The organism is Neobacillus sp. YIM B06451 (assembly GCF_032667185.1).
Lineage (GTDB): Bacteria > Bacillota > Bacilli > Bacillales > Cytobacillaceae > Bacillus_D.
This window is the reverse complement of sequence record NZ_JAVFKJ010000002.1, coordinates 1-115,343: the sequence shown is the minus strand read 5'-3', so window position 1 is coordinate 115,343 and position 115,343 is coordinate 1. Positions and strand designations below refer to the sequence as shown.

101 protein-coding genes, 1 pseudogene and 2 riboswitches (1 of these 104 running past the window's edge) are annotated in these 115,343 nt (G+C 45.2%); of the genes and pseudogenes, 74 read left to right on the top strand and 28 right to left on the bottom strand.

Annotated elements, in window-relative coordinates:
- From RB160_RS05110 to RB160_RS05090, 5 genes are all read left to right on the top strand, one after another.
- On the top strand, positions 1-66 hold the 3' portion of the coding sequence (locus RB160_RS05110; protein WP_316569155.1) for a DUF4241 domain-containing protein. The gene continues 579 nt to the left of window position 1, outside the view; only the last 66 of its 645 coding nucleotides appear in the window; the start codon falls outside the window, past its left edge; the stop codon is at positions 64-66.
- 57 nt (positions 67-123) lie between these two features.
- The gene (locus RB160_RS05105; protein WP_316569154.1) at positions 124-444 is read left to right on the top strand and encodes a hypothetical protein; all 321 of its coding nucleotides are present in this window, start codon (positions 124-126) and stop codon (positions 442-444) included.
- Between the two features lie 200 nt (positions 445-644).
- On the top strand, positions 645-1,121 hold the full coding sequence (locus RB160_RS05100) for a hypothetical protein (protein WP_316569153.1): 477 nt from the start codon (positions 645-647) through the stop codon (positions 1,119-1,121).
- 103 nt (positions 1,122-1,224) lie between these two features.
- Positions 1,225-1,308, top strand: a riboswitch (cyclic di-GMP riboswitch).
- A 154-nt stretch (positions 1,309-1,462) separates the two neighbouring features.
- Positions 1,463-2,440, top strand: a complete 978-nt coding sequence (locus tag RB160_RS05095) for a hypothetical protein (RefSeq protein WP_316569152.1) — start codon at positions 1,463-1,465, stop codon at positions 2,438-2,440.
- A gap of 90 nt (positions 2,441-2,530) precedes the next feature.
- Positions 2,531-3,952: a hypothetical protein gene (locus RB160_RS05090; RefSeq protein ID WP_316569151.1), complete on the top strand. Its 1,422-nt coding sequence runs from the start codon at positions 2,531-2,533 to the stop codon at positions 3,950-3,952.
- Between the two features lie 141 nt (positions 3,953-4,093).
- Here the strand turns inward: RB160_RS05090 and RB160_RS05085 are convergent, their stop codons facing one another.
- The 3 genes from RB160_RS05085 to RB160_RS05075 form a co-directional block, all read right to left on the bottom strand.
- The gene (locus tag RB160_RS05085; protein ID WP_316569150.1) at positions 4,094-4,810 is read right to left on the bottom strand and encodes a hypothetical protein; all 717 of its coding nucleotides are present in this window, start codon (positions 4,808-4,810) and stop codon (positions 4,094-4,096) included.
- 128 nt (positions 4,811-4,938) lie between these two features.
- Positions 4,939-5,679: a twin-arginine translocase subunit TatC gene (gene tatC, locus RB160_RS05080; RefSeq protein WP_316569149.1), complete on the bottom strand. Its 741-nt coding sequence runs from the start codon at positions 5,677-5,679 to the stop codon at positions 4,939-4,941.
- A gap of 80 nt (positions 5,680-5,759) precedes the next feature.
- The gene (locus tag RB160_RS05075; protein WP_316569148.1) at positions 5,760-5,960 is read right to left on the bottom strand and encodes a twin-arginine translocase TatA/TatE family subunit; all 201 of its coding nucleotides are present in this window, start codon (positions 5,958-5,960) and stop codon (positions 5,760-5,762) included.
- Positions 5,961-6,374: 414 nt separating this feature from the next.
- On the opposite strand from RB160_RS05075, the gene RB160_RS05070 reads away from it, so the two are divergent.
- The gene (locus RB160_RS05070) at positions 6,375-7,820 is read left to right on the top strand and encodes an alkaline phosphatase PhoX (protein ID WP_316569147.1); all 1,446 of its coding nucleotides are present in this window, start codon (positions 6,375-6,377) and stop codon (positions 7,818-7,820) included.
- Between the two features lie 207 nt (positions 7,821-8,027).
- Here the strand turns inward: RB160_RS05070 and RB160_RS05065 are convergent, their stop codons facing one another.
- Positions 8,028-8,207 (bottom strand): hypothetical protein, encoded by a 180-nt coding sequence (locus RB160_RS05065; RefSeq protein ID WP_316569146.1) that lies wholly within the window; start codon positions 8,205-8,207, stop codon positions 8,028-8,030.
- A gap of 222 nt (positions 8,208-8,429) precedes the next feature.
- Positions 8,430-8,564, bottom strand: coding sequence for a hypothetical protein (locus RB160_RS05060; protein WP_316569145.1), 135 nt, complete (start codon positions 8,562-8,564; stop codon positions 8,430-8,432).
- Between the two features lie 406 nt (positions 8,565-8,970).
- Between RB160_RS05060 and RB160_RS05055 the strand changes: the two genes are divergently transcribed.
- Positions 8,971-9,777, top strand: a complete 807-nt coding sequence (locus RB160_RS05055) for a histidinol-phosphatase (RefSeq protein ID WP_316569586.1) — start codon at positions 8,971-8,973, stop codon at positions 9,775-9,777.
- 103 nt (positions 9,778-9,880) lie between these two features.
- Here RB160_RS05055 and RB160_RS05050 read toward each other — a convergent pair whose 3' ends face one another.
- The 3 genes from RB160_RS05050 to RB160_RS05040 all read right to left on the bottom strand — a co-directional run bounded on the left by RB160_RS05050 (position 9,881) and on the right by RB160_RS05040 (position 15,086).
- On the bottom strand, positions 9,881-10,909 hold the full coding sequence (locus RB160_RS05050) for a PTS sugar transporter subunit IIC (protein WP_316569144.1): 1,029 nt from the start codon (positions 10,907-10,909) through the stop codon (positions 9,881-9,883).
- A 277-nt stretch (positions 10,910-11,186) separates the two neighbouring features.
- Complete coding sequence (locus tag RB160_RS05045; protein WP_316569143.1) at positions 11,187-13,835, bottom strand: cation-translocating P-type ATPase; 2,649 nt, start codon at positions 13,833-13,835, stop codon at positions 11,187-11,189.
- A gap of 162 nt (positions 13,836-13,997) precedes the next feature.
- Positions 13,998-14,101, bottom strand: a riboswitch (yybP-ykoY riboswitch).
- 121 nt (positions 14,102-14,222) lie between these two features.
- Positions 14,223-15,086, bottom strand: coding sequence for a LysR family transcriptional regulator (locus tag RB160_RS05040; protein ID WP_316569142.1), 864 nt, complete (start codon positions 15,084-15,086; stop codon positions 14,223-14,225).
- Positions 15,087-15,231: 145 nt separating this feature from the next.
- On the opposite strand from RB160_RS05040, the gene RB160_RS05035 reads away from it, so the two are divergent.
- The 16 genes from RB160_RS05035 (at position 15,232) to RB160_RS04960 (ending at position 36,569) form a co-directional block, all read left to right on the top strand.
- Entirely contained in the window at positions 15,232-16,182 is a 951-nt protein-coding gene (locus tag RB160_RS05035; protein WP_316569141.1) for a DMT family transporter, read from the top strand.
- A gap of 455 nt (positions 16,183-16,637) precedes the next feature.
- Positions 16,638-17,843 (top strand): quaternary amine ABC transporter ATP-binding protein, encoded by a 1,206-nt coding sequence (locus RB160_RS05030; RefSeq protein ID WP_316569140.1) that lies wholly within the window; start codon positions 16,638-16,640, stop codon positions 17,841-17,843.
- Positions 17,844-17,847: 4 nt separating this feature from the next.
- Positions 17,848-19,575: a glycine betaine ABC transporter substrate-binding protein gene (locus RB160_RS05025; RefSeq protein WP_316569139.1), complete on the top strand. Its 1,728-nt coding sequence runs from the start codon at positions 17,848-17,850 to the stop codon at positions 19,573-19,575.
- A 334-nt stretch (positions 19,576-19,909) separates the two neighbouring features.
- Entirely contained in the window at positions 19,910-20,881 is a 972-nt protein-coding gene (locus tag RB160_RS05020) for an ABC transporter ATP-binding protein (RefSeq protein WP_316569138.1), read from the top strand.
- 13 nt (positions 20,882-20,894) lie between these two features.
- Positions 20,895-21,896: an ABC transporter ATP-binding protein gene (locus RB160_RS05015; protein WP_316569137.1), complete on the top strand. Its 1,002-nt coding sequence runs from the start codon at positions 20,895-20,897 to the stop codon at positions 21,894-21,896.
- Positions 21,897-21,997: 101 nt separating this feature from the next.
- Entirely contained in the window at positions 21,998-23,752 is a 1,755-nt protein-coding gene (locus RB160_RS05010; RefSeq protein ID WP_316569585.1) for a peptide-binding protein, read from the top strand.
- 149 nt (positions 23,753-23,901) lie between these two features.
- On the top strand, positions 23,902-24,867 hold the full coding sequence (locus RB160_RS05005; protein WP_316569136.1) for an ABC transporter permease: 966 nt from the start codon (positions 23,902-23,904) through the stop codon (positions 24,865-24,867).
- Positions 24,868-24,979: 112 nt separating this feature from the next.
- Complete coding sequence (opp4C, locus tag RB160_RS05000; RefSeq protein WP_396954672.1) at positions 24,980-25,798, top strand: oligopeptide ABC transporter permease; 819 nt, start codon at positions 24,980-24,982, stop codon at positions 25,796-25,798.
- A gap of 234 nt (positions 25,799-26,032) precedes the next feature.
- Positions 26,033-27,304, top strand: a complete 1,272-nt coding sequence (locus tag RB160_RS04995) for a LysM peptidoglycan-binding domain-containing protein (protein ID WP_316569135.1) — start codon at positions 26,033-26,035, stop codon at positions 27,302-27,304.
- 931 nt (positions 27,305-28,235) lie between these two features.
- Complete coding sequence (locus RB160_RS04990; RefSeq protein WP_316569134.1) at positions 28,236-28,763, top strand: competence protein ComK; 528 nt, start codon at positions 28,236-28,238, stop codon at positions 28,761-28,763.
- A 276-nt stretch (positions 28,764-29,039) separates the two neighbouring features.
- On the top strand, positions 29,040-29,477 hold the full coding sequence (locus RB160_RS04985; protein ID WP_316569133.1) for a hypothetical protein: 438 nt from the start codon (positions 29,040-29,042) through the stop codon (positions 29,475-29,477).
- A gap of 74 nt (positions 29,478-29,551) precedes the next feature.
- Positions 29,552-30,769: a coiled-coil domain-containing protein gene (locus RB160_RS04980; RefSeq protein ID WP_316569132.1), complete on the top strand. Its 1,218-nt coding sequence runs from the start codon at positions 29,552-29,554 to the stop codon at positions 30,767-30,769.
- Positions 30,770-31,103: 334 nt separating this feature from the next.
- On the top strand, positions 31,104-33,515 hold the full coding sequence (locus RB160_RS04975) for a hypothetical protein (protein ID WP_316569131.1): 2,412 nt from the start codon (positions 31,104-31,106) through the stop codon (positions 33,513-33,515).
- A gap of 15 nt (positions 33,516-33,530) precedes the next feature.
- Positions 33,531-33,851, top strand: coding sequence for a hypothetical protein (locus RB160_RS04970; protein ID WP_316569130.1), 321 nt, complete (start codon positions 33,531-33,533; stop codon positions 33,849-33,851).
- A 614-nt stretch (positions 33,852-34,465) separates the two neighbouring features.
- On the top strand, positions 34,466-35,329 hold the full coding sequence (locus RB160_RS04965) for an ROK family protein (protein WP_316569129.1): 864 nt from the start codon (positions 34,466-34,468) through the stop codon (positions 35,327-35,329).
- Between the two features lie 148 nt (positions 35,330-35,477).
- Complete coding sequence (locus RB160_RS04960; protein ID WP_316569128.1) at positions 35,478-36,569, top strand: transglutaminase domain-containing protein; 1,092 nt, start codon at positions 35,478-35,480, stop codon at positions 36,567-36,569.
- Positions 36,570-37,003: 434 nt separating this feature from the next.
- Here the strand turns inward: RB160_RS04960 and RB160_RS04955 are convergent, their stop codons facing one another.
- The 5 genes from RB160_RS04955 to RB160_RS04935 all read right to left on the bottom strand — a co-directional run bounded on the left by RB160_RS04955 (position 37,004) and on the right by RB160_RS04935 (position 41,028).
- Entirely contained in the window at positions 37,004-37,453 is a 450-nt protein-coding gene (locus tag RB160_RS04955; RefSeq protein WP_316569127.1) for a GNAT family N-acetyltransferase, read from the bottom strand.
- A gap of 71 nt (positions 37,454-37,524) precedes the next feature.
- Positions 37,525-38,109 (bottom strand): hypothetical protein, encoded by a 585-nt coding sequence (locus tag RB160_RS04950; RefSeq protein WP_316569126.1) that lies wholly within the window; start codon positions 38,107-38,109, stop codon positions 37,525-37,527.
- An 84-nt stretch (positions 38,110-38,193) separates the two neighbouring features.
- Complete coding sequence (locus tag RB160_RS04945; protein WP_316569125.1) at positions 38,194-38,697, bottom strand: DinB family protein; 504 nt, start codon at positions 38,695-38,697, stop codon at positions 38,194-38,196.
- A 117-nt stretch (positions 38,698-38,814) separates the two neighbouring features.
- On the bottom strand, positions 38,815-39,195 hold the full coding sequence (locus tag RB160_RS04940; RefSeq protein WP_316569124.1) for a hypothetical protein: 381 nt from the start codon (positions 39,193-39,195) through the stop codon (positions 38,815-38,817).
- Between the two features lie 81 nt (positions 39,196-39,276).
- The gene (locus RB160_RS04935; protein WP_316569123.1) at positions 39,277-41,028 is read right to left on the bottom strand and encodes a hypothetical protein; all 1,752 of its coding nucleotides are present in this window, start codon (positions 41,026-41,028) and stop codon (positions 39,277-39,279) included.
- A gap of 452 nt (positions 41,029-41,480) precedes the next feature.
- On the opposite strand from RB160_RS04935, the gene RB160_RS04930 reads away from it, so the two are divergent.
- Positions 41,481-42,272, top strand: coding sequence for a hypothetical protein (locus RB160_RS04930; protein WP_316569122.1), 792 nt, complete (start codon positions 41,481-41,483; stop codon positions 42,270-42,272).
- 284 nt (positions 42,273-42,556) lie between these two features.
- On the opposite strand, the gene RB160_RS04925 is transcribed toward RB160_RS04930, so the two are convergent.
- Complete coding sequence (locus tag RB160_RS04925; protein WP_316569121.1) at positions 42,557-43,627, bottom strand: hypothetical protein; 1,071 nt, start codon at positions 43,625-43,627, stop codon at positions 42,557-42,559.
- Positions 43,628-44,282: 655 nt separating this feature from the next.
- Here RB160_RS04925 and RB160_RS04920 point away from each other — a divergent pair.
- The 5 genes from RB160_RS04920 to RB160_RS04900 are packed head-to-tail and all read left to right on the top strand — an operon-like array spanning position 44,283 to position 48,794.
- Positions 44,283-44,765 carry a hypothetical protein gene (locus RB160_RS04920; protein ID WP_316569120.1) on the top strand — a complete coding sequence of 161 codons (483 nt, stop codon included), beginning with the start codon at positions 44,283-44,285 and terminating at the stop codon, positions 44,763-44,765.
- Between the two features lie 6 nt (positions 44,766-44,771).
- Entirely contained in the window at positions 44,772-46,469 is a 1,698-nt protein-coding gene (locus RB160_RS04915; protein ID WP_316569119.1) for a hypothetical protein, read from the top strand.
- An 11-nt stretch (positions 46,470-46,480) separates the two neighbouring features.
- Entirely contained in the window at positions 46,481-46,675 is a 195-nt protein-coding gene (locus tag RB160_RS04910; RefSeq protein ID WP_316569118.1) for a hypothetical protein, read from the top strand.
- Complete coding sequence (locus RB160_RS04905) at positions 46,672-47,235, top strand: hypothetical protein (protein ID WP_316569117.1); 564 nt, start codon at positions 46,672-46,674, stop codon at positions 47,233-47,235. The genes RB160_RS04910 and RB160_RS04905 overlap by 4 nt, the downstream gene beginning before the upstream one ends.
- Positions 47,232-48,794 (top strand): AAA family ATPase, encoded by a 1,563-nt coding sequence (locus RB160_RS04900; protein WP_316569116.1) that lies wholly within the window; start codon positions 47,232-47,234, stop codon positions 48,792-48,794. The genes RB160_RS04905 and RB160_RS04900 overlap by 4 nt, the downstream gene beginning before the upstream one ends.
- A 357-nt stretch (positions 48,795-49,151) precedes the next feature.
- Here RB160_RS04900 and pstA read toward each other — a convergent pair whose 3' ends face one another.
- The 5 genes from pstA to RB160_RS04875 all read right to left on the bottom strand — a co-directional run bounded on the left by pstA (position 49,152) and on the right by RB160_RS04875 (position 55,464).
- A complete protein-coding gene (gene pstA, locus RB160_RS04895; protein WP_316569115.1) occupies positions 49,152-50,024 on the bottom strand; it encodes a phosphate ABC transporter permease PstA in 873 nt (290 codons plus the stop codon).
- 3 nt (positions 50,025-50,027) lie between these two features.
- On the bottom strand, positions 50,028-50,957 hold the full coding sequence (gene pstC, locus RB160_RS04890; protein ID WP_316569114.1) for a phosphate ABC transporter permease subunit PstC: 930 nt from the start codon (positions 50,955-50,957) through the stop codon (positions 50,028-50,030).
- 64 nt (positions 50,958-51,021) lie between these two features.
- The gene (locus RB160_RS04885; RefSeq protein ID WP_316569113.1) at positions 51,022-51,873 is read right to left on the bottom strand and encodes a phosphate ABC transporter substrate-binding protein; all 852 of its coding nucleotides are present in this window, start codon (positions 51,871-51,873) and stop codon (positions 51,022-51,024) included.
- Between the two features lie 190 nt (positions 51,874-52,063).
- Positions 52,064-53,845, bottom strand: a complete 1,782-nt coding sequence (locus RB160_RS04880; protein ID WP_316569112.1) for a stalk domain-containing protein — start codon at positions 53,843-53,845, stop codon at positions 52,064-52,066.
- 440 nt (positions 53,846-54,285) lie between these two features.
- Positions 54,286-55,464, bottom strand: a complete 1,179-nt coding sequence (locus RB160_RS04875) for a DUF2515 domain-containing protein (RefSeq protein ID WP_316569111.1) — start codon at positions 55,462-55,464, stop codon at positions 54,286-54,288.
- An 83-nt stretch (positions 55,465-55,547) separates the two neighbouring features.
- Here RB160_RS04875 and RB160_RS04870 point away from each other — a divergent pair, with 83 nt between their 5' ends.
- Entirely contained in the window at positions 55,548-57,776 is a 2,229-nt protein-coding gene (locus tag RB160_RS04870; RefSeq protein WP_316569110.1) for a terpene cyclase/mutase family protein, read from the top strand.
- A gap of 537 nt (positions 57,777-58,313) precedes the next feature.
- Here the strand turns inward: RB160_RS04870 and RB160_RS04865 are convergent.
- A complete protein-coding gene (locus tag RB160_RS04865) occupies positions 58,314-58,706 on the bottom strand; it encodes a glyoxalase superfamily protein (RefSeq protein WP_316569109.1) in 393 nt (130 codons plus the stop codon).
- 174 nt (positions 58,707-58,880) lie between these two features.
- Here RB160_RS04865 and RB160_RS04860 point away from each other — a divergent pair, with 174 nt between their 5' ends.
- On the top strand, positions 58,881-59,156 hold the full coding sequence (locus tag RB160_RS04860) for a hypothetical protein (protein WP_316569108.1): 276 nt from the start codon (positions 58,881-58,883) through the stop codon (positions 59,154-59,156).
- Positions 59,157-59,240: 84 nt separating this feature from the next.
- Here RB160_RS04860 and proC read toward each other — a convergent pair whose 3' ends face one another.
- Positions 59,241-60,074: a pyrroline-5-carboxylate reductase gene (gene proC / locus RB160_RS04855; protein WP_316569107.1), complete on the bottom strand. Its 834-nt coding sequence runs from the start codon at positions 60,072-60,074 to the stop codon at positions 59,241-59,243.
- A gap of 1,137 nt (positions 60,075-61,211) precedes the next feature.
- Between proC and RB160_RS04850 the strand changes: the two genes are divergently transcribed.
- From RB160_RS04850 to RB160_RS04840, 3 genes are all read left to right on the top strand, one after another.
- Positions 61,212-61,823, top strand: a complete 612-nt coding sequence (locus RB160_RS04850; RefSeq protein WP_316569106.1) for an SH3 domain-containing protein — start codon at positions 61,212-61,214, stop codon at positions 61,821-61,823.
- Between the two features lie 390 nt (positions 61,824-62,213).
- On the top strand, positions 62,214-62,669 hold the full coding sequence (locus RB160_RS04845; RefSeq protein ID WP_316569105.1) for a DivIVA domain-containing protein: 456 nt from the start codon (positions 62,214-62,216) through the stop codon (positions 62,667-62,669).
- A gap of 83 nt (positions 62,670-62,752) precedes the next feature.
- On the top strand, positions 62,753-64,021 hold the full coding sequence (locus RB160_RS04840) for a transglycosylase SLT domain-containing protein (protein WP_316569104.1): 1,269 nt from the start codon (positions 62,753-62,755) through the stop codon (positions 64,019-64,021).
- Between the two features lie 184 nt (positions 64,022-64,205).
- On the opposite strand, the gene tagU is transcribed toward RB160_RS04840, so the two are convergent.
- Positions 64,206-65,123, bottom strand: coding sequence for a polyisoprenyl-teichoic acid--peptidoglycan teichoic acid transferase TagU (gene tagU / locus RB160_RS04835; protein ID WP_316569103.1), 918 nt, complete (start codon positions 65,121-65,123; stop codon positions 64,206-64,208).
- Positions 65,124-65,393: 270 nt separating this feature from the next.
- On the opposite strand from tagU, the gene galE reads away from it, so the two are divergent.
- Both galE and RB160_RS04825 read left to right on the top strand, forming a co-directional pair.
- Complete coding sequence (gene galE, locus RB160_RS04830; protein WP_316569102.1) at positions 65,394-66,413, top strand: UDP-glucose 4-epimerase GalE; 1,020 nt, start codon at positions 65,394-65,396, stop codon at positions 66,411-66,413.
- A gap of 326 nt (positions 66,414-66,739) precedes the next feature.
- Positions 66,740-67,924: an LL-diaminopimelate aminotransferase gene (locus tag RB160_RS04825; RefSeq protein ID WP_316569101.1), complete on the top strand. Its 1,185-nt coding sequence runs from the start codon at positions 66,740-66,742 to the stop codon at positions 67,922-67,924.
- 197 nt (positions 67,925-68,121) lie between these two features.
- Here RB160_RS04825 and RB160_RS04820 read toward each other — a convergent pair whose 3' ends face one another.
- Positions 68,122-68,574, bottom strand: coding sequence for a DUF2269 family protein (locus RB160_RS04820; RefSeq protein ID WP_316569100.1), 453 nt, complete (start codon positions 68,572-68,574; stop codon positions 68,122-68,124).
- A 174-nt stretch (positions 68,575-68,748) separates the two neighbouring features.
- On the opposite strand from RB160_RS04820, the gene RB160_RS04815 reads away from it, so the two are divergent.
- The 17 genes from RB160_RS04815 to RB160_RS04735 all read left to right on the top strand — a co-directional run bounded on the left by RB160_RS04815 (position 68,749) and on the right by RB160_RS04735 (position 85,948).
- Entirely contained in the window at positions 68,749-68,952 is a 204-nt protein-coding gene (locus RB160_RS04815) for a hypothetical protein (RefSeq protein ID WP_316569099.1), read from the top strand.
- Positions 68,952-69,509 (top strand): hypothetical protein, encoded by a 558-nt coding sequence (locus RB160_RS04810; protein ID WP_316569098.1) that lies wholly within the window; start codon positions 68,952-68,954, stop codon positions 69,507-69,509. Before RB160_RS04815 ends, RB160_RS04810 begins: the two co-directional genes overlap by 1 nt.
- Positions 69,510-69,815: 306 nt before the next feature.
- Positions 69,816-71,879, top strand: a complete 2,064-nt coding sequence (locus RB160_RS04805) for an Ig-like domain-containing protein (protein WP_316569097.1) — start codon at positions 69,816-69,818, stop codon at positions 71,877-71,879.
- 419 nt (positions 71,880-72,298) lie between these two features.
- Positions 72,299-72,754 (top strand): type IV pilus modification PilV family protein, encoded by a 456-nt coding sequence (locus RB160_RS04800; protein ID WP_316569096.1) that lies wholly within the window; start codon positions 72,299-72,301, stop codon positions 72,752-72,754.
- Between the two features lie 11 nt (positions 72,755-72,765).
- Positions 72,766-73,182, top strand: a complete 417-nt coding sequence (locus RB160_RS04795) for a PulJ/GspJ family protein (protein WP_316569095.1) — start codon at positions 72,766-72,768, stop codon at positions 73,180-73,182.
- An 87-nt stretch (positions 73,183-73,269) separates the two neighbouring features.
- On the top strand, positions 73,270-74,622 hold the full coding sequence (locus tag RB160_RS04790; protein WP_316569094.1) for a PilX N-terminal domain-containing pilus assembly protein: 1,353 nt from the start codon (positions 73,270-73,272) through the stop codon (positions 74,620-74,622).
- A gap of 320 nt (positions 74,623-74,942) precedes the next feature.
- The gene (locus tag RB160_RS04785) at positions 74,943-76,199 is read left to right on the top strand and encodes a M20/M25/M40 family metallo-hydrolase (protein ID WP_316569093.1); all 1,257 of its coding nucleotides are present in this window, start codon (positions 74,943-74,945) and stop codon (positions 76,197-76,199) included.
- 572 nt (positions 76,200-76,771) lie between these two features.
- The gene (locus RB160_RS04780; protein WP_316569092.1) at positions 76,772-77,560 is read left to right on the top strand and encodes a DUF3100 domain-containing protein; all 789 of its coding nucleotides are present in this window, start codon (positions 76,772-76,774) and stop codon (positions 77,558-77,560) included.
- Positions 77,560-78,045: a hypothetical protein gene (locus tag RB160_RS04775; protein WP_316569091.1), complete on the top strand. Its 486-nt coding sequence runs from the start codon at positions 77,560-77,562 to the stop codon at positions 78,043-78,045. Before RB160_RS04780 ends, RB160_RS04775 begins: the two co-directional genes overlap by 1 nt.
- A gap of 169 nt (positions 78,046-78,214) precedes the next feature.
- Complete coding sequence (gene yhfZ / locus RB160_RS04770) at positions 78,215-79,147, top strand: GntR family transcriptional regulator YhfZ (RefSeq protein WP_316569090.1); 933 nt, start codon at positions 78,215-78,217, stop codon at positions 79,145-79,147.
- Between the two features lie 55 nt (positions 79,148-79,202).
- Positions 79,203-79,586: a PRD domain-containing protein gene (locus RB160_RS04765; protein WP_316569089.1), complete on the top strand. Its 384-nt coding sequence runs from the start codon at positions 79,203-79,205 to the stop codon at positions 79,584-79,586.
- The gene (locus RB160_RS04760) at positions 79,583-79,942 is read left to right on the top strand and encodes a DUF2620 domain-containing protein (RefSeq protein ID WP_316569088.1); all 360 of its coding nucleotides are present in this window, start codon (positions 79,583-79,585) and stop codon (positions 79,940-79,942) included. The genes RB160_RS04765 and RB160_RS04760 overlap by 4 nt, the downstream gene beginning before the upstream one ends.
- Before the next feature lie 27 nt (positions 79,943-79,969).
- Positions 79,970-81,268 (top strand): YhfT family protein, encoded by a 1,299-nt coding sequence (locus tag RB160_RS04755; RefSeq protein ID WP_316569087.1) that lies wholly within the window; start codon positions 79,970-79,972, stop codon positions 81,266-81,268.
- A 15-nt stretch (positions 81,269-81,283) separates the two neighbouring features.
- Entirely contained in the window at positions 81,284-82,192 is a 909-nt protein-coding gene (locus RB160_RS04750) for a phosphotriesterase family protein (protein WP_316569086.1), read from the top strand.
- A 222-nt stretch (positions 82,193-82,414) separates the two neighbouring features.
- Positions 82,415-83,548 carry an aminotransferase class V-fold PLP-dependent enzyme gene (locus RB160_RS04745; RefSeq protein ID WP_316569085.1) on the top strand — a complete coding sequence of 378 codons (1,134 nt, stop codon included), beginning with the start codon at positions 82,415-82,417 and terminating at the stop codon, positions 83,546-83,548.
- A 43-nt stretch (positions 83,549-83,591) separates the two neighbouring features.
- Positions 83,592-84,752, top strand: coding sequence for a YhfX family PLP-dependent enzyme (locus RB160_RS04740; protein WP_316569084.1), 1,161 nt, complete (start codon positions 83,592-83,594; stop codon positions 84,750-84,752).
- A 2-nt stretch (positions 84,753-84,754) separates the two neighbouring features.
- Complete coding sequence (locus tag RB160_RS04735; protein ID WP_316569083.1) at positions 84,755-85,948, top strand: phosphopentomutase; 1,194 nt, start codon at positions 84,755-84,757, stop codon at positions 85,946-85,948.
- A gap of 85 nt (positions 85,949-86,033) precedes the next feature.
- Here RB160_RS04735 and RB160_RS04730 read toward each other — a convergent pair whose 3' ends face one another.
- Positions 86,034-88,538, bottom strand: a complete 2,505-nt coding sequence (locus RB160_RS04730) for an NEW3 domain-containing protein (RefSeq protein ID WP_316569082.1) — start codon at positions 88,536-88,538, stop codon at positions 86,034-86,036.
- A gap of 301 nt (positions 88,539-88,839) precedes the next feature.
- Between RB160_RS04730 and RB160_RS04725 the strand changes: the two genes are divergently transcribed.
- The 11 genes and pseudogenes from RB160_RS04725 to RB160_RS04675 all read left to right on the top strand — a co-directional run bounded on the left by RB160_RS04725 (position 88,840) and on the right by RB160_RS04675 (position 100,203).
- On the top strand, positions 88,840-90,042 hold the full coding sequence (locus RB160_RS04725; protein ID WP_316569081.1) for an ROK family transcriptional regulator: 1,203 nt from the start codon (positions 88,840-88,842) through the stop codon (positions 90,040-90,042).
- 17 nt (positions 90,043-90,059) lie between these two features.
- Positions 90,060-91,160 carry an extracellular solute-binding protein gene (locus RB160_RS04720; protein ID WP_316569080.1) on the top strand — a complete coding sequence of 367 codons (1,101 nt, stop codon included), beginning with the start codon at positions 90,060-90,062 and terminating at the stop codon, positions 91,158-91,160.
- 14 nt (positions 91,161-91,174) lie between these two features.
- The gene (locus RB160_RS04715) at positions 91,175-92,278 is read left to right on the top strand and encodes an ABC transporter ATP-binding protein (protein WP_316569079.1); all 1,104 of its coding nucleotides are present in this window, start codon (positions 91,175-91,177) and stop codon (positions 92,276-92,278) included.
- Complete coding sequence (locus RB160_RS04710; protein WP_316569078.1) at positions 92,275-93,966, top strand: ABC transporter permease; 1,692 nt, start codon at positions 92,275-92,277, stop codon at positions 93,964-93,966. The genes RB160_RS04715 and RB160_RS04710 overlap by 4 nt, the downstream gene beginning before the upstream one ends.
- Before the next feature lie 102 nt (positions 93,967-94,068).
- A complete protein-coding gene (argH, locus tag RB160_RS04705; protein ID WP_316569077.1) occupies positions 94,069-95,559 on the top strand; it encodes an argininosuccinate lyase in 1,491 nt (496 codons plus the stop codon).
- A gap of 247 nt (positions 95,560-95,806) precedes the next feature.
- Positions 95,807-96,304 (top strand): annotated as a pseudogene (locus tag RB160_RS04700) (GyrI-like domain-containing protein); the annotation flags it as partial.
- Positions 96,305-96,323: 19 nt separating this feature from the next.
- Positions 96,324-96,587, top strand: a complete 264-nt coding sequence (locus tag RB160_RS04695) for a DUF4190 domain-containing protein (RefSeq protein ID WP_316569076.1) — start codon at positions 96,324-96,326, stop codon at positions 96,585-96,587.
- Positions 96,588-96,742: 155 nt separating this feature from the next.
- The gene (locus tag RB160_RS04690; protein ID WP_396954667.1) at positions 96,743-97,612 is read left to right on the top strand and encodes a serine/threonine-protein kinase; all 870 of its coding nucleotides are present in this window, start codon (positions 96,743-96,745) and stop codon (positions 97,610-97,612) included.
- 326 nt (positions 97,613-97,938) lie between these two features.
- Positions 97,939-98,577: a hypothetical protein gene (locus tag RB160_RS04685; protein ID WP_316569074.1), complete on the top strand. Its 639-nt coding sequence runs from the start codon at positions 97,939-97,941 to the stop codon at positions 98,575-98,577.
- A 465-nt stretch (positions 98,578-99,042) separates the two neighbouring features.
- Positions 99,043-99,726: a hypothetical protein gene (locus RB160_RS04680; RefSeq protein WP_316569073.1), complete on the top strand. Its 684-nt coding sequence runs from the start codon at positions 99,043-99,045 to the stop codon at positions 99,724-99,726.
- A gap of 126 nt (positions 99,727-99,852) precedes the next feature.
- Positions 99,853-100,203 (top strand): hypothetical protein, encoded by a 351-nt coding sequence (locus tag RB160_RS04675; protein WP_316569072.1) that lies wholly within the window; start codon positions 99,853-99,855, stop codon positions 100,201-100,203.
- Positions 100,204-100,890: 687 nt separating this feature from the next.
- On the opposite strand, the gene RB160_RS04670 is transcribed toward RB160_RS04675, so the two are convergent.
- Positions 100,891-101,121, bottom strand: coding sequence for a hypothetical protein (locus RB160_RS04670; protein WP_316569071.1), 231 nt, complete (start codon positions 101,119-101,121; stop codon positions 100,891-100,893).
- A gap of 6 nt (positions 101,122-101,127) precedes the next feature.
- On the opposite strand from RB160_RS04670, the gene RB160_RS04665 reads away from it, so the two are divergent.
- The 9 genes from RB160_RS04665 (at position 101,128) to RB160_RS04625 (ending at position 109,548) form a co-directional block, all read left to right on the top strand.
- Positions 101,128-101,421, top strand: a complete 294-nt coding sequence (locus RB160_RS04665) for a hypothetical protein (RefSeq protein WP_316569070.1) — start codon at positions 101,128-101,130, stop codon at positions 101,419-101,421.
- Positions 101,422-101,539: 118 nt separating this feature from the next.
- Positions 101,540-102,439: a heme o synthase gene (gene cyoE, locus RB160_RS04660; RefSeq protein WP_316569069.1), complete on the top strand. Its 900-nt coding sequence runs from the start codon at positions 101,540-101,542 to the stop codon at positions 102,437-102,439.
- A 468-nt stretch (positions 102,440-102,907) separates the two neighbouring features.
- Complete coding sequence (locus RB160_RS04655; RefSeq protein WP_316569068.1) at positions 102,908-103,048, top strand: cytochrome c oxidase subunit 2A; 141 nt, start codon at positions 102,908-102,910, stop codon at positions 103,046-103,048.
- A 13-nt stretch (positions 103,049-103,061) separates the two neighbouring features.
- Positions 103,062-103,523, top strand: coding sequence for a cytochrome c oxidase subunit II (locus RB160_RS04650; RefSeq protein WP_316569067.1), 462 nt, complete (start codon positions 103,062-103,064; stop codon positions 103,521-103,523).
- Positions 103,524-103,538: 15 nt separating this feature from the next.
- The gene (locus RB160_RS04645) at positions 103,539-105,218 is read left to right on the top strand and encodes a cbb3-type cytochrome c oxidase subunit I (protein ID WP_316569066.1); all 1,680 of its coding nucleotides are present in this window, start codon (positions 103,539-103,541) and stop codon (positions 105,216-105,218) included.
- A gap of 199 nt (positions 105,219-105,417) precedes the next feature.
- Positions 105,418-106,050 carry an SCO family protein gene (locus RB160_RS04640; protein ID WP_316569583.1) on the top strand — a complete coding sequence of 211 codons (633 nt, stop codon included), beginning with the start codon at positions 105,418-105,420 and terminating at the stop codon, positions 106,048-106,050.
- The gene (locus tag RB160_RS04635) at positions 106,047-106,604 is read left to right on the top strand and encodes a hypothetical protein (protein ID WP_316569065.1); all 558 of its coding nucleotides are present in this window, start codon (positions 106,047-106,049) and stop codon (positions 106,602-106,604) included. Before RB160_RS04640 ends, RB160_RS04635 begins: the two co-directional genes overlap by 4 nt.
- Positions 106,605-107,053: 449 nt before the next feature.
- Positions 107,054-108,298: a GTPase family protein gene (locus RB160_RS04630; protein ID WP_316569064.1), complete on the top strand. Its 1,245-nt coding sequence runs from the start codon at positions 107,054-107,056 to the stop codon at positions 108,296-108,298.
- Positions 108,299-108,594: 296 nt separating this feature from the next.
- Positions 108,595-109,548, top strand: coding sequence for an NAD(P)-dependent alcohol dehydrogenase (locus RB160_RS04625; RefSeq protein WP_316569063.1), 954 nt, complete (start codon positions 108,595-108,597; stop codon positions 109,546-109,548).
- Between the two features lie 66 nt (positions 109,549-109,614).
- Here the strand turns inward: RB160_RS04625 and RB160_RS04620 are convergent, their stop codons facing one another.
- The 3 genes from RB160_RS04620 to RB160_RS04610 form a co-directional block, all read right to left on the bottom strand.
- A complete protein-coding gene (locus RB160_RS04620; RefSeq protein WP_316569062.1) occupies positions 109,615-109,833 on the bottom strand; it encodes a hypothetical protein in 219 nt (72 codons plus the stop codon).
- A gap of 268 nt (positions 109,834-110,101) precedes the next feature.
- Positions 110,102-112,693, bottom strand: coding sequence for a polynucleotide kinase-phosphatase (locus tag RB160_RS04615; RefSeq protein WP_316569061.1), 2,592 nt, complete (start codon positions 112,691-112,693; stop codon positions 110,102-110,104).
- Positions 112,693-114,153: a 3' terminal RNA ribose 2'-O-methyltransferase Hen1 gene (locus tag RB160_RS04610; protein WP_316569060.1), complete on the bottom strand. Its 1,461-nt coding sequence runs from the start codon at positions 114,151-114,153 to the stop codon at positions 112,693-112,695. The genes RB160_RS04615 and RB160_RS04610 overlap by 1 nt, the downstream gene beginning before the upstream one ends.
- Before the next feature lie 236 nt (positions 114,154-114,389).
- Between RB160_RS04610 and RB160_RS04605 the strand changes: the two genes are divergently transcribed.
- Entirely contained in the window at positions 114,390-115,247 is an 858-nt protein-coding gene (locus RB160_RS04605; RefSeq protein ID WP_316569059.1) for a DUF6544 family protein, read from the top strand.
- The last annotated feature ends 96 nt before the right edge of the window (positions 115,248-115,343 follow it).

Genomic DNA, 115,343 nt, shown 5'->3' with positions numbered 1-115,343 from the left:
AGTTTTTGGGGAATGGATGAAAATGGAGACATAGTTTGTTTAATAACTGACTTTCTTATAAGCTAAGCTATCCAGTGAATCTGATTACCTGAAAAAAGGGGTGGAATTTTGGAGAGTAATGCCGTGATTGAATTTGAAAATGAATGCAAAAAATATGATACTGCGCTAGAAGAAGGAAAGATCAAATATGCTAATAGAGCTGTCCATTACATTCACAAAAATTACTTAATATTGAAGGAACAAGATAGATTGCATGAGCTGATTCCTTTATTAGAAAATGATTCGCTGCATGTAAGGATATGGACTGCCAGGTACTTATTAAATGTCGCAACTGCTCAGGCAGAAAGAACTCTTAAACAATTGGAGAATGTTCGAAGACCAGGTATCGGTTTAAGTGCTACTGTAACCTTATCTGAATGGAAAAATGGAAACTTGACATTCTAGTGTTTGGATAACTTTTATTTTAATTTGTTGGGATCTACTTTTAAGGTGGGGTCTCGGGGTTGGGATGGAAGCATATTGTCCGTCGCTGGCGTGTACCGGGGAAGGTGAACGTTAGGTATTTGATGTCTGCCGGTTGAACAGTTTGCTTGTGGTATGGGCCGATTTTTCCACAAAAGAGCTGAATGGTTTAGGAGGAAACGATGAATAAAGAAGAGTTCGTAAAAGAGTTGGAAGAAATTATTGAGGATACGTTGTTTATCGGAGAATCTATTGACGATTTGAATGATGAAATAGCCCAAAATACTTTGTCAATTTCTTTGGGAAAAGATTTGGCAAGCGAGTTTGCAACTGAAGATTTACTTTCGTTTTTTCATCAAGTTCAAAACAATCGAAAACAACAGATTGTTAAAAACAGTGATCATAATATGATTTTATATGTATGGTTTGAGTGGCAATCAGCGAGGCTGCGGTTCGATCTAATATCGGATTTTCATAAGAGCCTGCCGTTTGGCCGTAAGTATAAGGTTATCGAGAATTTGGAGATTATCCTTGAGGAATTTTTGAAATTTCCTTTCCACGATGGAATACCGATTGAAGAAGTTGATGAAGAAGGTGCGGAAGACGAAGATGAGTTTGAGCCTTTTAATGTCTATTCGGTTGTGTTTACGAATGATTGAGAAGTTCAGGGGGACATAGTAATCCGTAAATAGAAATTAATAGAAACATAGTAAAAAAATCCTATTAATAATAGGTAAAATAGACTATAATAAAATAATTAAAATAATATTTGGGCAAACCATCTGAAAGGGTGGGACGCAAAGCTACGAGTCTAAGGCATTTGGCTATGATCGTCGGGCTGCACTTCTTTGTTTCTGTTTCATGCAGCCCAACAATTCATTAATTGTTGGGTTTTTGTTTTTCCCAAATAATAAGGAGGCTGGTTTAAAAAAGAAAATGATCGCTACCACTCTACTACTAAGTCAGATTGGCATACTTTTAACTTACGAGGAGAATTTTGATGAAACGGGCTAAATTTTTATTTTTAACAATCCTGATAGTTTCATTGCTGGCTTCTTGCAGTGATAGCGTTCAAAATGCGAACAATGGTGAAAAAAAGGGAGGGCAGGAGTTAGATAAACTTTCTGCCGAAGCTGCTATTCAAAAGGACTCAACATTAACTGAGATTCCACTTCTAGTTGGCGCGGAACCCCGCTGTTGTTTAGGAATTAACGTACAAAAAGCAGAAATGCAAACAAATCCTGACCTGCTTATCCTACAACTTGAAGTAAGGACTCTTTTAGGATTTCAAGAAGGTATAACGGATACGAATCTTTACTTAGGCTATAAGGACATGATTCCCGTATTTAATTTGCTGACGGAACAAGGAGTTTACCAAGGTTACTTACATGAGCCTCAAATTTTAAAAGAAGGTGAACCTAAGTCGATAAAAGTGATATTCGCCGATGTAAAGGGGAAACCATTAGGTTTGTCGGTAAGGAGAGTTTTTGAAGAATCCCAGGTGCAGGATGGCAGTTATCGTGATGCAGACAACCAGGGAACTTTCGCTTATTTAGAAGATGTAAATGAAGAAATGATGCTAAGAATTGGCAGGGGCTTATTCGATAAAGTAACGAGTATTGAATTGGCTAAAACGGAGGAAGAAGCATGGGAAATCCTGACTCCCCTTTTTGATCAAGATAGCCCTCCTGAAATATACAATGTTCTTTTTGATGAAATTACCTACGGAGATTACAGCAGTTACGAAATTAAGTACCTCGATGAGTCTGTTGAATTCAAAGACAAGGGAGCTTTTATACAATATGAGGCTTCCGTTGAAATTCACTTATATGGACAAAACGGAGCCCTTGCGAGAACAAAAGGGTTTGGAGTCAGTTCGTTAATCAGTATCTCTAAAGCAACCGGTAATTATATGTTTAGCGGCTTGGATTACGACTATTTAACCGGTACAGATTCCTATTGGGATGTTGGGGATTAATATACGAAAGAGTTAACGTTTAATTCAAGTATTTAAAGGGGCTAAAGGCAAACTGCTCCTAGTGTAAAAAAACTAATTGGAGGGGAAGAAATGAAGAGAGGAATTATTTCAATAGGCATCGCATTAAGTTTAGGATTATCAACATTTACCCCTGCAGCATTTGCGGCTGAAAAGCAAGAGGAAGTCGTTAAAGTGGAAACAGGCCTGGCTGATAAGGCTAAGGAATTAGCAAGCCCGTATATAAAAATAGGTCTTATCTCTGCAAGTGCAAGCTATGCTTTTGTAATGATTTCTGTCAATACATTAACACCTATAGGAGCTATTGGTACTGGATACCAAAGTGCAGATACGGTTATTTCACAACTTGCAAACATGGCTACAGATAATGTTAGTGGTATCTTTTATGGCACGAATGTTGATGCGGTGATTTTTGCTCCAATTAGTTGGCTTGAAACAATGCAAAGTATGAATAGCTATACAAATTATGTTGTCAATGTAAACGAAACATTAGCAAAGGAAGGCTATGTCGTTGCCATTGATACTTCTTCAGGTGCAGCGTTTGCTTTATCCTCAGCTGGAAATGGTTTTGGCAGGGTTGCTTATTTACAGAATCAGGTAGCAGAATTAAATGCCCAGGCTAGAGCGGAATTGGAAAAGGTGAGGGCTGAAATTGCTGCGAAAAATACACCTTCCGCAGGCACCACAAGTATGCAAGTTTTAAAAAATGCGAATGATGGATTGAATGATCTTCAGAAAACTTTAGATAGAATGTTCGCGGAACTAGAAGTTGAAAAAGCCGCACAACGGGAAAAATCAGCAAAAGCGGAGGCTGAAAGAAAAGCCTTATATGATAGCTTGAAGAAGACCAATTATGATTCTGCTTTGGAAAAAATCGGTTACCTACGAAATTCCCACGTTAGTAGCACGGTAAAATCTGCGATAGCAGCAATTAACCAAATAGAAGACAGTACACTGCGCCAAGAGGCACAGGTTCAATTCGACACTATTCTTAAAACAGCAGACGGGGAAAATAGTGTTATATACCAAAATGCCAAGAAACAATTAGAATTTGCAGCACGTTTTAAAAACAATGACCTTTATGTGAAGGAAGCCTATGAACTTATTCAATTGGTTCAGGATGAACAACTTCGCTCTCAGCTGCAAAATCAGTGGAATGCATTATACGTCAAAGAAGACCCTAACGTGAAACAAGCCAACAGATATATAGATTTGGCGAAAAAAACCAAGTATAGTGATTATGAAGCAAAGGCCTTGGAATATATCCTCTTAATTGAAAGTGACATTGATAGGGCGAATTATTTAGCAACCTGGAATGAAACTTTTATCGTTAACGGGGTAGATCCGATAATATCCAAGGCTGAAAAGAATATTGGAAATGCGAAAAAATATAAAACAACTGCTGCCTATCGGGAAAAAGCACAGTATTTTATTTCTTTGATACAAAATGAAGAAAAACGAACTGAGTTACAGAAAGAGTTGAATTCGATTTAAGTAATTGAACATTTGAATTGGAAGGGAAACCCTAACGGCGTTACCATTTTAGATTATTGCAATAGAAAAAATGCCTGCTCTTTTTGCGTAACGCAAACGAGCAGGCATTTTTATTCTTTGAGTGTAGCCGCTAGGTCCACCTTAGTTTTTATCCAGCCCCAATTTCTGTTTCATTTTGGAAAGGGCTTGGTCTAAGGGGACGTCTTGGACTAATGGTTCGTCGGTGTCCCATTGCTCGCCTTGTGGCAATTCGAATTGGAATCGCTCAGCATATGGGGCAGGGCGTCCCATGATATACTCAACGATTTCCTTTGCGATAAATTCCCTCGCTTCTTCTGGCGTGCGTTTACCTGTAACAATTTCATGCATCATGTTCAAGGACAATGTGTTGGCGCCTTCGTTATCGCAGTGGACGGAAACTTCGCCTTTTGTCCGGTCGATTACAATGCTTCCTTCCAACTGGGCGACGAGACCTACTTTATCGGCAGGTACATGATAATCGATGAATTGTTCAAGCACGTCGGTGTGCGGTTCAGGAAAATCATGAGGCACCTCGTCACGATAGGCAATTGTCCGTTTCCAAGGGCCGTTGTTATACCAGATTAATTTACTTGGAGTTGCTTCGTTTGGCGGTCCATAAAAATCCATCGTGTTTTGGGCGGCCATTTTGGACGTGGCTGGCCATTGTTCAATGATCTTCTTAGCGGTTTCCTTATCGACGGTTGTGGTCGACCCTTTTTCCCCGCCATTTTTAGTTGCATGGAGCTTCATATTGCTTACCATGGCGGTAGCAGCTAGTTTTAATCGGGCTTCTGTTGGCGCCTTGCTTGCAGCAGTTTCTTGTGAGCGATGTTCCATCAGATAATCCCTCCTAAAAAGTCGATACATAGGTCTACTTCCCGTTGGCGTTATGATTAAACATGGGATTACGTCAGGTGCTGTTTTATAGGCTGAAAAATCCGCTGCTTTTAAACAACCAAAACAGGTTAGCCATCCAGTTGGACCTGCATACCTGCTTCAGCTTTAATCCTTTTTTTATAAATAAAATTGGAAAGAGAAACACTGATTTCGTAAAGCGTTAGTAAGGGAACGATGACTAAGATATCAGAAACGAGATCGGGCGGCGTTATGAGAATAGACATGACTACCAATGCAAAGTAGGAAACTTTTCGCGCCTTTTTGAGCCTTGTCGGATTCAGGATTCCTAATCTCGTTAAAAACATAACGACGAGCGGCATTTCAAATATAAATCCAAACGGGAGTGTTAGGTTAATCATAAACGCAAAATATTTTTCAGCTGTAAACATTGTTTCAAATTCCCCGGCAGAGAGGCTTGTAAGGAAACCCAACACGATTGGAAAAAGAACGAAATATCCAAAACAAATCCCCAAAATAAAAAGTATAAATAGACCTGGAATAAACTTAAGCGTCACTTGTTTCTCTTCGTTTTTCAATGCGGGGGCAACGAATTTCCAAGTTTGATACGCTGCCAGAGGAATGGTGCATGCAATAGCAAAAACACCAGATAAAGTCATGTAAACCCATAAAATATCACTTGGGCCCAGCAGTGCCAGCTTCCCGTCATAATCCCTGATTAGCCAACGATACAAATCAGATACAAAAATCATTGTTACAATTAAAAAAAAGATAAAGCCGCACATTGTTATGATGATACGACGGCGAAGTTCCTCTAAATGTCCAATTAGATGGGTATCTTTGGCTTGCATTTACACTGCCTCCTCCTGTTAATCCTTCAGTAAAAAGAAGATGCAAGCACAAATTGTCGCTTACATCTTCTTGGTTATGGCTAAACCCCTTTTTCCTCAGGAAGGATTTCTTTCTCTTTTGTTTGTTCATCGTCAGCTACCAGCTCACGGGTAGATTTTTTAAATTCCTTTAATGTAGATCCAACCGCTCGCCCTAATTCAGGCAATTTAGAAGGTCCGAAAATAATTAAAGCAATCACAAGCACGAGAATTAACCCTGGTACTCCGATATTTTGAAGCAAGGACAACACCTCCAATTAGTTATATGTAAGTCTTGAGAGCAAATGCGTTACTTTTTTCAAAAAAGGCTTCTTGCCCCTTTTGAAGTTGTTTATGTAATCACCTTGATTATAGTGAAAGAACAGGCAAATGTTTATAAAACGAGTGTAAAGAATAGTAAAAATAGCATTAAAATTATTACGGAAATATAGTGTAAATCTGGTTTTTTATGTGATTTTCGCTTGATAAAGTAAAGCTTCAAAGAGTAATAAATGCAGGCAGCTAAACATTTAACGTTCTTGAAAACCTTTACAACCTCGTTTACATATCTTAATAATTTTTAACCTAACTCTTACAAGCTTTCAACCATTTATTAAAATTCGCAGATTATTCTAAACTTGTGTTTCAAAAATACCTGCGAAGGGGCTGCATATTCTATGGATACTAAACAAACTACGAAAAATGGCTTGAACAGACGGGATTTCCTGAAGGCTGGAGGAATGGGGACACTTGCTCTAACTCTTGGGTCAACGGGGGTACTCACACTTGGATCAAAGGTTTTAGCAGATACAAATGATAATCCTGCAAGCGGCTTTGCTGGATATGGCCCTCTTGTTCCAGATCCAAATGGAATTCTTGACCTTCCACAAGGCTTTCATTACAAAATTATCTCTGTTGAAGGCGAAGCGATGACAGACGGAAGCAAAATCCCTGGAGCGTTTGATGGAATGGCGGCTTTTGAAGGGCCAAATAATACAACGATTCTTGTTCGTAACCATGAACTAGGAACAAGCGCAAAACATCCTGTAGTTGGAAAAAACCCTTATGATCCAGCGGCTGCTGGCGGAACTACGGCTCTAGTGGTAAATGCAAACCGAGAAGTTATCAAAGAATATGTAACATCTTCGGGGACAATCCGAAATTGTGCTGGCGGAGCGACGCCATGGGGTACTTGGCTGACGTGTGAAGAAACACGTTCCGAAACACACGGTTATGTATTTGAGGTCGATCCGACTCAGCCGGAGAACGAATTGTCCAGAACTCCAATAAAGGAAATGGGGCGCTTCTCACACGAAGCATGTGCAATCGACCCATCTACCGGTTATGTATATTTAACTGAAGATGCCAGCCCAAGCTACTTCTACCGTTTTATTCCGAATGACACCAGCCAAACAGTAGGCTCTTTACATAAAGGTGGTAAGCTTTATGCGGCTGCAATCGAAGCAGTTACAGATCCAAAAGCAAGCACGTTTAAAACAGGGCAAACCTTCCAGGTTGTATGGAAAGAAGTTGATCCTCATTTCTGCCGCGAGGATGCTAAGAAGCAAAACTGCATTGAATTCTCTAGACTAGAGGGCGCCTTCTTCCAAAGCGGAGTCTTCTGGTTCGATGACACATCTGCCGGCGAGAAAAAACTTGGACGGGTGTACCGGTATATTCCTCATACAAATACATTGGAACTATTCTATGAGGGAAATGACGCAAAAGACATGGAATATCCAGATAATATCTGCATGACTCCGTGGGGAGACCTTTGGATTGCGGAAGATGGGTCAGGCCAAGATCGCCTACTCGGAATTACACCAGAAGGTAACGTCTATGTTTTTGCTGCCAACCGGTTAAGTAATTCTGAGTTGGCTGGCCCAACCTTCTCGCCAGATGGAAACACACTTTTCCTTAATATTCAAGATCCAGGAAAAACCTTTGCAATCTGGGGACCATTCCAGCGCAGAAACTCTGCGCGCGCAAGGGAAATGTCCTATGCTGCTCCTGCGAAACTTGCCCCGCAAGTTTCAGAAAAAGTGGCTAAGGCTGCCGAGGCACAAGGTATGTCTATCCTGGAAGCAGCAGCATTCGAACGAGCTGGAGTGGATATCGCCTAAGGGGGACGGTACTGCTTAGCAGGAAAATGAAAGGGGGCGGTTCCCGGTTAGCCAAGGCAACCAGGGACCGTCCCTTATTTGTGGTCGTGAACCTAAACTGAACCGGTTCCTTTTCGTTGTGAAACCATGGGGACGGTTCGACTGGCTTATACATACCGGAAAAACCGTCCCGGTGGCATCCGTTGTTATCGAAGCCAAACTCATTCGTTAATAAGATGAGCTGAGCCGTGTGTATTCGTATGTAAATGGCTGTGAAAGTTCGAGGGTGGCTATATCGGCATCAATAAGGGCGTACCCATTCTTTTGTTGTACGAGCAAAGCTCTTTTTAGTTGAAGCATGCTCATTCCTGGGCGTCTTTTTAGCATTTCTTGCAACGTTGTTTCCATGCGAAGTCATCCTTTCGCTCTTTGTTACCACTATTATCACATTGTTTTCGTGGTAAATGATGCTTCAATTGTTGCGGCGTGATGTCTAATTCGTGTCAAATTTTTGATTATTAGGGTGGATGGTGGCTATTTGTGTGGGTGAGCGAAGGTGGGGGATGGGCTGCTTAATGGCATAGGCGAATTTTTCAAAAAAAATACCGCACAAGGGTGCGGCGTTACAAATTAAATATCATCTTCTTCATGAAAGGCCTCGGGGGAAGTGGATTCACTGCAGTCCCAACAGTAGCTTCTATTGTTTTCCCATTTGTTTAGCTGGTTGCCACAATAGATGCATTCATTAAGATCGAATTGTCTCATCAACTATTCCTCCTTCTGCGTTTTTAAGCCATAAGCGAAGTGGAAAAGGTCAGAACTTGCCTAAATCTCACTTAGAATCTTCCTTTACCCCATTTTATTTGGTTGTAAACATGTTAATGACAGAAAAGTTTTTTACGGTTCCTACAAGGGATTGGCTATTCGGCGTGAAATCCCTCTGTGCGTAAGTTGTTAATGTACTTTTCGAAAACCGCTTTTTTATAAAGTAAATCTTTTTGGAAAAAAACGTTCTTTGTTATAGGATGGGGTAGAAGGCCGTTTTCCGATAAGTGGAGTACCGTTCTTTTTTTGCTATCTAAAGGTTTTGGTTAAATTAAATGAATAGGGCTTTCGTGGAACTTTTAAAGAAATTAGGAGGAATTTTGGCGTGAATAAATCAACATCATCCATACTATTCGATTTACATACCCACCACGACCGCTGTGGCCATGCGCGCGGAAAAATTCAAAGCTATATTGAAGCGGCAATCGAAAAAGGAATGGCAGCTGTGGGAATTTCCGACCACTCGCCTTATTTTGCCGAAGAAGAGGACCGGCCGTATCCTGGAATCACGATGGGGAAGAGTGAGTTTGAGGGTTACGTACAGGAGGTTCTTCAGTTAAAAGAGAAATACGCTGGGAAAATTGATGTATTGTTGGGAGTGGAAGCAGATTTTTTCCCTCAACATGTGGAAGTTTACCGGAGCTTTTTAGACAAATATCCGTTTGATTATATTATTGGTTCGGTTCATTATGTCGAGGATGTCAGCATTTTTAAAAAGGGGCGGTGGGATGGACTATCAAAAAGAGAAAAAGTACGGGTGAAGGAAGCCTATTATTCATTGATCGAACAATCGGCACGGAGCGGGCTGTTCCAGATCCTAGGCCACATCGACGCCATGAAAGGATTTTATCCATCTTTTTCGTCAATTGAGACCAATGCCATTGAAAAAACGCTCAAAATCATTGGTGAACACGATGTCGCCATTGAAATTAACACTTCCGGCAAAACGAAGGACTGCGGCGGCTGGTACCCTTCTGATAAAATATTGGAAGTCGCCAAGCATTATGGTGTGGCAGTCACGTTTGGCTCTGACGCCCACGACCCCGAACGAGTAGGGGACGACTTCGAATTCGTCAGGGAACGTTTGAAAGAAATCGGCTTTACGGAGTGGGTTTATTTTAAAGAAAAGAAGAGGATTGTGGTGCCGTTATAGCGGGGGATAGTGCTCAATCACTTTTTAAAACATTTTTTCTCCAAAAAATAGGGACGGTTCCGTTTGCTTATTGGCAAACAAGAACCGTCCCTTTTTGCATGAATTATTGCAGTTCCATCTTCAGGTCGGCAGCTTTTGCCCAACCTTTTAGGCTGATTAGTTTATAGATTGCTAGTGAAATAATGATTGGCAGAATAACGCCAACAGCAATATAAATTGCTAAGACAATTGGGCCTTGTTCCGCCAAAATGTTAATCGGCGCAATCAAGGAATTCAAGCCAAGCCCAGCAAGCTTATAAGACACTTTAAAATCAAAAATGACTGTTGCAATCGGGGCGCAAATGACGGCCGCGATAAATGGCGGAATCGCTAATCGTGGATTTTTCACCAGGTTAGGGAATTGAACCTTTGGTGTAATGAGCGATTGTGCGATATTGGCGCCAACATCGTTTTGTTTATACGACATTGCTGTAAATGCGGCAAACTGTACGGTACAGCCGATTAATGCTGCAGCGCTTGAAACTGGGTCAAGCTGCAGCGCGATTGCAATGGCCGCAGAGGATGCCGGTGACATAAGGAAAATGCTCCAGATGAGCGAAATGACCATTGGCCCTAATATTGGCGAACCTTCGACGGATGCAGCAATCTGCGCACTCAGCCAGTTAATCAGCGGAGTCGTGATGATTGCCAGGAATACTCCGGAAACGCCGCCAACAAATACAGCACAAAATGGAATGGCCATCATGTCGAGTTTTGTTTTACCGGTAACTCTTTTTCCTACCCAAGTAGCAATGATGGCGGCCAAAACAGCGCTCAGCGGCTGCCCGGTTACGAGTGTAACTCCGCCATTTTCCGTAAGCTGGACCGCACTGGCCCCGATCGTACTTGAAGCCATCGCGCTAAAGATGACAAGTGTATTGCCTCCAAGCTGGTAGGCGATTCCTGCGCCTAGTGCCGGGGCAAGCATTAGCTGTGTTGCTTTTCCGATTGTAAAAAATCCTTCCCAGCCTGTGAATGTTCCTAACGATTCAATGAGAAGGCCGATTCCGAGTGTAACAAGGACCGCGTTGGCCAGACCTTGTGAAGCTTTATACATACGGTCGATCAAGTATTTCTTTGTTGATGGTTTCATTTGTGATGAGTCCTCCTAAACAAGGTGTTGATTCCTAGTTGTTGTAATTAGGGTTAGGTGTTAGTACCTAGTAATACATTAAGTGATTGCTATAATAATATAACTGTTTTATGAAAATGTCAATTATTCAGAAAACTTTAAAACGCTTACATTTTAAAGTTTTTATTTTAAATTGGTTAAGATGGTTACTGAAATAAAATTACATCAATATAGAAATGGTGAAGGGACGGCTCCAGTGCTTCGAATGAAGCTGCAGATCCGTCCCTTTTCCATTATTTTAGTTTGATTTTTGCATTTTATTTCGAATGACTTTGAAGATTTCCATTAAAACGACTGCCGCGGCTGCAAGGCCTGCTGCAAGGAGGAAGTCATTCCAGCCGAATTGTTCCGGGATTTCAAAGATTGCTCTTGTAAATGGAAGGACTGTGAATCCGTACAAGACGAATCCCAACAGTACTGCGCCAATGACCGGTTTGTTGCTAAAGAACCCGGCTCCGATCGCTGTTTGAGTATTGGATCGGGCGGCAAATGTTTGTAGCGTCCTAGACAAAATCAAGGTTGTGAAGGCCATGGCGACTCCCATTTCGTTGGAGTGGCTCAAGCCAATGTAGAAGGATGTGATGACCGCTGCCCCGATTAGGATACCCCGGATTGCCACTGCTTGTAATGTACCGCCTGCAAACAGGCCTTCATTCGGATCGCGCGGTTTCTTTTTCATTACATTTGGTTCAGCCTTTTCCATGCCTAGCGCAATCGCGGGAAGTGAATCATTCACAAGGTTTATAAAAAGCAATTGGATTGCTGTGAATGGATTCGGCAGATTGAAGATGACCGCGTAAAGAATCGCAATGATGGCGCCAAGGTTACCCGCAAATAGGTAGCTGATCGCTTTTTTAATATTTTCGTAAACGGTCCGGCCGACCCCGACCGCCTTGACAATGGATGCGAAGTTATCGTCGGTGAGGATCATGGATGAAGCGTCCTTTGCGACATCAGTGCCGCTCCCCATCGCCACTCCAATATCTGCTTGTTTCAACGCCGGAGCGTCGTTTACCCCGTCGCCTGTCATTGCGGTAACGTGATTTTTCCTTTGCCAAGCACGGACGATCCTGATTTTATTTTCAGGTGAAACGCGGGCATAGACCGAGATGTGTTCAAGCTTCTTATCAAGCTCTTCGTCAGACATTGCGTCCAGCTCTTGTCCTGAAAGGGCTATGTCCCCTTCATCCATCAAGCCGATGTCCCGACCGATCGCCCGGGCTGTTGTTTTATGGTCCCCGGTAATCATCACTGTTTTGATGCCGGCGCTTTTCGCATTTCGAATCGCTTCATAAACTTCATCGCGTGGAGGGTCGATCATCGCCGTAAGCCCGACGAGGACAAGATTCTTTTCATCGCTTTGGTCAATGTCGGCCTTGCCATCAGCCAATTCCCTGTAGCCATAAGCCAAAACACGAAGGGCCTGGTTGGAGAAATCTTCGTTAGCCTGTATAAATGGCTTCAGGGTATCATCTGTCAATGGCACTTCCTTGCCATCAATAAGCACATAGCTTGCGCGGCCAAACATTACATCCGGTCCGCCCTTTGTCAAAATCAGCTGTCGGCCGTTGATTGTATGGACGGTTGACATCAGTTTCCGGTCTGAATCAAACGGCATTTCAGCAAGACGCGGATAGGTCCGGCGAAGCTCATCATAATCCTGGTTGTTTTTTTGGGCGAACTGGATAAGCGCTGCCTCTGTAGGGTCGCCGACTTCCTTGCCGTCATCGTTAATGTATGAGTCATTGCATAATGCGGCTATATTGACGAGCATTCGTTCTGAGCCATTCCATTCATCCGGATTTTCCTTCAGTGGTTTTACGGACGTACCCGGAATGAAGAAATCCGTGACTGTCATTTTGTTTTTTGTCAGCGTTCCTGTTTTATCCGTGGCGATGACGCTTGCGGATCCGAGCGTTTCAACAGCCGGCAGCTTGCGGATAATAGCATGCTGTTTTGCCATTTTATTCGTTCCGACTGAAAGGACGATAGTGACAATGGCTGATAATGCTTCCGGAATGGCGGCGACAGCCACAGCAACTGCGAACATCAACGCATTAAGAAGGGCAGTGCCGGTATCAACTACATCATCACCCAGCCAAATCCGGACGGCCTGCAAGGCAAAAATAAAGATAGATAATAGTAGAATCGCGATGCCAAGCTTTTTACTGAATGCATCCAGCTTCCGTTGAAGCGGCGTTTGTTTTGCTTCGGCAGTGGCGAGCATGTCCGCGATTTTCCCGATTTCAGTCTTTTCAGCTGTCCCTGTGACAACAAACTGGCCATGGCCATAAACGACAAGAGAGCTGCTAAACACCATATTTTTTCGGTCGCCTAGAGGAGCCTCTTCAGCTATGGAGTCTATATGCTTTTCGACTGCTTCCGATTCTCCTGTCAGCATTCCTTCGTTTACTTTCAATGATGCACTTACGAGGATTCGTCCGTCAGCAGGGACGTAATCACCTGCTTCGAGGAAGACGATATCTCCTTGGGCAAGTTCCCTAGCTGGGATTGTCTTCTTTATTCCATCCCGGATGACTTTTGCCTCAGGTGCCGACATATTGCGCAAAGCCTCGAGCGATCCTTCCGCCTTTTTCGTTTGCACGACACTAATGATTGAATTCAAGACGAGGACTAGTAGGATGATTAGTGATTCGACGATTTCGCCAAGAATTACTTGCACACCCGCGGCAATTAGCAAAACAATGACCATAGGGTCTTTAAATGTTTCAAGGAAAAGCTTCCATGTCGGAACTTTTTCCTTATCCTTAATTTCGTTATAGCCGTCCCTTTCAAGACGGGTTCTGACCTCTTCATTCGTTAACCCATCCTGGGAGGATTGAACGGATTTCAGTACTTCTTCCTTACTCTGTTGATAATAGTTCATTGCAGTACTCCTTTCTGGATTCGTGCCTGAGACTCTCCGCTTTTTTTTGCTTCATAGATGGTTTGTTGCATAGATGTGAAGCTAAATGTAATTTGCGCTTGGATTTGGTTCTGGTCCAACGAAAAAAGCGAGACCTGTGCCATAAAGGCAAAGGTCTCGCTTAGCAATCAGTTGAATGCCAATAAAGCCGATGATCTGATAATCATGGAATGACGACTTTATTGTAATTGGGTGTCCAATTCAAGCTACTCCCCTTTGACGCTGAGTCAAAGAAAGTTATTAACATAATTTATTGTAACATAATTCACATTCTATGGTACTTTTCCCGCTCGGTTTTAGATTTAAACTTCTTTTGGGGGTTTTTTCGTATGAGACAGCCATGTTCTATTAAAAAGATCTGTTTTTGTCCATTTCAATTGTTTCAATAAATTTTTCAATCGTGGGTGTTAAGTATATATCGGCTCTTCTAATAAAAACGGTTTTAATCTTACTGTATTGATCGGGAAGTGAATGGCATTGGATAAGTCCGCTTTGTTCCATCTGGGTGACTGCTGACTTTGGGAGGAATGAAATGCCTAGTCCCATAGCAACGCTGCGTAGAATTGTTTCCAATGTACCGAATTCCATCACTTTTTGTGGGGTGATGTTTTGGTCTTTGTACCACGTTTCAAGCCGTGCCCGGTATCCACAGCCTTCGCTAAAGCATAAGAACGGTTTTTCTTTCAACTCCTGGAGTGTGAATTCGCTCATATCTGAAATTAAAACAAGCTCCTCTTGAAACACTTCATAAAAGACAAGATCAGGATGAAAGGCTGACTCTGTAACAAACGCCCCGTCTAACTTATGATTCAATACCCTTTCTTCTAATGCTTCTGTAACACCCGTAACCAACGACAAATCGACCTTTTTATATTTATTAATATAGTTAGATAAGATCGTTGGTAATTGAATGACGGTTTCAACTGCTCCAATTTCTAATTTTCCAGACGGTTCTTTTTTACTGTGAACAGCTTTTTTCATTTCATTTGTGAGCAATAATATTTCTTTACTATAAGTTAATAGTTTTTTCCCCTCAGGGGTCAAACTCATGCCTCGACGATGCCGGTTAAACAAATGGGTATTCAGTTCTGTTTCGAGTTTATGAATTCTCGCTGTAATGTTCGATTGAACGTATTTCAGCTCTTTTGCCACTTCTGTAATGGTTCCTTTTTCCGCGACCATCTTAAAGATTTCCAAGTCCTTTAACTCCACTTTTCTCCATCCCTTGCCTTTATCTAATCCCCAATTATGATATCAAAAAAATTGATAGTAATCATTACTATTATTCATTTTACGTGATATCTAAAGCGATATACAATAATGGTTGTGATTAATTTTATGAAAGAGGGAAGAGTAGTTGAGAAATACGGTATTTTTAGGGGCTATTTTCTGTTTTATTGCGGCAGTTTCATGGGGAGCGATGTTTCCTGTAGCCCATTCGGCTTTCAAGTATATTGATCCATTCTATTTTACAATCTTTCGTTATGGATCTGTTACGATTATTTTAGTAGCGCTATTATTATGGAAAGAAGGAAGGCAGGCCTTTCAATTTGAGGGGAAGGGCCTTTACTTATGGTTTTTCGGAACAATGGCGTTTACGGTCTATAATTTGTTCATCTTCTGGGGAGAAGATTTATTAGGGGAATCAGGAGTGATGGTGGCATCCATTATGGAGTCACTTATGCCGATGATTTCCATTGTTATCGTTTGGATGATTTTTAAAGAACGCCCTCATCTATTCACATTACTATGTGTACTCGTTTCGTTTATCGGTGCCATGTTAGTGATTACAAAAGGGGATATTAAAGCATTTCTTGGTGCGACGGACCATTTTATTCCTTCCATGCTCATTTTGATTGCAGTTATTGGATGGGTCATTTATACGATGGGCGGCAAAGAGTTCAGTGGTTGGTCTGCACTAAGGTATTCAACGTTAAGCTGCTTACTCGGAACAATCACAGCTGTTGGTTTTACGGTCGTTGCAACACTAGTTGGATATGTATCGGTTCCATCAGTTGATAGCGTCCAGGCGGTAGGTCCGCATTTATTGTTTATGATCGTATTCCCGGGTCTCATTGCATTGCTTGGCTGGAATATCGGTGTGAGTTTATTGTCACCTTTAAACGCACTGTTGTTCATTAACTTTGTTCCCGTAACAACACTCTCGATTTCAATTTTCCAAGGGAATAATGTAACAGCGTTCGATTTACTTGGCACTGTCCTAATTATCGGTTCACTTTTATCTAATAACATTTTTGTAAGAATCAATTCAGCAATTCCAAACAATTTGAGCGAACGTACTTCTTAACTAAAGAAGAGCCTTTTTTTAAAAAACCTCACGGAATGTATCTGTCAACTAAATTCAGCCTTAAAAAGTCGATTTCTTCAATAGAGAAGTCGGCTTTTTTTAGCTTATTCATGTTAGTGGGCAAAGGATCGTTGGAAACAAGGGGCAAGGTTTTTCCGCCTCCTTGTTTTTGGTTAGATGCAAGAGAACCTTCCCCATCTAGTTCACGAGCTTACTTCGGGAAAAAGAGAACGCTTCCTTTAGTTGACTCCGGTCCGTTACCCTTGAAATGAGGTTTTATCTCGTGTATAGTAGAAAAGTCGTTTTTTTTGAGTAACAACTTATTAAAATGATATAAGTTGTCACTAAGTAATTTTCGCCCCTTTTTCGCGTTTTTCTTAAAACTTCCGGGAAAATAATATTAAAAACGGGAAACCTGATATACATAAGGGCAATATTTAGAATGAGGTGATTTAGTGAACCCCATAGTAGAAGTGAGGAATGTTTCCAAGATTTTTGGAAAATCGCCTAGAGCTGCAATTGATTTATTGAAGCAAGGTAAATCGAAACGGGAAATTTTAAAACAGACTGGACAGACGGTTGGCGTAAATAATGTCAACTTCGAGATATACCCCGGAGAAATATTTGTGATCATGGGTTTATCCGGAAGTGGGAAATCCACGTTGATCCGGATGTTCAATAGGCTGATCGATCCGACAATCGGGGAGATTTTGATTGACGGTGAAGACATTGTCAAGATGAACAGCGCCCGCTTGAGGGAAGTAAGGCAGAAAAAAATCAGCATGGTCTTTCAAAATTTCGCCCTGTTCCCGCATAAAACAATTCTCGAGAATGCGGAATATGGCCTGGAAATCAAAAATGTTCCTGTGGAAGAACGGCGTAAAAAAGCGATGAAGGCGTTGGAGAGTGTCGGTTTAAAAGGATACGAAAACCAGTTTCCATCACAGCTGAGTGGTGGAATGCAGCAGCGGGTCGGACTTGCCCGTGCTCTCGCAAGCGATACGGATATCATTTTAATGGATGAAGCCTTCAGTGCCCTTGACCCCTTAATCCGAAAAGATATGCAGGATGAATTGATTGAAATCCAGGATCAATACAAGAAGACAATCATTTTTATTACCCATGACTTGGATGAAGCGTTAAGGATTGGGGACCGGATTGCGTTGATGAAGGACGGCAGTGTCATTCAGCTGGGTACACCAGAACAAATTATGATGCAGCCTGCAAATGAATTTGTTGAAAAATTCGTTGAGGATGTGGATTTGTCGAAGGTGTTAACCGCCTCTCATGTGATGAAGCGGCCGGAACGGATCAGTGTCGACCGGGGGCCGCGTGTTGCCCTGGAAATTATGCGGAAGCAAGGGTATTCCAGCATATTTGTCATTGACCGCCACCGGAAACTGCTTGGCGCTTTGACCGCCGAGCAGGCGCGGCAGGCGATTGACCAGAACAAGTCGATTGCCGACGTGATGACAACGGACATCCCGACGGTTGCCGAGGATACGTTATTGGCGGACCTGATGGATACGATGGCAACTTCGAGCTTGCCGATTTCAGTTGTTGATGAAGAGCATAGGATTAAAGGAATTATCATCCGGGGAGCTGTTATTGGCGCTTTAGCCGGAAATAAGGATTCCTTGAACGAAATGGAGGGGGAATAACAACATGAATATGCCAAAAATCCCTCTTGGAAGTTGGATCGATTCTTTAGTTGAATGGATTACCGTTGCGTTTGCTGGATTGTTTTCATTTATTACTACAACTATCGATGGGCTATTGGATCTCATCGTGAATGTATTAAGTGCAGGCCCACCTATTGTGGTCATTGTTGTACTGGCGCTTTTAGTCGCCTATACGAGCAGGTGGCCGTTAGGAATTTTTACTTTGTTGAGCTTGCTGTTGATTGATAATCTTGGCTATTGGGATTCAGCGATTCAAACACTTGCGATTGTGTTAGTGTCTGGATTTCTGACTATCCTAATCGGGATCCCAATTGGGATTTGGTGCGCGCAAAGTAAAACAGTTCAAAGGATTGTAACGCCTGTTTTAGACTTTATGCAAACGATGCCTGCATTTGTTTATTTGATTCCTTCAATTTTATTTTTTGGAATTGGGGTCGTTCCGGGGATTATTGCGTCGTTTATTTTCGCGATTGCACCAACGATCCGAATGACGAATCTTGGAATTCAGGAAGTGCCTCGGGACTTGATTGAAGCGTCCGATGCATTTGGGTCAACAAGAGGCCAAAAATTGTTGAAAGTCCAGCTTCCTCTGGCTACTCCAACGATGTTGGCCGGTGTTAACCAAAGTATTATGCTGGCCCTCTCCATGGTTGTTACGGCTTCATTAGTTGGCGCGCCGGGCCTTGGTGCGGATGTTTACCGGGCTGTCAGCCAAATTAATGTAGGGCAAGGATTCGAGGCAGGGTTATCCATCGTCTTTATCGCGATCATCCTTGACCGGTTCACGCAAAACCTGCGCAAGCCGGCTTACGGCCATGTCGTTAAGGGAAGATACGTTGCTGCGCTTGTCGCCGTGCTTGTTGTTGGTACCCTTCTTGTTCAGGCCTTTGCGAAGGAAGAGGCTGCGCCAGGGAATGCGAATGGGATTGGCGCACAAACGAATTATAGAATCATCGGGATTGAGCCGGGTGCCGGAATTATGGCGCAGGCTGGCAATGCGATTAATGAGTACAAACTGGACAATTGGAAAGTTGTTGAAGGCTCTTCGGCGGGAATGATTGCTGAATTACAGAAAGCTTATAATAATAAACAGCCGATCATTATCACCGGATGGGCACCCCACTGGAAGTTTTCCAAATTTGATTTGAAATTTCTCGATGATCCTAAAGGAGTATTCGGGGGGACTGAAGGAATCCATACAATTGTCAGAAAAGGCCTCGAGCAGGACGCTCCGGGAGCTTATAAAATCCTCGATCAATTTTCTTGGGAGACAGGCGATATGGAAAAAGTCATGGTTTATATCGAAGAAGGAATGAGTCCTGCTGAAGCTGCTGAAAAATGGATTGATGAAAATCCGGATAAAGTAGCCGAATGGACAAACGGGGCACAGAAAGGCAACGGTGAAAAAATCAACCTTGTCTATGTGGCTTGGGATACAGAAATCGCGAGTACAAATGTGATTGGCAAGGTACTTGAACAAAATGGCTACAATGTATCACTTAGCCAGGTTGAAGTAGGCCCGATGTATGCGGGGGTTGCAAACGGTAGCTCCGATGCGTTGGTTGGTGCCTGGCTGCCAAGCACGCATATCGAATATTTCAATACGTACAAGGACGATTTCGTCGACCTTGGACTAAACCTTAAAGGAACCAAAAATGGGTTGGTCGTACCGGAGTATGTAGATATTGACTCGATTGAGGATTTGAAATAGCCAAGAAGGAAGCAGGGAACCCTGCTTCCTTTTTTGCGTTTATGGAGCCGGTGAAGGTTAATAAAATTAAATTCTTTTGATGTAATCCACAAAAAAATCAGGTTGATTACAAAAAATTTAATGAAATTTTAACACAAAATTCGTAAAATTGTTTATATTGTGATAATTTAGTAATACAATTATGATAATTTATTATTCAGAAAATTAGGAGTATTTATTATTACAAATAAAAACAACGACTCTTTTTTTGAAAATTTATTAGGTATTTCAGGCTGGAGGGCACTATTTTCGGAGGGTACCTAACTATTACTTAACTAAAGTCGGGGTGAAGCGAATGGCTGAAAATGCATTATTAGAGGTGAAAAATTTAAAGACTTATTTTTACTTAGAAGACAAAAGGATAGCAAAAGCAGTAGATGGGGTTGATTTTTCCATCGCACCAGGAGAAACAGTTGCTCTTGTTGGGGAGTCAGGGAGTGGAAAAAGTATCACCTCCTTATCGATTATGAAGCTAATAGGAAAACCGGGAAAGATTGAAGATGGAATGATCCATTTTTCCGGTAAGGATTTGGTTAAGCTTTCAGATAAACAAATGGGAACGGTTCGCGGAAGGGAAATAGGGATGATTTTTCAAGAACCCATGACGGCGCTTAATCCCGTATTTACAATTGGCAATCAAATCATGGAAACGATCATGAAACATAAAAAAATCTCTAAGCGGCAGGCATATATAAAAGCGGTGGAACTTCTCAAAATCGTGGGATTCCCGAGGGCTGAAGAAACGATGAACGAATATCCGCACCAGTTATCCGGAGGGATGAGGCAAAGGGCGATGATTGCCATTGCTATCTCATGTGACCCGAAATTACTCATTGCAGATGAACCGACTACGGCTCTTGATGTGACAATCCAAGCGCAAATCCTCGATTTATTGGATGAAATGAAGCGGAAATTCAATATGTCTGTATTGCTGATTACGCATGATTTAGGAGTTGTAGCAGAGTATGCCGATCGAGTCATGGTCATGTACGGGGGGCAGATTGTCGAGGAAACAACGGTTGATGAGCTGTTTTTAAAACCAAAACATCCTTACACAATTGGATTGCTGGATAGCTTGCCAAGCCTTGAAAAAGAGGTTGAGCGGCTTGGGGCGATCAGGGGCACCGTCCCTCCTTCGCACAGCTTTCCAGTTGGGTGCCGATTTGCCGACCGTTGTCCGCATACAATGCCAAAATGCAGAGAACGGAATCCTGCGTTAGTGAGTGTGGAATCTGGGCATAACGTCCGTTGCTATCTTTTTGAATAAGGAGGTTGAAGCGGTGTCTGTGATTGAGAAGGCAGGAATAAAAACTGATCAAGATTATATATTGCAAGCCCAAAATATTAAAAAGTACTTTCCAATTAAGGGTGGCATTTTGAGGAAAACAGTAGGACATGTAAAGGCCGTCGATGATGTCTCTTTGGATGTCCTGCGCGGTGAAACGCTTGGGGTAGTTGGAGAATCCGGTTCAGGGAAGTCAACCTTAGGCCGAGTTCTTTTAAGGCTGCTTGCTCCGACAGAAGGACAAATCCTTTTTGAAAATCAAGATATTTCAACGCTTGGAAATAGACAGCTTCGTCCAATCCGCCGTGATATGCAAATTGTTTTCCAGGATCCCTACGCCTCTTTAAATTCTAAAATGAGTGTACAAGAATTAATTGAAGAGCCGCTAATCGTTCAAACAAAATTATCAAGAGCCGAACGGCGGGACAAAGCGATCGATCTATTAGAAAAAGTCGGTTTGCGTCCGGATGACCGCTTAAAATATCCACATGAGTTTTCCGGTGGCCAGCGCCAAAGAATTAGCATTGCACGGGCATTGTCTCTTAATCCGAAATTTGTGATTTGTGATGAGCCGGTTTCTGCCCTTGATGTTTCCATCCAGGCCCAGGTACTGAACTTAATGGCCGACCTTCAAGATGAGTTTAATTTAACCTATTTGTTTATTGCCCATGATTTAAGTGTCGTAAAGCATATTAGTGACAGGGTTGCGGTTATGTATTTAGGCCGTATCGCGGAAATTGCACCTAAGAAATCCCTATATGAAAACCCACTTCATCCCTATACAGAAGCATTATTATCCTCAGTTCCATCTACAGATGTCCGGCATAAAAGACAAAAAATAATTTTAAAAGGAGACTTGCCAAGTCCTTCTAACCCGCCTACCGGCTGTGCATTCCGAACTAGGTGCCCAAAAGCTCATGATCGCTGTGAACAGGTTCGTCCGGAGTTAACTGAGGTTGGAAATGGCCATTATGTCGCCTGCCATTTGTACGAATAAGATTTAGGAATAGTGTTTTGAGGATTCCAGTTCTTTATAGGGGGTGGTGCTCCTAAATAGTGCTTCCGTTCTATCAGGATTTTTTCAAAAAAAATAAAGGGGTGGTTGGATTGAAAAGACGGAAAAGTTGGCTGCTTTTGCTAAGTTTTGTTCTAGTGCTGGGAGTTCTTGCTGCTTGTTCAGGGAAAAAGCCCGCATCGGGTGAAGACGACAAGTCAAAGGGTGAACCGAAAACTGGCGGAACGATTACTGGGGTTATGGATACCGCGCCTACTGGTTTATTTAACCCTATTTTCTACACAGAAGCGTATGAAAGTAATATCCTTTCTTTTACACATGAAGGATTGCTTTCCCAAGATGAAAATCTTGGCTTCATTCCAAACCTGGCAAAAGAGTGGGAATTCAACGATGACCAAACGGAAGCTACATTTAAGTTAGAAGAAGGGGTAAAGTGGCATGATGGTGAACCGTTCACGGCAGATGACGTCGTGTTCACGTATAAGACACTTGCCAGCCCTGGCTACGTAGAAGCAGGTGGTGTGCGTGTAAACTACGTTGAAAGATTATTAGGTTACGAAGAATTCTCTACGGGTAAATCCCAGGAATTCCAAGGTGTAGTGGCAGTTGATGAACATACTGTAACGTTTAAATATGCCCAGCCAAACGTGATGGCTCTTCCGGATGCAGCTTTTCCAATTATTCCTGAGCACGTATTCAAAGATATCCCTGTTGCAGACATTCCACAAGCTCCAGCCTCACGTAATCCAAATGAGGTTGTTGGCACCGGTCCTTTCAAATTTACCGAAATGGTTGAAGGGGAGCAATATGTACTTTCAAAGCACGCTGACTACTGGAAAGGGGAGCCTAAATTAGATCGAGTCGTTTGGAAAATCGTTGACCAAGCGGTTATCTTAGGATTACTTGAAAAGGGTGAAATTGATTTTGTAGCCGACCCGAACGGAGTACAGCCTGCAGACTATGAAACAGTAGCTGATATGGAACATGTTGAAATGATTGAACAGCCGGATTTCGGATATCAAATTATGGGAATGATGATGAACCACCGTGCAAAGGGTGATACTTCTGTAGATCCATCAAAATGGACTGAAAATAAGAAGTTATCGAATAAGCAAGTCCGTCAAGCAATTGCTTATGCTGTAGATCGTAAAGGTATCATCGATGGTTTACTTTACGGACGCGGTTCTGTACAAAATTCACCAATTGCCACTCAATTCTGGGCCTATGACGGAGAAGCTCCAAACCAATATAAATATGATCCGGAAAAAGCGAAAGAATTACTTGATGAGGCAGGATATGTCGATAAAGACGGAGATGGCTTCCGTGAAGATCCACAAGGGAATAAATGGGTTCTTAATATGAACTACCCAACTGGCAACCAAATTCGTGAGCGTTCTGCCCCAATTATTGTCGAGTTCCTGGAGGAAGTAGGTATCGATATCGAACTTCGCCAGCCTAAGGAAACAGCAGCTTACTTTGAGGACCTTGAAAATAATAGCCAGGACTGGGATCTTTACCTGATGGGCTGGAGCCTGAGCAGCACGGATCCGGATCCGAGCGGATTGTGGGCTTCAACTTCTGGGTACAATTATCAGCGCTGGATCAATCCGGACTCTGATAAGTTATTAAAAGATGCGGTCAAACCTCCTGATGCATTTGAGCAGGATTACCGTAAGAAAGTATACAGTGACTGGCAAGTATTATTCGGAGAAGATATGCCATCACTTATCCTGTATGCACAAAATAGCATCTGGGCACATAATAAGCGCCTGCAAGGCATCAGTGTATTGCCATCTACATTCATAAATGACCCTCATTTATGGTATGTAACAGAGTAAGAGGATAGACAGGAAGAGCGTTCGGGCTAACGCCGAACGCTTTTCTATTCAATAAGTGGAAGCACGGTCTTATGGGCTTTCTCTTTCATGATTAGTACGCCGCAGCTGGACAATTTCAATGCAATACCCAATAGAATGGAGGGGGAATAGTGTACAAATACATCATTCGACGAATTCTTATATTTATCCCGATGCTCATCGCCCTTACCATGATTGTATTTGGACTGATAAAGGCCGCGCCAGGTGATCCGCTTACAGGCAGATTAATGAATCCTGACATTGACCCGGAAGTGTTTGAAAGGCAAAGGGAAGCTTTGGGTTTAAATGATCCAATACCGGTTCAATATTTCAATTGGTTAACAAACGTCGCTCAGGGGGATTTTGGAGAGTCGTTTATTTACAGAGGGCGCGATGTATCGACATTAATCGGGGATCGACTCGCGAATACGTTTTACCTCGGTATTTTTACTCTTTTTATTACAATTATCGTTTCAATACCGATTGGCATCTATTCTGCGCGGAATCCATATTCGCCATTTGACTATGCTGCGACCACCTTTGGATTTTTTGGCCTGGCCGTTCCGAATTTCTTCTTTGGGCTAGTGGCTATTTATCTGTTTTCTATAAAACTCGGCTGGCTTCCTTCACATGGATCGGTTTCACAGCCTGGCTTGGAGGGATTCGAGTTATTCAAAGATAAACTGAGCCATTTAATTTTGCCAGGATTAACGCTTGGGTTGGCTGGAACTGCTTCATATATGCGCTTTATGCGTTCTGAAGTACTTGATGTTTTATCAAGTGATTATATTCGAACAGCAAGAGCAAAGGGAATGACCGAACAAAATGTCCTATATAAACATACTCTCCGCAATGCTTTAATCCCAATCATAACCCTTCTAGGCTTTGAAATTGGGGCTTTATTAAGCGGGGCTGTTATTACTGAGGGAGTATTTCAATACCAGGGTATAGGTACTTTATTTATTAATTCAATTGGAAACCGTGATTACCCGGTTATTATGGCTATTAATCTCCTGCTTGGGTGTACAATTTTAGTAGGGAATTTATTGGCCGATATTTTTTATAGTATTGTAGATCCACGAATCCGCTACGATTGAGGTGATAACGTTGCAACCGAATACTGAGGAAACTTTGGAAACTCCCTTAACCGATGTACCGAAAACAGTGGAATCAGGTAAAAGCCCTTTTAAAATTGCATTGCGGCGTTTTATGAAAAATAAGCTTGCCGTAGCAGGGGTGATTATCCTTTTTCTAATCGTAGTGGCCGTATCTGCAGCACCACTTTTAACCGACCATAGCCCAACAAAATCGAATTTATTATTGATTGAAAGACCGCCAAGTGCCGACCATCCATTAGGGAATGATAGTTCCGGCCGTGATATTTTATCCCGTTTATTATATGGTGGCCGAATCTCTCTTATTGTTGGATTTAGTGCGATGATTTTTACACTTATTATTGGTGTAACGTTAGGATCGATTGCGGGATACTATGGCGGTAAAATAGATGCTATCATCATGCGATTTACAGACATGATGCTAATGTTGCCGTTCCTTGTTCTATGTTTAACCATTGTTGCACTGCTTGAAAAGGTGACAATCGGGATATTTGTTACAATCATTGCTCTCACGGCATGGCCGAATCTAACGAGGATTATTCGGGGAACCTTCCTTTCTCTAAGGGAACAGGAATTTGTGCTTGGAGCGAGGGCAATCGGTGCCAGCGATATGAGAATCATTTTAAGGCACTTTATCCCTAATGCGATTGGGCCAATTGTGGTAAATGCAACGTTAATGATGGCGACTTACATTATTATTGAATCAGGCCTTAGCTTTATTGGCTTTGGGATCCCCCAGCCAACACCTACTTGGGGGAACATGATTTCCGAAGCACAAAGCTTACGTATTTTACGAAATAGCCCAGGTGCATGGATACCGCCCGGTTTGTTAATTCTATTAACGGTATTATGCATTAATTTTATTGGTGATGGGCTCCGCGATGCTCTTGACCCGAAAAGTAATAAGAGATAACAAAAAGATGGTGCGGTGATGCACCATCTTTTTCTGTTCATGGTATTAAAATGAAATGGTATACCGGGACGGGTGCTGGTGCTTCCAGGTACTAAAAGAAAGGCCCCTTGCTTCCCCGATTAGCTAGCGCTTCACTTTGGTTTCAGATTCTGTAAAGCGATGAATCAGTGGATCCGTTCCCCGGTTCATATAGGCGGAGCTTCATTCATATGATGATATGAGGGGGGTGAGGGGATGAGTGTGCATGTTGTGAGGGCTGGCGAGAGGTTGTGGCAGATTTCGAAGCAGTATGGGGTTTCGATTGAGTCGATTGTTCGAGTAAATGGGTTGGCGTCTGCGTCGGTGATTGTGCCGGGGCTTGCTCTTTATATTCCGGACGATGGCCTTGCGTCCCGGGTTTATCGGGTTAAGGCGGGGGATGCTCTTTGGAAAATTGCGCAGCGCTTCCGGACGACGATTTCATCGATTGCTGGGGCGAATCCCGGCCTTGATATTCATCGGCTTCGGATTGGCCAGGTTCTTGTTGTCCCCTCCCCGATCAAGTTGGCGATGCGGACGGTGGGATTCCTAGTTCCTTCTGGAACCACAGCGGATCTGAGTGTCATCGATTCGCTGGCCAATCAATTAACGTATGTGGCGGTAGTGAATTACTCGTTTACGGCGGCGGGTTATGCGTTTGCCGAAAGAGACGACTCCGCGATTGTTGCAAGGTGCAAACAATTAAATATTGCCCCGTTATTGATGATCCGGAATGTGACGTCGAGCGGTTTCAGTGCGGAGTTGGTAGGAAGTGTACTTGCAAACCCAACGTATCGGCAACATTTAGCGGCGAGTATTGCCAATTTGGCAGCTACCCGCGGGTTCAGGGGTGTCAGCCTTGATTTGGAGTTTATTCCACCGGCAAGGCGAAATGATTTTTCCTTGTTCCTGCGGGATTTGAAGCTGCGATTGGGGAATCTACTTTTACATGTGAATGTACATGCCAAGACCGAGGATTTGCCAACGAATCGGATTGTCGGGGCGTATGACTATGCGGCGATTGGGGCCATTGCCGATGTAATGGCGGTAATGACGATTGATTATGGATATCCGGGCGGCCCGCCAGACCCAATTTCTCCAATCAATTGGGTGGAGCAGGTGGTCAAGTATGCCGTTTCGTTAGTGACTCCGCGGAAACTGATGATGGCGATGGCGCTATATGGCTACGACAAGGTGGTGTCGACAAATGCGGCGAAGGGGTTGTCGGTCCTGGCTGCGCAAAACCACGCGATATCATTGGGGAGGCCGATCCAATTTGATTCGACCGCCCAATCACCGTGGTACCGGTATTGGAGCGGGACGGATGAGCATATTGTCTGGTTCGAAGACATTCGCAGCTTTATTAAAAAAACCCAACTTATCGACCAATATAACCTCATGGGGACAACCTACTGGCAAATCAGCCTTCCAGCTCCGCAAAATTGGGCGTACGTTTCCAGCGAAATTGTTGTTGTGAAGCAGAGGTGAGAAGGCGTTACTTAAGGCGGAATGGAGTGAACGGCGGATTCGGCGGTTCTCATGGTCTTTGAGTTTTCGCGGATGGGGGGAGCGTTCTGAACGGGTTTCTTCGATTGATATATTTGGGGACAGGGGCACTTGCGCTATGCGTTTTGCGTGGGTGTTTTTTTGTGGTGGCGGCACGGTGCGTTGGCCCCTTTTTCCAAAAAAGAAAGTAACAGAATGAACTTTTTGTGAAGTTGCCATGAATTCGTAAAAATTTTGGTTTTGTTCTATACAAATAATAATTTGTGCTTTTAAAGAAATTGTGTCGGGTTTTGAAAGTGTGGCGGGGGTTGGATTTCTTGTTTATTTGGTTTTTTGCATGATTGAGGTAATAGTATACAGATATAATGGATTTTTAGCAATAGTTGGTTGTTAATATGTGTAAAGACTTTTTGGTTGGACAACCTAATTAAAGGAAAATAAGGAAGAAATGGGATTTACTTGTTAATTTTTTTCGCCCATAATAAGGGGAAGGAGGGGGGCATGTCGGCTATCCTTCTGTTCCATAAAGGAAGCGATGACTTTACATGCTGAGGCAGATTGCATCTTTGAACGATGAACTGTAAGACTCCGATCCACAGACACCAGGCGCAGGTTTCCATCATCCATACTAGACATCATGAAACGGCATCATCGTTCCTTTTCCTTTTTGGATAGTGGGGCAATGCGTGGAATCATGATGTTTTTTGCTTTTACAAGAAAATGTACGGATGTGAGGGAGTGGTGTTTTAGGTGCAATTGGTAGTTGTGGATAGAACAAAACCCCGGGAGTGTGTCCTGGAAGACGGTCCCGGGGAGTTGCGCTGTTGGGTATACCAACTATTAGTTAGTATACCCCTTTTGGAAAATAATGCAACAAAAAGGGGGATTTAAAATAGTTATTTGGTCGAGGTATATGATTAATGAGAGTACTGTTGGGCTTCGCGAAGGGTTTTATGGAGACGGGGATAGAGGGACTTGTGTGATTCATGGGGAAGAGCAGTTGATGGTCGGCCAGCCGCCACGGGATATTATTGAGTCAACGTTGGTTAGCTTGGGATTTTGCCGGGATGGGGCGATTTCTGGGTCGAGGCAGCTGTTGGGGAAGGGTTGCAAAATGCTGCCGCTGACGATTAATGCGCCGCTTGGGATTTTCCTGCTTCCAACGAGGGCGTATGACCGGCCTGATTGTTTCTGGCTGTCGCTGATGCATATTCAGGAGACCGAGCGGCTGAATAAAGATGGGACACGGGTTTTTACGAGTTTTGGCCATAAGATTGATTTGGAGATTAAGCAGAGCTTGTTTATTAGGAAAATGGATAAGGCGCGTCGGCTCAGGGAGCTGGTCACCCGGAACGCGCAGCAGTCCTTCTGTTTCTCGCGTGAGCAGAAGCAGGGGTTAACGATTGTGGAGAAAAAAGGGGAGTATCGGATGGAGGAGTAAGAGAAAGGCGGAGCTCGCGTAGGTCAATTACTTCTGTTTGAGGACGATTTTCTTCCTATTAATATATTTTTCGAGGCATCATGGGGTTGCTCGTTCACATATCCCACCTGATGGATGTTAGATTTGCGCCTCTGTTATGGCCGTTTCCGTGGTTATAACAGGGGTGTTTTTTTCTTGATGTTATTGGGTTAATTGTAAAATTAAGGTTGAATAGTATTGGCGAAAATGGTAGAAATAAAACTATAATTAAAATTTTCTAAATATTTGGAGGCTGGCATGGATAAATTCATAAATAAAGTTCCTGGATTCAGAACTGGGGTCATTTGGAAAAGGATTGTTGCTTGTGTTGGGTATCCCATCATGGTCCTTTTTAGTGGCATGTTTATTATTTTTACAGGAGATGGAACGCTCTCAACGAGTAAACAAGATGTATATATCAATTATTTAAGTGGGTTTGTCCTGACCCTTTTTATTTTTGTCATACCTTTTATTCTTTTGACCAATTTAGGTGGGATCCATAGAAAGCTGCCATTATTACGAAGTTCTAGTCGGGTCCATAAATTAATCGGCATTCCTATCTATTTATCATTTTGGGTTACTGCCTTTACCTTAACACTTGGGCAAGTGGATGCCTTTCATACCGATGACTATAAGAAAAAGTATGAAGAAAAAACCAAGCTTGAAGCGGTCAAAAAAGAAGGAGAGAAGAAATAGCAACTAGCGGATGATGATGAAGTTCAATCGGAGTGAAGACCTGCTTGGATAATTTATTGAGAGGAAATGAAATCATGAAAAAGAAGTTACTTATTTTTTTATTAGGCTTTGTGTTACTATTCTCGCTTTCCACTCCAACGTTGGGGGCATCGAAACTTTCAAAAGCACAGCTCGAAGCTAAAGTGACGCAGGTGACAAAACAAGTAAAGTCATTAACCGATCAAGTAAAGTCTTTAAACAGCCAGATAAAAACGTTAACCGACAAGGGAAAAGCGAAGGACAAAGAAATCGCTGGTTTAAAATCAAGCAATTCAGCAAAAGACAAAACAATATCGAGCCAGAAAACGCAGCTTGGCAAAAAGGACAATGAGGTTAAATCATTAAAGGTTAAAGTCGATAACCAGCAAAAAGATTTAGAGGAAGCGAGTACTACCATAGATAATCAAAAAGATTTGATCAAACAACTGCAGGATGAACTTAAAAAAACACAGCTTAAAAATGCTAAAGTGGTTTACACTGACTATGACACGAAGAATATGTCGGATAGTAGCGGCCAAATGAAGTGGTATGAATTTAAAACGAAATATGCCACTTTATATTTTACTGAACAATCCTACACAAAATACTCTTACCTCGTTGATATTTCGGATGATCTCCTGAAAGATGCCGCTTCTTACTATGGATTCAGCAATACAACAAACATTTCAGCATTTATTGTATACAATGAGCCAATCATCATGATTAGGAATGGCCCGGGTGAATACCAAAGCCAGACCAAAACGGTTATGGTATACGGCTCAATGGCTTACCCTAATTCGTATGGGCCCTATGATGAATCGGTTCCTGTCATTTATGCCCATGAAATGGCCCATGCATTTGATGATGCATCAATACGATTGGCTTATAGCGTCAGCCCGGGTACGAAAATACGATGGTTATCAGAGGGCATGGCGACTTATGTTAGCCGATATCTGATCGAATATCCTAAATATGCGATTCCAGAAGAACATATACCACTACTTAATAATGATTTTAAATTCAGGATAAGCGAAGCAATTAAGGAAGGGGCTTCTAATTTGGGTTCGTTGGATTCCATTCCAGACGATAGCCATAGACACTATGGAATCTATGAATCTCTTATCCATTACGTGGAAACGGCATATGGCCATCAAAAGCTTTTGAATTTCATGCAGGAATTGAAGTCCAAAGATATGAATTCCGCCATGCAAACCATTTTTGGAGTAAGTGAGGAACAATTCATGCTAGGTTGGAAAAAATACTATAATCTTTAGTCGCTTTTTGTTCCTTATCAATCAAATAGTTTTTTAGATAATAAAAATTTCTTGGAAGTATGGGTTTCTAGAAAAAGGTGGTGGCCGGGCGATTTGGGGCGGCGGCAGCGGGCATCGGTGATAATTGGGGAAATTTTTAAGAGAATTTAATAAAGATAAACAAAAATCCCTCGTAGCCGGGGGATTTTTGAGCTTTTTCTTGAGTATTGAATCCAGTGTTTTGTGAGGAAATCGGTAGAATTTTTTTGTATCACCAAAAAATAAATAAAATTCTTGGCAATTTCTGTGGTAAAATTTTCTCGCATGACAAATTTTATCTAAAAGGGGAATATTTGTGGTTGATGCACTAATCCTGCGGTATCTTTTGCCAGGGGAAATGATTATTGAATCCTATACTGAAGGTTTTGATTATCCTAATAAATCGTTTATAGGTAAACAAGTATTATATTTAACGAGTCAAGGAAGGTTCCTGGCTGTTGATAGCGGAGGACTATTTGGCTCTGAGCGTTTAATTGAGTATAATGGTTCTCTTTTAAAAATAGGCACAGATTTTCAAGCTAACTACATCGTCTTATTTAATCATAGTGTCCACCCACTAACCTTCAATTTAACTGTTTCTTTCGAAGGCTTTAGAAAGTTGTTAAAAAGTTGCAAAAGGGATATGTTCCATTTTACACAAAAAAATTGTTGTTTATTTCAAAAAGAAGGTGTTTATCACAGCGGTACATTCACTTTTGAAAAAGATAAAGCAAGTTTTGTTTGCCATGACTTAATGTTTGAAATTTCTTATTCTAAAATAAGGGATTTACAATATAATGAGGGCAATTTTTTACTTCAAATCACTGGGTATTTTGAGGATAACTACAATAATGATTCATTTTACGGGCTCCACAAGGTGGGTTTATTCGTTTTTGATGATGAAATTGTTAGGAAATTGTGGGAAGCGAAAAGGCAATTTGAATCAATTTCAACGATACTTTCCGAAGATGCTTTAGTCACATTAGTAAATGCCAAGTCAAAGGGTGATCAGTTTAGAGGACTATTGGTTTATGAAGATAATCATTATAGGCTGGTGAAAGAAGATACGCTGGAGACCGTTTATAAAGTTTCAGAGAGTACCCATTTGTATTTTGATGCCGAGGAATTACGCTTATTGATTGTGGAAAATGACATAATCTTTTATCTTACTTTGGAACAAAATTCACCTTTATTAAGCAGTATTAAAAAGGACAGTGAAAAATTCTATTCAACTATAGGAGTCGCCACAGGGACCTTTAACGATAGACAATATAATGAAAAGGCTGTAGGTTTGTTTGTTGGAAAGGACATGGCTACCTATTCCCTTTTCTTTGAGAGCTCGATGGAATATTTGGATCGTGTTGCTTTTTCAGAAACGATTGCTTGGCAAGTGGAGGACCTGCATTTTTTATGTAGGGAAGACGGCATCTTCCTATTTTCCGAATTGAATTATAGTCTTGAACTGAAAAATATATTTCATGAATGCAAAAACGCGAATGAAAAAGATGTGTTCGGTTTTTTAGGGAATGGAATGCCCTTCATCTTAAAAATTCAGAGTGACAGATTTGTTTTAGTTCACGGCAAGGATCAATTTACTGATTTGGTATTCGAAGAAATAAAAAGTATTTCCATAGCTGAACAGTTTGAGGATTCTATTTTTACAAAGGTAAAAATAGAGATAGACGATGCAGAAAGGATCATCTTTGTTCCAGAAGACAAAATTCAAGAATTAATTTATACCTCTTTCTTAGCAAAAAAGGCAAAGTTGGCAATGTCGACGCCTGCCTCGGTTTTATTTTCGAGTTGGAGCAGGCAAGTAAACGATTACTTCCTTTATCACTATATCGGACAACTGTTTGTCATTAAGTCGGCAATCGAAGAAATTGAGAGAGAGTCCACTTATAAAGAAATAAATAATATTAAAGTTGTAAATCTGCTCTATTATGGCCTGCAAACCCAAAAGCAAATTATGGATTCAGTGTCCATCTACATTCCTTCAATGCTTGAGGAGGAACAAAGTACCTTTTTCAAACGGGAAGGAGTATCGCATAGTGCTGAACCGTATGCTCACCTAAGAAGGCAGCTAATGGGGATTAGTGTGCAAATTCAGCGGCATATCAATGAAACGCAAGCAAACCTGAATGCCATTTCCTTTGCCATTATACCTAAAAGAGATCTGGAAAATTTAAACCGTGATAAGCTCATTAGGAATGGATTAATGGCTGGCGGAGTAGGTTTATTGGCGGGCCCTATTGGGTTGATAATGGGTGCTCACGCATATTTTAGTTATAGAGATAACGAAAAAATGGATAAGCTTCGTAAGGAAAATGAAGATATTAAAATTGATTTTTATTTAAACAAAGCGTTGGATTCCTTTTATCACTTATTAGAGAATATGCTTCCCTATTATATTTCCGAAGTAAACGGGAAAATGTTTCAGTCCTTCGGGGAAATTGCTGGCTTACATAAGCCACTCCTGGACAAAATTAGCTTGAAGGAAGCTTTGCTTACAAGGCTTGCCGGATTATACACTTTCAGGCAGTTGCCGATTGATCATACTGTTTTAACGAAAAAGGAAGAGTTAATGAGGGAAATCCACACTTCTCTTTCTGCATCCGATTCTCTCATTAAACATTTCCGCAGTGAACTGGGAACCAATGAGGATAAAACACACCTTGTGGAAGAGTTATTTAGAAAAGAACTTGCAACACAATCAGTTGAAAATTAATTCGGAGGAATCTATATGTATAATAACCCATTCCGCCCAAATGGTTGGACCCAATCGGATCCGTTCCTAGATATGGACCATAACAACATCCCGGATCAAAATGATCTTGGATTGGATTTGGACAATAATCATATTCCCGACCAGCATGATTTATTTTTTGATATAAATAACAATGGAATTCCGGACCGCTTTGACCACTCACTTGATATGGATCAAAATCATATCCCAGACCATATCGATTCAGCTTTTGATATGGACCACGATGGGATTCCAGACAGGATTGATGGATTTGTGGACTTAGATGGCAATGGTATTCATGATGGAGGAGTTTTTTAAAGAAAAGCGCAGGAACGATGTCATTTAATCCATTCAGGGACCACAACCACTTATCGATCACCCGGAGTGGGCAGACTCAATTTGGCCTGCGAGCTAAACAAATAAGTAGAAAAGCACCTGCTAATTATGATGCAGGTGCGTTTTACATTGTGGGATTGCGGTGGAGCGGAGTGAAACAGGAGACAGATTTAGTGCTGCAGTCTTTGATAGGGGAGTAATGGTTATCTTGTATTGGCGCAAGACAAAATGTTCTTATTTCCAATATTCCGAAGTGGGAAGTGTAGTGGCCCAAATTGTAGGGCATTCAACATCCCGTTTGCCTAGGCGCAGGCAGGGAAAAGCACTATTGTAAGTGGAAACCTTTACGGGATTGGCGTGACCGGGAATATAGCCGCGAATTTGCTTACCCGGGATAGCCCTTGATTATCGCCATTGGAAAATGGTAAACACGGAGTAGAGCTAGAATGAATTGAGTTTGATATGATTGGACGTGTGGGAGGATGGCTTTTTCACTCCGCCATCATGGCTTTTTTTTTAGAGTGGGCAGGGGCAGGTGATGTCCATCCATCTTTCTCCCTGCCAGTATTTAGGTATTAACGTTTGGAGGTGTTCGTATGCTGGGTGCGATTGAAGCTGGGGGAACGAAATTTGTTTGCGCGGTTGGCGACGAAAATGGGGTGATTGCTGAACGAATTCAACTACCGACGACAACCCCTGCGGAAACCATGCCCCAAGTGCTTGAGTTTTTTAAAAAGTATGATGTACAGGCAATAGGGATCGGGTCATTCGGCCCTATCGATGTTACGCGGGAGAGTCCGAGCTATGGATGCATAACGTCTACTCCGAAGACAGCATGGAAGGACTATCCTTTTGTAAAAACAATGGCTGATGCTTTTGGAATTCCAATTGGCTTCAATACCGATGTAAATGTTGCGGCGCTTGGTGAAGCAACCCTCGGAGCGGCAAAAGGTTTGGACAGCTGCCTGTATATTACGGTCGGAACAGGCATTGGCGCTGGCGCGGTAGTCCACGGAAAGCTTCTTCAAGGTCTTTCACATCCTGAAATGGGCCATCTGTATGTGAGAAAAAGCCCTGATGATTCATATGCTGGGAATTGTCCGTACCATCAGGACTGCCTTGAAGGCTTGGCGGCTGGTCCCGCGATTGAGGAGCGCTGGCAAGAAAAAGGCGTGAATCTCGTTGACCGTGAAGAGGTTTGGGACCTTGAGGGGTACTATCTTGCGCAGGCCCTTTATACGTATATTCTCACTTTGTCTCCGAAGAAAATCATTCTTGGCGGAGGCGTGATGAAGCAAAAAGCAGTTTTTGCTTCTATTTATAAGTACTTGCCGGAGCTTATGCAAGGGTATGTTGCCATGCCGGAGCTTTCGGATTATATTGTCAGCCCCGGCCTCGGAGACAATGCTGGAATAACAGGAGCCCTCATCCTCGCAAAGCAAGCATTGGAGGGAAAGTGAGGCAGTGAAGCAGTGGATCCGTCCACTGCTTCAATTCATTTCATCTCCAATATTTTCTTTATTCAATTTTACTATTATAATAGACGTAAGTATACATATGTAGAGAACAGACAGATAAATCAGAGTTTTTCGTTCGGGGGGGGCTAGCATGCTTAGGAAACTGGCAAGGGTTGCTATTGTAGTTGTGGTTTTGGTTGCGGCATGCTTAAGTTTTACCGGAGGGAAAGTAAAGGCTGCCTCGAAACCGGTGGAATATATGGGCGTTCGGGTCGTTCCCCATACGCCTCTTGAGCAGAAGCTTGCTCTGAATCTACTGGCTGGGAATACCAAGTTTTCATTAACCGAATTCAAGGAAATAAAGGATATGGCGTACCTCGGCGACCGCGTGAATAAGGTAATTGCGCAGAACCCGTTGATCCTCGGAGTTATTAACTTCGGCTACCAATACACTTCCAAGACAAAGGTAATGACTGTGCAATATACCGAAAATGCAACGAGGATGAAGAAAAAGCAGCAGGCCATTATCGGCCAATCGAAAAAAATTTTAAATGCGTTGATTAAGCCGAATATGACGGACAGGCAGAAGTTCAAGGCCATTTATGACTATTTGGATGCGAACGCGCAGTACGATTTTGAGGCTTTTAATGAGGGAAGCACCACGATGCGGGATACCGACCCGAAATTTTGGACGGCGTACAACCCATACGGGGTGCTCGTTGAGAAGAATGGAGTTTGCCAAAGTTATTCTGGAAGCTTTCTGCTGTTGAGCACGATGCTTGGGTTGAATTCGGTTGTTGTGACGGGGACGATGGATGGTGGCGCACACAGCTGGAACAAGGTGAAGTTGAATGGGCAATGGGTCCACATCGACCCGACGAGCAACGGGAAGAACAACGGAATTCCTTACATGCTTTATGAAGCGAACGATGCATTTGCGAAATCGATGGGGTACGAGGAAGATAAACTCTATTGGACAGACAAGGAGATTAGCATGTTCACCTCGACGGGTAAGTTAAATGATTACTATGTTCAAAACAAGCTCGTCGCTGGGAACTTGAAAGAGTTGAAGGAGAAGATTGCGGAAGCAAAGGACCGGAACTCGAATTTCGCATACATACGTACGGAACAAAAGTTTTCGCCAACCCAGGTTTTTGCCGTGCTGAGGGAAGTGACACTCCTAAGCAAAGTAAGCATGACAACATCCAGGAATGGGAATTATATGGCGCTGAGTTTGAAGTGAAGCGGGGGAGTGCCCTTTGCTTCACTTTTTGTTTGGGTAGGGGGAGACTGCTGACTAATTTTCCGAAAAGGAGCATGGCTTGATTAAGCCAAACACGACGTTCTTTCTTAAGATTTAGAACTATTAAGCCAATAATAATGCCTAATCGGAACAGAATAATGCCAAATAAGGCAATAATAATGCCGAATCCGAACCGATTAAAGCCAACCAGCCCAATAATAATGCCGAACTGGGCCATAATAATGCCAAATGGGCAACTATTTTTGCCTACTCTATATAGAAGATTAAAAAATTCCGAGTACTTGCTCAATTCGCACAAAATGAAGGTAGAAATCCGCCAGATACATTATTAAATCTGCTAGGCCACCATTCCGCCGAACTGAGATGTGGGCACACCTTTCTCATGGCATAGGCCAATTTTTCCAAAAAGGGAATTAGCCGTCTTGAAGGTTCTTTTCTAGGATGACTTTGTGGCGGGCGTTTTTGTCGGTGTAGGTTTCGACGATGTTAAAGCCGCTTTTGATGTTGAGGATTAGCATGCCGTGCCATTTGTTCATGGTTTTGGTTTGGACGGATGTGTAGCCGTTCTGTTTGAGATAGTTGTGTTGCTGGTGCATGAGGGTTGATGCGATTCCGTGGTTCCTGTATGCGGGGTGGACGCCGCCCAGCCAGCTGTAAAATTTGGTTTGATCGAGTTCGTAGCCGATTTTGTAGCCAACGACCTTTTGTCCGTCGAGTGCGAGGTTGAATAATAGTTTCGGCTTGCCGTCCATTTTGGCCAGCAGGTTATCATTTCCACCGAAGATGGAGTTGTGCAGGCGTTGGATGGCGTCCATTATTTCAGGGCTTGGGATGTTTTCGGTTGTGATATAGGTGAGGTCCAAGGTTGTTCTCCCTCCAAGGTTTTTTACAAAAAGCCAGCCTCCACTGTAAGTGTGAAGGCTAATTTTACAATTCAATTGAAGTTATTATAGGAATTGATTCTCCAAACAGGCTGCTCGATCGTTTGTATGTAGTAACCTAACAACTCGGTTACATGGCCTTTAGCCCACTTTAAATCCTTTGGCGATAGCCAGGCATATTCTTCTTGTTCATAAACGGCTTCTTGTATAAAAGCCAAGTAATACTGGCAGTTGGGATAGCTGGATGTTTTAATATAGTTTTTTACCTTTTCAATGTCTTCTTTAAAAGGGCCGTCATTCCAATGATTCTTAAACTTCATTTCCACAATTGCGAGGATATCAATAATAGAATCCTGAAGATGATTATGTTGTCTAGGATTGTCATCAAGTTTTACGATAGCCAAATCAGCTCGAATCCCGTCCATATAGAATTCCGTATAAATTCGGATGTTATTTTCTAATAAAAATTGATCTGACAGTTTATTTCTAAGATGATGATAAAAGGCATTTTTCAGACTATCCTCTTTCAATAAACTAAAATTACAATAGTCCGAATAGAGTTCTAGAGACCATATCTCCTTGATAGCTTGATCAATGATTTTGGAAATTTCAATGGCGCTATACTGCTTAGTTTGCATTCAGGCAACTCCCATTTTCAAGTTGAACTCAAAGGGCCAGCCTCCACGTTGATGTGAAGGCTGGTTTTGGTTTTCACTTACAGTTTACAGAGCAGGGGGTTCCATGCCGAATTCCTGCCATTCCTCGCGGGAAGGGCCGTAGACGCCTGGGACGAGGAGGCCGGCCTGGCGCATGAGGATGGTCATTTGCCCGCGGTGGTGGATTTGGTGGCTGTTCAAAATGGAAAGAGTCAGTCCGTTTGGCCATTGTTCCCCGTACATATCTTTAACTTCTTTTAATGTTTCGTCAGTCCATTGTTCCTGGAGTGCCGCAACCATGGCGCTGCTTGCCTGGCGGTAGCCGTCTGCGATTTCCTTTGCGGTTGAAGGTACCTTGCTTTCGTGCTCAGGAGCTTCGAAATCAAGGCCGGTGCGGGACATCATTTCGTGCACGGACGTAACGATGTGCCAGGCGAGCTGGCCGAGCGTCCTGTGGTCCTGTGCGACTTGCTGGTTCAGCGATTCATCCGTGAGTGCGTCCATGATTTTTTGCGTTGACTGGCCTTCGTGCTGCCATGTTTGGATGAAGCCTTGAATTGTTGTGAACATATGTATTCCTCCTTGTTTTTGGTTTCCTCTTTATTGTTCGCCTCCTAGAGGGAGAATTCCTTTGATAGAAAAGCGGAACTTTTGTCGAAGGTGATAGTAGGGGACAAATCTAATACTTCACTGTTTTGTTCCAAAATATTTATTGATGTCAATGCTGCTGTTGATGTAGTATTCCTCAGTTAATACGTTGCCTGTATCGATAAAGAGGCCCAATGCCAGTTTTTCCTCGTTTTTTTCGAAAAGAAGCATGCCATCCGGTCCTTTTTCAAACTCTATTTCTTGAGCATTTTTTCTATTGCCCTCATTAATTAAATCAGATAGTTCTTTAATTTTCTTTTTATCCGCAAGGGTGGCGATTTTTTCGTGTTTATTATCGGCAGTTATTTTATATAAGGTGACACGGTCGTACTCCTGTTCAACTATTTTTGGATCAGAGCATGAAGCGAGCAACGACCCGGCTAAAAGAATAAGAGCTAAAAGGAACAGGGGTTTTTTCAAAGAGGCTTCCTCCTTTCATCATCCTTCTAAAAACTACTGACGAAACCAATAAAGAATTGGTTTCGCCAGCAAATCGCAAAGTTAATAATTAATTGAATTTTGTCTTAAGCAATTTTTGGCGTAGGAGGAATAACCGTTTGCAATCCAATCGTTCCACCATCCTTTGAGAGTATCATTTACCGTATAATACATAGCTTTATAGATGGAACTAAAGGAATAGGAATACGTATCATAGCCGTCATTCACACTATCGTACACATCCCAGAGTGCTCCTGCCACCCGCCCTTCGCAATCATCTCCGGTAGGATAGGTCGATGTGTTTTCGGCATTCCACGTCGATCCGTCTGTATAGGTATAGACTGAGCTATTGTTCATATAAAGCGATAAGAAATGCGCCCAGCCTTCCGTCCATGCGCAGCCAGGTTCCGACTCTCCGCTGTTCCAATGCCCGGATGAACAGTCTCTAGGCGGATAATCCCCGCCATAAAGATTGTACATATAATTATGGCCCAATTCATGGATGGTTGTGTTTTTACTGTTAGCCGATCGGTCATTCAAGTATATTTTCCCGCCTAATTTATAATGCGCGGAATGAGTGGAACCCGAATACCAAACGATGGTTGAAGTACCTGGAGCCTTATAATCATCCAATCTACCTTCTGTCCTTGTTAAATCGTCGAAAACCCAGAAGGCTCGGCCAACTTCATTTCCAGAAGAGCCATTTGGCACGTACACGCTTCCTGGATTATTGCTGCCGTTTGAAACCGACAGCCATTGTGCATACGATAAAAAGTTGCCGCCGCTGCTATTTTCAACCTTGCCAGCATTTTGGGAAATAGAATAGATTCTTAGTTCCCACAAATTGGCGTTAGATTGATAGGTGAAGGGAATCGAATAATACCCGGTGCTATCCGTGTAATCCGTTCCTGCCACACGCCAAATATAATATTGATCCCGGTATCTCAGTTCCGCTTTTCCGTATTTTACTCCCGTGGCAGTCCCACTGCGGTTATACATTTTCCAATATCCGCTGAAGGAGGCTGTCGAAGCCGTTGTGGCATCCTCCCCTTTTACAATTGGGGAAGGTTCAACTATATCTATTTGTGAGGTTTCTTTAGGTGCCGGTTCTTCCGTAATATCTGTTGAAGGTTCAGTGGTTGTATCTGCTGAGGAATCCGAGGTGGTATCTGTTGAAGGTTCGGTGGTGGTGTCTGATACGGGTTCATCCATTGCGTGTGTAGAAGAATCATCAGTTAAGCTCGCGCTCTCAAACGAGCCATAATTGGGAGAATCCAAGGCTTCGATTACAGCCGGTTCGCCAGTTTCGCTGACAGCCGGCACGTAGTCTTTCATTTCCTGTTCCCAACCCTCGATAACTCCATCGTTCTTTATGGTAAAAGCAAAGACGGTGTTGCCGCCGAATTGGGAAGATTCATCGAACTTTGATTCTGCCTGGAGAATAAGCTTATACTGGCCAATTTCTAAATTCTTAATTTTAAAATCTTGTTCTTCCTTATCTTTCAATTTCAGTTTTTTACTGAAAATATCTTCTTTTTTCCCTTTCTTAAAAGAATCTCGTGATTCATTCATTTTCTCGAGTTCGAAGTATAACTTAACATCATTCGTTGCGGCCTTATTCAGAATTGAATAAGTGAAAGTGATATCCCACAACCCTTTTTTCGATTCGGCATTTTTGATTTTTGTTGTGACCTCGATGGGGGTTTCATCTTCTGATTTAAATGTGGAAACAACCTTTTGTTCCATTTGCGAGCCAGTCTCAACAAACCCCAGCCACATGTTTAAAAACAGAAACAAACTAAGTAATCCTTTCATTCACCCTGCTCCTTTTCGATTTTTCTTTTTTAAAAAAATGGGACAACCCGAGTGAAAGCCTCCTTTCTAATTAGGGATAAGAAATAATTCCGCTTTTTTCTTTGTTTTCCTACTGATTTTTTGGCAAAAACAATTTTCCCAACTTCTAAAATACGAACAGTGCCTGTCACCACCCGAATTATGTCGAAAAGCGAACAGTGCCTGTCACCACCCGAAAAATCTTGTTTCACAGGACGTTTCACGGGGAAGCAGTAGGCGGGTTAAGAAAGAGACGTTCTTTTGTTCTTTACTGTTTATTGATTTTTATAAAAAAGGAGCTGCTCCATTGGATTTTTTTACGAAAAATCTGGGGAAGCTTTTTTTGATAAAAACGTTTTTGTTGGAAGGATTCTGAAAATATTTAGGAAATATATTATGTAATGGAATTTAAAAAAAGCGCATGGGGTGTTTGAATGTTTATTAGCAAAAGGATATTATATCTGTATTTTTCTTTAGCGGCGCTTTTGGTTTTGGCCATGATCGTGGCGGGCAATCCCGCATTCAGTAAAGATGAAGAAATCAAGCTAGAGTTTGCAGACAATTTCATCAGCTATGTAATCGATGATGAAAATGGTGCAGAATTGAACTTTATTGCTGTCCAGGATGTATGGAATAAGAATGTAGACTTAGGAAACTTGATAACCTCAGTCCGGTTTGAGAATCCGAATATTGAGGTGGTAGACTTCAAAGTGGATTCCGGGATGATCCACCAGGGCTATAAATTGGTTAATTTCCGGGTGACGGCGCGGGTTTTAAGCGGCGAACTTGAGAGGGAAAATAAACTAAAGATTTGGTTCGGCGATGAGAAGACGGCTATATACAGATTTGGGGAATTGGTCGTCCAAAACGGGGCTGGCTTTGAGAAGGGGCATTTTGAACCAGCCGATAGTTTTACGGCAGCAGTTCCGTCGTCAGGGTTGGATATGCGAATTAAAAATGTATCCGGTCAGGAAGCAGACGGATTGGAAATTGAAGATTTATCAGGTGATATTTCGTATCAATTTGAGGATGAGCTTAAAATTCGTCCGCGTGAAGTTGGGCATATTGAGGTTGATGGCTTCGGAGAGACGGAATACGACTTTGCGATGATTACGCCGATTTTTTCGTACAGCTTGGCAGGGGAGGAATACCGCTATAACATGCCTGGCTTGCTTTATGGAATGACGCTCTCGTATGAGGACAAAATTGAGAGGATAATAGAATAGAGTGGAGGCCTACGATGAGTGCTTTAGTCGCGGGCCTTTTTTGATGCAATTCACTGTCACCACCCGAATTTTCTTGTTTCACGGGTTGTTTCACAGAGTGGCAGGGTTGCAATCAGGGCTACTTTCGTAATAAGCAAGTTTTGGTAGAGGGGAGGAAACAATGAGATAGTACACCCCCTACCTTTAAGAAAAACAAAAAAATCGAAACAGGAGAAAACTCCATGCTTCGACTCGGATGACAATAAGGTAAAGGGGGAGATACTTCCCCTGTTTCTATTACTATTTTATTGCGCTTGCGCTCGTGGCATGTAGAGATAGACGACTAGGCTATCGCCGGATACGAATGTTTTGATGTGTGAGGTTGAGTATCCTGTATCGGGTATCCATATCGCGTAGTCGAGGTATTTCATGCTTGACCAGGCAATGTCATCTCCCCAGACGACGGCAATGCTTTTTTTGAACATATTATAGTAGTGGCCGTTCCAATTGTCCGATCTTAGCTGCCAATACGTTCCGCGGTTCAATAGGCCGATTGACATGCCGCCATAGGTGTAAACTGCTGTTGTGTCAGAGTTGAATTTAAAGCCCATCTTTTGAAAGTCCCGCTTGTATTTGTCCATGTTGGGAGGTAGCTGGTTTTCTCCGGTTTGAAGCTTGTGCAACAACAGCAGGCGGATATTTGTATCTGCGACTTTTTTGATTTTTTCCTCGACGGGAGCTTGTAGTTCGGGAGTCCGCCTTTCCACGGCGATTGTCCTGAATTGATCGATCGCCATTTTTGCTGTGATCGTGTTACTTGCCGCATTGCGCGCGCTTTCGGCAGGAAGCTTGTACTCCTTCAGGATGGCTTCCCTCGTTGTGCTTCCATAAACTTTGTAAAGCTGGTTGGCAGTATGTTTGATTCTGTATGTTAGGTCATGATACGCCTTTTCGGTTTCATCAGTAGACGGATTGGCGTTATAGGAGCTTGTGAACAGATCCGCCTGTGCCTTTAATTTTTTGCCGGAGCTGATGGCGTCAATGTATGCGATGGCACGGGTATAATGAATCTCCGCCTGGTCACGGAGTTTGGCTTCGAGTTGGGTTTTTTGGGCCGTAGGTAACGTGCTGAACTCGGATTTAGCCTTTAGGATATTGTCTTTAGTAGCGTTAAAAACCCTCATATCCGGGTAGGAGACGTCCTTTTTGTATTCAATGGAAATTTGCCATTTAAGCGCGCCAGCCCAGTAAATTGCCTGGTTGACGTATTTTTCCGCATTCGAAGTGGCAGCTTCCGTTTTCACGGTGTAGATGGGTGAAAGAATAATTGTCCCCGTAAGGACGGCTGCAATCGCCAAGTTTGCTAGTTTCTTCATAATTCCTCCAAAGTTTTTAAAAGTATCCTTAAAATTCCTGTAACATTACTATCCTATTAAAATTAGGTGCACTTTTCCATGTAGAGAATGTGGAAGTTGAGGTAAAAATAGGAAGGGGGTAGATGCGAACAGTGCCTGTCACTCCACGAATTTTATTGTTCCACGGGATGTTTCACAGACGAAAAATGCGAACAGTGCCTGGCACCACCCGAAAAATCTTGTTCCACAGGGTGTTTCACATTAGTTTCGAGGAGAGCCACGTTGTATGCGGCTTTTTTTTGTGTTGAGGGATGAAGGAGAGGCGGTAGAGCGGTTCTGCGGGTTTGTTTTTAAGAGGAGTTGGCCATACTCTTGTTTCTACTTTTGGGTAAGGAGAAAAGGCCGCTTAATCATCCTTTAGAACTATTTTGTATGAAAATCCATCCGTTTTAGTATCCGCTGTTTGCTAGAATTGGTGGGATTTGTTTATTTTTTAGGTCTTTTGTTGTAATATTTAGACAGGTTACACAAAAAATGTGGTTTTGGGGGATGACCGATTGAATTAAATAAAAGGTATCATTCTCCCCTTGTAGGCAAATTCGGTACCCTGTTCCATATTTGGTGTTCTGAATATTCTGCGAACGATGATTTTAAATAGACCAGGAAGGAGAATGAGATGCGACGTCCGATATTAAATACAAATGTAAATCAAAAGGTAAATTTAAGTGTTGAGCCCCAGCAAGTATCAAGAACCACTGTTGTATTGGAAGGCATGGCGCTTGAAAAACGATTAAGGCAAAAACGTTCAACTGCGTATATTAGTAAACTAACAAAACTGGATGCTGGCGGTGTTACCTGCAGTCACGCAAAGATTGAGGAGTTAAAGAATGCCATCCAAGCTGAATTTCCTGATTTAAATCCTTATCAGTATCCACTGGGCATTATTTCAAAGTGTTATCTTGGCGATCCCTATGAGGTTCATACCTTAGATATTAAATTAGACATTGTCCAGCATTATAAAAAAGGAGACGGCCTTCCCAATCAATTGGATAGAGGAAGGGGATTGGCCTTGCATCCGGGTTACGAATTTATTGAAGTATATAATGACACACTGCGTGCCGTTACTTTAAATGGCGATGTAGCTGTGATAAAGGGATGATATTTAATGTCAGAAAGAATAATACATACGGCCGACTTAAGCAGAATTGAGGGAAGCCTCAGGAATTTAGCAGATGGTGTTAATTATGTATCTAATCAAGTGGATGCTGTAACAAATGAAGTTATGGACACCAGATCTGATTTGGAAGCATTAATTCAGGAGTTTAAAGATTTTGTTCAAAAAGACCAGTTAGAAAAAAATGTCCAGCTTGCGGAAACTCGGATTGTAAAAGTCCGCCAGGAACTAGAAACAAACTTTGGCCATTACGGGGAGGTTCGCCGCCGAGTAACAGGCATTCTCCAGGCCGTTGACGTCAGTCTTGTCAAAAAGGAAACAATTGAAAACACAACCGAAGAGCATATGCTGGCATCACCTCGATACTGGCTGGCTCCATGTTTAATTGCTCTGTCAGCGTGGTTGAACGACAACAAGGAATTGGCTGATAAAGCTATGCTCGAAGCCCTTCGACGGGATGATGAAAAAACCTCCTTATTCTTTGCATTGGTCACACGTCGTGGTGCTAGATATAAGGCTAGCAGAGAATGGCTGGATCGCTACTTTGGGCTCCAGGATCCCCATAATCTTGAAAGAGAGATTGTAATATTAATAGATGGCTTTTCCAATGGAATATTTGGTCCGGATGCAAGGATAAAATGCGGAAAGCAAATTGAAGTGTGGATTGAGGAATTATCTCAAAAGGTGGGTTTTGTTGAGGAACAACATGCACAGTGGAAAATTGCTTTGGAATCCAAAATTAAAAAATTGAGTGATGACTCTTATCCTTACTTAAAGGAATACAGCCCAACTTGGCCAAAATTGAATAAGAGCCTTGAGGGTGCAAAACTGCATAAAATTATCCATAACTATTTCGATGATATTTTTACCAAAGAAATAACTCCGGCAAAAAATATAGCCTATGCAGTGGATGCTCTGCTTGACACGCTTGTATCGAAATTTGATGATGAAGAGCTTCCGCTTCGGAGGGATGAGCGTCTCTTATCTTTGATCATTCAGGAGAATGGAGACCGTAATTCCGCACAGCAACTATTTGATAATGAAAAAACTCTCGAGGAAAGGGTTTCCTTCACTCAGCTTCTAACCAATTTTGCAATGCATCCGTCGGTTTCCAATGCTTCATTGGCTACCCAAAAGCTTGCTATTTCATTATCTAAAGAGTGGATTAGACAAGCCCATGATGATATAACAGCTGAAAATCGTTCAGAGGTTCCGGTAGAGGTTGAATTTGCAATTGACCAATGGAGGGGAGTTTCGCGTGATGGGTCAAATGAAGCGGAATTGGTCCAGGCGCTTGAAAAGCATATTGAATATCGTAAAAATGATGCGATTGCAAAAGTAAAATTATCATTTATGCACTGGGCTTCACTTGTTGCGGGCATTCTTTTTGCCTATATGGGATTCAGCACCCCGTTTTTGTTTGTCGTTGCCTTGCTTTGTGGCAGTTACTTCTATTTTGGGAAGAGGAACCTCCAAAAACGGAAGGATTTAATTGCCGAGGAATTCGCTACTCTTTTGGCACACTGCAAGCAAGTACTCCGTGCATGCCTAGCAGAAATAGTGGATTGGCGAAACGAATATGCTGAGGAAGATCAAAATGCTTCCCTGGTAACAAATTTACTGGAATCGATTACCCCGGAACAGTATGCATTCTCTAGTCATGATACGGCTCGTATTGTGGTGAATTAAGGAGGACAAAAATGAACACCCAGGTTAATGAGTCAAATTTGTTAAACCGGAACAAACCAAAAGAGAATATGGAAACTGCTTTTACACGGGTATTGCAAGAGGTTGAAAAAGAAACGACAAACTCCGCACTGGCAACCCAATTTCCTGAATGGGATTTAAAACCTCCGGCCAATCTTGTGAAAAGAAGGAGTACAAAGCTTCTATGAGCATACCGACTACTTATGCAGAATGGATAGCCAGTTTTGATAACTTCAAAACAGGTACTCAGGATGAAGAAGTACTCACTTCAATGGAAAAAGGGAGTATCGAATGGACAAAAGGCGTTGCAGAGCGGTTAACACAACATCTTTTTGAGACGATTGAGTTCAGGCTAAAACATACAGCTAATCAATTGCAGAAAGAGTTGAATGCTTGCAGGGGTAACGAAACCGCCTTGGTAAAGGCAATTTTATCCGCGCGTAAACGCCTGGCTGTTTTAAAGCGGGTGGCACACCTGCCAGCTTTTCCCGACCATGTTAAAGAAGCCATGAATACTCTTCTTCATGATTATGCCAAAAGCACTCAGCAATCACTTGAGGATAGTGCATTGACTGATCGGACAGGACGGCTCCGAAGCCTGATTCGGCATAATCCTATTACAGAATTTGATAAAGTTGAAAATGTATTTGGGTCTTCTATTAGTACATCAAAACACAAAAATACTACTGTTGGAAACATCCCTATAGTGGGACAAAATCCGAGTAGAAGAAGGGTTATTCTGCCATGAATGATTTAAATAGTTGCTTACACACATTGGAGAGATATTTAAAGGCTCGCATTCCATTTATTTCGATAAGGACAGCTGAAAGGTCGAGGGCATTGGAAGTTGCGGCACAAATCGCCCATAAACTTACAATCCCTGTTTTTTATCATACAATTTCCCAGGGTACGAGAGATATTATATCTAATCGCCTTGTAAATGATGACCGTTCTGTCATGGGGGGTTTGGATTTTGCCAATCAGAAAATTGGCCAGCAGCAAAATGTAACAATTATTTTTACAGAAGTACAGGATATAGAGGACGATACACCAACTGCAAGACAATTTCAGGATTTGTCAATGATGGCGACTGAAACTGGTGGCAGCATTATTATTATCACAAATAAGCCGGTTTGGGGACCGTTGCAGCGCCTTGGGATGTCCATAACGTTGGCACCTCCGAACGAAGACGAGATGCTGAAAATCATCCAAGGGCAAATCTCTCCTTACAGAGGGGAAATACCTATTGAGTGGGGACCTGATGAGGAGAAGCAGGCCGCGGCCATATTAGCTGGCATTAGCCAAATTGAAGCAGAAAATGTAATCGCCACTTTGCTGGCAAATGGTTCAATCCAAAATAGCGACCTAAAAGAACTTATGCATGCGAAAGACCGAATTTTCGCTGATATATCCGGTATTGAAAGGGTTCAGGTTCGCGAAGATTATCAGGTAGGCGGCTTGGAAGGCATGAAGCGTTGGCTTAATGCAAATGAAAAACTGTTAACAGCCGATCTTAGGGAAAGAGGTATTCGGCCCCCTCGGGGAATTTTATTGGTCGGGGTTCCTGGCTGCGGAAAGTCGTTATCGGCAAAAGCTATCGCCTCCTTGTGGAATTTGCCTTTATATCGCCTGGATTTATCTACAATTCATGGCCAATATCTAGGCCAAAGTGAAGCAAGGCTTAAGGAAGCACTTGCTACAGCAGACCACGTATCCCCATGTGTCCTATGGATTGACGAAATAGAAAAAGGGTTGGCGGGCGCAACCGGTGGAGGGGATGGCGGAACCTCAACAAGAATGGTAGGCCAATTTTTATACTGGCTGCAGGAAAGTCTGGCACGTGTCTTTGTTGTCGCAACTGCGAATGATGTTTCAAAGCTGCCCCCTGAACTCTTACGAAGAGGACGTTTTGATGAGTTGTTTTTCGTCGATTTGCCTACCTCGAAGGAGAGGGAAGAAATTATCAGGATTTATATTAAAAAAGGGTTAAAACGTGAGATAACCCCAAGCCTTATGGAAAAACTGGTCCGTCTGTCCGATGGATTTGCCGGTGCGGATATTGAAGCTGCTGTAAGGGACGTGGTTAAACAGGCGGTTGTAATTGGTGATGACTCCATAAATGATCAAACCATTATTAACTTCTTTGAAAATGTTGTCCCACTTTCACAAACAAGCCCTGAACAAATCGATCAAATCAGGACTTGGGGAAGAGAACGTGCGGTTCCTGCAGGCAAACCATTTGATGACACCCCAGTTGATAACGAACAATACCCAAGGAAAAAAGGTCCCAGGACAGTGCTTGTATAGTTTTTTTGCGAACAGTGCCTGTCACCCCTCGAAAAATCTTGTTTCACGGATTGTTTCACAGGTGAAAAATGCGAACAGTGCCTGTCACCACCCGAATTTTCTTGTTTCATAGAGTGTTTCACATTAAATCGAGGAAAGTCGTGTTTTTTAGCGACTTCTTTTTCGTTAATGATGAGGGAACGGAACCAGTGCTTCGATTTTCAAGTAACGGCCCGCCCCCTTTTTTTGTTTTCTAAAGCAGGTAAGGCAAGTGATGCGTCCCCTGCTTCAGGCTTCAATGAGGCGGGGAATAAATCTACTGCCTCACTGCTCGACCAATATTTAATTTATGCCCCTTCGTCTATCACGATTTAATGGCTATCCCCGGTTTTTGAGCCAGATGGGGATGCGGATGGTTAACGTGATTAGGAGGGTGATGAGAACAAGGAGGGAGGATGCTTTTTCGGCGATTTCCTTTGCGTCGTCAACGAGTGCTTCCGACTGGATATACCAGAGGTGGACGGGCAGCGTCCCCCCTTGCGAGAACAAATTGAAGTCCCACATTTCTCCTGATGTGCCTGTGCCGCCGGCCATTAAAATGAGTGCGGATTCCCCGAAGGCTCTGCATGCGGCGAGGCTGATTCCGCTGATGATTCCGTTTAAGGCAGCGGGTATGACGACTTTGGCGATCGTTTGAAATTCGGTTGCCCCTAACGCAAAGGAGGCTTCGCGCAATTCGGGGCTGACAGCCTGAATTGCTTCCTCGGTCACGCGGGTGATGACGGGGAGGTTCAAAAGCGACAGGGTGACTCCCGCACCAAGGATGGTAAGGCCGATGTCAAAAACATCAATGAACAGGACGTAGCCGAAAAGGCCAAAGACAATGGACGGAACCGATGCCAGGTTCTCGACACAGGTGCGGATCCATCCCGTGAAACGGTTGTCCGGCGCGAATTCGGCTAAATAAACACCCGATCCAACTCCAACCGGAATCGAGATGGCCAATGAAATGAACAGGACATACGCTGAGTTGTACAAAAACGGGCCGATGCCGCCGCCTGCTTCAATTTCGCTTGGCAGGCCGATGAGGAAGCCTGGCGTTATTTTCGGCAATCCTTTTGCTAAAATATAGACGAGCAAGCCGATTATAAGAATGAACACTAGAGTTGTGATTGTCCATAATCCAACCGTGAACAAAGAATTTGCAAATGTGTTCGCTTTTTTGAGTTTGTACCGTGAACTGGCTGCCATGTTTTATACCCCTTTTGTCCGTAGCTTTCGGACAAGCACGATTAGTAGATTTGAAATAATCAGCAGCATGAAGGCCATCATGTAAAGCGCGTAGTTCCAGGTGGAATCAAATTCGACGTCGATGATCTGGTTAACGATATTGCTTGTCAGCACCGCGGTTGGCGTCAACAAATCAGTCGCCAGTTGCGGCGTGTTGCCGATGACCATGACAACCGCCATCGTTTCGCCAATCGACCGTGCCATGCCGAGGATGATTCCTGTAAAAATGCCGGGTGCCGCCGCCGGGAGGACAACTTTAACCGTGGTCTGCATCCTTGTGGCGCCAAGAGCGTAGCTTGCTTCCCGCAGTTCAAAGGGAACCGCCGAGATGGCATCATCACTGATCCTTGAAATGGTTGGCAGCACCATAATATTCAACACCAATGCCGCGGCCAATAACCCGTCGCCCATTGTCGAGCCTGTGAAATCCCTTAAAAGGGGGATCAGGATGGTCAATCCTAAATAGCCGTAGACAATCGAAGGGATGCCGACGAGCAAATCCTGGATCGGACGCAAAAATCCTTTCAGCCAGGCAGGGGCAATTTCAGCGGTGAAAATCGCGACCGCGATGGAAATCGGCGCCGCGAACAGCAATGTCAACCCGGTTAGTTCAAGCGTCCCCAAAATGAAGGCACCCGCCCCGAATTTTCCGTCATAAGGCTCCCAAACCGTTGAAAAAAAGAATTCCGTAAAGGAAACGTCCTTGAAAACAAGCAGCCCCGTGCGGCCGATAAATACAATGATCGATAAAAGGACAAGACCCAATAAAAGGACGCTGAATAAGCAAAAAAGCTTAAACAGTTTATTTTTAAAAAGGGTCATTACCTTGATTCCTTTATTTGCCTTCCTGGGTGCCAGGTAGGGGATGTTTAATTCATGTTCGATTTTTGACATGGTCTCCTCCAGTAAACTAACATAATGCCAGCCGTGTGAATGGCTGGCATCTCGTTCGAACAAATTACTTCATTTGGCTGATTGGGATGAATTTCAATTTTTTCAACGAACCGTTTTGGAATTTGCTGCTTTGCATATAGGCAATGAATTTGGCGTTGGCTCCCGTTGGCTTTCCTTTTGTGACGAGATAGCCATAGCCCCAAACCTTGTATTTTCCTTTAATGACATTGTCGGTTGTCGCGGCTACGCCGTTAAAGCTGACGGACTTGATATCCCCTTTTACATAGGCGAGGTCTACATAGCCAATTGCGTTCGGGTTCGTTCCGACAGCGGAAACCATTTCCCCGCTTTTGCCAACTTCCTTATAGTTATCGCCTTTCGTCATGAACTCCTTGCCGTCGAGCGCCTTCATCTGGTAATTTACACGCGTCCCGGAGCCGTGCTTGCGGTTTACAACGACAATTTCGGCATCTTTGCCGCCAACTTCTTTCCAGTTCTTGATTTTACCGGCATAAATGTCCTGCAGTTGTTTGGTAGTCAGATTTTTAACCGGATTTTCTTTGTTCACGATTGTGGCGAAGGGAATAACGGCGATTTTATGGGCCACCAAGCCGGAAAATGCCTTGAAACCTGGAACGGCCTCAGTCGGATCCCAGTCAATCGCGCCAATCGTTGCGGAGCCTTTCAATACGGATTGCGGTCCGGCGATCGAAGACGATCCGGAGACCGTGACGGATACTTTCGGATCAATTTTCTTATATTCCTTTGCAGCCTGCTGTGTCAGTGGGAGAAGGGCTGTTGAACCGGCGATGACGACCTTATTGGCGGAAGCTGCGGAAGCCTCTCCTCCGAATGTGAACCCGATGGCCGCAACGAATGCTGTGGCTGAGATTGCTAGACGTTTGATTAGTTTCATTTAAATCGCTCCTTTTTATGGTGGCCAGGGCAGCCTGCGGAAAAATTTCGGCGTGCCGGGGCCAGCTTTGTTTGTAGGCCAGGCAGCCTGCGGAAGGTTTACGGCGTGCCTGTGCCCAATTTTGTGGGTGGTTCAGGACATCTTCGGAAGATTTGCGATGTGCCTTGGCCAATTTTTCAATAAACGTGGGTTACTTCGTCAGAGCTTCAAACGCTCCATTTTTGTAAAAAAGGACTTTATCGCCGCTCTCTCCTGGTGTGGTGGCGACGATTGATTTTCCATCACTAGACACGTTGAAAGACGTAAGCTCCAGTTTTGTTTCGAGAATTTTTGTTGCTTTTTTCGATTCTGGGTTTACTTCATAGATGGTTGTGAGTTTTTCTTTTGCTAAGATAAAGATTTGGCCCTGGGCAGTCACCGTGATGGCAAGAATGTCTTTGTTTGCCACAAGATCCTCGGTTTTTTTGCCATCGGCGCTGAGCATTTTTAACATTGGAAGGCTGTCGCTTTCGGGATCGGCGCTCAGGTACACGATATTACCGTTTGAAAGGAAAGCGGGATAGACCTTGTTGTCGGTCGAATTTGTGATGGCTGCGGCCTCTTTCTTTTCTGCGGTAAGGGTAATAAGATAGATTTGCTCCTCGGTGCCGGTGATGTCGATGTCGATGACTTCGGAATTATCGCCTTCGGAAACTTTTGTGCTGCCTTCTTTTCCAACTGTGTAAAGCAGTTTTGTTCCGTCGATTGATAGGCGCAGATTTGATTTATAGCTAAGCTTGTCTTTGAATATTTCCGTAATTACCCCGGTCGAGATGTTGATATAGGAAACCGCATCACTTTTCTCGCCCTGAATGAAGTAAGCGCCTTTGCCATCCTTTGCCCAAACAAATTCGACCTTGACGGAGTCATCGTCACCATTAATGGTGGTTACTTTTTTTGCGGTTAGATCGGCGAGATGGACGGCCCCGGTTTCATCCGAGAAGATTGAGAGCTTGCCGTTCGGGGAAACAGTGAGTTCCGTTCCATTGATTGTGAAAAGCTCCTTTTTGCTAGGGATGTGCAACAGTGCTGAATGGCTTTCTTCTTCGGTTTCAGATGTAACGAGAATTGTCGTGTTGTCCACCCACTGCGGGTTGAATGTGTCTCCGCTTGGCAAGCCGGCGGTGGAGACGAATACTCCTGTTTTTGTCGGCACAATGTCGCCGCCAAGGGAAGTGACGATATCGGAAAGGTCAGCATAGACAACGCCTTTTACTAGGATTGGATTTTGCTTTACTTTTCCGGCTTTGTTATTCACTGTAATCGTATTTTGGTAAAGTTTTAGTTTAATGGTTCTGTTGGCTTTTGTAATTTTTACGTCTTTATTCGTTACGCTTGCCGTTGCATTGAATAATTTTGAGATATCCTGGACGGAATGCAGCTGTTTGCCGTTTACGGTTAGGGTGGCGACTTTTTTGTCGCTGCCATCGACCGTTAGTGTTTTTGCTTCTGTTTTAAAAGAGCTGGAAGTTGAAATCAGCAGGTTTTTCTCCACTAATACATCTCCGCCCAACGCCCGGATGAAAGAAACGGGCTCGACAAATAAAGTGGCTCCAATCACAGCAGGGGCGGCTACGAGCTTTGTCTGTTTGCCATTAACCGCGGCTGTTGCTGAATTTGCTTTGTACTCGATTTTTTTGAGCTGGTTGCCCACTTTTTTCGAAACGGTGTAAACTTTTGTTTTCGTGTTGTAGGCAATGGCGGCCGACATGGAAGTGGCCAGCTGCTTGCTTGAATAAAGCTTTTTGTTGTTTACGGCACTGGTTCCAACTACTTTTTCCTGGCCATTCACTACCACGATTTCATTTTTTACACTTGCTTTGACTTCTTGCTTTGCAGTAGCGGCAAAGGCTTCATTCGTGGCGATGGGCGCGAACAGGCTCCCGGATACAACCGCTGCCGCAATGGCCAAATTCGAAAATTGACGTCTCATTTCCAACCTCCATTAGTTATGTAATAAGAACTAGTACCTTCTCAGGAGTGATATCCCAAAAGAAGGAAACAAATCCATTATATTCCCCGAATGTTAATAGCGTTTTAGAATTATGTAAATTTTGTAAATTGCGCGTAGAACCCTCGTAAAGAAAAACTAACAAAAACCTCACCAAAAGCTGGCGTTGTTTGTAAGAGTAAGCAATGCCTCCGAAAATGCGAACAGTGCCTGGCACCACCCGAATTTTCTTGTTTCACAGATGTGTTCCACGAATGAAAAGGGGCCGGATTTTTAGGTCCGCCCCCTCCTATCATTTCTTTCATTTACGATTCACTGTCACTCCCGAAAAATCTTGTTTCACAGAGTGCTTCTCAGGATTCAAGTTTCGTCTCTTGATGTGAATTGACAACGGAATGAACCACTAGATCCGGCCCAGGACATCACTTTTCGATATGCTGAGTTATGATTTGTTGGCCGCCGGGTTGGTTTCTGGTTAGGAGGGCTTTTTTGGCGATGGTGGCTAGGTCGAGCTGTTGGAGGGTTATGCAGTAGTCGGGTTTGATTGCATGGCCGATGTCCTCCTCCATTTTTATAAGGTGGTGGACGGCGTCCGAATCAGTGAACCAGTCACCGGGTTCGGCGGGAGGATGCTGCTGGTTTGGCCAGGCGTATTCTAACCTTGGGCTGAAAATCCTTGCTGCCCTTGGTGCGAGCTGGCAAGCGAATATCCTCGGTTTCAGTTCGCTTCCAGGCGTAAATTCTTCGACGTCGTTGAACAAATGAGGCCAGTAGTCTTTCCTCGAGCCGGTGTGAGGTTTCTCGGCAGCCCATTTTTCAACAAGCTTCAACCGCTCTTCATCCCCGAAAAGAATCCGGTATAATTTTTTTCCGATTAAAATTCGCTCATTGAGGCTTTCGAATTGGTGGACGGTCTGCCCGGCGAGTTCCGCTTGGCCACCGTGGCTGTACGGAAAGAGGATGTGGTTCATCGACAGCATGTCCTGGAGCAGGAACTCGAGGGAGTTGAACACGTTCTCTTTAAAAGCAGGATTATCCAGAACGCGGGCTTCCAAATAGCTTTGTTCGTTTACAATCAGGGCCACCGTCAGTGTATACCAGTCCTTCTCCGCCCAAAAGTAATTCCAGACCGGCTCCATAAACGCCGAAACGCCCAAATGCGGCAGCAAGTGAAAGAGGTTCCGGCCTTGTTTCCTGCTTTCTTCATATAATAGAAGCTGCGGGTATGCATCCTGGAAGATGAGCCAGTTTGCCCGCTCCAAAAATGTGAAAAATGCCTCACCCTCCTTCCGTGTCAGCAGCCTTCCCACAAGGCCTCCCTTCAGATCGGTCATGTTCCAGCCGCCATTGCGTGATACCATATGAGCCAAAAACGCCCAATGGATTTCGGGAAAGCTTACATAGAAACCAAGATACGCCTTTGTGCGGGTGATGTTGTTCAGGTTTAGCCCGCGCGTGCGATTTTCGATGTTCTGGACGATTCGCGCTTCGTGCGGAGGAAGCGGTGCGTGCAGTTTCTTCTTTTTCTTAAGGTCTTTTTTCAGTTTTAAAAGATGGCCTGGGAGCGTTGGCCGATTTTTCAAAAAAAGGTTCCAAAACAATGGGAGCACCGCCTCTCGTGAATTGTTAGGCTTGCTGGTGAATATGTATTTGGTAGGGAATTCGCGGGGGGAGGCCGAGGGTGATGAGAGTCGAGGGTGGGATTCGGTGGTTGGTTGGACGGCTGCGGCGGGACCAGTCGCAGCGCGGGTCGTGGGAGTATCCGTTTGAGACTGGGGTTGTGGCGGATTGTTATATGATTATTTTATTAAGGACGCTTGAGATTGATGATGAAAAGTTCATCAGGAAGCTTGTGGAGCGGATTCTGAGCCTGCAGGGGCGAAACGGGGCATGGCGGGTTTTTTACGATGAAGGTGAGGGGAATGTGAATGCGACGCTTGAGGCTTATTACGCTCTGCTGTATTCGGGGCTTTTGGATAAAGGGGATGAGAGGCTTGTGGCAGCACGGCGGTTTGTCGTGGAGAACGGCGGGATTCGGAAGACGCATTTGTTCACAAAGGTGGTGCTAGCGGCCACGGGGCAGATGGAGTGGCCACGGTTTTTTCCGTTTCCTCTTGAGGTGATGCTGCTTCCGTCGTCGTTTCCGGTGAATTTCTATAGTTTTTCGGTGTTCGGGCGTGCGAATTTGGCCCCACTGATGATTTTGGCGGACCGGAAGTTTCAGGCACGGACGGAGCGGACTCCGGATTTGACGGATTTGGCCGCGCGGGAGGACGGGGAAATCGAGCTTTTCCGGGATGTGGATTCGTGGCGTGGGCTTGGGTCTTTTTTGAAAAATGGCCTAAAAACTCTTGCCGGGCTTCCTGGCGAGGTTCACCGGCTTTCGACGGAGCGGGCGAAGAATTATATGCTGAACCGGGTTGAGAAGGATGGTACGTTGTTGGGATATTTCAGTTCAACGTTCCTGATGATTTTCGCATTGCTGGCGCTAGGCTATCGGAAGGATGACCCGGTGATTTTGGCGGCGGTACGAGGGTTGGCGGGGATGCGGACGGTGGTTGATGGGCATTTGCATGTGCAGTATACAACGGCTTCGGTGTGGAATACGGCGCTGGCGAGTTACGCGCTGCAGGAGGCGGGGGTTCCGGCGGGGGATCCGATGGTGGCGCGGGCGAACGGGTATTTGCTAAAGAAGCAGCATTACCGGTATGGGGATTGGGTGGTTCACAACCGGGATGCGTCTCCGGGCGGGTGGGGGTTCGCGGACAGCAATACGATTCAGCCGGATGTGGATGATACGACGGCGGCGCTGCGGGCGATTTCGTGGAGTGTTGGGGGAGGGGATAGGGCTGGTAGGGGCTCGGGAGCTGGGCAGGGTGCGCGGTACGGGATGGAGCCAGGGTATGGGATGCATTCGGGGTATGGAATGGGACAGGAGTTGGGGCAGGGTTCTGGGATGGGATCGGGCTATGGGATGGGATTGAGTAATGGAATGGGGACGGAAATTGGGCAGGGTTTACCGGTTGGGCAACATTTAGGGTACGGACAGGGTACAGGATATGGGGCGAATGTAAATTCGGGATTCATGGCGGGGCAAAATTTGGGGTATGGGCAGGGCTCTATCCCAGGTATGCCAGCTGGGAATAATTTCACGCACTCGGCTTCCGTTTCTGGAGGTGAGGCCCAGATGACGGATTACTCCGGAGCCTGGCAGCGCGGGGTACGCTGGGTCCTGTCCATGCAAAATGACGATGGAGGCTGGCCGGCTTTTGAAAAAAATACAAACAGCAAGCTGCTGACGTTGGTGCCGGTGGAGAAGGCAGAATTTCTATTAACGGACCCGTCATCCGCTGATTTGACCGGGAGGACGCTGGAGTTTTTGTGCAATTATACATCGCTGCCCAAGAGCGATCCGGCGGTAAAGAAAGGGATTCGCTGGCTTGTGCAGAACCAGAAGAAGGATGGTTCGTGGTATGGGCGGTGGGGGATTTGCTACATTTACGGCACTTGGGCGGCTGTGACCGGTCTGCGCGCGGCGGGAATTTTTCCGTCAGAGAAAGTATTGTCGCGGGCAGCTGGCTGGCTGAAGGGGATTCAAAACGCGGACGGCGGCTGGGGTGAATCTTGCTTTAGCGATAATGCGGGGAAATATGTCCCGCTTGGGGCAAGCACGCTGGTCCATACAGCGTGGGCGGTCGACGCGTTGATTGCACTGGCAGGTCGCGGGCGGCCAACCGAAGAAATCAATTCGGGGGTGGGATATTTGTTGGAGAATCTGGAGTCGACGGACTGGACGGAAGACTATCCAGAAGGGCAGGGATTGGCAGGCGACTTCTACATCCACTACCACAGCTACCGCTACATCTTCCCGCTGCTCGCTTTAGCCCACTACCGCGCCAAGTTTGGGGAGTGAAACTGGGAAGTAAAATTCAAATGGGATGCGGACGGAAAGTGTAACAGAGACTGATACCTTGATATTTATATAGTTGAAATCTGCTCTACCTTTAATTTTACCTTTGGTTGTCAGATATCCGGGCTTATTCTGACAACTCAACCAGATTTAAACCTGTGGTTGTCAGATATCCGGACTTATTCTGACAACCCAACCGGATTTTCGCATGCGGTTGTCACATATCCGGGCTTATTCTGACAACTCAACGGGATTTAGGCCTGTGGTTGTCAGATATCCGGACTCATTCTGACAACTCAACGGGATTTAGGCCTGTGGTTGTCAGATATCCGGGCTTTTTCTGACAACTCAACGGGATTTAGGCCTGAGGTTGTCAGATATCCGGGCTTATTCTGACAACTCAACGGGATTTAGGCCTGTGGTTGTCAGATATTCGGACTTAATCTGACAACCCAACTGGATTTTCGCTTGCGGTTGTCACATAAGCGGGGCCTAAACTGACAAGCCAACCCGCTTTTTCCGATTTCTTGGTCAGGCCTGTTACCTTCCAACATTCTCATAAAACACAATTCGATTTCCGAATGGGTCTCCAACACGGACTTCCTGCGTGTGCCATGGGGTTGTTTCGATGCCGGGACGGGTAAATTTGTATTGCTTTGAAATAAGGTTTGAATGAAGCAGATCCAAGTTTTCGACTTCTATTCGAATTGCGGCCCCAGGACAGCAATCCCCGTGGTGCTCAGTGAGGTGAAGAATGCAATTTCCGTATGATATTTGCATGTATAAAGGGAAATCCTCTTCAAACCGATGCTCCCAATCCACCTTAAACTCCAAAAATGTAAAATAAAACTCCTTGGCTTTTTCCTCATCAAAAATACGCAGAATCGGAATTGGGCTTTTCATACTTATTTTAGAGGTATTCAAAAAGTTCATCTCCTTTTCTCCTCATCATTAGGAAACTACTCTTAATCTATCACAAGCAGGACCATACGAGACAGGAAAGCGTTTACCCGACGGTTTATAAAAATCGGCTATCAAACGTGCCGACATAAATTTGACGTTTTAGTTAAAGGCTAGAAAGGTAAAACGTTAAAAAGGGGTGATTTCATGGCAGACAAAGTGTCGCTTCCCGAATTTGTCGCGCGTGTAAATGAGGCAAAAGGGCCTGTTATTCAGTTTAACGAGAAGGAAATTCGCCCGGACGGGATGGCCATCGCCGATGAAGACAGCGCGACGGGGGCCAGCCAAAATTTGCAGGTACAGCTCAAGCTCGAAACGCCGTCCGAAACAGTCGTCTATGAGAACATGTACGACAATCAAGTCGAGTATGAAGAGGATATGAAAATTATCAAAGATTTACTTAAAGACACAGACACTTTATGAATGGTAACGGAGGTAAGGCTCGCCAGCAAATGATTGGCGGGCCTCCTATTTTAAAAAGGGCAGAGGAAACTTCCGCGCCTCACGTCAACCGACCTCAAACTCCCTGCTCAGCATATTCCCAAGCCTTTTGGATTGCGCGGTGGCTTCTTTAATACAGTGGATGAGCGATTCGTGCACCTGGTTGTTTTCGAGCACACGGATACCCGCTTCGGTTGTGCCGCCCGGGCTTGTGACCTCGTGACGAAGCTGGCGAGAAGGCTTATCGGAAGCCCGCAGCATTTCCGCCGCGCCGAGCAGTGTCTGGACGATGAGTTCCTTCGCCAAATCTCGTTCGAGCCCGATTTCCGAAGCGCTGTTTTCCATCGCTTCAACGAGGTAGTATATATACGCCGGGCCGCTTCCTGACAATCCCGTCACTGCGTCGAGCTGACTTTCCTCAACAAACGCCGCAAGCCCCACGGTTTCAAACAACGCCTTAGCCTGGTCAGCTTGCTCTCCGGTAACATGCGAGTTGAATGCGAGGCCAGTGGCCGATTTTCCAATCGCCGCCGACGTATTCGGCATCGCCCGGACAATCGCGAGGTTTTTATCCGCCATTTGCTCTATCGTCCCAATCGAAAGCCCCGCTAGAACGGAAATAACGAGCATATCCCCAGTCAAATACGGCATCGCGCTCTCAAGCCCGGCCATCGCGTCTTTTGGCTTCATCGCCAATACGACCCCATCCGCCCCCTCAAACAAAGCCTTTTTATCATAAGTAACCGTCACGCCATATTTTTTATTAAGCTCCTTGAGGCGATCCCCGTCACGCCTGTTCGTCACCCAAATGTCGGCAGCCTTAACAAGCCCATTCGCGGCAATCCCCGCAATCAACGCCTCCGCCATCGAACCTGCCCCAACAAACACCACTTTCCTCATCGGAACCGCCTCCTTTTTATCGAAAAATACAAAAAGGCCCTTCATCCGCAAAGGACGAAAGGCCATTCTTCCGTGGTACCACCTTTATTGGCCCTTTTTGGGAAAATTGGACAACGCACAAGGACAGCAAATCCCGCGCTACGCACCATTTTCCGAAAAAGGCTCACTCAAATCCACTATCGCCGGACACGCGGCCAGGTTTGCCTGGCAGCTCATAAGGTAGGTTCAATGGTCCAGAGGGCTGCGGAACCTTTCAGCCGGTGGGTCCCGCTCTCTTTCGCCGTATTCCATCTACTGGCCTTACTCAACGCTTTGCACTATAGAGTTTGTGAATTTCAAAAACATTAAATGAATTGCGGTCTGCAGTAGCCAGTTTTTGAGCATCAAAACGATTAACCGCCACTACGCTCTACACAATACATTTTTCGAATTTTCCAAAGTTTTAATTGTCATTATGCTGGAAACCAAGCCCCCCTGTCAAGCGAATTCTTTTAAAAAAATGAGGTTGTGGATGAATCCGTTGCTTTACCTTAGTAAGAGTTCCGTCAATTCTCTTGTTTGTAAAAGGAGTTCTGACCAACCTCATCTTTGATAAAAACGAGATCGATCCTTCTCATTTTTGTAAAACTGAGGTCTGTCTTTGGAACCTTAGAATGGTCAATGAAAAGCGGTGTTTTTATCGCATTTTGCTGGCGAATTTTGTGGTTATATTTTTGAGGTTGTTTGGGATTGGGGTGGGAGGATTTCGGGGGGCTGTCCTTGAATTTTATAGATTACCTCAATCAGGGCAGGGAAAGGTCACTCATCAATGAGCTTCCGTTAACTTGGGACGTTTCCCTGTAACCGCATTGTTTTCCTCGTTTTTGCTGCAATGCAATTTCATTACTAAACAAATTTCATAAAAAATTTTGGCTCATACATCACTAGGACGATTTTCTCATTTTTGTATTTTTTGCATATGGTGGGGGTATGTGAGTAGAAAAAGGGGCGTTCGGGGCGGGGGTTCCGGCGCGGGAATGGGGGCGTTGGCCAATTTTCAAAAAAGCGGTTGTTAAAGGGTTGGTGTTGGCGGCTTTGGTTTTGGGGCTTTTCGCGCCAGTGGGCAAGACGGAAGCGGTGGCGGCGGGGCAGACGGGTGTGGTGGAGATTAAGAGTGGCGTGTTGAATGTGAGGAGCGGACCTGGGGTCAATTTCAAGAAGATAGGGACGCTGAAGAACAAGGCGCGAGTGCCGGTTGCCGCGGTGAAAAACGGATGGGTGAAGATTACACTAGGTAAAAAGACGGGTTATGTTTTGGACGATTATCTACGCGTCTATATGCCGATGGCGGAGGCGGAAGCGCGGAAAATCGCGGAAGGTGCGGATGCTGTGCAGCGGGTTTCGTGGGAGAAGAGCTACACGAAGGCGCAGGTTTACGCAATTATGGAGCAGGCGTTCACGCGGGAGTTTGTGGACCGGTATTTCAAGCAGCAGTTCCGGACGGATGGGAAGGACAGCCGCGGGAATCAGCTGTACCATGTGATTGAGACGGAGATTTGGGGGCTGGCGCTATACCCGCTCGATTGGGAGTTGAAGTACGACCCGAAAAAGCCGGTGGTCACGCGCTACCAGAAGAACGGCACGGAGTATTTGTTCATTTCGCAGTACCATCTCAATGAAATGAGCCGCAACCAAACGACGACGATTTGTCTTGTAAAAACAAAGGCGGGCTGGCGCGTTTATGATCATTTGGTCGTTTATGAGGAATAGGTTTTAGTTGTTTTTTTGAAAAACAGGTAGAGTTTCTGAATATATACTTGGGCGGTCCTGATGGAGGGGCCGCTTTTATTGCGTCAGGGCATAAATAATAGCTAGTTAGGCATTATTATCGGCGGATTCGGCTTTAATAATGTCTCAATCGGCATTATTATCGGCGGATTCGGCATTAATATCGCTGCAATCGTCATAAACTCGGACAAAGTTGCCCCCCCCCACAGTTGTTAGATAGCGGCACCACCTAGATACAGACTTTTTCCTGGCTGGAAATTGGGTATATAGTTTTAGGGTTAATTCCCTTGGTTTTCTGGTCTTAATTTCCAGTAGCAGGCCGGCATAAAGCTGTGAAATGATACGAAATAAGAGAGTGATAGGAGGATTGGGATGATTGAGGAGATGATTGACCTGGCGACACGGAAATTCCCAAAGCTTGCCAAGGCATATGAAGAGAAGCAAGGTCAGGGATTTACCGCAACAAGCGTTTACACTCAAAGCGTTGTTGTGGAGACGGGCGACGTTATTTCTGTGGTTGAATTAACAATGGCGCGGCCGGCGGGGGATTCGATTCTCCTGACCTACTCGTATTCAAAGGGTGTGCTTGATATTCTTTTAGAAAGAGAACTTCCTGGAGTCCAGCAAAACGGTGATTCGAATCTTTTGCTGAGCGGACGGGAGATTCAAGATAAGGAATTTAAACGAAAGATGGTTCGGGGGTATGACCCGTCGGACGTCGATGCGTTTTTGGACGTGATTTTCAAAGATTATTCTTATATTGAAAGAGTGTTGATACAGGAAAATAAGGTATTAAAAGAGGATATAGAAAAGCTGCGAAGGAAGTAAATTGGGTCCATTTTTGGAAAAAATAACATGAAGGTTTGGACATTTTTGGTGATTTTCAAGTATGATAGAGTGAGTGATAGTTTGTGAGATTAAAAGATTGGAGCAGTGACGAGTTGAAAACACTATTGAAAGCAGCGGTCCTGACACTACTAGCCCTTGGATTCTATCATGAAAATGCTTCAGCAGCTGAGCCGGGGTGGGCCTCGAAGTGCTCGAAGTTTGGCGCGCTGAAACCGAATGAGAACCCGTCCTTCCAACACATGAACTGCCTGCTGACAAGCGCGGCGATTGCGGCCGACGTCCCGCCTGAAGTGGTGAAGGGAGTCGCAAGCCAGGAAAACGGAACATGGAAGCAGTTTAAGGATAACGGGGAGCCGGTCATATCCCCGGATGGCGGAATTGGCATCATGCAGATTACGAACAAGCCTGACTTGGACCAGGAGCGCCTGCAAACGGATGTGTATTACAATATTGAAAAAGGAGTGGAGGTTCTGGCGTACATGTACACCAGGACGGATATTCCGAAAATAAAGAACGCTGAGCGGCATGACATTGAAAGCTGGTATTTCGCAATCATGGCGTACAATGGAACGAAGCCGGTGAACAGCCCGATTACTAGGGAAGGCGAGCCGTATCCGCATGCCTACCAGGAAAAAGTGTTCAGAAATATTGAAAAGGACAGCCTGCTTGGCGGCAAGTTGGTAAAGCCTGAGTTCGAGGTGAGCGATTTTGACTACGATCGTAATAGTACGGACAACATAAAGTTTCCGACAATGGTTTATACCTTAAGCGAACCGTTGCACCCATCGGCGTATTTTTATAAAAAAGGGGATAAGGTTGCGACCACGATTGACGGTGCCTTATTGAGGCCAGGGCCGGCTACCGGTCCGACTGTAGTGAAAACGCTCGGGAAATTCTCGTCACTGACGATAACCGGGGATCCCGTCTATGATACTTCAGGGAATCCGAACCAGTTCGTCTGGATTCCGGTCATGACGTTGGATAAAAAAGTGGGATATATTTCATCCGCGTACGTGACCAAGCCTGTCTGCACACCATGTTTGCAGTACAAGAAGGGCCAGAAGATTTACTGGGATAAGTATAAGTGGGAACTTAAACTGGGTCTCCTTGGCCGTTTGACCATCCTTCAGGATACGCCGCTTTTAACGAAGGACGGCAAGGTTGTGAGGATGCTGAAAAAAGGTGACGTATACAAAATTTACGCCTTTAGGGAAGGCGAACTCAGCGTCGGAGGCGGGCTCTACGTCAAGCGCGACCCGAAAAAAATAAATTACGAAACACCAAGCAGAGAGAAGCTCGACGCAGTCAAATGCATCGCGAATTTTTATTGAAATTAGTTTGGCCGGGGCGACAGTCAACACTGTCCGCCCCGGTTTTTTTTGTGGTGGAATGCGAACAGTGCCTGTCACCACCCGAAATTTGTCGAAAAATGAGTTCCGGGTTAGTGCCAGGCACCGGACTGGGAGAGAACGTCCCGGTTGGGTACATGACCAACCTCCCCCCAATCACCTTTTTTCAGAGTTCTAGATGCTTTTTGAGTTCTGCCTGGACACGCTGTTTTTCCTCCTCGGGGACGAGGTAATAGTAGATCGCGTTTATTTTCTTGCCTGTTCCGGACAGTTCGATTTGTTGGATGTTTTTCGCTGCACCCTTATAATTCGTGGCGATGCCAACCATTTGGTCGAAGGTTAGATTGGTTTTGATGGACTGGCCCAGTTCAGCGAAAATTTTATCAAAGTTGGCTAGCGATGAGAGGGACGCGCCCTTGTCCAGGACAGCTTTGATGATGGCCCGCTGCCGTTCCTGCCTCCCAAAATCCCCTCTCGGGTCATCGTAGCGCATTCGTGTGTAGTTCAACGCAGACTCACCGTCAAGCATGATTTCCCCTTTTGAAAACTGGTCCTCGCCATACGTGAACTCGAATGGATTCGTGACGGTGACTCCTCCAACCGCATCCACCAACCCGCTGAACCCTTCCATATTTACTTTTACATAATAATCAATCGGAATATCGAGAAACCGTTCGACCGTTTCCATCGCCATTTCGACCCCGCCGAATGCGTAGGCGTGGTTGATTTTGTCCTCACTGCCCCGCCCGGCGATCATCGTCCGCGTATCCCTTGGGATGCTGACCATTTTTACTGAGCCTAGATTCGGATTCACTGTCAGCACGATCATGCTGTCGGTCCGGCCGCGGTCTCCCTCACGCTCGTCGACTCCAACCAGAAGGAAGGAAATGGGCTGCTGCTTCTCTATCGTGACCTGTTCGACACGCTTAGGCGACTTAACGCGTTCAATCGGCGTATGCATGGTATCGGCAGCTTTGGATAAGGAATGGTACACCGAAAAGGCATAGTTCCCTCCTGCCAGGAAAAGGGCGATAAGGCCTGCGAGTACAATCAATAATAACCGCTTCTTTTTCGTCCCCGCCATTTCATCAATCCTCCAGCCTTTTCAGCAAAATGGATAACTGTACAGAACATTTTATTTTGCTGCAGCAAATGGTATGATTCCCGCTGTGAAAATAAATCTCTTTGGCTAAAAAGTTAATTAGTCTTCAAAAGCTTATTTAAACTGGTGGCTTCTTATTTTTTTCAAAAAAAATCCTGTCTATTTATGCTCATTTTCATTAAAAGCCGATTATAAGAATGGCCCTGTTTCCGCCTGAATATACTTAGGTAGTTTAGTTTTGGAGGGAAATCAGTGGCGATATTAATTACTGGCGGGGCGGGTTTTATCGGGAGCCATACATGCGTGGAGTTGCTGGATGCCGGCTACGAACTCGTGATTGTCGACAATTTTTCCAACAGCAGGCCAGAAGTTTTAAAAAGAATTCGTGAGATTAGCCGGAAGGGGTTCGAGTTTTTCGAGGCGGACCTCACCGAACCGGGGCAGTTGGAAGAATTGTTTTTGAGCTACCCGGTTGACGCTGTTATTCATTTTGCCGGGGTAAAAGCAGTCGGAGAATCTATTTACGAGCCGCTTCATTATTATAAAAACAACGTTTCCGGTACGTTGAATCTATTGGCTCTTATGAAAAAGTACGGAGTGAAAAATCTCGTTTTCAGCTCATCAGCGACCGTGTACGGTAATCCGGAACGGGTTCCGATTTCAGAGAAATCGAGGCTGCAGGCCGCCAATCCATACGGAAGGTCGAAGCTGATGGCCGAGACAATTATGCAGGATTTGTACTCTTCTGATTGTGAGTGGAGCATTGCGCTGCTGCGTTACTTTAATCCAGTCGGGGCGCATCCAAGCGGTTTGATCAGTGAGGACCCGAACTGCGCCGCGCCTGCTAACCTAATGCCGTACATCAGTCGTGTGGCGGCGGGAAAGTTGGATGAGCTCGAAGTATTTGGAAACGACTACCCGACAGCCGACGGAACAGGCATCAGGGATTATATCCACGTTGTTGATTTGGCGCGGGGACACGTGAAAGCACTGGAGAAAGTCATGTCCTCTTCCGGAGTGGAGGCGTACAATCTTGGAACTGGGAAAGGATACAGCGTGTTGGAGCTCGTTTCCGCTTTCGAAAGGGTTTCAGGCAGGAGGATTCCTTATCGGATTGTTGACCGCAGGCCTGGCGACACCGCCATTTGCTATTCGGATCCGTCAAAGGCGGAATGGGAGCTTGGCTGGTCAGCCCACCGCGGGATAGATGAAATGTGCCGGGACGAATGGAACTGGCAAAAGCTAAATTCGGATGGGTACGGGAGCGGGTGATAGTATCGTATAGCGGCGTATGGACGATTGATCCATGCGTCTTTTTTTCTTTTCAGAAGTAAATCAAGCTGGTCCGGCAACTACAAGGATTGCAGGAGCGATGCGCAGTTTTCAATAGTTTATGACAGGAAGGATTTATTGAACTTATCCACTTGAAAGTAGCCAAGGAAGTCATATTTTTAAAATATCCCCTAAAACCTCATAGAACTTTTAGCGGCACGCAAAAACATCCTGTGTTATACTGTAAAAATAATTTTTAAAATTCACAAAACGCTATTCACGGCCTATTTTACAAAAATAAATTCCCGTATTAAGGAGAGTTGCATATGAAGATTACACCGTCGACGATATTGGAAAAGTTGCCATCCGGGATTTTTCTAGACCTGGCAAATCGCAAGCAAGAGCTCCTGAAACAGGGTGTGGATGTAATTGATCTGAGTGTCGGGAGCCCTGATTTGCCGCCGCCTCCCCTCGTTACGGAAACGATTGCGAAGTACAGCAGCGACCCGCTGAATTATGGGTATACGTTAAAGGGGACCGCGGAATTCAGTGAGGCTGTGAGTTATTTTTACAAGCAGCGCTATAACGTGGATATCATTGCGGAAAAGGAAGTTTTGCAGCTGATGGGGTCGCAGGACGGGCTGTCGCATTTGGCGCTCGCGCTAGTGAATCCGGGCGATTATGTGCTTGTGCCGGACCCGGGCTACCCGATTTACGAGGCAAGCGTGACGATTGCCGGGGCTGAGGCTTACCCGATGCCGCTGCATGAGGAGAATGATTTCCTTCCTGTGCTTGAGGACATTCCGGCGGAGGTTCTAGCGAAAGCTAAGCTCATGATTCTCAGCTACCCGGGAAATCCGATTCCGGCTTTGGCGGACAGGCACTTTTTTGAAAAAGTCGTCGAGTTTGCGAAAAAACATGAAATTCTCGTCCTGCACGATTTTGCCTATTCTGAACTGATTTTTGACAACCACCCGCAAATCAGTTTCATGTCTGTTGAGGGTGCGAAAGAGGTAGGCATTGAGTTTAATTCCCTTTCGAAAACGTTCAACATGGCGGGCTGCCGTATTGGCTACGCGGTTGGGAATGAGCAGGCGATCCGCATCCTTGCGGCGTTCAAATCGCATATCGACTACGGCATTTTCCTGCCGATCCAAAAAGCAGCCATCGCGGCGCTTACTTCGGATTATGCCGACCTTGCCGAGCAGGTGAAAATCTACGAAAATCGCCGAGACACGCTGATTGAAGGCTTGAACCAAAGCGGCTGGCAAGTAAAATCGCCCCCTGCCACGATGTTTGTTTGGGCAAGAATCCCGGAAGGCTGGACATCCCGTGACTTTGCGTTCCAGCTGTTGGATAATGCGGGCGTAGCGGTCGTACCGGGCGACGCATTCGGCAAGCAAGGCGAAGGGTACGTGAGGATAGCCCTCGTCCAGCCAGCGGAAAAGCTCGCTGAAGCAGCGGCGCGAATTCGGGAGTATTTGAAGGTTGCTGCGGGAGTGGAAGCGTGAGGTGGAGGAGGCTTTTTGAGGAAGGGCTTTCTTTGAGAGGCTGTCTGGCCCCCATTAACCATGCCTAAAACTTAATAAAAACAAAGAAGCCAGGTTCCGCCTGGCTTTTTTGTTTTTGAAAAAGTCGTGCTTGATGCCAAAGCGTAGCACCCAGTGTGGACATGTACTTGTGGCATGGGCCCCTTTTTCACAAAAAATCAAAAGGGCTTGGCGACCATGAGGATGATGAGGATGATGGCGGCGGCGTGTGTGAATTGGTTGAGGCGGTCCATTTGCCGTGAGATGGTGAGGTAGGCTTCGGGCAGGCCGTCGCCTGTGTGCGCCTCGAGGATTTGCTTTTGCTGCTTGATTTTTTTCGGCAGGATGCCGGCGACGATAGGCTGGACGGCGATGTAGATGACGATGGAGGCAATGTACCAGAATTCCTTGAAAAGTTTCGGTTCCAAAAAGCCTAAAATGAGTCCGGTCAGCAGGAGGGTGATGCTGCCGATTTTGGCGATTTTCTCGATTCCAGCGAGGATGCCGAATGTAAAATGCGCCTGCGCGGGGGTTTTCGGTTTGTTGGCGATGGCGGGCAGGGCGAAGGTTGCACCGATTCCGACGATAGCGGCGATGATGTGAATCAGGACAAGAAATTGATAAAAGCCCATAGTTTTTCCTCCTTGCAAGATTTATTTTGTTATTACCAAATTATGTTTAACAATTGTGGAAAATAACGGAACGTTGCAAAAATAATTCGGCAGCCGAACATTTCTGGGAAAAACAATCTGCTCGGTGCGATAGTGGTATATAATGGAATAAACTTGCCGAAATGGGGGATTTTGATGTCGGAAAAAGATCGGGACCGCCTCGAGAGGGAAATGCGGAAGGACCCCGGTTATACGTTCAACGAGGGGCAGCGCCAAGGGGTAACCGGATCGCCGGGTGAACTTTTCCGCGGGGACTGGAAACAGATTCTTTTTAACATCGTGGTACTGGCGTTTGTCATCCTGTCGTTTACTTTATTAATAAGGTGGTTTACTGGCTAATGGTAATAACCAAGGCACTCAGCGGCGGGCAAAAAGTTGTTTTAAAAGCGATGGCGGCTATACTGCCGACGTTCATCTTAATTGAATTATTAGTAAGGCTATTCCCGTATACCGGCCTTGTACGTATTTTGGCTATCCCGCTTATTCTTTCCTTAAACATTGCGTTCGTGGCTGCGGCGATTTTCCTTACCCGAAAAGGAACCGTCCTCAGAAACCTGTTAGTTTGGCCTGTGGCCATTCTGCTTACACTCATCACGACAACTTTCTTTTACCCACAGGAAAGCAGCCCCCATGTAGCCGTTCAGATCCGGGACAGCATCACAGCATTGAAAAATTACAACGGGATCAAGCCGGAGGACTTAGAAAAGGATGACGAGGAAACGTACGTTGTTGCCCTCTATAAGTTTCGAAAAGAAATCCCTTTGGATGGGACTTTTTACCTTTATGGTCGTAAAGATGAGGAAGACGAAAAGATACATACTCTTGCTGACATCCCGCTCAAGCTGTACCCTCACCATAGGCTGGTGTGGCGGTATATGGAAGCGACGGGAAAGTAAACCAAACGCCTGGCTTTACCTGCACAATGGCGGTACCATCAGTTTCCAAGTCACGTGCGGAGTTTCTGGGGGAAACCGGCACAACAAACCCGGACGTCGCCTTCAATATATTGACAGGAGCAATATAGTGCGATGTCCATTTTTTAAAAAAAGAAGGGGTAAGCCGAAAAAGGCTTGCCCTTTATTATTATGTAAAAATACCATTTTTGGTAATATAGGAAGGAACTAATTTTAGAGGAAAGAGTTGCCGTTTCAATCTAATTGGTATATTTATATAATTTAGGTTGAAAAGGGGGTTTTTACATAATGAAAAAGATTACAATCTTATTATTGTCCTTGCTGTTGTTCGTGGCGCCATTTCAGGCGAATGCCTCGACAAGCCTAGTGACAACGGTGGACAGGGCCATAGTCCAGATGAAGAAGGCCTACCACCAGTACAGCGATGTGACGGCGACTGGAAAATTCGCGAACATCACTGATGTGTACAAGGAATACAACGCGGCTAAAGCGGCATACGCGAGTGCGAGGGCGGCTGTTGTAAAACGCGGCGGAACGCAAAAGGCGGCGCTGCTTTTAAAATTGGATACGAACTACAAAACGTATATTACCGAGCGGGTCATCCCGTATATTGACGCGTACAATTACACCGTCAAAAATGTCATGGCGAACACCGACGCGCTTCAAAAGAGCATTGATGCCCACGACCTTGATGGCGTCCAATCGTACTACCATGAAATTTCGTACCAGTTGAAGGCGAGGACCGTCATCATTTACCGCGTATACGGCCTGACAACGCGGAACCTATTCAAAGCGTACAAGCAAGAGGCGCAGGATCTCCGCGACAGCATGATTTATGATGTATCCGTTGCGATGAAGCTTGACCAGCTGGACAAGCTGCTTGACGGGGGGCTTGAGGACAAGGAACTCGCTGCCGCGAAAGATGCGGCTCGCCAGGTGAACGAGTACCTGCCAAAAGTCAGCGGCACCTTCAAGGCTAAGCTGACCGCGCAGGCCGACGTGACCATGCCGAAGTACGAGGAGGCGCGCCCGGCTGGAGTGACTGGTGTAGCAGCCGTCAATGGAACGGTAACCGTTACGTTAGATAAGCAAGTAACCGAAGTGCCTGAAGAGCTTGTTTTTATAAAAAATGGCCAGGCCATCGAGATTGCAGCGGATGCGATAACGGTGGATGGGAACAAGTTGGTTGTTGCGGTCCCAAAAGTGGAGCGTACGACTGCAAAGCAAGAAATCGTATATGGAGTAAAGATTGGCAGCGGTGAAGCTGTAAATGCCGATCCAATTGTGCTTGAACCGCTTATTGCACCGGAAGCTCCGGTTGTGACCGGGATTGACGGGGATGTTGTGAAGTCGGCTACCCCTGCGGTTAAAGCGGTGGAAGGCGTGGAGTACACGGCTGTACTTAAAAAAGACGGAGTAGAAGTGCCGGGTTATGAGCTCGGTTCGGAAATCCATGAAGATGGCAAGTATTTACTGGCTGTAACAGCTGAGCATGATAACTTAATAGCTACGGTTGAGGTGTCGTTTACGATTGATACAACGCCTCCAACGGTCACGTTCGATGTGGCGGATGAAACAGTTTACAACAGTTCGTATGTAGTTAGCGGGACTGCGGAGGCCGGCGCGGCTGTTACCGTGAACGGTGAGGCGGCATCGGTTGATTCTGAAGGCCGTTTTACGAAGGAAATTGCGTTGGCGGAGGGCGTGAACCGAATCGTTGTTGTTGCTTCGGACGCGGTTGGCAATACGACGGAAGAGCTTTCCAAGGCTGTGACGTATATTGTGAAGGTTTCATCGGTAGGGTTGCCTACGAGCGCGACTGTGAAAATCGGAGGGACAAAGCAGTTGAACGCAGTTGTCTCCCCGGCGAATGCCACGAACAAAAGTGTTTCGTGGTCAACTTCAGATCCTGGCGTGGCTGTTGTTGATGAGAATGGGTTTGTGACCGGGGTTGCGGAAGGAACGGCGACCATTACCGCAACAGCGGACGGCAAAAGCGCGAGTACAGTTGTAACGATAAGTGACAGGCCGCAGCTTGTGTTAAACAGCTATCCGTCGGTGCTCATCAACAATCTCATCCGGTCGCTATCCATTAATGTGTACAGCCGTGACGAACAGGCTGTCACTGTTGAAAAGGTCGAGGTATACGAAAAAGATAGGCTCTACACAACGTATACAGCGTCTGATTTGGAAAGCGCAGGAATCAGCGCAACCATTAACCCATACGCCAGCTGGGGCTTCAGCATTAACTACAAATACGGCATGTGGCTCGACAACAGCAAAACCCAAATCACAGTAAAAACACAAAACGGCAAAACCTTTGAGTTCGAAACACCGATTAAATCGTTTTAACACAAAAAATTAGGGTACGGCCCCGATCCAGGATAAAAATTGTCCTGGTGGAGCGCAAGCCCTCTAGGATAAAAAAGCAGATCGGAATTAACTCCGGTCTGCTTTTTTCTTTCGGATATAGCTTCAAGCTGGAAGGGAGAAATTATTAATCTATTAAAATGGTCCTAACACGTTTCATCAAGACCATTTCGTCGGGGGAACATCCTCAAAACGGTCCTGAGAGGAAGCAGTTACATCTTCAGCAATAACAAAGCCATTTCATTAGGTATTTCCGCCCACAAACTACCAACATTTACCGCCACATTATTGTCATATTGGGGAATTGTATGAAAGGTTTTCCACTGCTAAAATAGGCTTAACTAATGAGAAAATGTCACTCATTGTAATTTTTAGTCTTTTTTAAAAAGGAAACTACTACTATGAAACTATTTCGTATTCTTAAATCGGAACAAGGATTTTCGCTAATTGAAATATTGGCCGCGATGATGATCCTGTCGATTATCATAGTTTCTATGCTGCCGATGTTTGCCCATTCCGCCCGTTCCAATAGTTTTTCAAAAAATATGGTTGATGGAACGTATGTGGCAGAAGCGCAAATGGAGACTGTTTACAACGTGGTTTCGACTGTACCGTCGCTCGATAGCGCGGCGGCGTCACTGATAACTGCCACCTACGGGTTTGCACAAACAACGAAGGATTGCCCAACAGGCAGCAGGTGTTTTGAAAAAGTGGACAGCGGCCATTACGCTTTTGTCCAGCTTGCCAATTCAGGCACTGCAAATGAATTGGCCAAAGTGAAAGTCAAAGTATATAAAGATTCTACAAAAGCCGTTAAGGAAGCACAGATGGAAACGTTACTTTCGTGGAACCAATAGGGGGTTTCAACATGCTGAAAAATCAGAAAGGCTTGTCTTTGGCAGAGGTTTTAGCAGGCGTTGCGCTCCTCTCACTCATCCTGGTGCTTGGCAGCTCGATTTTTCTGTATGGGCAAAAACAGGCAATAAATCAATCGGCGCAAGTCCAAAACCAGGCAGATGTCCGCCTCGGCCTGAATATCATCACAAAAGAAATCAGGAAGGCTTCAAGTGTGACCGTCGCCAACAATATCCTGACTATCAATGAAACGGATATTTACAAACTGGAAAATGGAAATTTGATGAAAAACAGCACTCAGATTATTTCCGGCTTAAACGATTTTAAAATTCAAATGTCCGGCAATAAAGTTACCATTTCAATGTCCGCCAAAAACACTCCGAACAATCCGCAAACCACGTTATCTACGACAATTTTTATCCGAAAATAAGAAAGCCGTCTTTATTTTTAAAAAAAACTAACTGACAATTGCCTGGATTTCTTAGTTTTGTATACGAAATAGGAAAGCTTCCCAGAAATGAGTGAGACCATGAAACAGGCTAAGATGATTTTAAAAAATGAAAAAGGCATGGCAATGGTGATGGTGCTGCTCGTTTTGGTTGTCATTGTAATCATGGGGCTCAGCATGATGGCGATGGCGGCGAACAATATGAAGATGGGCACGGTTGAACGGAGCTATCAGTCCGCGTATTACATTGCAGAGGCAGGCGCGACGGCCAGCTTGAACGAGATGAGTGCGGCCATCAGAACGGTTTATAAAAACGAGTCGACACTTCAAAGTTTTTTCAATGGGGTCGATGCTGCGCTTGAACTGGGCGTTGAAAAGCCGTATCTCGATTTTGAGGACACATTCGGGGAGAAACCGGTCGCCAATGTGAAAATTGAAAAAGTAACAAGCGACACGATCATTTCGTATACGATTGACTATAAAATTACTTCAACGGGGACAATCAACAACCGGTCCAGGACTGTTTCGAGGATTGTCCATGTATCGTGGAAGCCGAAGAGCGTTGTAAGAAACATTTATGCGGACACAGTCATGTTCGGCACAGAGGGGTTAGACATTGCAAATACCCCCATTTCCGGGAGCATAGGCACCAATGCTACAAAGGTAAGCGGAAATGTAAAAATAACAGGTAATAATGTAAATATTAATGAAAGCCAAATAAAATATGATGCCAACACGCCTGTCATCCTTCCAGAATTCCCGGGCTTTCAAGTACCTTCCACTGCCAATGATTTTTCTGGTGATCTATTAAAAATGAACCGTGATATGGCGTTCAAAGTGTTAACTGTGGGCAGCGGTAAAACTTTGACCATCGATACAGGGGATTATAACCGGAATCTTGTAATTAGTAATCTGACATTAGCGCAAAATGGGAAAATAAAAATTATTGGAAAAGGAAAGCTTTCCATTTTTGCCAAAACGATTGTGATGAACCCCGGAACGATTATTAACGTGGATAAAGATTTGAATAAGCTTTATGTGTTTCTTGAGGGAGCTGGGGATACTTTAAACAATGGAACCATTTACGGTTCAATGTATGCAAAAAGTGCCGATATGAATGTAAACAACATCAATGGCGTGCAAGGGCATATTATTACAGGTGGGTCTAAGATTACGCTTAAAGGGGACCCGCTCACCTATCCCAGGATGTTTTATGCCCCAAATGCAATTGTTGATTTAGACGTTACGTTTTCCGGCTCGATTATTGCGAAAAAAGTAATTTCCAAGGGTGCCAATACAACTGGAAAATTCGAATTCGTTCAAATCAACTATGAGAATTCTCCTCTCTATGTCGATACCGGTGCGAATGGGACTCCCCTGCAGGACAGCATCGTCACCGATCCGCTCAGGGAAATTAACTAGCAGGTTGCTGTAAGGACATTGGGCAAATCAGACTTTGACTAGTGGGGAAAACAGTTTATGAAATCCTCACCACGCTATCTAAATAAAAATCCAAAGGCTGCTGAAGCATTCCGCTCGGCAGCCTTTTCCTGTTCTTCAATTGCCGAGCTTTTTGGTACTATTGGGTTTTATACATTGTTGAATTGGAAATTCCGAGTCTAAATCCAAACATTTTTAGTCCTTATAGCCAAAATATTCGTATTGACTACCTTACTTTGTTTGACTAATATATTGAAGTAATCAATAATTATACTCCATTAGTGAACGGGGGCATTTGTGAAATGTTTTTCAAAAAACAATATCAGAATATTGCAGAGCTTTCCAAGAGGATTTTCCAGAACCCCGAATTAGGCTACAAGGAGTTCAAGACGAGAGACACCGTCAAGGAATTTTTACAGAAAGTAAACCCAAACATTGAAATTGAAGAATTCAGTACAACCGGGCTGAAAACCACGCTTGGCAGCCAAACCGGCCTGAACATCGCAATCATTGCTGAACTGGACGCTGTATACGCGCCGAGCCATAAGTGGTCGGATCCGGAAACCGGCGCGGCCCACAATTGCGGTCACTACACCCAGGTCGGCATCGCGCTTGCTCTGTACAGCTATTTTTTCCAAACAGAGGCTTACAAAAACTTCGATTATAAGCTGACGTTCGTGTTTGTGCCTGCTGAAGAATACCTGGACCTGGCTTACCGCGCCCAGCTTTTGGCTGAAAACAAAATCAGCTATTACGGAGGCAAGCCAGAAGCGATGAAGCTTGGGGTTTTCGACGGGATCGACATCGGCATCTGCGTCCATGCGATGGGCGGGGAGTTCCCAGAGCGGACGATAGAGGTCAACTGCGACCTGGCAGGCTTTTTATACAAAAAATACACGTTCAAAGGGAAGGCGACCCACGCCGGGTTCGATCCTTTCTCTGCGAAAAATGCTTACAGCATGTCGACGCTCTTTAACGTGGCGCTCGGCCTAAGCCGCCAGCAGCTACGCGAAGACGAAATGGTGCGCATCAATCCGATTGTCATGGAGTCGGACATGTCGACCAATGTCATCCCGAACCAAATTACAGTTGGCAGTGACATCAGGACGCAATCGGTTGGCTATATGAAAGAGGTCGTCAAGCGGATGGATGACGCGGCCATCGGAAGCGCCCGTGCCCTGCAAGGGGAAGTGGAGATTGAAACGCAAATGGGCTACTTGCCTTTCGTCCAGGACCGCTACCTGAACGAGTTTGTGATCAGCGCTTTTGAAAAAAACGATGAAATCGCCGCTATTAAAAACAACAATCCAATCAGCGCGGCTGGCGATATCGGGGACCTTTCTTACATGTTCCCATGCATCCAGGTAGGGTACAGCGGATTTACAGGCACGATTCATGGGGATGATTTCATTGATATTGATCCGGAATACATATTTGAAGTATTCCCAAGGTTCATGGCGCAGGTACTTGAGGAAATGAACGGGAAAATTGACCGTTCCAAGCTGTACAAGCGTTCCTATGCGGACTATGAAAAACTGCTCGCGGGGATTTTGGAGTAGGATTAAATTTGGTACAGGGACAGACTTTGGGAAAAACTAACTTAAGTTTCTTTTAATACCTGCTTTGTCGTGAATGCCCAAGGGGAAGTGAACCGCCGTTTGGCTGGCCTTACTTGCTTTCCGTACGTTACCACGGAAAATTGCCCGCCGGGAAAACTCACTTTGCTGTCCAAACATCGGGCAACTTTGGACACGCAGCCCATTAAAACTCACTTTGCTGTCCAGACATCGTGTATCTTTGGACACACGCGCCACGAAAATTCACTTTGCTGTCCAGACATCGTGTATCTTTGGACACACGTCCCATGAAAATTCACTTTGCTGCCCATTCATTGGGCATCTTTGGACACACGTGCCGTGAAAATACACTTTACTGTCCAGACATCGAGGATCTTTGGACACGGATCCCTCGAAAATACACTTTACTGTCCAGACGTCGGGTATCTTTGGACACACGTCCCTTGAAAATCCACTTTACTGTCCAAACATCGGGGACAGGCCGGCGTCAGCCATTGAGCGCCTTCCGAAACACCATTTTTTCAAAAAAACTATCCACCACAGAGAGGCTGACTATGAAATCAAAATTACTTTATTTGCTTGTTTTTGTGCTACTTGTCATCACTGCCGCTGAATTTATCGGTTTCCAGGCGATTACGATTGGAAACTTTAAAGTCGGACTTTTGCCGCTTGTATTCGCCATCTTAATTACAATGATTTTGGGGATACCAGTGTTTCGGAAAGGAATTTTAAAAAATATTTACAGCCGTGAAAATGTATTGTTTTCTAGCAAGAATTTAATTTTCATCATGCTTCCGTTAATGGCGAGGTATGGGGCGGATGTAGCGCCGCATTTCCAGGAAATTGTTAAGCTGGGCTGGATATTTCTTTTCCAAGAGCTTGGGAACTTAGGAACGGTCCTTTTCGGCCTGCCAATTGCGATTTTCCTCGGGTTGAGGCGTGAAGCAATCGGCTCGACGCTTGGGCTTGGCCGTGAAGGGGAACTGGCCTACATTACGGAAAAATATACACTTGATTCACCTGAAGGGCGCGGGGTATTGTCGCTCTACATCATTGGTACACTATTTGGCGCGATTTTCTTCAGCATTCTGGCGCCAATCCTGCTTGACCTTGGCTTCCGTGTCGAGGCACTCGCGATTGCTTCTGGGATGGGATCCGCTAGCATGATGACAGCATCGTCCTCGAGCCTGGTGGCACGGATGCCAGACATGCAAAGCACCATATTGGCATACGCATCCGCAAGCCAACTTTTGACCAGCTTCCTTGGAACGTTCACAATGGTTTTCCTTGCCGTTCCGCTGCAGCGCTTTATGTACCGTCTATTTGTAAGGGGTGAAAAATAATGGCCGCTGGATTAAATAAATATGTGAAAATCGGACTGGTTTTATTGCTCAGCATTGGGCTGATTCTGTTCACCCAGCAAATAAAGCTAATTAAAAACCCCGAATCAACACAGATTTCGATCATGACCATATACGGATTAATCGTTTTGTGGATGTTTTCCTTCATTGGCATCCTGATTTCCGATTTGATGAAAAAAACTAAAGTAAAAGTAATTCAAGACTTTCCGGTCCTCGGATGGGTCGCGATCACGTCGCTAATCTTCTGCTCCATCTCGGACTGGTTTATCAAGGCAATCGGCGCGGTCGACTTCCTATCGATTACAACACCAATCCTGGCCTTTGCGGGAATCTCCGTTGTCGACCAACTCGTGGACCTAAGGAAAACGTCGTGGAAAGTCGGCATCGTCGCCGTCTTCGTCTTCCTCGGCACCTACATCGGCAGCGCATTGCTGGCCCAATTCGGACTCTTCGTGTCTGGGAAGTAAAGAAGGATATTTTTCAAAACCCGTAAGTAAATTACTTGCGGGTTTTTACTTTCCGAAGGATGTTGATTTTTATAAAGGCTTTGTTTGTTTCTTGTTAAATAAAATTGAAAGCGCTATAGTAATAATATACAGAATATTGTATATTGCATATTATTAAGGTTGTGATGAAATGTCGCGTATTTGGGAAAGCCTTTATTCTAAAAATGGTTTGGCAGCCAGGTATATAGCAAAAGAGTTATTGGATTTGGAGGAAGGGCAGCGGATACCACGGGTCAGTGATTTTACTGAAAAGCTGGAATTGGGAAGAGGGACAGTCCAGGGAGCTATAAAAGTTCTGGAGGATTTACACGCCATTCAATTGGAATCCCGCGGCCATTTGGGGACTTTTTTGCGAAAAAGAGATGTCAATTTGCTTTATGAAATTGCTGGGATTGGGCCAATCGTTGGGGTAATGCCGCTACCATATTCAAGAAGGTACGAAGGGCTGGCTACCGGATTGATTGAGGAGCTGCAAAGTCTAAATATTAAAGTCGGCCTTGCGTACATGCGGGGGGCAATCCCACGGATTGAAGCTTTAAAATCGCGCCGATATGATTTTTCAATTATGTCCTTATTGGCGGCTGAAGAAGCAGTGGAAAGATTTGAAGGCCTTGAAATCGTAAGAGATTTTGGAGAGGAATCTTATGTTACATCCCATAAAATCTTTTTTTCTAATGAGCAGTTCGATTCTATCAAGGACGGAATGAGAGTGGGAATTGATTACTCATCTGTCGATCAGGCGGAAATCACATTGCGTGAATGCAAAGGGAAACACGTAGAATTTATTGAAGCTGGTTATATGCAGCTTTTCTCCATGCTAAAAGAAGGCACGATTGATGCCGCTGTTTGGAATGCGGATGAGGAAAATACCTTTCGAACGTTTCCTTCCTCCGATTTTACATCCAAAGAAGCCAACGAACTGGCAGCCAAGGCAACGACAGCTGTGGTAATTGTTGAATCTATGCGGAATGAAATAAAGGAACGAATCCAGTCGATTAACGTTAAGAATGTCATGCGTACTCAGCGCCTAGTTATTGAGGGGAAAAAATATCCGCATTACTAAGCGGAATGTTTTCCTTTAAAACAAATATACTAAATACAGTATTTTGGAGGTTTGTATGGATATCCAAAGCCTTGAAGAAAGACTTTCTATTTTACTAGATTCGGGAGTTATCACCGAAAAATCTGCGAGCATTTGCCTTGATGCATTTAAGCAACTGCTAAGGCTTTTTGGAGCAGAAAAGATTGAGGGTTCGGAAATGTTATTTACCCATTTGCCGACCGCAATTTCAAGAATTGAAAGGGGTGAAGAGATCGACGGGCCAATGCCTGAATTAATGGAAGAGGTAAGGCAATCGGAATGGTTTGATGAGGCGATGCAAGAAATCAGGTATATCGAAACAATTCATGGAAAACCCTTGCCACCGGAAGAAATTGATTATTTATTGCTTCACTATACGACTGTTTTTTCGCAAAACCAAAATAGGAGGGTGACGGAATGAAGATTGTAATTGGCGGCCAAGTGGATAAAAAGGAGATTGAAAGTTTAGTAAAAAGCTTTGATAGCAGCATTACGACAATGGTTAAATCGGATCTCGAAGCTGCAATGGCAGTCAAAACCGGCCAGGCTGATTATTATCTTGGCGCCTGCCACACTGGTGGCGGCGGCGCATTGGCCATGGCGATTGCACTTCTTGGAAAACCAAATTGTGAAACGGTCTCAATGCCAGGCAGAAAGCCTGTAGAGGCGAATGTGGTTCAAGCAGTTAATGAAGGAAAGGTAGCATTTGGCTTTACGGCTGACCATAAAGAGCAGGCAGTTCCAATGATTCTAGCAGCAATAAAAACGAAGGCCTAAACCTACATTTATTAGGAGGAAAATACGATGGAAATGACGTTGATTGTCTTAATCGGTGCTGTTGCTGCTGTTTTGGCGAATATGAATATCGCGGTTTTCAATGATGGGCTCCGACCGATTGTTTCCGAGCATACAGAAGGTCGGCTGACCAGACGGGACCTTGCATTCACAGCATTCGCCATGAGTTTCGGCCTCGTAATCGGTTTTGGGATACCGTTCACACTTACGGCCAGTATTATTCTGATCCACAGTATCCTGCTTGGGACTGACATTATCGGGTTGATGACCCCGAAGAACAAGTGGGGTACACCTGTGGCAGCGATTATTGGCGGTGCTTATGGCGCCGGCTTGCTCGTAGGGCTTGAGGGGTTCGTAAAGCTCTTTGAAAAACTTCCTTTAAATTTTCTTCCGGCTATGGGCCAGGTTGGCGCGCCGGTCGTCGTTACGTTTATGGCATTCCCCGCACTGGCAGTCGCTTTTCAGTTCAGTGTAAAAAAAGGCCTCATAACCTTCATCGTTTCCGCACTTGTACGCCAATTGGCTGTTTTTGTAAATGAAAACAAATTTTTGACCTTTTCTGAAACAACAGTCACGTTGAACCAGGAAGGTATGGCACTTATTACAGGTATGATCTTCCTTCTTGTTTTTGCAATGAAAGAAAAGAAAGAGGAAGGCACTTCAATCGATCTGGCAGCCATATTCAGTGACAAGGTAGCCAAGATTAGAAAAAATGTTGTTTTCTTCATGATTATCGGTGGCTTAATTGCCGCCGCTACGAACTTGGCGATCATGGCTGGGGATCCAATATCTCTTAATCTACTTGCTGATGGCAAAGAGACTGACGCGGGTATTGCGGCTGCTGCGCGTGCCCTTGGGTTCATTCCGCTTATAGCGAGTACCGCGATTGCAACGGGGGTATACAGCCCGGTTGGCTTTACACTCATATTTGTTGTCGGTTTATTCTCACCGAATGTTTGGGTTGCTTTATTAGCAGGTGTAATTGTTATTTTCCTTGAAGTCATGCTTTTGGCTACTATTGCAAGGTTTTTGGATAAATATCCAGGCATCCGTAACTCTGGAGAAAACATCCGTAGCGCCATGACAAAATTGCTTGAGGTTGCCCTTTTGATCGGCGGCGCCAATGCAGCGAATGCGATTGCCCCTGGATTTGGCTTCTTTTTCATCGCTGGCACGTACTTGTTGAATGAGGCTGCCGGCCGGCCGATTGTGCGTATGGCGGTAGGCCCGGTTGGTGCAATTCTAGTTGGAATCATTGCAAACATTCTTGTAGCGATGGGGATTATGGCAATTCCACCACAACCATAGGAATGAGGGTTTGAGATGATACAAACAGTTCTAGGCAAAATCAAGCCGGAGGAATTCGGCGTTTGCGCTGTCCACGAACATTTGTCGATCGACCTTTCCAGGATTAAGAAAGACCCCGATACGATCCTTGATGATGAAGAGGGCATGCTTGCGGAATTGGAGGACTTTTACCGTCAGGGCGGCCGTTCAATGGTGGAAGTGACGAATGATGGTATGGGACGGGATGTAAAAAGATTAAAAAGGCTCAGTGAGAAATCCGGCGTGCATATTGTAACCTGTACAGGATTTTATAAAGATCCGTTTATTCCAGACTATGCCTCCGGGTGGAATTCTGAAGAATTTGCAAGGCATTTTATCCGCGAGGCAAAAGAAGGAATTGATGGGACCGGTATTCTTCCAGGCGTGATCGGCGAGGTTGGTACTAGCAAGGATGAGATGAAGCCTATCGAAAAAGAGCTGTTGATTGGAGCGGCCATCGCTGGGAAGGAAACCGGGCTTCCAGTTACAACTCATACCACACTCGGGACATTGGGATTCGAACAAGTCGAATTATTAACTTCCCACGGACTGCCAGTCGAACAAATCATTATTGGCCATCAGGACCTTAATCCGAATAAGGATGAGGTTCTGGCTGTCCTTGAGACAGGGGTCTTCATTGATTTTGACACGATTGGCAAAAACAACTACCGCCCAGATGAAGAGCGGATTGACTTTTTGCTGGATTTCATTGAGCGCGGATTTGAAAAACAAATTTTATTATCAGCGGATTTAACGAGGAAATCACATTGGAAAAAGCATGGCGGCCCTGGATATGGACTTGTTCTCGAGAACTTTGTGCCGCGACTCAAAGCTGCGGGAGTATCAGAGGAGATTATTCATCTATTCCTGGTTTTAAATCCATCAAGAGCTTTTACGATAAAGTGACTCTTCGATCAGTGGAGGTTTTTATCTTCTCCCACTGATGGTTAGCCGCGCGGAGCCTGATTGGTTCATAGAGGCCACTGAAGGGCATAGCGGCAAGTTTCACTGTAATTCACCAATCGGACCTTTAGGCGCAGTTGCCCCCCACCAATCTAATTGGTTCCTCTCAATTTTATTGTGGGGGTCTTACTGCCCATTAAGAGTGGGATAAAGGAGTGAGACAGGATGCCAGGATATGATCCGGCGAAACTAAACTATTCGGAATCTGTTTTGCCAAGCTTGTCAATTGAGGAAGCAAAAGAACTGCAGTTCAGGCTTGTCCATATGATGAGCAGGCATTTTGAAGGAAAGCAGTTTTTATCAATGGGGGATTTGGGAGTTTCACCGAAATGGAAACGCCCTGAACAGACATACCTGGTCGAACGGGCTATCGCTGATTTTTTTGAAGCGGAGGAGTGTGCACTCGTAAGGGGTGCTGGAACAGGAGCGATTCGAACTGTCTTAAGTACGCTTCTTTCCGCGGGAGAAAAAATGATCATCCATAGTGCCCCGGTTTACATGACGACGAAGGAAACAATCCGAATTCTTGGTTTGAAAACGGAAAGTGTGGATTTTAACAATCTTGAGGATGTACAAAATGCTGTCAACACGATCAGTGACGCGAAGGTTTTTTATATTCAGCATGCGCGGCAGCAGCCTACTGACACTTATAGCCTGAAGGAAGTAATTTCCGCAGTGAAAAGTATTCGCCCTGATCTGCCAATTGTGGTGGATGATAACTATTGTGCTTTTAAGACCCAAGGTATTGGCGTGGAGTATGGAGCGGATTACTCTACCTTTTCTGGTTTTAAAGTTTTAGGACCCGAAGGCATCGGCATCATTGTAGGGAAAAAGGATGCAATCGATCTTGTCCATGAACGGAATTACTCAGGCGGCGGCCAGGTTCAAGGATACGAAGCGATGGAGCTGCTTAGGATGATGACCTTCGCCCCGGTATCACTTGCCATTCAGAACGAACAGGTGGAAGAACTTTGCCGGCGGTTAAATGAAGGGGAAGTGCCGGGTATCGGTTCGGCCTACATGACAAACGCCCAATCCAAAAACGTCATTGTTGAATTGGCCCATCCGATCGCTAAAAAAGTCATTGAAATCAGTGATTTAAAAGGAGCTGCGACCCATCCAGTCGGGGCGGAGTCAAAATACGAGATTATCCCAATGATTTACCGTGTGTCAGGAAGCTTTATTGAAGCCCAGCCTCGCCTTAAGGACTATGGGCTCAGAATCAATCCGATGAAAGCAGGGGCATCAACGATTATTTCAATTTTGCAAGAAGCGATACCGGAAGCAATGGAAACATGAGATTCGCATCGTTAGAGAATCCCAGTAAAAAGGGGGGAGCTTCGTGTTTTTAGATGTTACGAAAAGAAGGAATCCAGGGCTAATCCGTGCCGGCGCCGCGCTGCACCAAATGGGGAAGATTCCCCCAAATACGTATGTGATTGATTTGGATAGTTTACAGAAAAATGTCAGGCTGCTTTCCAAAGCGGCTAAAGAGCACAATTTCCAGCTTTATTTTATGAGCAAGCAGCTGGGCAGGCTACCCGAGGTTGCCAAACTCATCTATGAGAATGGCATTCAAAAAGCTGTCGCGGTTGAATTCGATGAAGGGAAAACATTGTTTGAAGCGGGAATTCCGATTGGAAATATCGGGCACCTTGTCCAGCCCGGCAAAAACCAATGGGATGAAGTGCTGTCGTGGAAACCCGAGGTAGTAACCGTTTTTTCAAACGAAAGAGCAGAGCAGGTTTCAAATGCGGCAATAAAGCTTGGCCAAGTCCAGGATGTCTTGCTTAAAGTGTACGGGGAATCTGATCTTATTTATCCGGGCCAGGAAGGTGGATTTTGCATAAACGATTTGAACGACTCCCTTGCCCTTTTAAAAAGCTTCCCTGGAATCAGGATAGCCGGAATCACTACTTTTCCAAATTTCCAGCTGTCGGGGTTCCGTGACAGCATGGTTCCGACTCCCAACTTTTATACATTGCTGAAGGCGAAGGGCATTCTTGAGCAGAACGGCATTAAAGTCCAACAGGTTAATGGCCCAAGCGCGACAAGTGTTGAAACGATTCCCTTCCTGGCGGAAAACGGAGTCACCCACGGTGAACCCGGACACGCACTAACGGGGACAACTCCATTGCATGCATATAAGGATTTGCCGGAAAAGCCAGCCATTGTCTATGTCACCGAGGTTTCCCATAGTGATTCAGACTTCAATTATGTAATTGGCGGTGGGTATTATGGCCGTTCAAATTTATCCGGCTGCTTGGTGGGCGATTCCGAGGAGACCATTTTGGATCAATTTGTCCCCGCTTATGAAGGGAGTCCCGAAGCCATCGATTATTACGGACGAATCGGAAAAAGTGCTGCCTTTACGATAAAAACCGGAGACACAGCGGTGTTCGCCTTCCGGACTCAAGTTTTTGTCACAAGGGCCCATATCGCATTGGTTAAAGGCATTCAATCCGGAAATCCTGAGCTGGTGCATTTTGAAAGGAAGTGGTGACAATGGCAAAAATGATATTGCTTGTCATTGACAGCTTCGGGATTGGCGCCATGGAGGATTGCGGAGAATATAATCAATCGGATTGCCACGCAAACACCTTTAAGCACATCCGCAAAGCTGTGCCTTCCTTGCATATTCCTATCTTATATAGACTGGGGCTCGGTGCGCTTGCAGACGGAAAAGAGCCTCCTTTCAATGCTTATGGGAAATCGAAATTAGCCCACCACGGCGCAGATACTTATCTTGGGCACCAGGAGATAGCGGGCAGCTGCCCGAAAAAATCAACGAAAAGATTGATGAAGGATATTCACCAGGAATTGGCCGCGGCACTTAAAGATGAGGGCTATGAAATCACCTATCCATGGCCAGACCGCCCAGTTTTCCTCGTTAACGGCGGGTGTGTTGTCGGCGACAACTTAGAGTCTTCTTTAGGGAATATTATCAATCTTTGTGCAGATTTTAACATAATGCCTTTCGAAGAATTAAAAAAGGTTGGCAAAATAGTTCGCGGCCACGTTGACACCAGCAGGGTAATCGCATATGGCGGCCCTTATACGTCGATTGAGCGGATAGTATCTGTCGTGAAGGAGAAGAATCCCGGGCAGTGGGGAGTCGACAGCCCCAAAGCGGGCGTTTATGGGAAGGGCTACGAAGTTTATCATATGGGATACGGAGTCAATATCGAGGGGCAGTTCCCGATGATTGCAGCGGAACATGGATTAAAGGTTTACCGCATTGGCAAAACAGCTGATGTCCTGCACGGGAAAGGGCCAGCCTTCCCGCTCGTCGATACAGATCAAATTCTCCAGGTTTTGAAGGAAACATACGAACAGGAAGAAGAGGACGCGGCCTACCTCGTCAATATACAGGAAACCGATCTTGCGGGACATTCCGAGGATCCGGTTTGGTACGCGGAAATATTAAATAAAACGGACCTGTGGCTGAAAAGCTTTCTTCCCTCCATGAATGAAGAAGATATCATCATTATCATGGCTGATCATGGAAATGACCCTACGATTGGCCATTCAAACCACACTCGGGAATATGTTCCGATTATGATTACAGGAAAAAAGGTTCGGCAAGCCCATATTGGAACCCGCGAAACAATGGCCGATATCGGGGCAACAATAAGTGACTTCTTCGGCTTGCCCAAAACCGAGCAGGGGGAAAGTTTTTTGGGGACGATCCTGTATTGAAACCGGTATCTGATGCTAAAAAACTCACTTGCAAATCAAGAAGGAAGCAGGAAAAACCTGCTTCCTTCTATTATTTTATTCAACGTCACTCTCCGCCATAGCTGATCAAATTCGTAAAGATTCGATACCCGCCTGGCACCTGGCCCTGGATTTGCCGGTAAAAGACCAAATTCGTATAAAGGTATGTGCCTTTGCCATAGTTGGCCATTAGGATGCCGCCGTCAAATGGCGCTTCTCCTGGGTCGGCCATGCTGACAAAGGTCTGATACTCGGGCGCCCACGCCATCGGGTAGTAGAGCCCCCGTTCCTGGACCCAGCCGGACCAGTCGCTTTCCGTGATTTTGTTCGGATAGTTGAACAGTGGTGAATCAGGCTGCAGTACGGTTACTTTGGCGTTCTCGTCAGTAACCCTCCATTTGATGGACGGGCTGCCGATTGTTAATGCATAAGGAGCAGTCGTGTCCTTGTCCCAGCCATCGCCCGGCTTGTGGTACTGGACGACCAAGTGCCCGCCATTTGCGACGTATTCTTTCAGGCGTTCATTGTTCGCCTTCAAATCAGGGCGTGACAGGTAGGCGCGGATGCCGGTGACGATCGTATCGTACTGGCTTAAATCCGCCGAAGCCAAATCTGCTTCCGTCAGTTTTGTGATGTTCAAGCCAGCATTCGCGAGGTAATCGGCGACCATGTCAAAGCCGCTGTCAATATAGCCGACTTTCAAATCAGGGTTAACGAGCAGTTCGAACGCAACGCCGTTCACTTTCGCTGGATACTCGTAATAGAATGTCCCGATATGGCTGTAGTTAATTTCCTGGATGGTCGAGCCGACTTTTTTCCCGTTAACTTCGGCCGCCGCGTTAATTTCGAAATTTCCTTCTTTAACGTCAGCCGGAGGAACGAGTTTGAAGGTAACTTCTTTTTCTTCAAGCTTTTTGGAAAAATTGACATCAGCCACAGCCGGCGATACATTCCATCCTGCCGGGACATTCAGCGCAACCTTCGCACTTGTTGCTCCTCCATGATAATTCTTCACCTTTACGGCAACCGGGATTTCATCCTGAACGTTCGCGGTGTTCACGACGATATCCTCCGGCGACAGTGAGAGCGCCACATCCGGCAGGACAGCCACTGTTCCTTCAAGCTCTTTTACCTGGACGGTTTTCGCGCCAGCGGATTCAAAGCTGACAGCCGCGCGGATGGCCGGTTCGTTATACGCATGGTAGTAATCGGCGTCCTTAGGCACAGAGACTTTAAACGTTAGTTTTGCTGCTTCTCCTGCAGCGAGGCTGTCCGCCGAACCATTCCCGGATACGTTCCAGCCATCTGGAACGAGCAATTCAGCCTTGGCGTTTTTCAGATCCTGTCCGCCGTTGTTTTTAAGATCGACAGTAACTGTCGTCGTTTGGCCCTGTGTCAGGATGTTGTCGGCAGCCTTTGCGAAAGCGGTAAGGCCGGAAGCCTCGAAGCTCGCTTCCTGAAGCTGCTCCTCCTTAAGGGAAAGCTTGTGGAGGAGGTCATTTTTCAAGGTTTCCTCAAGCTTGGCACTCTTTGTTTTTTCAAAAAGCCTCCTGACATCCTTTAAAGCTTTCTGGCTCGCAGTAAATACACTGTCCCTGTTCGGGTACGCGCCAATGATTGAATCAAGTTCTTCCTGAAGCTTTGTGAATTGAACCTTCAGGTCAGTGGCGTTTTTCGGTAAAACTTGCGCCCATTCACTAAAGTCATATGGAATCCCCGCGAACAGGCTATTTTCTCCTTCTGTGTCAACGGCGGATTTCACAAGCTGAAGATGTGTTTGCCTTGGGGCAACCGGGATGTCATTCCCCATTCCTTGGCTTTTGTGCATGTAGCGGGACTGCTCGCCAAGCTGAGGATAGGACATTCCATAAATCGGGTCGAACATACCGATCTCGATTGACGTAGTCGCAGCGTCCTTTGAGACTGGGAGGTAAAGCTTTTTTACCTGCCAGACAGACAAGCCTTCCTTTAATTGTTCAGGATACACCGAAGGGTCCGCGGCATCCTTAAAGGCTTTTTCGCTTAAAATGGTTATCGCGCGGTGATGGCCGTGCTGGGTATCGACATCCAGGAAGGATGGCATGACGATGTCTGGCTGATATGTCCGGATGAAGCGGATCAGCCGTTCGTACGTTACATCTTCTCCCCATTTTTCCAATGTTTCATCGGGGCTTTTTGAAAAGCCGAAATCATAAATATCGTCAGAGGTTGTTTCGCTGAGGTGATAGGCCTTAACGCCTGTTATTTTCGCGGCCTCAATCATTTCCCTTGAACGGATGATGCCTAGTGCGTTGCCCAATTCGGAGCCAATTTCATTTTGGCCGCCCTCACCGCGGTTGGCGATTAGGCTGGCGGTTTTAACACCGAGCCCCCTTGACAAATAGGCGAGGAAATCGCTCCGTTCATCGTCGGGGTGGGCACCTGTATTCAGGAATGTAACCGTCGTTTCAAGCGGTTTGACAACATTCCAGAGGCTGGCGTCCGGCCCGGCCGCTTTGGTGGCGCCGCCCGAGAACGGGAGGAGCGTGATGACAAGCAGCAGTGAAACAAACACGTTCAATACTTTTCTCATGCTTTGTAACCCCTTTCAGTTTTATGTATGACAAGCTTTTATTAAGGAGTTTTCCCTCCTAATAGCCAGTTTCGTTAGTTAAATTTCATAACTAACCAGGCGCGGCCTGTCCCTTAAGGAATAGCACACCGAGAAAATAATGTAAATATTTCGATATTGGGAAAATTACAATTAGTTATTAAGCCCTATTGTGGAAATGTTAATTAAATTCTGAATATAAATTCTTGTAAACGGTTTCATTTTAAGTTATAGTTTGGTTAATTAGTAGAATTTACTAACCAACCTATAAGGCCGTGATGGAATGACCACAACGAAAATGACAGTTAAACAGAAAAACAAAATGAAAGTTTTGGGCTGCATCCGCGAGCACTCTCCTATTTCCAGGGCTGAGATTGCCGTTAAAGCCCGAATCAGCAAGCCGACAGTTTCGGTTTTGGTGGACGAACTGATTAAGGAAAAACTTGTTTTTGAAAAAGGGATTGGCGAGTCGTCCTCGCAAGGTGGAAGAAGGCCAATCCAGCTTTATTTTAACGAAAAGGCGTATTTTATCGTCGGGACCGACATTGGCGGGACAAAGGTGAAGACCATCATATCCGACCTCGGAGGCAATATTGTCGCGGCGAGCAGCTTTAAGACCGGGCAGTATTTGAATTCCGGCCTGCTTAGGCAGATTGCGAAAGAAATCGACGCTCTTATCCAGAAAAACAGCATCGACCCTGGCAAGATCCTTGGCATGGGCGCAGGCGTCCCGGGAATTACCGAGACGGACAGGGGCATCGTCACCGAAGCGCCAAGCCTGAACTGGATACGTTATCCGTTCATCGCGGAAGCAAAGCAAATCTTTCCGTTTCCGGTTTATGTCGACAATGATGTGAACATCGCCGCGCTGGGGGAACAATGGCTCGGCAATGCGAAAAATAAGCGGAATGTTTTATTTATCGCGGTCGGGACGGGGATTGGCAGCGGAATCATTATCCAAAACAAGCTTTACCGAGGGTCATCGTATGCCGCCGGAGAGCTTTGCTACATGGTTACTGATATGAATGAAATGAATGGCCACTTCACGCCTGTTTTCCATAGGTATGGCTATCTGGAAAGCGTGGCGGGAGGGAAGGCCATTGGCGCGCGATTCACGAAGGCGGTGCTTGGGCAGCCGGATCATTCTCTGTATGAAGAGGCGAAGGCTACCGAGTTGCCTGGCGAAATGGCGTTTAAGCTAGCGAAATCCGGGGACAAAACGGCATTGGCCGTCCTTGAGGAAGTGATTGGGCACCTCGCGTATGGGATTATCAATGCCGCAAGCCTATTGAATCCGGAAGTGATTATTTTGGGAGGTGGTGTGTTTAAGTCTGCTGACATGCTTTTGCCGAAATTGAAGGAAATCGTCAATCAGTATCTTCCTAGTCCGCCAGAATTAAAGGTTTCCCAACTTGGTGATAATGCAGGCGCCCTTGGAGCTGTCTCATTGTTTTTACGGGAACACGAAACAATTTTCAAAATTTGAGTTAAGGGGGAATTTTTATGAAGAAAAAGAAGAAGGTTTCCGCACTAATGGCACTGACGATGTCAGCCTCATTGCTGCTTGCGGCGTGCGGAGGGAATGACGAAGGCTCTAGTTCAAAGAAATCAGCTGGCGACGCAGGGGATAAAAAGGAAAAGCTTGAGGAAAAGATTGTCGTTTACTCGCCGCATGGCAAGGACATTTTGTCAAAATTCGAGCAGCAATTCGAAAGCAAATACAATGTGGATGTTGAGTGGCTGGACATGGGCTCACAGGAAATCCTTGACAGGGTCCGCTCCGAAAAGAACAATCCCCAAGCTGATGTATGGTGGGGGGCTCCTTCGGTGAACTTCGACCAGGCGAAGGATGAAGGGTTGCTTGAGCCTTATGAGCCATCGTATTCAGGCAGCCTTGCCGAAGGTTTCCATGACCCGGACTGGCACTGGTCCGGAACGAGCCAGACTCCGGAAGTCATCATGTACAATACCAAGCATCTGACGAAGGAAGAGGCACCGAAGGATTGGGATGAGCTGCTTGATCCTAAATGGAAGGACAAGATCATCATCCGTTATCCGCTCGCATCCGGGACGATGAGGACGATTTTCTCGTCAATGATTTACCGCGATTTCAAGGATTCAGGCGATCCGAATGCTGGCTATGAGTGGCTGAAGAAGCTTGATGCGAATACGAAGGAATACGCCGCAAACCCTGAAATGATGTACAACAAGGTTGCGAAGGGCGAGGGAATCCTTTCTGTCTGGGCGATGCCGGACGTTGTCATGCTGAAGGAAAACAAAAACTATCCGTTTGAATTCATTATTCCGGAGAGCGGGACGCCGGTTTTGACAGAGGGAATTGCTATCGTAAAAGGCGCGCCGCATCCGAAAGCCGCTGAAGCGTTCTATGAGTTTGTTAACACGCCTGAAGCCGCGAAGCTATTGGCTGAAGAGTTTTACCGAATCCCAACAAGGGATGATGTAAAGGATTTGCCGGAATGGATCACCAATTCGGAAATCAAAGCAATGGACATCGACTGGAAAGTGTTCCAGAAGGAAAGCGATGGCTGGATGAAATATTGGGATGAAAACATCAAGAGCGGAGAGAAACAAATTAAAGAATAGGAAGTGTACTCGGTATGGCGTCAATTAAAATTGAGAATGTCCAAAAAACCTTCGGAAAAGTGGTCGCGGTCGATCATTTGAATCTTGAAATTAAAGATGGCGAGTTTTTCACCTTTCTCGGCCCAAGCGGCTGCGGCAAGACAACTACGCTCCGCATGATCGCCGGCTTCTATTATCCGACAAAAGGTGTCGTGCGGTTTGGCGATAAGGATATGACGCGAGTACCTCCTGAAAAAAGAAATACGGGCATGGTTTTCCAAAACTATGCCCTTTTTCCCCACATGACGGTTTTTGAAAATGTTGCCTATGGCTTAAGGGTAAGGAAGGTAGGCTCGGCTTCATTAAAGACCCGTGTCCAGGATGTTCTTCGCAAAGTCAGGCTCGATCAGTATTCGGATCGCCAGGTTAGCCAGTTGAGCGGAGGCCAGCAGCAGCGTGTCGCACTTGCCCGGGCCCTTGTCATCGAGCCGGAAATTCTGCTTCTTGATGAACCGCTCAGTAATCTTGACGCAAAGCTGCGCGACGAGATGCGGAGCGAGATTTTAAGGCTGCAAAAGGAATACAAAATTACGACAATTTACGTTACGCATGACCAGGCGGAAGCTTTGTCGATGAGTGACCGGATTGCCGTATTTAATTTCGGAGTGTGCCATCAGGTCGGAACGCCGTCCGAAATTTACAATGAACCGGTGAATGATTTTGTTGCCGGCTTCATCGGCGAAATCAATCTCTTGCCGGTGGAAATCGATAAAATTGAAAGCGACCAAGTGACCGTATCAGCCCTAACCGGCGTGGATACAAAGAAACTTGTTGTACATAATCACCCGTTTAACTTTAACCCGGAAAACAAGGGAGCGCTGGCGCTTTCAATCCGGCCGGAGTCGATCAAGCTGCACAGCGAGGCTGCGGGCAGGCAGAATGAATTTCGGGGCAAGGTGGAAAATGTCGAGTTTTTCGGCTCGCTCGTCAATGTCACCGTTACGATTGGCGGCGCGCTTTTCCAGGCGAACATGCTGAATAACGTAAAAACAAATCTCCAGCCCGGTGCGGAAGTTTGGGCAGAGCTCCCAGCGGACCAAATTAGGATCATTCCAGTCGTAAGTGGTGAACCGGCATGATCAAAAACCGAGATACGAGATTTACCGTCCTGCTGCTCATTCCGGTCCTACTCGTTTTGATTTCGTATGTGCTTTATCCGTCAATCCGGACGATCATCGAAAGCCTCGATAAAGGTGGGAGCTTAAGCTTCGGTAACTACCAGGACTTCTTTATCCAGGAGTCGCGGACAAATCTGCAGGCGCTTTGGAATTCGGTTTATATTTCCGTTTTAAGCGTCCTGCTTAGCGCGCTGATCGGGATTCCGCTCGCGTTTATTTTTAATCGCTACGATTTCCCTGGCCGCGGCTTTTTCGCATCGGCTGCCATCATGCCGATTGTGCTGCCTTCGCTCGTAGGGGTCATGGCGTTCATGTTTTTATATGGCGAATCGGGACTGATTCCGAATGCAATTAAGGATTTGTTCGGGCTTGAAAAAGTTCCTTTTAAAATCGGCGGGGTTTCAGGAATCCTGATTGTCCATGCCTATACGATGTATGTTTATTTCTATATGACAGTTTCGTCGGCGATTAATAAAATCGACCCTTCGCTCGAGGAGGCCGCGTATAATCTTGGGGCAAGCAGGTATAAGGTGTTCTGGCAAGTTACGTTCCCGCTGTTGACGCCGGCGATTGTTGCCGCGTCGCTGCTTGTTTTCATGATTTCAATGGCATCCTTCAGCGCGCCGTTTCTACTCGCAGGCGGATACCGCGTCCTGAGCCTGCAGATTTATTTTTCAAAAATAAACGGCGACATGGAAATCGCGGCGACGCAGTCTGTCATCCTGTCCGTCGTGTCAATCGCGTTCCTTCTGTTCATGCGCTGGTACCAGAACCGGAAAGACTACCGGATGGCCTCCAAGGGAATCGGTGCGCACCGGAGCGAAGTAAAGAATCCGGTCCTGAAGTGGGTACTCGTTGTGATTGGCGTCATTGGCGTCATCATCCTGCTTTTGCCGCATTTCACCATCCTGCTACTGTCACTCGTGCCGGACGGAACTTGGACGTGGCAGACATACCCATCCGTCTTCAATTTTGAAAACTACAGGCTGCTGTTCCAGGATCCGAATATCTTTAAGCCTTTGAAAAATAGCTTGATTTTGTCGTTCATCGCGACGGCTGGGAATTTGGTGTTCGGGGTGCTGACGTCGTATGTGCTTGTAAAGCGGAAATTCGTCGGGAAAAATTTTGTCGATATCCTCGTGATGATTCCGTGGGCATTGCCTGCGACCGTTATCGGGATGAACCTGATATTCGCGTTTAACGAGCCAACGATTTTCACTTTCGGGAATATTCTGGTCGGGACGTTCTGGATCTTGCCGCTCGCCTACTTCATCCGTCATATCCCGCTTGTGGTCCGGTCGACAAACGCCGTACTCGAGCAGCTGGACGACTCGATCGAAGAGGCGTCAAGAAGCCTTGGCGCAAAGTGGTTCTATACATTCAGGAAGGTGATTCTTCCCATCATCATGCCAGGGGTGCTGGCCGGGACATTGCTGGCGTTCGTTGAATCCGTCGGTGAATTTCCAACATCGGTCCTGCTTTACACGATTTCGAACAGGCCAATCTCAATTGAAATCATGAACCAGCTCCGCATGTTCAACATGGGCCAGGCCGCCGCCTACGGCATGATCCAAATAGGCCTCATCGCCCTTGTCCTCTTTATATCCAACAAATTTTTCGGAGTCAAAGCCGAAAACTCCCTGTCCTAATCAGAGGGGTGGGGGTTGGATAGCTAGAGTTGAATTGGCGCCACACAGATGAGCGTAATTCTGCTTCAAGAGCAAAATGTTTTCATAAATGGAGATGAAATTGTGAGTAAATTTGAAGGTTTTATCAGGGAAGAAGGTGCTGCTTTTCCAGGAAAGACGTATGTGGAGAAGCTGCTGATGCCTGTGTTTAACGACCAGAGGGATTATCTTTTCGATGTTATGTTCGATATTCACCGCGCTCATGTAATTATGCTTGCGGAGCAGGGAATCGTACCGGAATCCGAAGCCAAAATCATGCTCGATGGGATAAACAAAGTTGGCGAATCGGACAGGACGCAGCTCGCCTACCAGCCGGATTTCGAAGACCTGTTTTTCATGATGGAAGCAAGAATCGGCGAGGAAATAGGCAATGAACTGGCCGGGAAAATCCACATTGGCCGGAGCCGTAATGACATGGGAATCGCTATGTACCGCCTTGTCCTAAGGGAGCATTTGCTTAACCTGCTTGGAAGCGCGTACCGGCTGAGCGAAGCGCTCCTAGAGCAGGCCGAACAAAACATCGATACGTACATGACAGGCTACACTCATACTCAGCCTGCGCAGCCTACTACGCTTGGACACTATTTCCTAGCTATTTATGATGTTTTGCAGAGGGACATTAAACGGCTTTGGTCAGCCTATGAGACCGTAAACCAATCTTCTCTCGGAGCGGCCGCGCTGACAACTACCGGATTCCCGATCAGCCGTGACAGGACCCGTGAGCTGCTTGGCTTTGATAAACTTATCGAAAACTCGTACGACAGCATCGGAGGGGCGGACTACCTGCTCGAAACATCCACCGCCTTGATGACATGCATGATCAATACCGGGCGCTGGATCCAGGATTTCCTTCTGCACGTAACAAGGGAATTCGCCACGTTCTATGTCGCCGATCCATATGTACAATGCAGCAGCATCATGCCGCAAAAACGCAATCCGGTATCAATCGAGCATTCAAGGTCGATCGCGAGCAGCGCATATGGGGAGGCGCTCGCCGCCGTCACGATGATCCACAATACCCCGTTTGGCGACATCGTCGATACGGAGGACGACCTCCAGCCGCATCTATACCGGGCATTCAATAACGCCAACCGAGTCATGGCGCTTATGTATGCTGTTATCGCAACCCTCAAAGTCAACAAGGAACACGCCTTGGAAATGGCTCGCAAATCGAGCATCACCATCACCGAACTCGCCGACACACTGGCCAGGGAATACGGCATCTCGTTCAGAAAAGCCCATTCCATCGCAAGCTTTATCTCAAAAGAAACGACCAGGCAGGCAAAAGAACTGTACGAATGGGATATTGATCAAATTAATGGCGTCATCGCCAGGTTCGTCGACGTCAAACTGACAGAGGCGGAATGGCTAAAAATCATTTCCCCGGAATACTTTGTCCAAATCCGCAGCATCCAGGGCGGCCCAAGCCCGAAGGAAGTCGAGCGAATGATTGCCGAACGCAAAACCTCCCTTTCTGTGAAAATTGGACAATATGAACAAACAGTCCAAACATTAAAGGAAAAACGTGAACAGCTCCTCGCCTACACGTTATAAGAATGAAGAAAGGGACGGACGACTGAACTGACCCTTTTGGGAAAAATGGTCGACACACTCAATCATTCCTTCCGAATTGAAACAAAATGCACAGAGCCCTAGCAGAGAGACCCATGCACCGAACCGCATGGGTCTCTTCTTTTCCAAAAAAAACCTGCTAAACACTAGGCAACCCTCCTATGAATCATATAAAGTGGAAGTAAAAGGTGCTATGCAACCAAGTTGGAAAAATGTCTGCTTTGGATGATTCTATTTGATAATAAAAGGGGTTTGGGAGATGGAGTATAGGATTGAGACGATAGATTTTGAGATTAGGGTTGTTGGGAATGGGAAATCAGTGAAGACTAGCAGGGCGTTTAAAACGATTCCCGGGCTTTGGAGCGCTGCGAAAAAAGATGGGTTTATGCAGGAATTGATAGATATGTCTTGGGAAAACCCGCAATGCACGCTGGAAGGCCTGCTCGGGATTTGTGGGGAGGAAACTGCAAGTAGGGCTGACGAATTTACTTATTTCATGGGTGTGCGTTATAGCGGCGAAATCCCGGATGATATGAAGTCGTTGGTGATTCCGCCAGGCACATGGGCCGTTTTCCCGAATATACCGGACGCCTGGAAACGCCTATACTCGGAGTGGCTACCGGCATCGGAATATGAGCTCGCCACCGCGCCCTGCATCGAATGCTATTACGGCCCAAAACGCAAACCGAAGCATGAACTTTGGGTACCGGTTTTGCCAAAGGGGTAAAACAAAAGGGGGGAAGGGAATGCCAGAAAAAAATCAAACAAATAATCATTCAATAATATCTCTAACAGTCGGCATCTTATCGTTATTTATTCCTTTCATTGGTTTAATTTTAGGGGTTATTGGAATAGTTTTTTCGAGAACAGCTGTAAAACAGATGAATAAAACAAATGAAAATGGGAGAAAGCTGGCAACCGCTGGTTTAATTAGTAGTATTGTAGGAATTATTCTTCAACTTTTAATGATTATTGGGTATGTTGCCTATTCCTCCGTATCAGTTTCATAATCAACGTTTATAAATTACCTGGTGAGCACATTTTAAGTGCTCTTTTATTTTATTCAATCAAAATTGATGCGATTTTTAATGAGATTGATAGTATTGCCTTAAAAAACACATAAAGCCAAATGAAGAGAAAGGCACATCTCATGCTTTACGTTTAATTGGGAGGGAAAACGTTGCGGTTTAAGATTGATGACGTTTCGTACGAATTACTGGAGGCGCATGATTTTGGCTGGCTTAAGGATTACGGTAACGTGTTTTGCGTCTTTGACAGGCAGGATTCTGGCAATATCGCGTTTGGGATTGAACGAAATGGGGCGAAAAAGCTGGTGAAATTCGCTGGGGCGAAAACATTGAGGTATGCCGGAAAGCCAGAGGATGCGGTGGCGCGGTTGAAGGACGCTGCGCTTCTTTATGGGGAATTGAGCCATCCACATTTGGTAAGCCTTGAGGATCACTTTGCGGTTGACGGGTGCTATGCGCTCGTTTTTGACTGGTTTGAAGGGGAGTGCCTGCACATGCCGGATGAGTTCCCCCCACCCAAAAAGTACACTGATCCCAATTCTCCCTTTTTCCGGTTCAGGCAGTTGTCGGCCGAAAAGAGGCTTGGTGCCCTGGAATGCATTTTTGAGTTCCATGCCTTTGCCGAAAAGAAAGGCTTTGTGGCAATCGACTTTTTTGATGGAAGCATTTTGTATGATTTTAAAACAAACACAATACGAATTTGTGATATCGACCTTTATCAGAAAAAGCCCTTTATCAATTCGATGGGCAGAATGTGGGGTTCTTCCCGGTTCATGTCGCCAGAGGAATTCAAGCTTGGCGCGCCGATTGACTCCCAGACCAACGTTTTTAATATGGGTGCGGCTGCGTTTGTGCTGCTTGGCGGTGAATTAGACCGTTCATTTTCAAAATGGGAGGCAAGTATAGATCTCTACGAGGTAGCGCTGAAGGCGGTTGAAAAGGAGCACGTTGCCCGGTATTCAACTGTTGAAGAGTTTTTCGATGCGTGGAAAAAAGCCCGTGGATAATGAATTACAAGCTTAATAATCCTTTGCTTCACTTTTGAAAGTGGCTTGTTTCTACTTTTCATGCCGTTTTCGTTTTTCTCATTAATAGTTTTTTGGAACTTTCATTTGAACATGAATTTAAAGGTATCCAGAAGTCTCCCTAGTAAAAATTAGTCGTTTGCCTGAACTCTAATCAGTATAAGTTTTCAAGGAAGGCACTAAGTTGGGAAATTTATGAGATGCAAGAAAATACCAAAATATTAATGTAAATAACTCGACGAGGTGGTAAAATTAGGAATACAAACGGAGGATTGATAGGGGATTTCATTGGGGAGGAAACGAAGGTTTTGAAGAAAATTGCTTATGTTCTGCTTTTGCTTATGTTGGCTGGCTGTGGAGGTAATGAGGCTGCCCAAGGCAATGGATCGCAGAACCCAGGAACAAGTACAAAAGCGAGCGGTGTTCCATATTCCGCATTCAACAAGGTTACACTCGAGGATTTCCTTGAGGACTTTGAAAGCAAGTATTATGTAATTCATGAAAAAATGGATGAGGGACAAAATGTTCCGAAAGCCGTCATCGGAGAGTACGAAGTGGAGTTCGGAACAACCGATATTTGGTTTAGTCCCCACCTAGTTCTATCAGCGGTCCTGAATGACGATGACACTTTAAGCATGGTTGTACTCACCCAGTTGATGCCAACCAAAGAACCGGCCGATTATAATGAGATAGAAGCAAAAAAGGTTATTTTGGCGCAATATTCAATCCTTGAACAGGCGTTGATTGCATCCACCGCACCCGGAGCAACAAAAAAGGATTTGAAAACAGTCCAGGAAGGATTGGCCCAAAAATCCGAAATAATAGAAGAGGAAGCAGACTTTTTTATCCATAAAGAAATTGCTTATTCCTATCAGTTGGATAAAAATGACCCGGCGGGAGAAAAAAAGTTTTTCTTTATAACCTTCGAGGGTGAACCTCCTAACTAGACTTTTTGATTATAAAGAGCTTCTTTAAAAAAACCCCCCTTCCAAATCGGAAGGGTTTTTTGCTGTTAAGGTTCAACTGAATCAATTGTCTAAAACTATTTGCTGACAAGGAGGCATAGGAGAAACGCGACATTTTTCTTCATTTTATACTAAAATATAGAATTTTGAAGAATTTTTTTGAAAATATGGAAAACTCCGCTGTCATATTCAGCGGAAAATGTTAAAATTAAGAAAAGTTTCAGTCTGGCTAAAAAGGGGTGAAATTCGCTTTCGAGGGCTTCAATGAAAGAGGTTGAAGCACCGAGTTGTTATATTTTTTAAAAAAATCAAGAATACATAGAAGCTTTGAAAGATTGCTATCTGGATTGGAGCGCCAGTTGTTTTTTAAAAGAAACATTCACTTTCGGCGCAATTCTCTTTCAGGACATATTACTCTATTATTTTTACAGGAAGGAAGAAAAGTGCGTGAGAATCCTACTATCTTGTTTAATGGTCATGTTGATGCTTGCGGGTTGCAGCGAAAAAGAGGAAGCGGGTAACAAGGAGCCCTCTGTGGATGTGAACGATAACCAATCTGAAAACGAAGGTGTAGATCATGCAGGGTTGACCGGCCTGCCTGCAAGTATCAATCTTGAATCCTATTCTACTTTTAGTAACTTGATGCTGGATGATTTCATTTTAGTAACCAATCGTGTGTATGACCGTGTTTATGAAGAAATGGCTGCAGGAAAAGATATTCCAAGGGTAATGATTGGAAACTATGAAACGATGGGCGAAATGTTTACAATTCAGATTATGGAAGGCCTTGATTTTACAGGAATGCTGAATGAGGACGACACGGTAAACATGGTCACCCTCGTCAAGAAGCATTTTCCCGAGGACGTGACAGACAAGGATGAACTCGAGAGGAAAAAAGCGATCAATGACCAGTACGAGATTTTGAAAAGGACATTGATTGGAGCGACTGCTCCGAAAGCATCTGCCGAGGACATCAAGGCGATTGAGGATGGCCTCGACATGACAGAGGAACAGAAAATAGAGGAGCCAACCTTCGCTTATAAAGGAATCACTTACACAGAAGCAACCGACATAAGCGATGCCGAAAACCCTCAAGTCTACTTCTTCATCACACCTGAATCCGGTGAATAAACGAACTTTCGCGCCTTCAATTGGGCTGTAGATTAAATAAGTTTTGCTGAAATTGGTGCAAGGTACCCTCGTGGGACAGAAAATGTCCCGGGAAGGGCCAGGCACCTTTTTTGTTTTGGGGTGAAGTTGAGTGACATTGTTTGGGTAAAATCCGAAAAGAAAGTCACTCAAATCCCGTTGAGTGACATTGTTTGGGTAAAAATCGAAAAGGAAGTCACTCAAATCCTGTTTAGTGACATTGTTCAGGTAAAATTCGAAAAGGAAGTCACTCAAATCCTGTTTAGTGACATTGTTCAGGTAAAATTCGAAAAGGAAGTCACTCAAATCCTGTTTAGTGACATTGTTCAGGTAAAATTCGAAAAGGAAGTCACTCAAATCCTGTTTAGTGACATTGTTCAGGTAAAATTCGAAAAGGAAGTCACTCAAATCCTGTTTAGTGACATTGTTCAGGTAAAAATCGAACAGGAAGTCACTTAAACCCGGGTGAGTGACATTGTTCGGGTAAAATCCGAAAAGGAAGTCACTCAAATCCTGTTAAGTGACATTGTTCAGGTAAAAATCGAAAAGGAAGTCACTTAAACCCGGTTGAGTGACATTGTTCGGTTAAAATTCGAATAGGAAGTCACTTAAATCCCGTTGAGTGACAGTGTTCGGTTAAAATTCGAATAGGAAGTCACTTAAATCCCGTTGAGTGACAGTGTTCGGTTAAAATTCGAATAGGAAGTCACTTAAATCCCGTTGAGTGACAGTGTTCGGTTAAAATTCGAATAGGAAGTCACTTAAATCCCGTTGAGTGACAGTGTTCGGTTAAAATTCGAATAGGAAGTCACTAAAAACCCGTTTAGTGACATTGTTCAGGTAAAAATCGAACAGGAAGTCACTTTAACCCGGTTGAGTGACATTGTTCGGGTAAAATCCGAAAAGGAAGTCACTTAAATCCCGTTGAGTGACATTGTTCGGTTAAAATTCGAATAGGAAGTCACTTAAACCCGGTTGAGTGACATTGTTCGGGTAAAAATCGAAAAGGAAGTCACTAAAAGCCCGTTGAGTGACATTGTTCGGTTAAAATTCGAATAGGAAGTCACTTAAATCCGGTTGAGTGACATTGTTCGGGTAAAATCCGACAAGGAAGTCACTTAAATCCCGTTGAGTGACAGTGTTCGGTTAAAATTCGAATAGGAAGTCACTTAAATCCGGTTGAGTGACATTGTTCGGGTAAAATCCGACAAGGAAGTCACTTAAATCCCGTTGAGTGACATTGTTTGGGTAAAAATCGACAAGGAAGTCACTTAAACCCGGTTGAGTGACATTGTTCGGGTAAAAATCGAAAAGGAAGTCACTCAAATCCCGTTTAGTGACATTGTTCGGGCAAAATTCGAAAAGGAAGTCACTCAAATCCCGTTGAGTGACATTGTTCGGGTAAAAATCGAAAAGGAAGTCACTAAAAGCCCGTTGAGTGACATTGTTCGGGTAAAAATCGAAAAGGAAGTCACTAAAAGCCCGTTGAGTGACATTGTTCGGGAAAAATGCGAAAAGGAAGTCACTCAAATCCCGGTTAGTGACATTGTTCGGGCCAAATTCGAAAAGGAAGTCACTCAAATCCAGATGAGTGACATTGTTTGGTCAAAATCGGAAAAGGAAGTCATTCAAATTCCATTGAGCGACAGATTTTGCTCATTAACCTTCTTGCTTTAAGTACCGGGCAACCGCCTGTAGCCATAACATTACATACGGTTGCCCGGCGCCTAAATGGCACTAAAAAATTGTTTAGTGGTAGAATAAGGTTAGTTCATTTCACGGGTGGGAGTTTTACATGATGGTTGCGAAGTACGGTGGATTGAAGGGGTTTTTGCGGGATGTGCGGTCGTTGTTTAAAGGCCCGGTGCTGGTGGTGAATGTCCTGCCGATTTTTACGGGTTTTTGGCTGGCGCTGTTTTTCAACGGCTATTCTTTCGCGGACCATTTAGATGTGTTTTTGTTGGCGATGGTTGGCGGTACGCTGCTAATGGGCGGGGCCCTTGTCATTAACAATTGGTACGACGTTGATATCGATACAATCATGGAGCGGACGAAGAAGCGCCCGACAGTGACGGGGCATTTTTCGCTAAAATCGGTCTTGATTACGGGAATTGCCCTGTCGGTTATCGGGCAGGTCCTCCTGCTGTTCACCACATATGAAGCTGCGATTTATGGCTTCATCGGCTGGTTCTCGTATGTCGTCCTGTACACGATGTGGTCGAAGCGGCGATATACGCTGAACACGGTCATCGGAAGCGTTTCCGGTGCGGTGTCGCCGATGATTGGCTGGACCGCGATCGACTCTGGCTTTCAGCTTGTCCCAATAATCCTGTTCCTGATCCTTTTTATATGGCAAATGCCGCATACATTCGCGATCGCAATCCGGAAATACGAAGAATACAAGGCGGCCAAGGTTGCGATGCTTCCGGTGGTGTACGGTTTGCCAGCAACAAAGCGGCAAATCTTTGTTTATGTTTTGTGTCTGCTTCCGTTGCCGCTTTACTTAGTATCGCTCGGCGGACTATTCGTCCTTGTTGCCATGCTTGCGAATCTCGGATTTTTGGCGGTTGCGATCCTTGGCTTTTACGCTAAAGATGATATGAAATGGGCAAGGGTGCTTTTTCTTTATTCAGTCAACTACATCACAATTATTTTCCTTTTGCCGATCGCCGTGACATTGCCGGCTTTTTGGTAAAAATAAGTCCTCGAATATTCGCCTCAAAAAAATCTGGGAAACCGTTCTAATATACCGGTTTCCCTTTTTGCGTCTACATTTTTTCATCCCCATTCTCCATTCGGCTTCTCTATCCTTTTCCCTTTCGTTTTTTGTCCCCAATTTTCTGTTCCGCTTCTCTTATAAAAAGCCAAATTCTCAATTAGCCCCCGTTCAGGAGATGTTCACCAATTTGTCACGAATTCAGTTTCGGCATTTTTCTTCCTCATTCGCAATGATTCGTATCTTCTGGAAATCGCAGAAAACCAGTAAGGATAAGGGTTCCAGCGCTATGCCTACCGGGTGCCAGACATCAAAGTATGACTGTTCGACAGGTGCGGCGGCCAGTTTTTCCAAAAAGAGGGTTGGGGGTGTGATTCAGTTCACTCTGCTGATAATCATTCGCAATTATGATGAAGGTAAGAAAAAAAGTAAAGGGGCTGGTTTACGGTGGCTGCACTAAAAGGGAAGAAGGCGGACAAGGGCAAGGAGACTTCGTTGATGGGGACGTTCATTTCGCTTGGGGTTGTTGGTGGCGTGATTTTACTAACTTATTTCGTACTATTCGGCCTGTTCATGGCCAGGTATTAGGGGGGAAACGGATATGCATCGTTCGGAGAAGGTTTGGTTGGCATTGAGTTTCGGGATGATTATGGGGTTTATGATTTTAACGGGGTATCAGACATTCGCGCTGGAGATGGGGCCTCCGAGCGCGAAGGAGACGATTGATCCGCAGCGGGTCGATGAAATCGCGCCATTCGATCAGCCTGGCGTGAAGCAGGTTGGTGAAAACGAATATGAAGTCGTGATGACGCTGCAGATTTTTAGTTTCACGCCTGCGAAAATCGAGGTTCCAGCCGGGGCGAAGGTGACGTTCATTTTGACCTCAAAGGATGTTGTCCACGGGTTTGAGGTTGCGGAAACGAATATAAATGCAATGGTGGTTCCGGGGCATATCCAACGGATCACACAGGTTTTTGAAGAAGCGGGCGACTATCTTGTTTTATGCAACGAATATTGCGGCGCGGGCCACCAGATGATGGCCACGACGATTACGGTGAAGTAAAGGGGGGCAGCGAAAATGGCTACAGTATTGGCTCATACGTTTAAAGAAAAAGCGAACAACGCGCTAGGAGTTAATCCGAAAGACGCAGTTTTATCGAAATCATACATTTTTGTCGCATTCATAGCCTTGCTTGTCGGCGGATTTTTGGGATTGCTTCAGGGGCTGAACCGGGCGGGAATTCTCGAATTGCCGACATGGTTCAACTATTATCAGGTGCTAACGGCTCACGGACTCTTGTTGATTCTAGTCCTGACGGCGTTTTTCACCATCGGTTATTTTTACGCGGCGATGTCCCATACATTGGGCGGGCTGCTTCCGAAAGTTAGGAAGATGGCGTGGATTGGATTTGGGATGAAGATTTTCGGTTTCGTGATGGCGGTCATTCCGATATTGCTGAAACAGGCTTCGGTTATGTTCACGTTCTATCCGCCGATGGCAGCGTCTCCGTGGTTCTACATCGGGCTCGTGTTCATCGTGCTCGGCGTCTGGATGTGCGCGTTCGGTTGCTTTATACAGGTTGCAACTTGGAGGAAGCAGCATAAAGGGCAGCACGTTCCGATTATCTCTTATTTTGCGACAGGCGTTTTCATTCTTCTGTTCTTCAGTTCGATTCCGGTTGCGATTGAAGTGTTCATGATTATCCCTTGGGCGTTCGGTTGGGTAAAAACGATCAATGTCATGCTCGCAAGGACGCTGTTCTGGGCATTCGGGCATACGCTCGTGAACATTTGGTATTTGACAGCCGTTTCGGCTTGGTACGTGGTTGTTCCAAAATTGATGGGCGGCAGGCGCTGGAGCGATACGCTTACGCGGGTTGTTATCATTGCACTTGTAGTAATGAACATTACGGGCGGCTTCCACCACCAGATTGTCGACCCTGGCATTTCTGAATCGGTTAAATTCATGCACGTATTCATGAGCCTTGCGATTGGTTTCCCGTCGTTGATGACTGCTTACGCGCTGTTCGCGGTTTTTGAAAGGACGGCACGCCGAAACGGCGGAAAAGGGCTTCTTGGCTGGTATAAAAAAATGCCTTGGAGCGATGTGCGTTTCCTTGCTCCTTTCATCGCAATGGTTGCATTCATTCCGGCTGGTGCTGGCGGGATCGTACAAAGCACGAACCAACTGAACCAGGTTGTCCACAATACGATGTGGGTTGTCGGACACTTTCATTTGACGCTCGGTATGACGGTTGTGATGACGTTCTTCGGAATCAGCTACTGGCTCGTTCCTTACCTGTCCGGCAGGGTGCTGACTAAGTCGATGAACCGGTTAGGCTTGATCCAGACATGGGTTTGGACGATCGGCATGACGACGATGGCGTTCGCGATGCACTATCTTGGATTGATGGGCTCGCCAAGGAGGACTTCCTTCACAACGTATGGCGACCATGCGACAGCAATTGGCTGGAATCCGTATCTTGCACTGCTTGCAATCGGCGGCACGCTGCTCATTATCGGGGTTGTGCTCCAGGTATATGCCGTAATTAATATGATGTTCTTCGCTCCGAAAGGCGACACGGAATTCCCGATTGCAGAGGAGGAAGAGAATGCTTCAAAGACGCCGTACTGGACAGAGCGTTGGGGCGTCTGGATTGTTGTAATGCTTGTCATTGTGGGAATGGCGTACGTCATTCCGCTGACAGAGTTCATCGTGAACTCGCCTCCGGGATCGCCTCCGTTTAAGACGTGGTAAGGGAGTAAGGTTTGTGCGGTCCGTTTGGGGCAGAAGGCTGAAGGAGTTTGGCTGATGCACACGGCTCAGGGATTGATCGCTGGGCCGTGTGTGTGGCTTGCATACTGAAGGCATGGGCCCAAAGGATTTTTTCAAAAAAGAGAGGGTTTGGCGATCGGCTGTCTCTGCCAGGGGATTACACTGGATGGAAGTGGTTTTCATGAAGAAGCTTGGAAGAAATACATGGGCGAGTATCGTGGTGCTGCTGTTCGGGGTTGTGCTGTTCTATGTGGGGACGGACGGGTTCCGGGCGTTTACGGCAGAGGCGGCGCGGGTTGAGCGGCTGAAGGCGGATAAGCCAAAGTTTCCTGAGGTGACGCTTGAGGATAGCATGGGGCGGGCGTATTCGGTTTCGGAGTTTAAAGGGAAGTATGTGTTCATTACGTTCCTTTATACGAGCTGCGGGACGGTTTGCCCTGAGCTTGAGATGAATATGGGCGAGGTGTACAAGAAGCTGCCGGAGCGCTATTTGGGGAAGGAGATTGTGTTTTTGAGCATCAGTTTCGACCCTGAGCGGGATACTCCTGAGCGGCTTGATAAGTACAAGGACATGTTCGGAAGCGATGGAGAGACATGGCGGATGGCGAGGATTTCGGACCAGGCGGAGCTCGATTCGCTGTTGAAGGAGTTCGGCGTGATCGTGATTCCTGATGGGGAAGGGAATTTCGCGCACAATTCGGCGTTTTATCTGGTCGACCCTGAGGGCAAATTGGCTGACGTGATGGACTACACGAAGACCGGCGAGGCGACGCGAAAGGTTCTTCGGATCATGGAGGAGGGGGAGAAGCGATGAAACAGGCGAGTTATGGTTTGTTGTTGCTCGTGGCTTTGATGCTTCCCCCGGTCGCCAGTTTCATGGAGTCAATCATGATTGTCCATATGCATATGCAGATGCCGATGCTCGTGGTGGCGGGCTTCTTTATGGGACGTTTTTTCCAGGAAAGGTTTCCGGGCTTTTTTGAAAAGTGGAATGAGAATGGTGTGCCGGGGATTCTATTGTTTGTTGTGGTGATTGGGTACTGGATGCTGCCGCGGGCGATGGATGAAGCGCTCACGGTCCCGGCGGTCGAAGTTTTCAAGTTTATTAGTTTGCCTTTTTTGGCGGGGGTTCCGCTACGGGATAGCTGGGGAAAGCTTTCGGGGTTCGGCAGGAACTTGGTTATTGGCTTTTTTACGGCGCTGATTGTTGGGATGGGCTGGCTGTATATCATGGCACCAGACAATCTGTGCAACAGCTACCTCGTTATCGACCAGGTTATCCTCGGCTGGGGGTATATAGCTACCGCCGTTGCATTTATCGTGTATTTGGCGTATACGTTCTTTATCAATCCGGCTGATTATGAATAGGGGATGCGTTAGCGAAAGGGGTAGCGATTTTTTTAGACGGTTTCGGTGATCTGTTAACGAGCGGCTGTGCAATACTTTTTGGTCCTGGCGGTTGTGCCTGGGCTTTTTTTATTGTGGAAACAGTTCGCATTGTACCCCGGTTCTGAAAGCTTTCCGGAAAATCGCCGTGAATGTGTCAACAGATACCATGACTTCTGACAGCTTTTCGGAAAATTGCTGCGAACGAGTCGGAAGTCTTTTTATTTTGGTTCCGATAAAACCAGATAATCTTTTAGAACCCTGTACCGGTCTTAATGTCCGTTGATTTTCAAAACGGCCACTCCACCAAAGTTGTGTGAGGATTTTGTATTGGGGTATGGTGTTTATGGGGTTAACGGCAATAAATCGTTTTGAAACATTTTTAAAATTAAAACGTTAATAATAAGAGTCAAAGTCGGGAGGGATTGTTGATGGACAACGGGAAGGATAAGGATGAACAGGTTAAACAAATAGATGATTTGATCAAGTCGATATACGACGGCCTGGTGGTATCCAAGCTTCCAGAGGTTTTGAAGAAAAAAATTCGCGGGGAGCTTGAGCAGTTGAAATTGTTCACCTTGAATGCAAGGCCGGCCAGGATTGCGATTGTCGGGCGCAGGGGTGCGGGAAAATCGAGCTTGATCAATGCTATTTTCGGTGAGATGCGGGCGGAAATTGGCGATGTGAAAGCTAGAACCGGGATGGGCAAATGGCATACGTATGAATCGGAAGCTGGAAACCTTGAAATTCTCGACACACGGGGACTTGGTGAGGCTGACCGGCCAGAAGAACAATTTTCATACTCAACCGCGATGGAAGAGGTCCAAGCGTCGATTCGGGAAAAGTGCCCGGATGCGATTCTTTTTTTAAGCAAAGCAAAGGAAGTTAGCTCGAGAATCGATGAGGACATCAAACAGCTTGCCGAACTGCGAAAAATGATTGAGGTGGAGCATCAGTATACCATTCCCGTTATCGGCGTTGTCACCCAAGTGGACGAGCTTAGCCCGAAGTCGGTGGATAAACCGCCGTTTAACAATGAAATAAAGCAGAAGAACATTGCAGAAGCGGTCGAAGTACTGGCCACGAAGCTTGAAGAAGGGGTTTCCACGCCCGTTAAAGTGATTCCGGTGAGCTCCTATATGGAATTCGAAGGTGGTGAGATTGTCTACGACATTCGCTGGAACGTCGATGAACTGCTCGATTACCTCATTGAGCAGCTGCCCAATGAGGCACAAATGATTCTCGCAAAATTGTCGAAGATCAAATCGATCCAAAAAAAACTGGCCAGGAGGATTGGGAAAAGCGTCGCGGGAATAACCGGCGCGATCGGGGCGAGCCCAATCCCGGGACCTGATATCCCCATCATAACAGGGCTGCAGATGGCGATGGTGACGTCAATCGGGCTGATTGGCGGTAAGAGGCTCGATAAAAAAGGCGTAATCGAGTTTGTCAGCGCCCTTGGGGTGAATGCCGCGGCTGGACTCGTTTTCCGGCAGGTCGCCCGCCAGCTTCTGAAAATTATCCCTGTTGCTGGAAGCGTCATCTCAGGGGCAGTCGCAACGGCAGGCACTTACGCTCTTTGCGAAGCGGCAATAGCCTATTTCATTGATGAAAGCCCGCTTGAAAATGTCCGAAACATCTACAAAACTATCTTTGAGCAAAAGAAAAAGGAATAACATTTTTGAAAAGGCAGCCAATTAGAATGGCTGCCTTATCTTGTTCAAGAAAGTAAAAATAGCATGCTAGTTAGTAGTCCAATTCAGTTACATTAGGACTGATTCTTTTTTACTATAAGAAGGTTATAAATAAGGGCAAGGAGAATATATAAAGATAGACTATGTTCATAGTCTCACTTCAAAATTAAATTAATTACACCTGCTTGCTTTTCCAGCTGGAGCCTTTCTTGGAAAGAGCACAGATTCTTTTACAAAGACTTGTTCAACCGAAGGAAAAAGGATAGGAGGCGGTTCAGGTGAAAGCAGCTGTATATGGTACATATGGCCCCCCAGAAGTCATGGAGATAAAAAAGGTCGAACAGCCATCCATTAAGGATGATGATAGAGTGTTGATTCGAGTGCACAGTGCCTCGGTCAATGCTTTAGACTATTTGTACCGGAAGGGTTACTTGCCCACAAGGTTGGATAATGGACTAACAAAACCGAAAAATCCCATACTTGGCATTGATGTTGCAGGAACGGTTGAGGCAGTCGGTAAAAATGCAAACAAATTTAAGGTTGGCGATCGCGTTTTCGGGAGTTGTTTCGGTTCCCATTCCGAATTTGTCTCACCGCGTGAGAGTTCCCTAAGCCATATGCCTAAAAACGTTACTTTTGAGGAGGCGGCGGCTATACCGTGTGCCGCGCAAACCGCACTACAGGCATTGCGAAATGTTGCCCAGGTGAAGCCGGGACAAAAAGTCTTAATCTATGGAGCCTCAGGCGGGGTTGGGCACTTTGCTGTTCAGCTTGCAAAATGCTTCGGGGCTGAAGTAACCGCAGTTTGCAGTACCTCCAATCTAGAGTGGGTTAAGAAACTTGGGGCAGATTACGTTCTTGATTATACAAAAGAAGATTTCGCAAATAATGGAAGGAAGTATGATGTTATTCTGGACGCAGTTGGAAAGCGGACCTTTTTCAGTTGTTTGCGTTCGCTAACCGATAGTGGGGTTTATATAACAGAACATCTATTTTACCCTAAATATCACCCTGTTCAATTGATGTTAAGCACATTTATGGGTCGTAAGAAAGCAAAGATTCATCTTGCCAAACCAAATGATGAAGATCTCGATTTCTTAGCCGGCCTTGTAGAGGATGAGAAATTAAGACCGACTATTGAGAAATACTTTCCTTTGGAACAGATTGTCGAGGCGCACCGGCATATCGAACGTGGACGTACAAAAGGAAAGATTGTTCTTACCATCAAATAGGGCAATAGAATACAGCGTTGATTCGATATGAAAAACAAAATCCCTCCTAGCTCGGAGGGATTTTTATTATGTATAGGCAATGCCAGCGCACTTGACGTTATTGATGTCGCCTGAACTGCAAGGGGTAACCGCATAGGTCATTTCACATTTCGGGCAATTTATGACGACTGTTTTAAGGTTGAAAACCTCGCCGCACTCACAGTGAATTTCATGCTCAACCAAAGGTGAATGCCCTGCTTTTCCTTTTTCCTTCACATGATCGACAACCGCTTTGCCATCCTCCATACTCGAACATCCGCAGCACATATCCAAACACTCCTCTTTCGCAAAATGACAACTTTCCTCAACCGTAGCACAACCAATGAAAAAGCCATATGCCAAATATCACAGCCGAACGGGTGGAACAGAGGACAAAGCTAGTGCTTCTTAACCCCAAAAACAGGGGACGGGCCCAACGCTTCATTCTGAATACAAATGAAGGGAAGGCGCATCCCCTGCTTCAAAAGCTTTATTATTTGGTTATGGCCGTGGATCGACCGGGTTTCGATTTAAATTAAAGCCGTGGGTCGACTGGGTCGGATTCCATTGCGAGTGTGGCGAGGACGCATTCGTGGACCCGCTCGATTGATTCACCCGCTACGAAACGCTTTACACCTTCGATTCCGAGAGCGAATTCCCGGAGTGCGAGCTTTTGTTTTTTACCTGTCGTGCGCTTTTTAAGCCGTTCAAGGTTGGCGGGGAGAAGGTAATCCATCCCGTAAATAATCCGTAGGTATTTTCTTCCCCTGACCTTAATCGCAGGCTGGATGAGTTTCCCTTCGGCTTTTGGTACGAACATTTCCGGCTTAATCACGATTCCTTCATGGCCTTCTTCCGTCATTTCGGTCCACCATTGAATGGTTTCCGCCTCGCTGGCATCATCCTCAATTATTTTATATTCCGTTTCTATAAACAAGTCCGATAACCCAGCAAGAACCCGGTTCATTTCCATATGCCAGGTGTGTGGCCTATCAAAAAAGTCCTTATTGCTGTGAGCCAGGACATGGAATGGCGCTATCCGGATTTTTTTAATGCTGTCGACATCCCAGCAATACTGCTGGAAGACCTCCTTAAAGGCGGCCGCATTGGCCAGTTTTTGCTGATATTCACTAAGCCATGGCTCCACCGCGGGGTTACTTGCAGCAGCAGCGGCCAATTTTTCCGCTAGGTCGGACCTATCAATCAGTGCGGCTTCCGAGACATGGGCGTATTGATTTTGAATCAGTTCCTTCGCCTTCAAGTTCCATGGCATGATTTCAGCGTCCAGAAGGACAAAGTCTGTTTCGTATTTTGTAAAATAACCCCCGGCACGCAAATCATCGTTGAGCCTTTTAACAATTTCGGATTCCGTACCGCTGTCAAAAAAGCGGCGGCCGGTTTTCGTATAGATAACTCCGAGAGTTTTCATTCCAGTATATTTAACAGCACTTTCTTCATCCTTGAATAGAAAAAGGATGCCCCTGCTGCCCATATGTTTCTTTTCAGCGACCAGCCTTGTAATTCCGTGGCTTCGATAGTACTCTATAGCCTCTTTCGGATGCTCTAGAAAATTTTCCAAAGAAGAAGGGGCTGGCGTCGGGCTCATCGTCGGCGGAATGTAAACCAGCTGCTCAATCGGCACTGTAAAATGGGAGACTGTGTCGATTGCAGGTTTTACAATGTCCTCGTATACCCGGACCTCGCCCACTTGCTCTGTAATCACGGAATACCCGTTTATAAACTTGCCGATATTCGGAGGATTGAACCGATTTTTCTCCCATTCCAGAAGAGGGTTGTCCGGCATCCCGGAATAATCCCTATCGGATTTTACAAAAACGAATTCTTCCTCAGGGTATCGGTAGGCAGTCAATTTTCCGCCGAAGACAGCTCCCTGGTCGATGTTGATCGTATTGTTGACGATAAGCGGCTGAGGTTTCGGGTCATGCCCCCAAATAATCACCAGGCTCGATTTGTGATGGACGAACCAGTCCTTCCTGATCGGTTTTCCATCCTCGTTAAACCCATCCGTATCACCATACCGGCAAAAATCACTGATATCCCGTGATTGCTTTCCTATAAATTCGTCCTTTATTCCGGCATGGGCGCAGACCAGGGTTGGCACGCCATTTTTTGTAATCACATAGTGGGAAGGAGTCTTTAGTAAAAAGTCTTTAAGAACAGCTTTTAATTCAGCCGTGCGTTCAGGCCCATTCTGCGCTTCATAGTCTTCCAATTCGTGCGCGATCTTTTCATCCCCGTGGCCGAGGGAAACCTTCCTACCCTCAAGCCATCTCGCTATTTTCCAGCCGTGATTGCTATCAATCATAAAGCTTAGGCCATGTTCGATATGCCGGACAAAAAAGAGCATTGTTTTCAATGATTCCGGACCACGGCTCATCACATCCCCGATTGAAAGGAACTTCCTGCCTTCTGGATGGATATAGAGGCCTTCGGAATTTTGCTCATAGCCAAGCTTAAGGAGAAGCTCGGTCATTTCCTCGTAGCAGCCGTGAATATCTCCGATAATATCAATTCCGGAACCAACATCAATGACAACAGGATTGGTCCTCCTAATAAGTTCTGAATCGGCCGTCTCTTTTATATGGTAAACCGCCGTGTAGCCTTCTTTTTTAATAAAGCGCTTTTCCCTGTTGAATACCTGGTATTGCTGCTTGATGCGCCTTTTTCCACGTGGATTGTCCCGCTTTTCATCCCTTTCAAGCAAAACCTTTTCGGGGATGTCCAATATCATGGCAAGGACGGGGACATGATGTTTCCGGGCGAGGGCGATATAGCGCTTTCGCTCATCGGCATGGAGGTTGGTCGCGTCAATAAATGTCAATTTGTTCAGCCGGCAGCGGGCCTCTATGACTGAATCCAACATGGCAAATGCTTCTTTTGATATGGCACTGTATTCATCAAACAGGCTGTCAGACTCATCTTTAGGACGGCCACGCCAGTCGATGAATTCGGTATCGCTTACAAGGATGCGGAATTCATCGGAACTTGCAACCTCGGAGGCTTTAATCGAATTCGAATCGATCCAATTTTGTAAAAGAGTCGACTTGCCGCTGTTGGATGGCCCAATCAAGAGGACAATTCCCGCATGGGGTACAATTAGCTTCATCAGGCACCATCCTTTCTTTTAAAAATACACAACTGGGTTGGCTCACCATACTCGGAATGGCTTTCGCCAATCCCTTCAAAAATGGTTTCGTAACTGCCATCTTTAGCGAGCCTATTGCACCAGTCTTGGAACTCATCCCTTGTCCATTCAAAACGGTGGTCGGAATGGCGTATCCCATCCAGGCCATAAACGGCGTTAAACTCCTTATTTGGCGTCGTCACGAACAAGGTTTTCGGCCGGTATTGGTGGAGGATTGTATCCATTACCTTGGGTAGCCTTTCCTGGTCGATGTGTTCGATCACTTCGCACAAAATCATCGCATCCATTCCCTTAAGCCGGTCGTCATAATAGAAGAGCGAACCCCAAAGCTGGGTCGGCGAAACGAAACCTTCAATCTGTTCGCCTTTTTTGAACCGTTCCATTGCTTTCAAGGAGGCCGATTCCGAAGGCTCAACAGATAAAATTTCTTTTACCCCAGGGACGAAACCAAGCCGAAAGGATAGTTTCCCTTCTCCCGAACCAAAATCTACTATTCTTTCACGCTTTTGTAGTCCGCTAATCAGTTCAGTAATTCTTTCATAGCGGAGGTCATTTAATTTGGTTTTCGGTTCTTGCAGCTGTGCCTCGTTTTCTTCGTTTTGGGAATTGATAGTTTCCCCGCCAACCTTAGTTAAATCGGTTCCGCTAGCATTCTCAATCTCCGAATCTATTACAACCTGATTTTTAGGCGCGCTGGCCTTCGTTCCTTCTTGTATACCGGCCATGCTGTATACTTCACGGAATCGCAAAGCCTGCCGAAGAATGAAATCCTTCTCAGGATGATCGTCAAGCCAGCCTTCCCCAAATCTCTCAAGCTTTTCAATTTCCCTTTCATCTATAAAATAGTGCTTATAATTGTCCAAAACAGGGATGAGGACAAACAATTGCCGAAGCCCCATTTTAAGGGTCGTTTGCCCTTTTAGTAAAATAGACCGAATCGAGCTTCTCGCTTTAAAAGCGAAATTGTAATCTGTTTCCGCCCTCGAAATGTTAACCGTAAATCCAAGTGGCTCAAAGAGCGCCCGAATATGCTCATCGGAGAGGCTTGATGCAACAGGGGCAAACTCGAATTCCATATCAAACGGGTGGTCCACCCAGTCAAGGTATTCTTCTTTCGGTTGTCCATTTAATGCCGTGCCTAACGCTGTCCTTATTAGGGAGAGAAAGATGCTGCTCACCGCAAATTCCCGGTCATTAATGTAATGGGTAATGTCATAGACATTCCCACTGTTTTTAATCAGTTCAATTGGATCAGGTGAAACAAATATCGTCACATCAACCTCGTTATCCGTAAACTTGCTATAAAAAAGCCGGACAAGATGCCCCTTATGGGCCCGTTCATACAAATTTAACGGATTTTTCGCCAGCAAATGCGATACCATGCCCGCGCCATCGCCAGCCGCCCTAATTGTCAACTGCACAAAACCACCTCCACAAAATCAATCAAATCAATAAAACTTACAACAAGAATACCACAAGCAGGCGAAGAGTGAAGCAGGGAATGGATGGAGCGCTTCCATTTAAAAATAAAAGTACTTCCCCTACATCATAACTCCACTTTTTACAAGCAACTGCATTCCTATGACTTTTGTCGCTTAGGAAAATTTTACCGTTTGTTATGATGATTCTGAATAGTTTCATTTGAGGAGGGTATCACATGCAAAAGTGGAAATTGATTACGCTGGCTGTTATTGTCATTATTCTCTTAGTCGTAATCGTACTCCCAAGAATCGCAAAAATTATTTTTATAAAACAGGCGGAAGAAAGCGCAAATAGTTTGCTTAAGGATCGTGATGTACAGAGTTCTACACCGATTGATAAAAATGACATAAAAGACCTTCCATCTCCGGTTCAGAAATGGCTGATAAATTCAAACGCAATAGGGAGGGAGCGAATTAACGCAGTTCGCTTAAAGCAGGAAGGGCAAATGAGGACGAAAAAAGATGGGCCGTGGATGCCGGTCAAAGCGGAGCAGTACTTTACCGTGGATGAACCTGGGTTTGTCTGGATTGCTGATGTGAGGATGGCTCCTCTCGTTCATCTGTCTGGAATAGATACTTTTAAGTCTGGCAAAGGAAGCATGAAAATCAAACTCTTTTCCATCATACCGGTTGTGAATGCGAATGCAGCAGAGATTGATTCGGGTACACTGATGCGCTATTTAGCCGAAATGCCGTGGTTTCCAAGCGCTGCCCTTGGTCCTAATATTAAATGGGAAGGAATTGATAACTATTCTGCGAAAGCGACAATGGAATATAAAGGGGTTAGCGTATCCGGAATTTTTACATTCACTGAAAATGGGGACATTGAGAGCTTTAAAGGGAAGCGCTACCGGGAAATGAATGGAAAGTACGAACTAAATGACTGGGGCGGAAGATACAAGGGAGTTAAAGAGTTTAATGGCTGGAGAATCCCGGAAAAAGGGACTGTCATCTGGTTTGAAGAAGATGGGGAATTTAATTGGTTTGAGGCTCGTATCAGTGAAATTGAATATAACAAACCTGAAATCTATTAATTGAAGAAACGAGACCATTTATATTTTATAAAAATAGAAGAAACCGTACTTTGAAGTGACCCCTGTCAAGTAGACACTAATAAGAAAGCAAAAATT

Excerpts from the sequence above, each read along its gene's own strand:
- RB160_RS05100 (WP_316569153.1), top strand. The coding sequence starts at position 645 with ATGAATAAAGAAGAGTTCGTAAAAGAGTTGGAAGAAATTATTGAGGAT.
- RB160_RS05095 (WP_316569152.1), top strand. The coding sequence starts at position 1,463 with ATGAAACGGGCTAAATTTTTATTTTTAACAATCCTGATAGTTTCATTG.
- RB160_RS05090 (WP_316569151.1), top strand. The coding sequence starts at position 2,531 with ATGAAGAGAGGAATTATTTCAATAGGCATCGCATTAAGTTTAGGATTA.
- RB160_RS05085 (WP_316569150.1), bottom strand. The coding sequence starts at position 4,810 with ATGGAACATCGCTCACAAGAAACTGCTGCAAGCAAGGCGCCAACAGAA.
- tatC (WP_316569149.1), bottom strand. The coding sequence starts at position 5,679 with ATGCAAGCCAAAGATACCCATCTAATTGGACATTTAGAGGAACTTCGC.
- RB160_RS05070 (WP_316569147.1), top strand. The coding sequence starts at position 6,375 with ATGGATACTAAACAAACTACGAAAAATGGCTTGAACAGACGGGATTTC.
- RB160_RS05065 (WP_316569146.1), bottom strand. The coding sequence starts at position 8,207 with ATGGAAACAACGTTGCAAGAAATGCTAAAAAGACGCCCAGGAATGAGC.
- RB160_RS05060 (WP_316569145.1), bottom strand. The coding sequence starts at position 8,564 with ATGAGACAATTCGATCTTAATGAATGCATCTATTGTGGCAACCAGCTA.
- RB160_RS05050 (WP_316569144.1), bottom strand. The coding sequence starts at position 10,909 with ATGAAACCATCAACAAAGAAATACTTGATCGACCGTATGTATAAAGCT.
- RB160_RS05045 (WP_316569143.1), bottom strand. The coding sequence starts at position 13,835 with ATGAACTATTATCAACAGAGTAAGGAAGAAGTACTGAAATCCGTTCAA.
- RB160_RS05025 (WP_316569139.1), top strand. The coding sequence starts at position 17,848 with ATGAATATGCCAAAAATCCCTCTTGGAAGTTGGATCGATTCTTTAGTT.
- RB160_RS05020 (WP_316569138.1), top strand. The coding sequence starts at position 19,910 with ATGGCTGAAAATGCATTATTAGAGGTGAAAAATTTAAAGACTTATTTT.
- opp4C (WP_396954672.1), top strand. The coding sequence starts at position 24,980 with ATGAAAAATAAGCTTGCCGTAGCAGGGGTGATTATCCTTTTTCTAATC.
- RB160_RS04995 (WP_316569135.1), top strand. The coding sequence starts at position 26,033 with ATGAGTGTGCATGTTGTGAGGGCTGGCGAGAGGTTGTGGCAGATTTCG.
- RB160_RS04990 (WP_316569134.1), top strand. The coding sequence starts at position 28,236 with ATGATTAATGAGAGTACTGTTGGGCTTCGCGAAGGGTTTTATGGAGAC.
- RB160_RS04985 (WP_316569133.1), top strand. The coding sequence starts at position 29,040 with ATGGATAAATTCATAAATAAAGTTCCTGGATTCAGAACTGGGGTCATT.
- RB160_RS04980 (WP_316569132.1), top strand. The coding sequence starts at position 29,552 with ATGAAAAAGAAGTTACTTATTTTTTTATTAGGCTTTGTGTTACTATTC.
- RB160_RS04970 (WP_316569130.1), top strand. The coding sequence starts at position 33,531 with ATGTATAATAACCCATTCCGCCCAAATGGTTGGACCCAATCGGATCCG.
- RB160_RS04965 (WP_316569129.1), top strand. The coding sequence starts at position 34,466 with ATGCTGGGTGCGATTGAAGCTGGGGGAACGAAATTTGTTTGCGCGGTT.
- RB160_RS04960 (WP_316569128.1), top strand. The coding sequence starts at position 35,478 with ATGCTTAGGAAACTGGCAAGGGTTGCTATTGTAGTTGTGGTTTTGGTT.
- RB160_RS04950 (WP_316569126.1), bottom strand. The coding sequence starts at position 38,109 with ATGCAAACTAAGCAGTATAGCGCCATTGAAATTTCCAAAATCATTGAT.
- RB160_RS04945 (WP_316569125.1), bottom strand. The coding sequence starts at position 38,697 with ATGTTCACAACAATTCAAGGCTTCATCCAAACATGGCAGCACGAAGGC.
- RB160_RS04935 (WP_316569123.1), bottom strand. The coding sequence starts at position 41,028 with ATGAAAGGATTACTTAGTTTGTTTCTGTTTTTAAACATGTGGCTGGGG.
- RB160_RS04930 (WP_316569122.1), top strand. The coding sequence starts at position 41,481 with ATGTTTATTAGCAAAAGGATATTATATCTGTATTTTTCTTTAGCGGCG.
- RB160_RS04925 (WP_316569121.1), bottom strand. The coding sequence starts at position 43,627 with ATGAAGAAACTAGCAAACTTGGCGATTGCAGCCGTCCTTACGGGGACA.
- RB160_RS04920 (WP_316569120.1), top strand. The coding sequence starts at position 44,283 with ATGCGACGTCCGATATTAAATACAAATGTAAATCAAAAGGTAAATTTA.
- RB160_RS04915 (WP_316569119.1), top strand. The coding sequence starts at position 44,772 with ATGTCAGAAAGAATAATACATACGGCCGACTTAAGCAGAATTGAGGGA.
- RB160_RS04910 (WP_316569118.1), top strand. The coding sequence starts at position 46,481 with ATGAACACCCAGGTTAATGAGTCAAATTTGTTAAACCGGAACAAACCA.
- RB160_RS04905 (WP_316569117.1), top strand. The coding sequence starts at position 46,672 with ATGAGCATACCGACTACTTATGCAGAATGGATAGCCAGTTTTGATAAC.
- RB160_RS04900 (WP_316569116.1), top strand. The coding sequence starts at position 47,232 with ATGAATGATTTAAATAGTTGCTTACACACATTGGAGAGATATTTAAAG.
- pstA (WP_316569115.1), bottom strand. The coding sequence starts at position 50,024 with ATGGCAGCCAGTTCACGGTACAAACTCAAAAAAGCGAACACATTTGCA.
- pstC (WP_316569114.1), bottom strand. The coding sequence starts at position 50,957 with ATGTCAAAAATCGAACATGAATTAAACATCCCCTACCTGGCACCCAGG.
- RB160_RS04885 (WP_316569113.1), bottom strand. The coding sequence starts at position 51,873 with ATGAAACTAATCAAACGTCTAGCAATCTCAGCCACAGCATTCGTTGCG.
- RB160_RS04880 (WP_316569112.1), bottom strand. The coding sequence starts at position 53,845 with ATGAGACGTCAATTTTCGAATTTGGCCATTGCGGCAGCGGTTGTATCC.
- RB160_RS04870 (WP_316569110.1), top strand. The coding sequence starts at position 55,548 with ATGAGAGTCGAGGGTGGGATTCGGTGGTTGGTTGGACGGCTGCGGCGG.
- RB160_RS04865 (WP_316569109.1), bottom strand. The coding sequence starts at position 58,706 with ATGAACTTTTTGAATACCTCTAAAATAAGTATGAAAAGCCCAATTCCG.
- RB160_RS04860 (WP_316569108.1), top strand. The coding sequence starts at position 58,881 with ATGGCAGACAAAGTGTCGCTTCCCGAATTTGTCGCGCGTGTAAATGAG.
- proC (WP_316569107.1), bottom strand. The coding sequence starts at position 60,074 with ATGAGGAAAGTGGTGTTTGTTGGGGCAGGTTCGATGGCGGAGGCGTTG.
- RB160_RS04845 (WP_316569105.1), top strand. The coding sequence starts at position 62,214 with ATGATTGAGGAGATGATTGACCTGGCGACACGGAAATTCCCAAAGCTT.
- tagU (WP_316569103.1), bottom strand. The coding sequence starts at position 65,123 with ATGGCGGGGACGAAAAAGAAGCGGTTATTATTGATTGTACTCGCAGGC.
- RB160_RS04825 (WP_316569101.1), top strand. The coding sequence starts at position 66,740 with ATGAAGATTACACCGTCGACGATATTGGAAAAGTTGCCATCCGGGATT.
- RB160_RS04820 (WP_316569100.1), bottom strand. The coding sequence starts at position 68,574 with ATGGGCTTTTATCAATTTCTTGTCCTGATTCACATCATCGCCGCTATC.
- RB160_RS04815 (WP_316569099.1), top strand. The coding sequence starts at position 68,749 with ATGTCGGAAAAAGATCGGGACCGCCTCGAGAGGGAAATGCGGAAGGAC.
- RB160_RS04810 (WP_316569098.1), top strand. The coding sequence starts at position 68,952 with ATGGTAATAACCAAGGCACTCAGCGGCGGGCAAAAAGTTGTTTTAAAA.
- RB160_RS04805 (WP_316569097.1), top strand. The coding sequence starts at position 69,816 with ATGAAAAAGATTACAATCTTATTATTGTCCTTGCTGTTGTTCGTGGCG.
- RB160_RS04800 (WP_316569096.1), top strand. The coding sequence starts at position 72,299 with ATGAAACTATTTCGTATTCTTAAATCGGAACAAGGATTTTCGCTAATT.
- RB160_RS04795 (WP_316569095.1), top strand. The coding sequence starts at position 72,766 with ATGCTGAAAAATCAGAAAGGCTTGTCTTTGGCAGAGGTTTTAGCAGGC.
- RB160_RS04790 (WP_316569094.1), top strand. The coding sequence starts at position 73,270 with ATGAGTGAGACCATGAAACAGGCTAAGATGATTTTAAAAAATGAAAAA.
- RB160_RS04785 (WP_316569093.1), top strand. The coding sequence starts at position 74,943 with ATGTTTTTCAAAAAACAATATCAGAATATTGCAGAGCTTTCCAAGAGG.
- RB160_RS04780 (WP_316569092.1), top strand. The coding sequence starts at position 76,772 with ATGAAATCAAAATTACTTTATTTGCTTGTTTTTGTGCTACTTGTCATC.
- RB160_RS04775 (WP_316569091.1), top strand. The coding sequence starts at position 77,560 with ATGGCCGCTGGATTAAATAAATATGTGAAAATCGGACTGGTTTTATTG.
- yhfZ (WP_316569090.1), top strand. The coding sequence starts at position 78,215 with ATGTCGCGTATTTGGGAAAGCCTTTATTCTAAAAATGGTTTGGCAGCC.
- RB160_RS04765 (WP_316569089.1), top strand. The coding sequence starts at position 79,203 with ATGGATATCCAAAGCCTTGAAGAAAGACTTTCTATTTTACTAGATTCG.
- RB160_RS04760 (WP_316569088.1), top strand. The coding sequence starts at position 79,583 with ATGAAGATTGTAATTGGCGGCCAAGTGGATAAAAAGGAGATTGAAAGT.
- RB160_RS04755 (WP_316569087.1), top strand. The coding sequence starts at position 79,970 with ATGGAAATGACGTTGATTGTCTTAATCGGTGCTGTTGCTGCTGTTTTG.
- RB160_RS04750 (WP_316569086.1), top strand. The coding sequence starts at position 81,284 with ATGATACAAACAGTTCTAGGCAAAATCAAGCCGGAGGAATTCGGCGTT.
- RB160_RS04745 (WP_316569085.1), top strand. The coding sequence starts at position 82,415 with ATGCCAGGATATGATCCGGCGAAACTAAACTATTCGGAATCTGTTTTG.
- RB160_RS04735 (WP_316569083.1), top strand. The coding sequence starts at position 84,755 with ATGGCAAAAATGATATTGCTTGTCATTGACAGCTTCGGGATTGGCGCC.
- RB160_RS04730 (WP_316569082.1), bottom strand. The coding sequence starts at position 88,538 with ATGAGAAAAGTATTGAACGTGTTTGTTTCACTGCTGCTTGTCATCACG.
- RB160_RS04725 (WP_316569081.1), top strand. The coding sequence starts at position 88,840 with ATGACCACAACGAAAATGACAGTTAAACAGAAAAACAAAATGAAAGTT.
- RB160_RS04720 (WP_316569080.1), top strand. The coding sequence starts at position 90,060 with ATGAAGAAAAAGAAGAAGGTTTCCGCACTAATGGCACTGACGATGTCA.
- RB160_RS04715 (WP_316569079.1), top strand. The coding sequence starts at position 91,175 with ATGGCGTCAATTAAAATTGAGAATGTCCAAAAAACCTTCGGAAAAGTG.
- RB160_RS04710 (WP_316569078.1), top strand. The coding sequence starts at position 92,275 with ATGATCAAAAACCGAGATACGAGATTTACCGTCCTGCTGCTCATTCCG.
- RB160_RS04695 (WP_316569076.1), top strand. The coding sequence starts at position 96,324 with ATGCCAGAAAAAAATCAAACAAATAATCATTCAATAATATCTCTAACA.
- cyoE (WP_316569069.1), top strand. The coding sequence starts at position 101,540 with ATGATGGTTGCGAAGTACGGTGGATTGAAGGGGTTTTTGCGGGATGTG.
- RB160_RS04650 (WP_316569067.1), top strand. The coding sequence starts at position 103,062 with ATGCATCGTTCGGAGAAGGTTTGGTTGGCATTGAGTTTCGGGATGATT.
- RB160_RS04645 (WP_316569066.1), top strand. The coding sequence starts at position 103,539 with ATGGCTACAGTATTGGCTCATACGTTTAAAGAAAAAGCGAACAACGCG.
- RB160_RS04640 (WP_316569583.1), top strand. The coding sequence starts at position 105,418 with ATGAAGAAGCTTGGAAGAAATACATGGGCGAGTATCGTGGTGCTGCTG.
- RB160_RS04635 (WP_316569065.1), top strand. The coding sequence starts at position 106,047 with ATGAAACAGGCGAGTTATGGTTTGTTGTTGCTCGTGGCTTTGATGCTT.
- RB160_RS04630 (WP_316569064.1), top strand. The coding sequence starts at position 107,054 with ATGGACAACGGGAAGGATAAGGATGAACAGGTTAAACAAATAGATGAT.
- RB160_RS04620 (WP_316569062.1), bottom strand. The coding sequence starts at position 109,833 with ATGGAGGATGGCAAAGCGGTTGTCGATCATGTGAAGGAAAAAGGAAAA.
- RB160_RS04615 (WP_316569061.1), bottom strand. The coding sequence starts at position 112,693 with ATGAAGCTAATTGTACCCCATGCGGGAATTGTCCTCTTGATTGGGCCA.
- RB160_RS04605 (WP_316569059.1), top strand. The coding sequence starts at position 114,390 with ATGCAAAAGTGGAAATTGATTACGCTGGCTGTTATTGTCATTATTCTC.